The following is a 113533-nucleotide window of genomic DNA, read 5'->3' as shown; positions in this document are numbered from 1 at the left end:
TCGCTCACACCGCCGTCTGCGAGCTCGAAGCTGTCATCGAGGGCGCCCGCGCCGAACAGGATCGCCGCCGGCGTCGCCCCCAGCGCGTCGCCGATCTCGCGCACGGTGACCTGGTTGAGGTCGGGGTCCCAGGTCCACAGGGCGCGGCCGTCGCCGACCAGCACCTGGCGGTAGGGGCGCGTGTACTCCCAATGAAAACGGCCCGGGCGCTCATAGGCGAACTGCCCCTTGGCCTCCTGCGGACGGCGCCCGGAGCGCGCCATCACGACCTGCTCGAACTCGCCCTCGGCGCTGCGCGCATGGGCGACGAAATCACGCAGTTGGGCGACCCCATCGGCCGCCGCGGCGAGCATGGCCATGCTCGCGAGCACGAGGGCGACACCGCCGCGCGCGAGCACGGCGACGGACAGGCTGCGGGTGTTCATTCGTTCTCCTTGGCGGGCACGATGACTTCGCGGTTGCCGTTGCTGCCCATCGGCGACACGAGGCCGGCACGTTCCATCTGTTCGATCAGGCGCGCAGCGCGGTTGTAGCCGATGCGCAGGTGGCGCTGGACCAGCGAGATCGATGGCCGGCGCGTCTTGACCACGACCTCCACCGCCTGGTCGTAGAGCGGGTCGGCCTCGCCCTCGCCGCCCTCCCCGCCGCCACCGAGGGACGCCTCCAGGTCATCCTCGCCCGCGGACAGGATGCCCTCGACGTAATCGGGCGGGCCGATCGTCTTCAGGTGATCGACGACCTTGTGCACCTCTTCGTCGGCGACAAAGGCGCCATGCACCCGCACCGGCAGACCGGTACCCGGTGCCAGGTAGAGCATGTCGCCCATGCCGAGCAGGGTCTCGGCGCCCATCTGGTCGAGAATAGTGCGCGAGTCGATCTTGCTCGACACCTGGAAGGCAATGCGGGTCGGCACGTTGGCCTTGATCAGGCCGGTGATCACGTCCACCGAGGGGCGCTGGGTCGCAAGGATCAGGTGGATGCCTGCGGCGCGTGCCTTCTGCGCCAGGCGGGCGATCAGCTCCTCGACCTTCTTGCCGACCACCATCATCATGTCGGCCAGCTCGTCCACCACCACCACGATGTAGGGCAAGGGCTCGAGCGGCTCGGGGTTCTCGGGGCTGATCGAGAACGGGTTGGTGAGCGGCTTGTCGGCCTTGCGCGCCTCCGTCACCGCCTTGTTGAAGCCGGCGAGGTTGCGCACGCCGACCGCCGCCATCAGCTTGTAGCGCTTGTCCATCTCCGCCACGCACCAGTTGAGCGCGTTGGCGGCGTGCTTCATGTCGGTCACCACCGGCGCCAGCAAGTGCGGGATGCCCTCGTAGATCGACAGCTCGAGCATCTTCGGGTCGACCATGATCAGGCGCACCCGCTCGGGCTCGCTCTTGTACAGCAGCGACAGGATCATTGCGTTGATGCCGACCGACTTGCCCGAGCCAGTGGTGCCAGCCACCAGCAGATGCGGCATCTTGGCCAGATCGGCGACCACCGGCTGGCCGCCGATGTCCTTGCCGAGCACCACGGTGAGCGGCGAATGCGCATCCTGATACACCTTGGAGCCGATGATCTCGGACAGGCGCACCATCTGACGCTTGGGGTTGGGCAGCTCGAGCGCCATGCAGGACTTGCCGGGGACGGTCTCGACCACGCGGATCGATACCAGCGACAGCGCGCGCGCGAGGTCCTTGGCGAGGTTGACCACCTGGCTGCCCTTGACGCCGGTGGCCGGCTCGATCTCGTAGCGCGTGATGACCGGCCCGGGATAGGCCGCGAGCACCTTCACCTCGACGCCGAAGTCGGCGAGTTTGGTCTCGATCAGGCGCGAGGTGAATTCGAGCGACTCGGGCGACGGCGGCTCCACCCCGCCGGCAGCCGGATCGAGCAGTGCGACCGGCGGGATCGCCCCGCCCGACGCATCCGTAAACAGGGTCTGCTGGCGCTCCTTCTCGACGCGCTCCGACTTGGGCACCGCGACCACCGCGGGCTCGATGCGCAGCGGCGCGGCGGCGACCTTCTCGGTCTTGCGCCGGCGGGTCTCGACCACCGCCTCGCGCTTCTGGGCGATTTCGCGGCCGACACGCCGGTCCTGCCAGCGCTGCCAGGCCTGCAGCACCCCGACCACGGCCTGTTCGAGCGCCAGGCCCACCCGCTCGACGATGGCGAGCCAGGACACCCCGGTAAACAGCGACAGCCCGCAAGCCAGCAGCGTGAGCAGCATCAGGGTGCCGCCCGTGAAGCCGAAGTAGCGCTGCGTGAGCTGACCGAGCTCCATCCCCACCAGCCCACCGGGCTCCAAGGGGACCGCCGCACCGTGCGAGTGGAAACGCAGGAACTCCAGCGCACTGCTGGTGAGCAGCACGACGAAGAAGCCGATCATGACGAAGATAAAGGAGCGGCGGTCGAGCTCGAGCTTGTTCTTGAGCCGCCGGAAGCCCCACAGCAGGCTGTAGCCGAGGAAGACCACCCACCACCAGGACGACAGTCCGAACAGGTAGAGCAGCAGATCGGCCAGCCAGGCGCCGAAGCGGCCGCCCGGATTGGAGACACGCGCGACCTCGGAGGCATGCGACCAGCCCGGATCAGCCTCGCTGTAGCCGATCAGGATCAGACCGACGTAGAGCGACATCACGCCCAGGATCAGCCAGCGTGCTTCCTGCAGCAAGAGGGAGATCTTTTCCGGCAGGGGCTGGGAGCGGGAGGAAGAGCGAGACAGCATGGAGGGCGTGGCAGGTAGCGGCAGTGATACGACGCCCGGATTATACGGGATCGATCACCCGCCCCGGCCGCGATTGTTGCGCCTGCTCACAAAGCACCACGCCACCTCCGGCCCGCGCACCGAGGCGCTCAGACGTCGTTCAGGCGCTCGCGCAGCACGATGCCGTCGGGCCGCTCCTCGATCAGCCCCTGCTGGCCGAGGTCCTTCATGACGCGGCTGACCATCTCGCGCGAGGCGCCGATCATCTTGGCGATGTCCTGCTTGGACACCTTGCGCACCACCACCGCCTGGCCGCCGACGTCTTCCGACATTTCGATGAGCAGGCGTGCGACCCGTCCATACACATCCATCAGCGCCAGGCTCTCGATCTTGCGGTCGGCGTTGCGCAGCCGCTCGGCGAGGTTGCACATGATGCGCCAGGACACGTCGAAGCTGTCCTGCATCAGGCGGCGGAAATCCTGCTTGGAAATCAGCACCAGGTCGGAAGGCACGACCGCGATCACCGAAGCCGAACGCGGGCGCTCCTCGAACATGCCCATCTCGCCGAACAGCTCGCCCTGGCCCAGGATGGAAAGGATGACCTCGCGCCCGTCCTCGTCGCTGACCACGACCTTGAGGCTGCCGGTCAACACGAGATAGACGTAGTCGGGCCGGTCGCCGGCACACACGACCGACTGCCCGCGCGGAAACCGGCGCATCATCGACACGCGCGCCACGTTGCTCAACACTTCGTCGCTAAGCCCGTGAAAAAGCGGAAAAGTCTTCAGGGCGACGACGGAAACGGCGGTGGTCTGGGACATGCTGGCTCCGGTTGACACAAGAACGGTCGGTTTGTCGATGACTCCGAGCATAAGTTTATACGAATGTCACCCCAATCATGAAAACGGCGTGAAGTAGGTCACGCCCGCCTGCCGCGCACGCTCACAGCTTCGCGCGCGACCTCCTCGCCTCGGACCGCTGGCAGGCCGATATGGCCGCCCTATCGCGGGCATCGGCGCAGGCGAAGGGGGGCTCGGCTATAATCCTGGCCTCGTTTGCAACCCGCAGGAATGCCCCTCATGACCACGAAACACGCCCGCCTGCTGATCCTCGGCTCCGGTCCCGCCGGCTACACGGCGGCTGTCTATGCCGCCCGTGCCAACCTCAACCCGGTGCTCGTCACCGGCCTGGCGCAGGGCGGCCAGCTCATGACCACGACCGACGTGGACAATTGGCCGGCTGATGCCGATGGCGTGCAGGGCCCCGACCTGATGGCGCGTTTCCAGAAGCATGCCGAGCGCTTCAACACCGAGATGCTGTTCGATCACATCCATACCGTGAAGCTGGGCGAGCGGCCCTTCCGCCTCATCGGTGATGCGGGCGAGTACACCTGCGACGCGCTCATCATCGCCACCGGCGCCACCGCCAAGTATCTCGGCCTGCCGTCCGAGGAGAAGTTCGCCGGCCGCGGCGTCTCGGCCTGCGCCACCTGCGATGGGTTCTTCTACCGCAACCAGGATGTCGCCGTGGTCGGCGGCGGCAACACCGCGGTCGAGGAAGCCCTCTACCTCGCCAACATCGCGAAGAAGGTCACCCTGGTCCACCGCCGCGAGAAGTTCCGCGCCGAGAAGATCATGATCGACAAGCTGATGGAGAAAGTCGCCACCGGCAAGATCGAACTCGCCCTCAACGCCACGCTCGACGAGATCCTGGGCGACAACAACGGCGTGACCGGCATGCGCCTCAAGGACGTCAACACCGGTGCCACGCGCGAGCTCGCCCTGCACGGCGTGTTCATCGCCATCGGTCACAAGCCCAACACCGACATCTTCGAGGGCCAACTCGAGATGGAAGGCGGCTACATCGTCACCCATGGCGGGCGCAACGGCAACGCCGCCCAGACCAGCGTGCCCGGCGTATTCGCCGCCGGCGACGTGCAGGACCATGTCTACCGCCAGGCCGTGACCTCGGCCGGCACCGGCTGCATGGCCGCGCTCGACGCCGAACGCTATCTCGACGCCCTCGGCAACTGAGCGCGGCCGTGAGTCGCCGTCCGCGCCCGCCCGGGCCTGCCGCCGACGCCAAGGATGGCGGCAAGGCCGCGGGCGCGAGCCAGCGCACCAACAACGGCCTCGCCGACTTGCGCAGGCAACTTCGCGAGCAGGCATCGCCGGCGTCCGACGCGGCCGCGCAACGCCCCGCGGCGCCAAGCCCGCACGGCAAAGAGATCCGCCACCCGGTGGCACACAGCGGTGCCGGCAAGGACAGGGGAAGGCCTGCGCCCGCCGAGGCAGGCGCAAGCCCTGACGAGGCCGAGCGCGAACTATTTCGTCGCATGGTCGGCGCGATCGAACCGGTCCGCGGCGGCAACCGCGCCGAGCTCGAACGGCCGCGCCCTGCCCCCGTGCCACGCGCGCCACAGGCCGCGGACGAAGCCCGCGAAGCCACCCCGCTGCGTGCCGAGCTCGACCCCTTGCGCGCGGCCTACGCCGGCGTCGTTCCGCTGCGCGACAGCGGCCGCGCCGAACTCGACACCCCGCAACGCCATCACCATCGCAACCAGAGCGCCCAACCTGCACGCATCCAGCGCCCCGACGCGATCGTGCTGCCGGCCGACGCCGAGCTGAGCGACCCGGCGAGCCTGTTTCGCGCCGTCGTCGGCGACGCCCGACCGGTCGACGATCGCAACCGGGTGCAACTCGAGCGCCCAGCCCCTCCGCCCGCCCCGGTCAAGCGCGAGGCGGACGAACGCGCCGCCCTCGACGAATCGCTTGCCGCGCCGCTGACCTTCGAGGACAGGCTGGACATGGGCGACGAGGCGGCCTTCCTGCGCCCCGGCCTGCCCCGCCGCGTGCTCACCGATCTGCGCCGCGGGCGCTGGGTGCTGCAGGCGCAGATCGACCTGCACGGCCTCACCCGCGACGAGGCGCGCGCGGCGCTCGCACGCTTCCTGCACGACAGCCTGGGCCAGGGCCAGCGCTGCATCCGCGTCATCCACGGCAAGGGCCACGGCTCGCCCGGCAAGGTGCCGATCCTCAAGCAGCTTTCACGCGGCTGGCTGGCCCAGCGCGAAGAAATCCTCGCCTTCTGCCAGGCGGGGCCGCATCACGGCGGCGGGGGCGCGCTGCTGGTGCTGCTCAGAGCGCAAAACGCCGCCTCGCGCTGAACGCAAGGCGGCGTCTGTCGGGGTCGCGTCGCCGCTTGTCGAGAATGACGGCCACGCGGGCCGCCGCGTCGGCCTCAGATTGCTGCTTCGTTGGTTTCGCCGGTGCGAATGCGGATCACCTGCTCCACCGGCGAGACGAAGATCTTGCCATCGCCGATCTTGCCGGTGTGCGCGGCCTTGACGATCGCCTCCACCGCCTGGTCGACGACGTCGTCGCCGAGCACCACCTCAACCTTGATCTTGGGCAGGAAGTCGACCACGTACTCTGCGCCGCGATAGAGCTCGGTGTGGCCCTTCTGACGACCGAAGCCCTTCACCTCGGTCACCGTGAGGCCGGTGATGCCCACCTCGGACAAGGCCTCGCGCACTTCGTCCAGCTTGAACGGCTTGATGATCGCCTCGATCTTCTTCATCCACCTCTCTCCTGTGTCAGAACTCATCCTGGTAGCGCGATGTTATCGGATAACGCCAGTCCCTGCCGAAGCCGCGCGGGGTCACGCGGATGCCCACCGGCGACTGGCGGCGCTTGTATTCGTTGCGCTTGAGCATGCCCACGGTGCGCCGCACCTCCGCCTCCGGATAGCCGGCGGCGATGATCTCGCGCGGCGACTCGTCGCGCTCCATGTAGGCCTCGATGATGGCGTCGAGCACTTCGTAGGGTGGCAGGCTGTCCTGGTCCTTCTGGTCGGGCTTGAGCTCGGCCGAGGGCGGGCGATCGATGATGTTCTGCGGGATCACCTCGCCCACCGTGTTGCGCCAGTTCGACAGGCGGAAGACGAAGGTCTTGTACAAGTCCTTGAGCACCGCGAAGCCGCCGGCCATGTCGCCGTAGAGGGTCGCATAGCCGGTGGCCATCTCACTCTTGTTGCCGGTGGTGAGCACGATCGCACCCGTCTTGTTGGACAGGGCCATCAGGATCATGCCGCGGATGCGGCTCTGCAGGTTCTCCTCGGTGGTGTCGGCCGCCAGCCCGGCAAACTGCGGCGCGAGCAGCTCGGCAAAGACCGCCATCGCCGGCTCGATCGGGATCTCGTCATAGCGCACGCCGAGTCGGCGCACCATCTCGCGCGAATCGTCCAGGCTCATCTGCGCAGTGTAGGGCGAAGGCATCATCACCGCGCGCACGCGCTCCGCCCCCAGCGCGTCGACCGCCACCACCAGTGTGAGCGCCGAATCGATGCCGCCCGACAGGCCGATGATGGCGGACGGGAAGCGGTTCTTGCCGAGGTAGTCGCGAACGCCGGTCTTCAGCGCCTCATACACCTCGGCCTCGAGCCGCCGCGGATGCACATGCACGGCGCTGCGCCAGCGCCCCTCGGCGAACTGCACCACATCGAGATGCTCGGTGAAGCTGGCGGCCTGGTAACCGAGCGTGCCGTCGCGGTCGAGCGCGAAGGAGGCGCCATCGAAGACCAGCTCATCCTGGCCGCCCACCATGTTGCAGTACAACACCGGCAGTCCGGTCTCGCGCACACGGTCACGCAGCACCTGGATGCGCTGGACCTGCTTGTTCATGTGATAAGGCGAGGCGTTGAGCGCGAGCAGCACCTGCGCCCCGGCGGCCAGCGCGGCCTGTGCCGGCCCGCTCTCCCATACGTCGGCGCAGATGTTGATGCCGAAGCGCACGCCCTTGCAGTCGAACACGCAGGGGTCGCCGCCGGCCTCGAAGTAGCGCTCCTCGTCGAACACCTCGTAGTTCGGCAGCAGGCTCTTGTGATAGCGCGCCAGCACCTTGCCCCGGCTCAGCACCGAGGCGGCGTTGTAGCGTTGCAGCCCCTCCTCGAAGGGATGGCCCAGGACTACGATCAAGTCACCCGCGGCATCGGCGATACGCTGCGTCTCGCGTGCACAGGCCCGATAGAAGTCGGGCCGCAGCAGCAGGTCTTCGGGCGGATAGCCGGCCAACGCGAGCTCGGGCGTGATCAGGATGTCGGCGGCCATCGCGCGCGCGCGCGCAATGGCCTCGATGATGAGATCGGCATTGCCGACGAGATCACCGACGGTCAGGTTGAGCTGCGCGACGGCGATCGAAACGGGGGTATGGGCAGGTGCATTCATGAGCGAAACTATACCGCTTCGGCGCGGCTCAGGTTCGACCCACAGCGGGCGTTAGCAAGCCTGTGGATAAGTCGTGGATCGCGCTTGCAAGTCGATGACGCGCAAGCGTATCGTCGCAATGCACAAAAATAAGGCAGGCCGCCCCCATGAAGAAGCCCGACGGATTCCATCTGCTCGCCAGCCTTGGCGAACTCCACCCGGCGCAGTGGGACGACTTGCTGCGCGCCACGGATCCCGCCGCCGCGCCCTGCCTGCGTCACGCCTACCTGCACGCGCTGGAGCGCGAACACTGCGTGGGCGGACGCAGCGGCTGGACGCCGGCCCACGCCAGCCTGTGGCGCAACGGTGAGCTGGTGGCGGCGATGCCGCTGTACCTCAAGGCGCACTCCTATGGCGAATACGTGTTCGACTGGGCCTGGGCCGAGGCCTACCAGCGCCACGGGCTGGACTACTACCCGAAGTGGCTCGCCGCCGTGCCCTTCACCCCGATCCCGGGAGCACGCCTGCTCGGCCCCGACCCCGACGATCGCCGCCAGTTGCTGGAAGCGGTGCTTGCGCGCGTGCGCGACAGCGGCCTGTCCTCCTTCCACCTGCTGTTTCCCAACGCGCAGGACGCGGCGATCCTGGCCGACGCCGGGCTGATGATGCGTGAGGGCGTGCAGTTTCACTGGCAGAACGGCGTTGCTGGCAGGCTCGAGGGCGACAGCGACGCCCCCCTGCACCTGTGGCCGGACTTCGACGCCTTCCTCGCCAGCCTCAACCATGACAAGCGCAAAAAGATTCGCCAGGAGCGGCGCCGGGCGGCGGCACATGGGCTGAACCTGCGCTGGCTCGACGGCCACGCGGCGAGCGCCGCCGAGTGGGATTTCTTCCACCACTGCTACGCCCTGACCTACGCCCTGCATCGCTCCACGCCCTACCTGGGCGCCAGCTTCTTCCACCGGCTCGCCGCGCGCATGCCCGACGCGGTACGCCTGCTGCTGGCCGAGCGCGAGGGGGCGCCGGTCGCCGCAGCCTTCTTCCTGTGCGATAAGGAGGCCCTTTACGGCCGCTACTGGGGCGCGATCGAGCCGCTGCCCTTCCTGCATTTCGAGCTCTGCTACTACCAGGCGATCGAGTACTGCATCGCGCAGGGCCTGCGGCGATTCGAGGGCGGCGCACAGGGCGAGCACAAGCTGTCGCGCGGGCTGTTGCCCGTGCGCACGCAGTCCGCGCACTGGATCGCCGACCCGCGCTTTCGCAACGCGGTCGACGACTACCTTGCGCGCGAACGCAACGGCATCGGCTTCTATCTGGATGAGCTCGCAGAACGCTCGCCCTTCCGCCGCGACCTCACGCCGGCCTGAGCCCGCAAGGCCCGGGATCAGGCCGCTGCGGCGGCGCGGATGAGGGGCAAGCTGCGATAAAGGGCGGTGATGGTCTTGCCATCGGTGATCTCGCCCGCGTGGATGCGGGCCTCGACCTCGACGAGCGGCAGTTCCAGTAGCTCGAGGAACTCCCCCTCGTCCCAGGCATGACCCACATGGCGCAGCCCGCTGGCAAAGAAGATCTCGATGCGTTCGTCCGAGTAGCCGATGCAGGGATGCATCACGCCGACATGCTGCCAGTGGCGCGCCTCGTAGCCCGTCTCCTCGCGCAGCTCACGGACGGCACAGGCGAGGATGTCCTCGCCGGCGTCGATCTTGCCTGCAGGCAACTCGAGGAAGGCCCGACGCAGCGGATAACGGAACTGGCGCTCGAACAGCAGCGCGCCATTGTCGAGCACCGCGACCACCACCACCGCGCCGGGGTGGCGGATGTACTCGCGCACGCTCTCGCTGCCGTCAGGCAGTACGACACGATCGCGGCAGACCTTCAGCAGAGCGCCGCTGAACACCTGCTCGGTCGAAAGCGCGCGCTCCTCGAGGGGATCGACCTGCGGCACGCTCATCCGTGTCGTGCCCCGCTCATCGAGAGCTCACAGCGAACCCAGCAGGGCGTAGGCGCACAGCGACATCAGCATCTGCGGCGCAAGGCCGAGCCCAGCAATGGCGAGGCCATTGGCCGACAGCATCACCCGCACTTCGGCCGGGGCGTGGATCGGCGAGGCGTCGAGCGGCTCGTCGAAGTACATCAGTTTGACCACGCGCAGGTAGTAGAACGCGCCGATCACCGACATGACCACCGCCAGCACCGCGAGCCAGAAATAGCCGGCCGCGACCACTGCCTGCAGCACCGACAGTTTGGCGAAGAAGCCGATGAAGAAGGGCACGCCCGCCATCGAGAACATCACGAACAGCATCATCAGCGCATACCAGGGGCTGCGCCTGTTGAGGCCCTTGAAGTCGTCGATGTTCTCGGCCTCGAAACCGGCACGCGACAGCAGGATCAGCATGCCGAAGGAGGCCAGGCTCATGATCACGTAGGAGATGGCGTAGAACATGGCCGAGCTGTAGGCATTGAGCGCGAAGTGGCGATCGCCCTCGACCACGCCGGCGAGCAGGCCTAGCAGCATGAAGCCCATGTGCGAGATGCCCGAGTAAGCCAGCATGCGCTTGATGTTCTGTTGCGCGATCGCGGCCACGTTGCCGAGCACGATCGACGCCGCCGCCACCAGCATCAGCATCACCTGCCACTCGGCGGCGATATCGAACAGCGCCCAGATCAGCAAGCGTACCGCCATCGCGAACGCAGCCAGCTTGGGTGCGCTGGCGATGATCAGGGTCACCGCCGTCGGCGCGCCCTGATAGACGTCCGGCACCCACATGTGGAAAGGCACGACGCCCAGCTTGAAGCAGATGCCCGCGACGAGGAACACCAGGCCGAACATCAGCACCGTCTGGTTGGCGGACTGGTTGTAGATCGACTGCGCAATCGCCGAGAACTCGAGCGAGCCGGTCGCCCCGTACACCATCGACATGCCGTACAGCAGCAGACCGGAGGCGAGCGCGCCGAGCACAAAGTACTTCATCGCCGCCTCGGTCGAGCGCGGCGAATCGCGGTCGAAGGCCACCATCGTGTAAAGCGCCAGCGACATCATCTCGAGGCCGATATACATCGGCAGCATGTGGTTGGCAGTCACCATCACCATCATGCCCAGCGTCATCAGCAGCGCCAGCAGGTAGAACTCGGGCTTGTCGATTTTGCGGTCGGCCAGGTAAGCGCGACCGTAGAGCAAGGCGATCGCGGTCGAGAAGTAGATCATCAGCTTCAGGAAGTCGCCCATCAGGTCGCTGATGAATAGATTGCTGAAGGTGTAGACCACCTCGCCTTCCATCGTGAAGATGGTGATGAAAGCCGCCGCGATCAGCGTCGCCTGCGTCAGGTGGTAGCTCAGCCCGCGTGCGATGCTTCGTGCGAAGGTGCTTGCCAGCATGATCACAAGGGCCATCACGGCGACAAAGATCTCGGCCGCTGCGGGGTAGAAGTCGGGGACGACGAAATTCATCTTCTGACCAGTCCGTTAAGTGTCTCTCGGGCGCTTGCGCTGAACGGCGCTCAGAGCTTGCTCACGGCAACATGCCGCAGGAGTTCATTGACCGAGGCATGCATCACTTCGGTGAAGGGGAAGGGATACAGGCCCATTGCCAGCACGCAGAACGCCAGGATGCCCAGAAAGGCGAACTCGCGCCCGTTGATGTCCTCGAGTTCGGCGACATGCGTGTTGGCAACCTTGCCGAACACCACCCGCTTGTACATCCAGAGCGAATAGGCCGCGCCCAGGATCAGCGTCGTGGCGGCAATGAAGCCGATCCAGAAGTTGTACTGCACCGCGCCGAGCACGACCATGAACTCGCCGACGAAGCCCGAGGTGGCGGGCAGGCCGGAGTTGGCCATCGCGAACAGCATGAAGAAGGCGGCGAACTTGGGCATGGTGTTCACCACCCCGCCGTAGTCGGCGATCTGGCGCGAGTGCATGCGGTCGTAGAGCACGCCGATGCAAAGGAACATGGCGCCCGACACGAAGCCGTGGGAGATCATCTGCACCAGTGCGCCCTCGACGCCGAGCGGATTGAACATGAAGAAGCCCAGCGTCACGAAGCCCATGTGCGAGATCGACGAGTACGCCACCAGCTTCTTCATGTCGGCCTGCACCAGGGCGACGAAGCCGATGTACACCACTGCGATCAGCGACAGCGTGATCACCAGCGGCGCGAGCTGCTGCGCGGCATCGGGCACGATCGGCAGCGAGAAGCGCAGGAAGCCGTAGGCACCCAGCTTGAGGCCGATCGCCGCCAGCACCACCGAACCGCCGGTGGGCGCCTCGACGTGGGCGTCGGGCAGCCAGGTGTGCACCGGCCACATCGGCACCTTGACGCCGAAGGCAATCAGGAAGGCAAGGAAGATCAGGACCTGGGGCTCGATCGGCAGCGGCAGCTGATGCCAGTCGAGGATGCTGAAGCTGCCACCGGACTGCATGAACAGATACAGCAGGGCGATCAGCATCAGCAGCGAGCCGAGCAGCGTGTAGAGGAAGAACTTGATCGCCGCATAAACGCGGTTTGCGCCGCCCCAGATGCCGATGATGAGGTAGAGCGGAATCAGCGAGGCTTCGAAGAAAACATAGAAAAGCACGCCGTCGAGTGCGGAGAAGATGCCGTTCATCAGGCCCGACATGATCAGGAAGGCTGCCATGTACTGCGCCACCTTGTCCTGGATCACCTGCCAGCCCGCCATCACGACGAGGATGGTGATGAAGGCATTGAGGATCACGAACAGCACCGACAGACCATCGACCCCGAGGTGGTAGTTGATGTTGAAGCGCGGCACCCAGGACCTGAGCTCGACGAACTGCATCGCGCTGGTCGTCGTGTCGAAGCCGGTGTAGAGCGGAATGGTGACGACGAAGCCAGCCACCGCGACCGCGAAGGCGAGCATGCGCGCCAGCGGGGCATTGCGATCCGAGCCGGTCGCCAGCACCAGCAGGCCCCCGATAATCGGGACCCAGATCGCCAGACTGAGGAGAGGAATGTCCGTCATCGTTGCTTTCCGTTCAGTGCGTCGCGGACGACGCGTTCAATCTTGTTATGTGTATCCGAATGGGCGTGTGTGGCCAGTGCCGGGCATCAGCCGCGGTTGATCCAGTAGGTGAGCAGGATGAACACGCCGATGATCATCATGAAGGCGTACTGGTACAGGTGGCCGGTCTGGAACAGGCGCGACATCTGCGCGATCCAGCCCACCAGCCTGGCCGAGCCATTGACCGCGACCCCGTCGATCAGACCCTGGTCGCCCGCCTTCCACAAGCCCTTGCCGAGCGCGCGGGCGCCACCGGCGAAGAAGATCTCGTTGAAGCGGTCGAAGAAGTACTTGTTCTCGAGCAGGCTGTGGATGGGCTTGAAGGTGCGCTGGATCGCGGCCGGGATGTCCGGGCGCTTCATGTAGAAGAACCAGGCCAGCGCAACGCCGCCGATGGCGAGCCAGAACGGCGCCGTCTGCAGCCCGTGGATGGCCATCGCCACCGGGCCATGGAAGGACGCCTCGAGTTCCTTCAGCCCGACGTGGTTGTCGCCGACGAAGATCACGCCCTTGAACCACTCGCCGAACAGCATCGGCTCGATGGTGAAGAAGCCGATCAGCACCGAGGGGATCGCCAGCAGCACCAGTGGCAGGGTCACGACCCAGGGCGACTCGTGCGGCTTCTGACCCGGCGCCAGGCCATGGTGGTGGTCGGCCGAGGGCTCCTCGTCATCCTGGTCACCGTGGTGGTCGTGGTGTCCGTCCGCCTTGCCGAAGCGCTCCTCGCCATGGAAGACGAGGAAGTACATGCGGAAGGAGTAGAAGGCGGTGACGAAGACGCCCAGCAGGACGCAGAACAATGCGTAGCCCGCCCCCGGGATGGTCGACGCGTGCACCGCCTCGATGATCGAGTCCTTGGAGTAGAAGCCCGAGAACAGCGGGAAGCCGATCAGCGCCAGCGAACCGAGCAGCGAGGTGATCCAGGTGATCGGCATGTACTTGCGCAGGCCGCCCATGTTGCGCATGTCCTGATCGTGATGCATGCCGATGATCACCGAGCCCGCGCCGAGGAACAGCAGCGCCTTGAAGAAGGCGTGCGTCATCAGGTGGAAGACGGCGGCCGAGTAGGCCGACACGCCGAGCGCCACCGTCATGTAGCCGAGCTGGGACAGCGTCGAATACGCCACCACGCGCTTGATGTCGTTCTGCACGATGCCGAGAAAGCCCATGAACAGCGCGGTGGTCGCACCGATGACGAGGACGAAGGACAGCGCTGCATCGGACAGCTCGAACAGCGGCGACATGCGCGCCACCATGAAGATGCCCGCGGTCACCATGGTCGCGGCGTGGATCAGCGCCGAGATCGGCGTCGGGCCTTCCATGGAGTCGGGCAGCCAGACGTGCAGCGGCACCTGGGCCGACTTGCCCATCGCGCCGATGAACAGGCAGATGCAGATCGCGGTGATCAGCGGCCAGCCGGTCACGGCCATCTCGGTGGAAGCAAGCTGGTCGGCCTGCGCGAACACCTCGGCGTAATTGAGGCTGCCGGTGTAGGCGGCGATCAGGCCGATGCCGAGCAGGAAGCCGAAGTCGCCCACGCGGTTGACCAGGAAGGCCTTCATGTTGGCGTAGATGGCGGTCGGCCGCTCGTACCAGAAGCCGATGAGCAGGTAGGAGACCAGGCCCACCGCTTCCCAGCCGAAGAACAACTGCAGGAAGTTGTTCGACATCACCAGCATCAGCATCGAGAAGGTGAACAGCGAGATGTAGCTGAAGAAGCGCTGGTAGCCTGGATCTTCCGACATGTAGCCGATGGTGTAGATGTGGACCATCAGCGACACGAAGGTCACGACCAGCATCATCATCACCGTCAACGAGTCGATCAGGAAACCGACCTCGAAACTGATCCCGCCCGACACCATCCAGGTGTAGACGGTGCCGTTGAAGGTGTTGCCCGCCGCCACATCCTGATAGATCACCACCGATGCGACGAAGGCGATCGCCACCCCGAGGATGGTGACGATGTGCGAACCCGCGCGGCCGATGGTCTTGCCGAACAGGCCGGCGAGGATGGCGCCGGCCAGCGGCGCCAGCGGCACGAGGAGATAGAGAGTCTGCATGTCCGTCATCGTGACGCTTCCTTAACCCTTGAGGCTGCCCAGATCATCCACATGGATCGTGCGCATGTTGCGGAACATGACGATCAGGATCGCCAGGCCGATCGCGGATTCCGCGGCTGCGACGGTGAGGATGAAGAAAACGAAGACCTGGCCGGCGATGTCGCCCAGGTAATGCGAGAAGGCCACGAAATTCATGTTGACCGCGAGCAGCATCAGCTCGATGGCCATCAGCAGCACGATCAGGTTCTTCCGGTTGAGGAAGATCCCGACCACGCTGATCGCGAACAGGATCGCGCCCAGGATGAGGAAATGGGAAAGCGAAAGCATCTGTGACTCCCTGATCGCGCCGGCTCGTTACCGGCGCGGTTCTTGTTCGCGTGCGACTTCAGTCTTCTTTTTCGGCCTGCATCTTCACCAGCTCGACCCGGCCTTCGCGCTTGACCGCGACCTGCTCGGACGGCTGCATGTACCTCAAGCCCTTGCGCTTGCGCAGGGTCAAGGCCACCGCGGCGACCATCGCCACCAGCAGCACCAGCGAGGCGAGCTCGAAGGCATAGACGTAGTCGGTGTACAGCACGCGGCCGAGTTCGCGCGTGTTGCTGAACCCCTCCGCGGCCGCGGGCGGCGCGGGCATCGCTTCGAGCCCGAAGTAGGAGCCGCCCAGCACCATGATCATCTCGACCAGCATCAGGATGCCCACCAGCGCCCCCACCGGCAGGTAACTCCAGAAGCCCTCGCGCAGACGGTCGAGGTTGATGTCCAGCATCATCACGACGAAGAGGAAGAGCACCATCACCGCGCCGACGTACACCATGACCAGCACGATGGCGAGGAACTCGGCCTGCAGCAGCAGCCACAGCCCGCCGGCGTTGAAGAAGGTCAGCACCAGGAACAGCGCGGCATGCACCGGGTTGCGGGCAGTGATTACCCTCAGCGCCGCGAACACCATGATCACGGCGAGAAAGTAGAAGACGAAGGTCTTGAATTCCATGTTCTTGACTCGTGGCGCCGAGGCGCCCTCCCCTTAGCGGTACTTGGCGTCCTGCTCGCGGTCGGCCGCGATCTGGGACTCGTAACGATCTCCGACCGCCAGCAACATCTGCTTCGTGTAGTAGAGGTCGCCGCGCTGCTCCCCGTGGTACTCGAGCACCCGGGTCTCGACGATCGCGTCGACCGGGCAGGCTTCCTCGCAGAAGCCGCAGAAGATGCACTTGGTGAGGTCGATGTCGTAGCGCGTGGTCCGGCGCGAGCCGTCGTCGCGCTGATCCGACTCGATCGTGATCGCCATCGCCGGGCACACCGCCTCGCACAGCTTGCAGGCGATGCAGCGCTCCTCGCCGTTGGGATAGCGGCGCAGGGCGTGCAGGCCGCGGAAGCGGTTACTCTGAGGCGTCTTCTCCTCCGGGAACTGGACGGTGATCTTGCGCTGGAAGAAGTGGCGTCCGGTCAGGGCCATGCCCTTGACGAGTTCCTTCAGGAACAGACTGCCGATGTAATCCTTGGCACCCATGGTCTTCTCAACTCCAGATCGACAGCGGCGACATCATCCACACCGCCACCACAAACACCCACACCAGGGTGACCGGGATGAACACCTTCCAGCCCAGACGCATGATCTGGTCGTAGCGGAAGCGCGGGAAGGTGGCACGCGCCCACAGGAAGATGAACAGGATCGCGGCGGTCTTCAGCGCCAGCCAGTGGAAGCCGTCGGGCAGGAAACCCACCGGCGACAGCCAGCCACCGAGAAACAGGATCGCGGTCAGGATGGAGACCAGGATCATGTTGGCGTATTCGGCGAGGAAGAACAGCGCGAAGGTCATGCCCGAGTACTCGACCATGTGCCCTGCCACCACCTCGGCCTCGCCCTCGACCACGTCGAAGGGCGCACGGTTGGTTTCGGCGATGCCCGAGATCACATACACGACGAACATCGGGAACAGCGGGATCCAGTTCCACGACAGCACACCCAGGCCCATGTCGGCGAAACGGCCCTCACCCTGCGACATGACGATGTCGGTGAGGTTGAGGCTGGCGGAGATCAGCAGCACGCAGATCAGCGCGAAGCCCATCGACACTTCGTAGGACACCATCTGCGCCGCAGCGCGCATCGAGCCGAGGAAGGGGTACTTCGAGTTCGAGGCCCAGCCCGCGACGATCACGCCATAGACTTCCATCGAGGTGATCGCGAGCAGGAACAGCAGGCCGGCATTGACGTTGGCCAGCACCAGGCCGTCGTCGAAGGGGATCACCGCCCAGGCCGCGAGCGAAGGCGCGAGGGCGAGGATCGGCCCCAGGATGAACAGGCCCTTGCTCGACCCGCTCGGGATGATGATTTCCTTGAACAGCAGCTTCACGCCGTCGGCCATCGGCTGCAGCAAGCCCTTCGGGCCGACGCGGTTAGGGCCGATGCGCACCTGCATGTAACCGATCACCTTGCGCTCGGCAAGGGTCAGATAGGCGACGCAGATCATCAGCGGAGCGATGATGGCGATGATCTTGACCAGGGTCCAGATCGCCGTCCAGCTCGGGCCGAAGAAGTCGGCAACGGGTTGCAGCATCGCTTCCATCAGACACGCTCCACGCTGAGTTCACCGCTCATCGCACCCAGCGCGGCGGTCGAGGGATGTGCCGTCGCGATGCGCACGCAGCCGGCGGCCAGGCCTTGGTCGGCCTGCGCGAGCAGCTCCGCCTGCCCGCCCCCCTGCACGATCCGCACCCTGTCTCCTGCAGCGATGCCGAGCGCGACCATCGTCGAAGGCGCCATCCGCGCCACCGGTGCGGCGGCATCGCGCGTCTTCTGCAGCGCGGGCGCACGACGCGCCAGCGGATCGGCGAAGTGGATCGGCACGTCGGTGACGCGTTCGAGCGCCGCGGCAGGGGCAGTCGCGGTCGACACCACGACGCCTTCCACGCCGTTGCCCAGCGCCGCGCCGATGTCGGCCGGCAGCGCTTCGGCGCGCACCGACTCGGAGTCGTTGTAGCCGAAACCTTCGAGCGCAAGCAGGTTGCCGAGCACGCGCAGGACCTTCCAGCCCGGCCGCGTAGCGCCTTGCGGCTTGGCCACCGCAGTGAAACTCTGCGCACGACCTTCGCAATTGACGAAGGTGCCGGAGGTCTCGGTGAAGGGCGCGATGGGCAGCATCACGTCGGCGAGCTCGCGCAGGGTGGCCGACTGGAAGGCCGTCATCGCCACCACCAGTTGTGCGCCACGCATCGCGGCGACGGTGGCCGCCGGGTTGGCGAAATCGAGATCAGGCTCGGCGCCGAGCAGCACATAGGCCTTGCGCGGCTGCTCGATCATGGCGGCGGCGTTGAGGCCGCCTTCGCCCGGCAGCGCGCCGACGAGGGCGGCACCGACGCCGTTGGCCGCCTCGCCGATGAAGCCGAAGCAACCGTCGCTGAGGCGGGCGATTTCCTGTGCAAGCATCTGCAGCTCGCTGGCGCGGGCGTGCTGGGCGGCAAGACTGCCCAGCCACACCGCCACCTTGCGGCCGGAGGCCAGGCTCTGCGCGATGGCGCGCGCGTCGTCGGAGACCACCCCAGGCAGCTTGCCGAGCAGCGCGACGCTGACTTCGGCGCCCTTTTCCTGGGCGAGCGCGACCACCACCTGGGCCAGCGTCGCCACCATCGCGGAGGGCGCGACCAGCGCGCGCTGGCGCACCGGCAACAACCAATCCTCGGCATTGGGGCCGATCGCGCTGACGTGGAGCCCCTTCTTTGCCGCCTGGCGTACGCGCTGCGCGAGCAGCGGCGCGTCCTTGCGCAGGAAGCTCCCCACCACCAGCAGGCGATTGAGGTCCTTGACTTCGGCGATCTTCATGCCGAGCCAGCCCACGCCCTGGCGCTTGCCATCGGCACGGAAGTCGGCCTGGCGCAGGCGCGCATCGACGTTCTCCGACCCCAGGCCACGCACCAGCTTCTGCACCAGGAAGAGCTCCTCGACCGTGCTGTGCGGCGATGCGAGCGCGCCGATTGCGGCAGCGCCGTGATCCTTGGCGATGCCGCGCAGGCCGGTGGCGACGAATTCGAGCGCCGCCTGCCAATCGACCTGCTTCCACTGCCCGCCCTGACGGATCATGGGCGCGGTCAGGCGCTCCTCACTGGCAAGCGCCTCGTAGGAGAAGCGGTCCTTGTCGGACAGCCAGCATTCGTTGATGTCCTCGTTCTCGAGCGGCAGCACGCGCTTCACGACGTCGTGCTTGGTTTGCACGATGAGGTTGGAGCCAAGCGAATCGTGCGGGCTCACCGACATGCGCCGCGACAGCTCCCAGGTGCGGGCGGCGAAGCGGAAGGGCTTGGAGGTCAGCGCTCCGACCGGGCACAGGTCGATGATGTTGCCCGACAGTTCGGAGTCGATCGTCTTCTCGATGAAGGGCATGATCTCCGCATGCTCGCCGCGGAAGGCCTGGCCGAGTTCCATCTCGCCGGCGATCTCGGCGGTGAAGCGGACGCAGCGCGTGCAGTTGATGCAGCGCGTCATGTCGGTGGCCACCAGCGAGCCGAGGTTCTTGTTGAACACGACGCGCTTCTCTTCCTGGTAGCGCGAGGCGGTCGAACCGTAGCCGACGGCGAGATCCTGCAGCTGACATTCGCCACCCTGGTCGCAGATCGGGCAATCGAGCGGGTGGTTGATGAGCAGGAACTCCATCACCCCCTTCTGCGCCTTCACCGCCAGTTCGGAGTGGGTCCACACCTTCATGCCGTTGGTGACCGGCGTCGCACAGGCCGGCAGCGGCTTGGGCGCCTTCTCGACCTGGACCAGGCACATGCGGCAGTTGGCCGCGATGGACAGCTTCTTGTGGTAGCAGAAGTGCGGAATATAGGACCCGGCAACCGCTGCAGCCTCGATCACGGTGCTGCCGTCGTTGACCTGGACCTGCTTGCCGTCGATTTCGATCTCTAGCATGACGGGCTCACGTAGATTTGACTGCCGGCGCGCTGGACTTCGGGCGACACCAGGCACTTCTTGTTTTCGATGTGGTATTCGAACTCGCTGCCGAAGTGCTTGACGAAGCTCTGCACCGGCATCGAGGCGGCATCGCCGAGGGCGCAGATGGTGCGACCCATGATGTTGGCGGTGACGGAGTTGAGCAGATCGAGGTCGTCGGGACGGCCGAGGCCGTGCTCGATACGATGCACCACGCGGTACAACCAGCCCGTGCCCTCGCGGCAGGGGGTGCATTGACCGCAGGATTCCTCGAAGTAGAAGTAGGACAGGCGCTCGAGCGCCTTCACCATGCAGGTGGTCTCATCCATGACGATGACGGCACCGGAGCCCAGCATGGAGCCGGCCTTGGAGATGGAGTCATAGTCCATCGTGCTGTCCATCATCACGCTGCCCGGCACCACCGGTGCCGACGAGCCGCCCGGAATCACTGCCTTGATCTTGCGCCCGCCGCGCATGCCGCCCGCCATCTCGAGCAGTTCGGCGAACGGCGTACCGAGCGGAATCTCGTAGTTGCCGGGACGATTGACGTGGCCCGACACCGAGAACAGCTTCATACCGCCGTTGTTGGGCTTGCCGAGGTTAAGGAAAGCCTCGCCGCCCATGTTCATGATGAAGGGCACCGAGGCAAAGGTCTCGGTGTTGTTGATCGTGGTCGGCTTGCCATACAGGCCGTAGCTCGCCGGGAAGGGCGGCTTGAAGCGCGGCTGGCCCTTCTTGCCCTCGATCGACTCGAGCAGCGCGGTTTCCTCGCCACAGATGTAGGCGCCATAACCGTGGTGGGCGAACAATTCGAAGGAGAAGTCGCTGCCGAGGATGTTCTGGCCGATGAAGCCGGCGGCACGCGCCTCTTCCAGCGCCTCTTCGAAGCGCGCATACACCTCGAAGATCTCGCCGTGGATGTAGTTGTAGCCGCGCGCCGCCCCCATCGCGTAGGCCGCGATCGCCATGCCTTCGATGACGCTGTGCGGGTTGTAGCGCAGGATGTCGCGATCCTTGAAGGTGCCCGGCTCGCCCTCGTCCGAGTTGCAGGCGAGGTACTTGTCACCTGGGAAGGAACGCGGCATGAAGCTCCACTTCAGGCCGGTCGGAAAACCCGCGCCGCCGCGGCCGCGCAGCACCGAGGTCTTCAGCTCGGTGATGATCGCGTCCTGCGAGGTGTTCTCGGCGATGATCTTCTTGAGGGCCGAATAACCGCCGCGGGCGACATAGTCCTGGAGCCGCCAGGTGCGGTCGCCGTCACAACCGGCGAGGATCATTCCTTGCGTGCTCATTTCTTGTCCAGCTCGGCCAGCATCTGGTCGATCTTCTCGGTGGTCATCCAGCTGCACATGTGATGGTTATTCACCAGCAGCACCGGGGCGTCGCCACAGGCACCCATGCACTCGCCTTCCTTCAGCGTGAACTTGCCGTCGGGCGTGGTCTCGTTGAATTCGATGCCGAGCTTCTTCTTGAGGTAGTCCGCCGCATCGACACCGCCGGACAGTGCGCACGGCAGATTGGTGCACACGGTGACCTTGTGCCGCCCGACCGGCTCGAGGTCGTACATGTTGTAGAAGCTGGCGACCTCGTAGGCCGCGATGGCCGGCATGCCGAGGTAGCGGGCGACGAACTCGATGAGTTCCTTCGGCAGCCAGCCTTTCTCGACCTGCGCGATCCGCAGCGCAGCCATCACCGCGGATTGCTTCTGATCGGACGGGTATTTCGCGATCTCTCGATCGATCTGTTGCAGCGATTCCTGGCTCAGCATGTCGTCTTGATCTTCCGGATAGCCTGCCGATTCTTGTTTGATCCTGCGACGCCCTGCGGCGCCGGTACCTTCCCTGTCTGCGCCCGGCGCGTCAGCGGTCGATCTCGCCGAACACCACGTCCATCGTGCCGATGATGGCGACCACGTCGGCGATCATGTGCCCGCGCGCCATGTCGTCCATCGCGGCAAGGTGCGCAAAGCCCGGCGCACGCAGCTTGAGGCGGTAGGGCTTGTTGGCGCCGTCGGACACGGCATACACGCCGAACTCGCCCTTCGGATGCTCGACCGCCGCATAAACCTCGCCCTTGGGCACATGCATGCCTTCGGTGAAGAGCTTGAAGTGATGGATCAGCTCTTCCATGTTCGACTTCATGCTCTCGCGCGAAGGCGGGGCGACCTTGTGGTTGTCGGTGATGACCGGACCCGGGTTCTTGCGCAGCCACTCGATGCACTGCTTGACGATGCGGTTGGACTGACGCATTTCCTCCATGCGGCACAGGTAACGGTCGTAGCAGTCGCCGTTCTTGCCGATGGGGATGTCGAAGTCCATGCGGTCATACACTTCGTAGGGCTGCTTCTTGCGCAGATCCCAGGCGATGCCCGAGCCACGCAGCATCGGTCCGGTGAAACCCCAGGCCAGCGCCTGCTCGGGCGAGACCACGCCGATGCCGACCGTGCGCTGCTTCCAGATCCGGTTATCGGTCAGCAGGGTTTCGTACTCGTCGCAGTAGGTCGGGAAGCGATTGGTGAAGTCCTCGAGGAAGTCGAGCAGCGAGCCCTCGCGGTTGGCGTTGAGCTCCTTGACCACTTTCTCGTTCTTGAACTTGTTCACCTCGTACTTCGGCATGCGATCCGGCAGATCGCGATAGACGCCGCCCGGCCGATAGTAGGCCGCGTGCATGCGCGCGCCCGACACCGCCTCATAGGCGTCCATCAGGTCTTCGCGCTCGCGGAAGGTGTACAGCACCATCGTCATCGCGCCGATGTCGAGGGCGTGGGTGCCGATGTTGAGGAGATGATTCAGGATGCGCGTGATCTCGTCGAACATCACGCGGATGTACTGCGCCCGCTCCGGCACCTGCACACCAAGCAGCTTCTCGATGGCCATGCAGTAGGCGTGCTCGTTGCACATCATCGACACGTAGTCGAGCCGGTCCATGTAAGGCACGGACTGCACCCAGGTACGGGTCTCGGCGAGTTTCTCGGTGCCGCGGTGCAGCAGGCCGATGTGCGGGTCGGCCCGCTCGACGACTTCGCCATCGAGTTCGAGCACCAGACGCAGCACACCGTGCGCGGAAGGGTGCTGCGGACCGAAGTTGATCGTGTAGTTGCGGATCTCAGCCATGGCCGACGTCCCCGTAGTTCTCTTCGCGCACGATGCGCGGTGTGTTCTCGCGCGGCTCGATGGTGACCGGCTGATAGACGACCCGGCCCTGCTCGGGGTCGTAGCGCATTTCGACGTAGCCCGAAACCGGGAAGTCCTTGCGGAAAGGATGGCCGACGAAGCCGTAGTCGGTGAGGATGCGACGCAGATCGGGGTGACCGGAGTACAGGATCCCGTACAGGTCGAAGGACTCGCGCTCATACCAGTTGGCGCTCGGCCAGACATCGACGACCGAGTCCAGTACGGGGAACTCGTCATCCTCGGCAAAGACCTTAAGACGTACGCGCCAGTTGTGCTTCACCGAGGTCAGGTGGGCGGACGAGGCAAAACGCGCGCCCTCCCAGCCACCATTCCCGAAGGTCGAATAATCGAGTCCGGAGATGTCGATCAACTGTTCGAAATGTAGATCCGCATGGTCGCGCAGGGTGCGCGCGATACGGAGATAGTCACTTGCCGCGACCTCGATGGTGACTTCAGCGCGATCCACCACCAGCGACTTCAAGCTGTCGCCGAATACGTCGCGCAAGGTCTGGCTCAGGCGTTCAAGCTTGGCACTCATGTCTGGGACACCCGTCAGCGCGCGATCGTGTTCGTGCGCTTGATCTTGTTTTGGAGCTGGAGGATGCCGTAGATCAGCGCCTCGGCCGTCGGCGGACAGCCGGGCACATAGACGTCGACCGGCACGATGCGGTCACAACCGCGCACGACCGAGTAGGAGTAGTGGTAGTACCCTCCCCCGTTCGCGCACGAGCCCATGGAGATGACCCAGCGCGGCTCCGACATCTGGTCGTACACCTTGCGTAGCGCCGGCGCCATCTTGTTGCATAGCGTGCCGGCCACGATCATCAGATCGGACTGGCGCGGACTGGGCCGGAACACCACCCCGAAGCGGTCGAGGTCATAGCGGGAACAGCCCGCATGGATCATCTCAACCGCACAGCAGGCCAGACCAAACGTCATCGGCCACAGCGAGCCGGTGCGCGTCCAGTTGATGACCGCATCGAGCGAGGTAGTGACGAACCCCTCGCGAAAGACGCCCTCAATGCTCATGCATTACTCCCAGTCGAGTGCGCCGTTTTTCCACTCGACGATGTAACCGATGACCAGAACCGCAAGAAAGACCATCACCGAGCCGAACACGAACCAGGCGACCTCGCCGGCGGCGATGAACTCCTGGAAGACCGTCGCCCACGGAAACAGGAAGGCGATCTCGAGATCGAACAGGATGAAGAGGATGGCAATCAGGTAATAGCGAACGTCGAACTTCATGCGGGCGTCTTCAAACGCCTCGAAGCCGCATTCGTAGGGAGAGTTTTTTTCGCTATCGGGGCGATAAGGCGCAAGAACGCGCCCAAGAATGACAGGAGCAACCCCAAAACCAAGACCAACGAGAATGAACATCAGGACAGGAAAATAGTTTTCCAGCATGTTCAGATACCCCCATTGCGTTGGACGACATCGAAGGCCGCGTCGTCATTATTGTTATGGCTGCTCTGCGTGGAAACGCCCGCTGATGCGGGCGTTACCGGAATATGGTGCCGACGATGAGACTCGAACTCATACGGCTTTCGCCACTACCCCCTCAAGATAGCGTGTCTACCAATTTCACCACGTCGGCGCGCTGATCAAACAGCCCGATAATTATAAGAGCTTTTGCGCACCGCGCAAAGAGCTCTCCCTATAATTATTTCGGGATCGACTGTGCCGGCGAGGTATCGACCGGTGCCGGAGGAAGCGCCGGAATGCCATCGGTCGCCGGCGCGGTCTGCACCCCTTCCATGACGCTGGAAGGCGCAGCAGGCTTGTTGCTCGCGAGATAGCTCAGGCCGAGACTGGTGAGGAAGAACACCGTCGCCAGCACCGCGGTGGTGCGGCTCAGGAAGTTGGCCGAACCCGAGGAACCGAAAAAGCTGCCCGACGAACCACTGCCGAATGCCGCGCCCATGTCGGCACCTTTGCCGTGCTGCACAAGAACCAGACCGATGACGCCGAGACCGACCAGAACATGGACCGTCAGCACCATGGAGAAGAGATAGTCACCCATCACAAACCCTGAAAAAAGACCAAACGTTGAACAATCAAACCGCGTCTGCCGCAGCGCGACAGATCGCCATGAAATCTTCCGCCACCAGGGACGCGCCGCCGATCAACCCGCCATCGACGTCGGCCACCGCGAAAATGGCGGCCGCGTTGTCCGGCTTGACGCTGCCACCATAGAGGATGCGCACCCGCCTTGCATCGACACCCTGCGCCCGCAGCCAGGCCCGAATGCCCCCGTGCACCTCGGCCACCTGCCCAGCCGTCGCCGATCGGCCTGTACCGATCGCCCACACCGGCTCGTAGGCGAGCACCAGCGCCGCCATCGCCTCGACGCCCACGACATCGAGCACGGCGGCCAGCTGACGCCCGATCACCGCCATCACCTGCCCGCCATCACGCTCGTCGAGCGTCTCGCCCACGCATACGATGGGCACCATCCCCGCCGCCTGTGCAGCCCGAGCCTTGCGGCCGACGACGAGGTCGGCCTCGCCGAACAAGGCCCGGCGCTCGGAATGACCGACGATGACGTAACGACAGCCGAACTCGCCCAGCATGGCCGCACTGACCTCGCCCGTATACGCGCCCGCCCCATGCTCGCTGACGTCCTGCGCACCGAGCTGCAGCCCCGACGGACGATCCTGCAACTGTGCCAGGTAAGGATAGGGCACGCACACCGCCATCTCCACGCCGGGGACGACCACGAGCTGGTCCAGCAAGGCGCGATTGGCGGCGAGACTGCCGTTCATCTTCCAGTTGCCGGCAACAAGTCTGAGCATGGGGCGTAGGTATCCAGCAGGCTAAACCGCAGGATTATAGGACGCCAGTCGCGCTTGCAGCAAATCGACGGCGGTGGCGCTGATGCCACGGCGGCCCGCCACACGGAAAGCCTGCCTTCTTCACGGGCGCACGCACTACCTGCGGCGGGCAGCCTCGTTCTGCTGCGCTATATTTCAAGCCTTGACGTTCCGTTGCCAGCCCTACAGGAGAGTCACATGGAAAAGCCCGTTCACGTCTTCAATGAGCTGTTCTTGCAACTCGGTCTGCCCAACGACGGCGACGCCATCGAGGCCTTCATCAAGGCGCACTCGCCCTTGCCCGAGAGGGTGAGGATCGCCGACGCCCCCTTCTGGACCACGGCTCAGGCGGCCTTCCTGAGAGAGAAACTGGCCGAGGACGCAGACTGGGCCGAACTGGTCGACCAGTTGAGCGCTGCGTTGCGTTGAGCCCGACCATCCAGATCCTCAACGACGCACCCGACAAGCTGTCCCCCGCCTCGGACCTGTCCTCTCCCGAACGTCTGTAGGCGGCTGCACTCGCTGCGACCGGGCCCGCCGTGCAGGCACTCGGTCGCCGCGTGATGCGGCGCACTGCGCCCTCTCTCCTCGCCCTCTCTCCTCGCCCTCTCTCCTCGCCCTCTCTCCTCGGCCTCTCTCCTCGGCCTCTCTCCTCCCCCTCTCACCGCACATCGCAGCGAGAGGCAGGCGACCCGCAGCGCCACATCGCGATCGCCCACCGCCTCCCCGCCCTCGTGTTAATGCCATTAACACGCATACCGTCGCCATTCACAAAACTCCCCTCGGTGTTAACAACCAATCCCTATGATCGGGGTGTGGTTTTTGAGCCGAGCACGCCTATGCTGCAGAAGGATCGCCCGGCACACCCTTGAGTTCGAGCGCGGTTCCAGCGCGGTTGTCGTTCGGTGAATGTGTGAACACGGAGACTGAGACGTGAATGATCAAGCAAGCGGGCGTTCCGCCCCGTCCGGTGCAGAGGCACCGGGACGCAAGAACGAGTGGCCCAAGTTCTTGCTCCTCGCCTTCGTCGGGCTGCCCGTCACGATGACGCTGGCGATCGCGGCCTACGGATTCGTGGTGTGGTTTCTGCAGATCCTGTTCTTCGGCCCGCCGTCCTGATCCCTCCATGCCGTGCGCAAGGCAGCGCGACGCGGCCCCCCGCCCAGGAATCGGACAACACGCAGGAGCAACATCATGAAAAAGTTACTTCGGTCCATCGCGGACCTCTTCCTCAAGCCATCGGTCAGGATCGGCCTTGGTGTACTCGTCACCGGTGGCTTCGTTGCCGGCGTGCTCGCCTGGCAGGGCTTCAATGTCGCCATGGAAGCGACTAACAAGGAGGAGTTCTGCCTCAGTTGCCACACCATGCACGACAACCTGTTGCCCGAGCTGCAGAAGACCGTGCATTGGAACAACCGCAGCGGCGTACGCGCACGCTGCCCCGACTGCCATGTGCCCCACGACTTTACCGACAAGGTCGCGCGCAAGATGCAGGCGAGCCGCGAGGTGTGGGGCCATCTGATCGGCACCATCGAAACCCGCGAGAAGTTCAAGGAGCATCGCCTCGTGCTCGCGCAGCGCGAATGGACGCGCTTTGCCGCCAACGGCTCGAAGGAATGCCGCGCCTGCCATGACTACAAGGACATGGATTTCGACAAGATGCGCCCCGCCTCGCAGGTTGCGATGCGCAAGGCCGCGGAGCGCAACCAGAGCTGCGTCGACTGCCACAAGGGCATTGCCCACCAGTTGCCCGAGATGAAGGGCGCGCGCAACCCGGCCTTCGACACCCTGGTGTCCTCGGCCGCCTCGCAGCGGGTGAGTCCGGGTGAAACCTACTATCTCGTCGTGCCGCAGGAGCTGTTCGCCGACGAAGGGCTGACCCAGCGCATCGGCTCGATCGAGGTTGGCGCCCAGGTCAAGGTGCTGGAAGCCAAGGGCGACGCCCAGCGTGTCGAGCTCACCCTGTGGCGCAAGAACAAGGGCTACGGCCGCGTCTGGTACAGCCACTTCGGCCTCAACATCACCAGCACCATCCTCGACCGGGAGGTGGCACGGGACGAGCGCTTCGTGAAGGTGCTCGACACCCGCGAAGACCCGATGACCGGTCTCGAATGGCAGCAGGTCACCGCGACCGCCTGGATGCGCAAGGGCAGCGTGCTCGACAGCGTCGAGCCCGTATGGACGATCGCCCGCTCGAGCTACAACGCGAGCTGCAGCGTGTGCCATCGCCAGCCCGACGAGGCGCACTTCGACGCCAACACCTGGCCGGGTCTGTTCGGCGGCATGGTCGGCTTCACCAGCATGGATGACGACACCGCCCGCGTGGTGCTCAAGTATCTCCAGACCCATTCGTCCGATTTCAGCGCGTCGCATCACGGCACCGGTTCGCCCGATTCCGCCCTGCAGACCGCGCGTCCCTGATCAGGAGTTGAACACCATGAACTACTCTCGGCGAGGTTTCCTCAAGGCCATGGCGGCCATGTCGGGCAGCGCGCTGGTCGCGCCCGGCCTGCTCACCGCCCGCGCCGCCCATGCTGCCGGCGAGGCGGCAAGCATCAGTGACGACATCACCACCTGGAAGGTCACCGGCTCGCACTTTGGCGCCATCCGCGCCAAGGTGGTCGGCGACCGCGTGATCGAGGTCCGCCCCTTCGAGCACGACAAGCATCCGACGGAGATGATCAACGGCATCATGGGCCTGATCTACAGCCCGTCGCGCGTGCGCTACCCGATGGTGCGGCTCGACTGGTACCGCAAGCGCCACCTCAGCGACACCAGCCAGCGCGGCGACAACCGCTTCGTGCGGGTGAGCTGGGACGAGGCGCTGGACCTGTTCTACGAGGAGCTCGAGCGCATCCAGAAGGACCACGGCCCGTGGGCGCTGCACACCGCCGGCGTAGGCTGGCGCTCGGTCGGCCAGGTGCATAGCTGCGGCAACCACATGGTGCGCGGCATCGGCATGCACGGCCGTAGCGTGGGCACCATCGGCGACTATTCGACCGGCGCCGGGCAGATGATCCTGCCCTACGTGCTGGGTTCGACCGAGGTCTATTCGCAGGGCACGTCCTGGGACGTGATTCTGCAGGAGAGCAAGCTTGTCGTGTTCTGGGCCAACGACCCGATCAAGAACCTGCAGGTGGGCTGGAACACCGAGACCCACGAGTCCTACGCCTACTTCGAGCAGCTCAAGCAGAAGGTCACCGACAAGTCGATCCAGGTGATCTGCATCGACCCGGTCAGGAGCAAGACGCTGAACTACCTCGGCAGCGCCGAGCACCAGTACATCAACCCGATGACCGACGTGCCGCTGATGCTCGCCATCGCGCACACCCTGGTGAAGGAAGGCCTGCACGACCAGGAGTTCCTCGACACCTACACGCTGGGCTTCGACCAGTTCCTGCCCTACCTCGAAGGCAAGACCGAGGACCAGGTCGAGAAGACGCCGGAATGGGCGGAGAAGATCTGCGGCGTGCCTGCAGAGCGCATCCGCGAGCTCGCCCGCCTGATGGCCAGGCACCGCACCCAGCTCGTCTTCGGCTGGGCGGTGCAGCGCCAGCAGCACGGCGAGCAGCCCTACTGGATGGGCGCGGTGCTGGCCGCCATGCTCGGCCAGATCGGCCTGCCCGGCGGCGGCATCAGTTATGCGCACCACTACAGCTCGGTGGGCGTGTCCTCGTCGGGCGCGGCCATGCCCGGCGCCTTCCCGCTCAACCTGGACGAGGGCCGCAAGCCCAAGCACGACAACACCGACTACAAGGGCTACAGCGCGGTGCTGCCGATCGCCCGCGTCATCGACGCCCTGCTCGAACCGGGCAAGGAGATCGACTTCAACGGCGGCAAGGTCAAGCTGCCACCCTACAAGATGGCGATCTTCAGCGGCTGCAACCAGTGGCACCGCCAGCCCCAGCGCAACCGCATGAAGGAAGCCTGGCGCAAGCTCGAGACCGTGGTCGCCATCGACTACAACTGGACCGCTACCTGCCGCTTCGCCGACATCGTCCTGCCCGCGTGCACGCCCTTCGAGCGCAACGATATCGACGGCTACGGCTCGTACAGCAACCGCGGCATCATCGCGATGCAAAAACTCATCGACCCGCTATTTCACTCGCGCCCCGACTTCGAGATCTTCCGCGGCCTCACCCGGCGCTTCAACCGCGACGCCGAGTACACCCGCGGAATGGACGAGATGCAATGGGTGGAGAAGATCTACGAGGACTGCCGCAAGGAGAACGGCCTCAAGGACATCGCGATGCCGCCCTTTGCCGAGTTCTGGAAGAAGGGCTACGTGATGTTCCCGGAGGGCAAGCCCTGGGTGCGCCATGCCGACTTCCGCGACGACGCCGAGGTCAACGCGCTCGGCACGCCGTCGGGCTTCATCGAGATCTTCAGCCGCAAGATCGACCGCTACGGCTACGCCGACTGCAAGGGCCACCCGGTGTGGATGGAGAAGGCCGAGCGCTCGCACGGCGGCCCCGGCTCGGACCGCTTCCCGCTGTGGTTGCAGTCGGTGCACCCGGACAAGCGCCTGCACTCGCAGCTGTGCGAATCCGAACCGCTGCGCGAGACCTATGCCATCGCCGGCCGCGAGCCGGTGTTCATCGGCCCCGAGGACGCTGCTGCACGCGGGATCCGGCATGGCGACGTGGTGCGCGTGTTCAATGACCGTGGCCAGCTGCTGGCCGGCGCGCACGTATCCGACAACTTCCCGCGCGGCGTGGTGCGCATCCAGGAAGGCGCCTGGTACGGCCCGACCGGGCCGGAGATCGGCGCGCTCGACACCTACGGCGACCCCAACACGCTGACGCTCGACATCGGCACCTCCAGCCTGGCCCAGGCCACCAGCGCCAACACCTGTCTGGTCGAGATCGAGAAGTTCGTCGGCACGCCGCCGCCGGTGACGTCCTTCGGCGGCCCGATCGAGGTCGATCCGGAAGGCCGGGAGGTGAAGGCATGACGGACGCGCATGCACGAGCCGGCGGCGTCGGGGCCGCCGACGCTGCGGCCCTCTCCGCCGCGGAGTGGCAGTTCGCCAGCACGCAGCGCGCCGGGCTGTACGGCTGGTTCTCCCGGCTGTACGCACAGGAAGTTCCCGAGGACTTGTACCGCGCCCACTTCGCCGAGGGGGGCTTCGCCCCCTTTGCGGGGCTGGCCGAGCTCGGTCTCGCCGCCGAGGTGCAGCGCCTGGACGCGGCCATCGCCGCCCTGCGCGCCGAGCAACTCCCGCGCCTGGAACTGGCGGCGGACTTCGCCCAGCTCTTCCTGCTCGACGGCAAGACCAGCGCCCTGCCCTACGCCTCGGCCTACGAAGGCAAGGACGCCGCCTCGCCGCTATACGGCGCCGCCGAGGCGCGCATGCGCGAGTTCCTCGCCGCGTGCAACCTCACCCTCCAGGCCGGCTTTCGCGAACCGGCCGACCACCTCGCCGTACCCTTGGCGCTGATGGCCGAGCTCGCGCAGAAGGACGCCGCGGTGGGCGACATCGCCCAATCCGCTGCTGCCCAGGCGGCCTTCCTGCACAGCGCCCTGCTCGACTGGCTGGCGCGCTTCGTCGATCGCTGCCGGCAGGCCCGACCGCGCTTCGATGTCTATCCCGCGCTGGCCGCATTGCTGCTCGGCTTCGTGCGCGCGGACGCGCTGTTTCTGGAGGATGTTGCCAGGGGCACGCAAGCAGACGCAGCCTGACCCGCAGGCAGCAGCACCGGCAGGACCAGCCGCACGCCGAGCTGAATTGCCGCGCGGGCATGCCTGCAAAGCTCGGCATGCCCGGCCAGCGGCAGCGACCAGGAGGGCTTGCACGCCGACCACGAAGCACGGAGACTTCGAGCGCGCCGCGGCGAGCGCAATCATGGCGAAGACTGGCATGGCAGCGAATCACGAGGACAGGCGCCAGTACGCGGTATCGACAGCCCTGCTGTTCGAACGATGTCGTGACGCCTTGTCGGAATGCGGCTTCACCATCGAGCGCGTCGTGCCGGCCGAAGGCCGCATCGAGGCGAGTGCCGGCGTCAACTGGAAGTCCTTCGGTGAAACCATCGAGCTCACGGTGCAGGATGGCACCGTCCATGTGCGCAGCAGCTGCAAGGTAAGCACGACGGTGTTCGACTTCGGTCTCAACAGGCAAAACGTCGAGGCGATATTCAGGGCGCTGGAGTCCTCCCTCGCCCGACGACCGCCGGGCGGCGGCGACACGGTGGTGGCACCCTCTCCCTCTCCCCTGCGAAGCCCAGATCCGCGAACTCGACGAGGCTCTCAAGACCGTCTCCGCAGCCGACCTGAAGGGCTTCAGGGAGGAGATCGACCACTACGCCGCAATCCGGCGCACGATCGCCGAGCTCACCTCCATCCTCGGCAACATGAATACGCTTTCGCCGCAGCTGCACAGCGAAAGCGACTTTGCCGCGCTGGTCGATTGCGTCAACGCAAGGCTGACCGCGGAGGAGTCACGACGGACTGGCGCGAGCGGCAGGCTCAGCGCCCCGCCCTCCTCGACACCGACGTTGCCGCCCGCCGGCAGCGCGGCGGCGGACGTGACTGCGCCCACTTCCCGGACTCCACGCAGGGACAAGCCGACAGTGGCCACCGATCGACAAGCTGTATAAACTTTCAGTCTTCAAGGAAGACTGACCATGACTCACGATCAGATGACCCTGTTCGCGGCACCGACCGCGCCCACGGAGTCGCCGTCCGCCCGCCGCAGGGCCGTCCGCAAGCCTGCGGGGACTCGGAGCCGCGCCGGCCATGACGCGGTGCGCGCGCCAGTGGCACAGCAGGCCAGCACCGGGCGGCACGACCCACCGGACGCCACTTTGACCAAATTCGGCAGTGCCGGCACGGCAGGCCCGGAAGTCCCGGCGCCCCAGCCCCCCATCCCCCTTTTCGACACCACGCCGCCCATGACCGAGATGCACGACACCCGCCCCCCCGCCATCGACGATGCCCCCAACGCCATCCGCAGCGATCGCCTGTGGCAACTCGACGGCTGGACCGCGCGCGTGATCAAGAACGAGGACGACGACGGCTGGGCGGTGGAGATGCTCAAGGACGGCGAGGCCGAACCCGCGCTGGTCGGCCCGTGGACCATGGGCCGCGACAAGAAGAACCCCAAGCCGCTCGACCAGGCCGCCTTCAGCACCCTGGTGAAAACCGCGACCGAAGTGCTGCAGCGCCACGCCCAGCAGGCGCACGCCCTGTTGCACAAGTCGCTGACGGTGTTCGCGCTCGATGCCCAGTGGGAGGTTCGCCTCGACATCACGCCCGACGAATACGAGCCCTTTGCGACCCTGAGCGCCTTCGACGAGGCGGGCGATGAAGTGGCACAGGTACGGGTGTCGCCCGGTTTCCGCCTCAATGCCAGCAGCGCGAGCGCCTGGATCCTTGGCGGCTTTGCGCGGCCAGGCGGCAAGGACAACATCGACTATTGAGGCGGACGGGCCGGGCGCATGGCGACCAGGCCCCGATGCTCGCTGCAAAAACTGCGCCTCGCCTTGCCGGGTCGAAAAGGCCGCGCCGGAGGGCATGCGAAAGCCTTATCCTAGTCGGCAAGTGCAGCGCCGCAGCAGGATCCCCTGCCACCGCCGCGCTGCGCGCAAACGAATGAGGCTCGAATGCCCGGCCAAGAAAGGTGCCGCATGGCAGACGCCGGATTGTCGCTGGCGCACGGACCGGCAGCGCGGATCGACGATGGCGTGCGCGCCGCCCTGATGCCCGCGGCAGCGCCGGCGCTGGCTCATGGCCGGCCGTGGCCGCTTGGCGCAAGTCCGGCCGTCGAGGACGGAGTGGCGGGGCTCAACTTCGCCGTGTGGGCGCCGGATGCCGATGCGCTCGAGCTGTGTCTGTTCGACGAAGCCGGCCGCGAGGAGCGCTGCCGCCTGCCGCTTCCCGTGTGCAGCGAGGGCGTGTGGCACGGCTTTGCGCCCGGCGCCGGGCCGGGCCTGGTGTATGGGCTGCGCGCCCACGGGCCGTGGGCGCCACAGCTGGGCCACTGGTTCAATCCGGCCAAGCTGCTGCTCGACCCCTGGGCGCAGGAGGTGGTGGGCGGTTACGGACGCCAGGGGCCGGGCGAGCCCGAAGACCCCTTACTGAGCGCCGAGCTCGATCTGTTCCACGCCTGCCGCGCTGAGGGCACGCTGGCCCCGGATGCGCGCGACAACGCCGCCGTAGCGCCGAAGGCCCGCGTGCCGGCACCGCCCGCGCCACGCCCGCGCCCGCCGCGCCCCGCCGTCGCGCGCGAACGCATGGTCATCTACGAAGCCCATGTGCGCGCCCTCACCCAGCGCCACCCCGACATCCCGTCCGCGCTGCGCGGCAGCTACGCGGCGCTCGCCCACCCGGTGATGCTCGCCCACTACCGCAGCCTGGGCATCACCACCCTGTGCTTGCTGCCGCTGCACTTTCGCGCCGACGAGGCCGCCCTGCAGCGGCGCGGCCTGGCCAACCACTGGGGCTACGCGCCGCTCGCCTGGCTGGCGCCAGAGACCCGCTACTGGAGCGGCCGCACCGGCACCACGCCTGCCGCCGAGCTGATCGAGGCCATCGACACCCTCCACGCCGCCGGGCTGGAAGTGGTGCTCGACGTCGTCTTCAACCACACCGCCGAGCTCGACGCCGCCGGGCCGATGCTGTCGCTGCGCGGCCTGGTCAATGCGCGCGCCTACCATCTGCTACCAGGCAATGCGGCGCACTACCAGAACTGGACCGGCTGCGGCAACAGCGTCAACCTGGCCGAAGCGCGCATGGTCGAGCTGGTGCTCGGCGCCCTGCGCCAGTGGGCGGACCACTACCGGGTGGATGGCTTTCGCTTCGACCTCGCCACCACGCTCGGCCGCGACCGCCACGGCAACTTCAACCGCGACGCCGGCCTCTTCGCCGCGATCCAGGCCGACCCGCGACTGGCGGGCCTCAAGCTGATCGCCGAGCCCTGGGACATCGGCGCCGGCGGCTACCAGCTCGGCGCCTTTCCCGCCGGCTGGGCGGAATGGAACGACCAGTTCCGCGACACGGTGCGCGCATGGTGGCTGCGCGGCGCGGGCGATCGCGGCCTGTTCGCCCATCGCTTCGCGGCCTCGGCCGCACAGTTCCACCACGGTCGCCGGGCGCCTACCGCAAGCGTCAATTTCCTCACTGCGCACGACGGCTTCACGCTGCGCGACCTGGTCAGCTACGAGCACAAGCACAACCACGCCAACGGCGAGCACAACCGCGACGGCCAGCATCACAACGCGTCGTGCAACTGCGGCGTCGAGGGTCCCACGATCGATGGCGCCGTGCTCGCCCTGCGTGCCCGCCTGCAGCGCGCCCTGCTCACCACGCTGCTGTGCGCACAGGGCACGCCGATGCTGCTCGCCGGCGACGAGATCGGCCACAGCCAGCGCGGCAACAACAACGCCTACTGCCAGGACAACGACACCACCTGGCTGGATTGGGCTGGCGCCGACGAGGCCTTGCTCGCTTGCGTGCGCCGCCTGCTCGCGCTGCGCGCCGCGCTCCCGGCGTTGCACCAGGCCGACTGGCTGCGCGGGCCGGAACGGGGCGGCACGCCCACGGTAATGTGGCTGCGTCCGGACGCCACCGCGCTCGATGCCGGGCACTGGGCCGATCATGCCGAGCGTGGGCTCGCGATCCTGCTCTGCCCGCCGGGTGCCGGCGAAGCCCGCGTCCTGTTGCTGCTGAATCCCGCCACCGCGGCGGCCGCGTTCCGGCTGCCTGCCGGCCGCTGGCACCCGGTCTTCGACAGCAGCCAGGCCGACGGGGCGCCGCTCGATCCGCCGCCGCTGGGTGTCGACGGCGGCTCGGTACACACCGCGCCTGCCCACGGCGTAACGCTTCTCCTTGATCGGCGCCCGGCTGGCCACCTCGCCGGCGATTTGGCGCCGATTGCAGCCGACAAACGCACTGCGCACCACAGTTCCGACACCATTGCGGCATCAGCCGCGCTTCAACCCTCCTCAATCGAACCCTGAAGCCATGAGTATCCAGACCGTCGCCACCCACCCCTTCGCCGGCCAGCGCCCCGGCACCTCCGGCCTGCGCAAGAAGGTCGCCGTCTTCCAGCAGCCGCACTACCTCGAGAACTTCGTTCAGGCGGTGTTCGACACCCTGCCCGGCCACGCGGGCCAGACCCTGGTGCTGGGCGGCGACGGCCGCTTCCACAACCGCGCCGCGGTGCGCACCATCCTGCGCATGGCGGCGGCCAATGGCTTTGCCCGGGTGCTGGTGGGCTGCGGCGGTCTGCTGTCGACGCCGGCGGTGAGTGCGGTGATCCGCCGCCGCGCCGCCTTCGGCGGCCTCATCCTGTCGGCCAGCCACAACCCCGGCGGGCCGGACGGCGACTTCGGCATCAAGTACAACGCCGCCAACGGCGGCCCCGCGCCGGAGAAGCTCACCGAGGCGATCTACGCGCGCAGCCTGGAGATCGCCGAGTACCGCATCGAAAGCGAAGGCGAGGACCTCGACCTCGACACCCTGGGCGCGCGGCCCTTGGGTGGCATGATCGTCGAGGTGATCGACCCGGTGGCCGACTACGGTGAGCTGATGCAGCAGTTGTTCGACTTCGACGCCATGCGCGCCTGGTTCGCCGCCGGCCACCGCATGAGCTTCGACGCCATGAGCGCGGTCGGCGGCCCCTACGCGCGCGCCATCCTCGAAGGCCAGCTCGGTGCCCCGGCCGGCACGGTGGTCAATGGCGAACCGCTGGAGGACTTCGGCGGCCACCACCCCGACCCCAACCCGGCGCACGCCACCGCCCTGATCGCGGCGATGTCCGGCCCCGATGCACCCGACTTCGGCGCGGCCTCGGACGGCGACGCCGACCGCAACATGATCCTCGGTCGCGACTTCGTGGTGACGCCCTCCGACAGCCTGGCGGTGCTTGCCGAGCACGCCACGCGGGTGCCCGGCTATCGCGCCGGGCTCGCCGGCATCGCGCGCTCGATGCCGACCTCGCGCGCCGCCGACAAGGTCGCTGCGGCGCTCGGCATCCCCTGCCACGAGACGCCCACCGGCTGGAAATTCTTCGGCAACCTGCTCGACGCCGGCCAGGCCACGCTGTGCGGCGAGGAAAGCTACGGCACTGGCTCGAATCACGTGCGCGAGAAGGACGGCCTGTGGGCGGTGCTGTTCTGGCTCAACCTGCTCGCCGCCACCGGGCGCTCGGTCGAAGACCTCGTGCGCGCGCACTGGGCACGCTTCGGCCGCCACTATTACTCGCGCCACGACTGGGAGGGCATCCCCAGCGCGCGCGCCGACGCGCTGATGGCCGAACTGCGCGCGAGCCTGCCGGCGCTGGTCGGGCGCGACTGCGGCGGCGGGCTGCGCATCGCCAGCGCCGACGACTTCTCCTACACCGACCCGGTCGATGGCTCGGTCAGCACCCGCCAGGGCGTGCGCCTGCTGTTCGCCGACGGCAGCCGCATCGTGTTCCGCCTGTCGGGCACCGGCACCGAAGGCGCCACGCTGCGCGTCTATCTGGAACGCTACGAGCCCGACCCCGCCCGCCACGACCAGCCGGTGCAGCAGGCGCTCGGCGCGCTGATCCGCATCGCCGACGAGCTCGCCGGCATCCGCCGCCACAGCGGCATGGGCACAGCGAGCGTAGTGACCTGAAGCGCCCGCCACCGCTGAGCACCGAGCGCTCGGGCAGCACGTCCATAGGACGCCAAGCCCGCAGACCGCCGTTCAGCCGGCCGCAGGCCTGCATGTCTCGCTGCAGATCGAACAGCCCGACCAGGAGCCGTCACCATGCACTTCGAAGCCCGCCACCAGCGCCGCCGGATCGCCCGCCGCACCCTCGCCCTGGTGCTCGCCGGCGGACGCGGCTCGCGCCTGTGCGACCTCACCAACGTGCGCGCCAAGCCCGCGGGGCACTTCGGCGGCAAGTTCCGCATCATCGACTTCGCCCTGTCCGACTGCACGGACTCGGGCCTGCGCCGAATCGGCGTCATCACCCAGTACAAGTCGCACTCGCCGCTGCACGATTCCCGAAGGCCTGGTGATCAGCGAGGATGCAGCACTCGACGCGCGCCGCTTTCACCGCACCGAGAACGGCGTGGTGCTGGTGACCCGCGACCTGCTGGACAAGCTCTGATCCGCCCGATGCCGCCTCGAGAACCGTCGCTCACCGCAGCGCTGCCTTCAGCACCCGCGATGCAGCCCGCGTGCTGAGCCCCCTTCCCCCGAAACGCTACGCTCCCGCCCCATGGATCTCGCCCAATTCACCCACCAGTACGACCACCTGTCGACCGACGTCGAGTCGCTCAAGCGTGCCATCGCCAACAAGCTGATGTACCAGGTGGGAAAGAACATGGAATCGGCCCAGCCCGAAGACTGGCTGCATGCCGTGGCCTACGCGGTGCGCGACCACCTGGTCGAGCGCTGGATGAAGACCACGCGCGCGAGCTACGCACAGGACGTCAAGCGCGTCTACTACCTGTCGATGGAGTTCCTCATCGGTCGCAGCCTGGGCAACGCCATGCTCGCGCTGGAGCTCGTCGGCCCGGTGCGCCAGGCCCTGCGCGAGCTCGACGTCGACCCCGACAGCCTGCCCGAACTCGAGCCCGACGCGGCGCTCGGCAATGGCGGCCTGGGCCGGCTGGCGGCCTGCTTCCTAGACTCGATGGCCACGCTCGGCCTGCCCGGCTTCGGCTATGGCATCCGCTACGACTACGGCATGTTCCGCCAGCAGATCATCGACGGCCAGCAGGTCGAGGTGCCCGACTACTGGCTCACCCACGGCAACCCGTGGGAGTTCCCGCGCCCCGAGATCCAGATGCGCGTGCGCTTCGGCGGCCATCTGGAGGAACAGGGCGACACGGTGCGCTGGGTCGGCACCGAGGACGTGCTTGCCATGGCGTATGACTCGATCATTCCCGGCTACGGCACCGAGGTGACCAACACACTGCGCCTGTGGTCCGCGCGCGCCACCGACGAGATCGACCTCTCCGCCTTCAACCGCGGCAACTACTTCGGCGCGGTCGAAAGCAAGAACCACTCGGAGAACGTCTCGCGCGTGCTCTACCCGGACGACTCCACGCTGTCGGGCCGCGAGCTGCGCCTGCGCCAGGAGTACTTCTTCGTCTCGGCCAGCATGCAGGACATCCTTCGCCGCCACCGCGTCGGCCATGGCGACTTCGACACCCTGCCGGACAAGGTCAGCATCCACCTCAACGACACCCATCCGGTGCTCGCGGTGCCCGAGCTGATGCGCCTGCTGGTCGATGAGCACGGCCTGGCCTGGGACCACGCCTGGGCGCTGTGCCAGCGCGTGTTCTCCTACACCAACCACACCTTGATGCACGAGGCGCTCGAGACCTGGCCGCTCGACATGCTGGGCCGCGTGCTGCCGCGCCACCTGCGCATCATCTTCGACATCAACGCGCGCTTTCTCGCCGAGCTCACGAACCGCTTCGGCCACGATGTGGAGCTGATGCGCCGCGTGTCGCTGATCGACGAGCACGGCGAACGCCGCGTGCGCATGGCCTACCTCGCGATCCTCGCTTCACATTCGGTCAATGGCGTGTCGGCCCTGCATTCGGCGCTGATGCGCGAATCCATCTTCGCCGACTTCGCCCGCATCTGGCCGCAGCGCTTCAACAACAAGACCAATGGCGTCACCCCGCGGCGCTGGCTGGCCCACGCCAACCCTGCACTCGCGGCGCTGATCGACAGCCGCATCGGCCCCGGCTGGCGGCGCGACCTCGACCAATTGAAGGGCCTGCGAGGCCTGCGCGACGACGGCGATTTCCTGCAGGCGCTGCGCGCAGTCAAGCACGCCAACAAGCTGCGCCTGGCGCACTGGATCGGCGAGCACCTGGGCATCCACATCGACCCGGCGGCGATGTTCGACGTGCACGTCAAGCGCATGCACGAGTACAAGCGCCAGTTGCTCAACGTGCTGCACCTGATCACGCGCTACCAGCGCATCCTCGACCAGCCCGAGGCCGCGCACGTGCCGCGGGTGGTGATCTTCTCGGGCAAGGCGGCGTCCGCCTATCAGATGGCCAAGCTGGTGATCCGACTGATCAACGACGTCGCCGCGGTGATCAACGCCGATGCGCGCGTCGGCAAGCGGCTGAAGGTGGTCTTCGTCCCCAACTTCAGCGTGAGCCTGGCCGAGTTGATCATCCCCGCGGCCGACCTGTCCGAACAGATCTCCACCGCCGGCACGGAGGCCTCGGGCACCGGCAACATGAAGCTCGCCCTCAATGGCGCGCTGACCATCGGCACGCTCGACGGCGCCAATGTCGAGATCCGCGAGCAGGTGGGCGACGACAACATCTTCATCTTCGGCCACAGCGCCGCCGAGGTCGCCCACATCCGCAACGGCGGCTATCAACCGCGCCAGTACTACGAGCGCGACGCGCAATTGCGCAAGGCGCTCGACGCCATCCGCGCCGGCGTGTTCAGCCCCGGCGAGCCGGGCCGCTACCAGCAGATCTTCGATGTGCTGGTGAACTGGGGCGACCACTACCAGCTGCTGGCCGATTACGCGAGCTATGTGCAGACCCAGGCCAGGGTCGATGCCGCCTACCGCAACCCGGAAGACTGGAGCCGGCGCAGCCTGCTCAACATCGCCGGCATGGGGGCGTTCTCGTCCGACCGCACGATCGACGAGTACACGCGCACGATCTGGCACACCACGCCGGTGCACCTTGAGCCCAGGACCCGCCTTTGAGTCATGCCCGCGGCTCGCGCGGCACGAAGCAGCAGACCTTGCCGGCCGGGTCGAGCTTGACCTGGCAGGCCTGCAACAGCCGCGCGCGCAGGCGCTTGCGGGCGCGCTGGATGCGTGACTTCGCGCCGGGCAGCGACAGCCCCTTGAGCTCGGCAAAATGCGCCTGGGTCATGCCGCCGATGTCGCACAGCTCGATCGACTCCCGATCCTCGGCCGCCAGCTCGGATAACACCCGCGGCAGACAGGCGGAAAGGCGATCAACTTCCTCGACCTCATCCATCGCGGATTCGCTCGCGGCCAGACCTTCCGGCAGCGCGACCGTCTCGCGCTGGCGCCTGAGCTGGTCGGTGACCAGATTGCGCGCGACCTCGAACAGCCAGGCGCGCGGGTTATGCAGCTCGCAAAAGCCGCGGTCCTGGCGCAGCGCGCGCAGGAACAGGTCGTGCAACAGATCCTCGGCGGCGACACCGGCCGGCGCGCGATGACGCAGAAAGCCGAGCAACTGAGCTTCGCAGGCGCTCCAGGCGGCAAGCAGGCAGGGGCGAGTCATGCCGCACTCTTCTCCTGCTCGCGTCGAAGGGAGCGAAGCTCGCGGCGCGCATTCAGCCACTCGTCCTTCATAGGGCCGCCTGATTCACCCGCGCCGACAGCTCGGCCGCGCTCTCCTTGCGCTCGCTGTAGCGATCCACCAGATAGGGGGCGATGTCGCGGGTGAGCAGGGTGAACTTCACCAGCTCCTCCATCACATCGACGATGCGATCGTAGTAGGCCGAGGGCTTCATGCGGTCGTTGTCGTCGAACTCGAGGAAGGCCTTCGCCACCGAGGACTGGTTGGGAATCGTCAGCATGCGCATCCAGCGCCCGAGCACGCGCATCTGGTTGACCGCGTTGAAGGACTGCGAACCGCCGCACACCTGCATCACCGCCAGCGTCTTGCCCTGGGTCGGGCGTAGCGCGCCGACCGACAGCGGAATCCAGTCGATCTGCGTCTTCATGATGCCGGTCATCGCGCCGTGACGCTCGGGCGAGCACCACACCATGCCTTCGGCCCACTGCGTGAGCTCACGCAGCTCGACCACCTTGGGATGGGTGTCGGGCGCGTCGTCGGGCAGCGGCAGGCCGCTCGGGTTGAAGATCCGCGTCTCGGCGCCCATGGCGCGCAGCAGGCGCGCGGCCTCCTCCGTCGCCAGGCGGCTGAAGGAGCGCGCACGCAGCGAGCCGTAGAGCAACGCGATGCGTGGCGCATGGGTGGATGGATGCGCCGCGCGCAACTGCGCGGGATCGGGCACGCGGAACAGCGCAGCGTCAATGTTGGGCAGATCGGGCATGGATAGGCAGGGCTGCGACTCAGACACGGCGCCCCTCCACGTCGACCACCTGCTCGCCATCCTCCTTGGAGAAGGCGCCGCGCTGCGGCTGAGGCAGGATGTCGAGGACCACTTCCGAAGGCCTGCACAACCGGGTGCCGAGCGGGGTGACCACGATCGGGCGGTTGATCAGGATGGGGTGGGCCAGCATCGCGTCGATCAGTTCCGCGTCGGTCTTCGTCGGGTCGGCAAGACCCAGTTCGGCAAAGAGTGCCTCCTTCGCACGCATGATGCCCCGCACGCCCAACCCAGCGGCGGCGATCAGTTCGACCAGTCTGTCGCGGCTGGGCGGGGTCTTTAGGTATTCGATGACGATCGGCTCCTCACCGCTGTTGCGGATCATCGCCAGCGTGTTGCGCGAAGTGCCGCAACGCGGGTTGTGGTAGATGGTGATGTCGCTCATCAGCGCGTTTCCCCTTTGATGACGGCCGGCTGCGCCGGGACGGCGGCGGGCGTGAACCAGTGTTGCGTGCGATTGACGACGGCGACCAGCGACAACATCACCGGCACCTCGACCAGCACGCCGACCACGGTCGCCAGCGCCGCCCCCGAATTGAGCCCGAACAGCGAGATCGCCACCGCCACCGCCAGCTCGAAGAAGTTCGAGGTGCCGATCAGGCAGGCCGGGCCGGCGACATTGTGCGGCAGCTTCATCGCCTTCGCGGCGACATAGGCGATGAGGAAGATGCCGTAGGTCTGCAGCATCAACGGCACCGCGATCATCGCGATCACCAGCGGCTTGTCGATGATGGTGTTGGCCTGGAAGCCGAACAGCAGCACCACGGTGGCGATCAGGCCGACGATGGACCAGGGCTTGAGGCGCGCGACGAGTTCCGCAACCGCGGTCGGCGAGCGCCGCTCCAGCGTGTGGCGTGTTGCCATGCCGGCGGCGAGCGGCAGCACCACGTAGAGCACGGTCGACAGCAGCAGCGTCTCCCACGGCACGGTGATGTTGGTCACCCCAAGCAGGAAGGCGGCGATCGGCGCGAAGGCGAAGATCATGATGATGTCGTTCACCGACACCTGCACCAGGGTGTAGTTGGCGTCGCCCCTCACCAGCTGGCTCCACACGAAGACCATCGCGGTGCATGGCGCCACGCCGAGCAGGATCATGCCGGCGATGTACTCGCTGGCCGATTGCGGATCGACCCAGGGCGCGAACAGATGGTGGAAGAACAGCACGCCGAGCGCCGCCATCGTGAAGGGCTTGATCAGCCAGTTGATGACCAGAGTCAGGATCAGCCCGCGCGGCTTGCGGCCGACGTCCCTCACCGCATGCCAGTCGATCTGGATCATCATCGGGTAGATCATCACCCAGATGAACACGGCCACCACCAGATTCACGTGCGCGAACTCGATCGCGGCGACGCCCTGGAAGAAGCCCGGCATGACGAGGCCGAGGCCGACGCCGGCGAGGATGCCCAAGCCGACCCAGACGGTAAGATAACGTTCGAACAAACCCATTTCAGGTCTCGTGGCGCCCGAGGGCGCATGATGGTTGAAGAAGGCGCAGTGGCCGGGTACGCAGGCTCAGCACTTGAGCCCGTCGCCACACGCCGCGCCACGTGTCTCCTCGCAGCGCTCCGGCACGCCGTCACAGCATTCCGCGGTCAGATATCCGATCAGCTCGCGCATCAAGGGCAGGTTGGCGCGGTAGCGCTGGAAGCGCCCCTCCTGCTCCACCGACACCAGCCCGGCGTGAGTCAGCGTCTTCAGGTGGAACGAGGTATTGGTCGGCGGCAGATCCAGCGCCGCCGCGATCTCGCCGGCAACCAGGCCCGTCGGCCCCTTTCGCACCAGCAGGCGATAGACGTCCAGCCGGATGCCCGAGGACAGCGATTCGAAGACGGCGAGTGCGGCAGTTTTTTCCATGGTGGTTCTCGTGATCGTTCGCGGCAACCGCCGAGCGGCGGCGGCCATCACCGGGGCGGCCACGATCACGCGCCTGGCGCCGCGGTCGAGATGGCCCTGCAGGGTCTCGGGGCTCAGGAACTTGCCGGTTCATTCCAGGACCACGTCCACGCCCAGCTCGCCCCAGGGATCTCGGCCGCCGCGCCGCCCTTCAGTTCGTTGAGGTGCCCCCCTTCCAGCCGGTTGCCGGCACGCGGATCGGCCGTCTGCCGCTCTGCCGCGCCCATCGCCGCGCGCAAGGCCAGACGGCCGATACGGCCCATGCCATTGATGCCAACCCTCGTACGATCCTCAAATCACGCAATATTTTTAGCAATCTTGAAACGTTGCAAAGCATAGTGAAACGGCCGCCCATAATCAAACGCAGAGCAGACAATCGATTGTTGCCCTCGTACTGCGCCTCGGCACTTGGCTCGGGGTCATCAACGCCTTGCGCCACCTGGCGCCGCATGGCCTACACTGACGAAAAGACCATGCTTCATCCCTGACGCTGACTGAATCGATCTGACCCATTTTACTGAGGAGACGAAGATGGAAATGATCAAGCAGATTCTCAACAACTACAGTGACACCCTGCCGACCGACAGCAAGACTGCGGCCGCAATCGCACGCGGCGCGGCGCCGGAAGAGATCGCCGCCAGCGCCAACGCAGAGGGCTTGCACGCACTGGCCGGCGCCCTCTTCGAGGCCCTCGAAGAGCAAAATGCCACCGGCTCAGTGGGCGAATCGGACAACAGCGTGCTCGGCGCGCTCGATTCGCGCCTGCGCGAGTTCCGCAGCCAGCTTCCCGCTGACAGCGAAACGGCGCGCGCCATCGACCGCGGCGCCCCTCTGGAGGAAATCTCCGAGGCCGCTCAGGCCGAGGGGCTCACCTCGCTGGCTGCCATGCTGATGGAAGCCGAGCAGGAGCAAGCAAGAGAGTGAATCGCAGCGCATGATGCAAAAGCACGGGTCTTGCGCTCGTGCTTCTTTTTCCCCGCTTTCATCAGCATATCCACACTTACTTCCGTACTTGCTTACCCTCTTGCGCACTCATGACGACACTCGCCCGACTAGTCGCCAGCCTCGCACTCAGCGCCGCATTCATCGCACCCGCATTGGCCAGCGACAGCTTCCGCCTTGATCGGCGGGAAGTTGCCGCTGGCGTCCATGCGCTCATCGGCCCCACCGGCGCGCGCACCTACGACAACCATGGCCTCAACGCCAACTTTGGCGTCATCGACACCGCCGAGGGCGCAGTGCTGATCGACAGTGGCGCCTCGACGCTGGGCGCGCAGTTGCTGGAAGCCGAGGCCACGCGGCTCGCCGGGAAGCCCGTGCGCTGGGTCATCAACACCGGCGCGCAGGATCACCGCTGGCTGGGCAATGGCTACTTCCGCGGCAACGTCAGCCGTGCCTACCTGCGCTTCGAATCCGCCCAGTGAGCATCGCGTGACGACCCACGGCGAAGTACACGCGCTCAACATCGGTGCAGAGGGCGGCGCCCTCGCAATCGCCGAGGCACTCAACCGCGGCTGCGATTGCCGCAGCCTCGACCCCGAGCGCCTGCGCCAGCAACTCGAAGCCGAACCGGCCCTGCTCGGCCTGGCGGCCGAGATCCAGCGCAGTCGCCCGCACCTGTTCTCGGCCACTGCGGTATTCATCGCGCCCGAGACCCTGCGGGCCATGGCAGATACCGTCGCCGCGGTGGAAACGGTCATCGCCCTGCCCGCCTACCAGGCCGAGGTGCTCGCGCGCGCGCCGGCAATCGCCCGATTCGACCCGGGGCCCAAAGGCGTGTTCATGGGTTTCGACTTTCATGTCGGCGACCGCGGCCCACAGCTCATCGAGATCAACACCAACGCGGGCGGCGCCCTGCTCAATCGCGCGCTAGCCCGCGCGCAACAGGCCTGCTGCGCGCAAATCGTGCCGCATCTTCGACCCACGGCCGATCTCGACGCGCTCGGCCGGCGCTGGCTGGAGAGCTTCTTCCAAGAATGGACGCTGCAAGGCCGCAGCGGCCAGCCCCAGCGCATCGCGATCGTCGACGAGGCGCCCGAACAGCAATACCTCCATCCCGAATTCCTGCTGTTCCAGCACCTGTACCGCAGCGCCGGCATCGACGCCGTCATCTGCGACCCTGACGAACTCGCCTTCGACGATGGCGCGCTGACGCACATGGGCCGGCCGGTCGATCTCGTCTATAACCGTCTGACCGACTTCTATCTGCAGTCTCCCAACTCGGCCGCCCTACGTGCCGCCTACGAGAAGGGCGCGGTCGTGCTCACGCCCCACCCGCACGCCCATGCGCTTTACGCGGACAAGCGCAACCTCGCGCTACTGAGCGACCCGGCGCGGCTCGCCGCCCTCGGCGTTCCGCAATCCGTGGTCGAGCGGCTCGTTGCCGGCATTCCGCGCACGGTCGAGGTCACGCCCGAGCAGGCAGAAGCCTTGTGGGCCGCGCGACGCAGCCTGTTCTTCAAGCCCGCCAGCGGCTTCGGCAGCCGCGCGGCGTATCGGGGCGACAAGCTCACTCAGCGCGTGTGGCAGAGCATCCTCGGCGGTAGCTATGTCGCCCAGAGCCTGGCCCTGCCCTCGGAGCGCCGGGTGCGCATCGACGGCGCAGGCAATGACCTCAAGCTCGACATTCGCGCCTACGCGTATGCAGGCGAGATCCAGCTCACCGCCGCGCGCCTGTACATGGGCCAGACGACGAATTTCCGCACCCCGGGCGGCGGCTTTGCGCCGGTATTCCTGGCCAGCGGCGAGGAAGTTACGCGCGCCATCGCGGCACCCGGTGTGCTGGGTTAGCACAGGCCGCCTGGTCCCGCGCGGCAAACGCTTCAAGGGCGGCTGCATCTTTTTCGGGGACCATGCGTCTTCATGCGCAAGAGGCCGGGAAATGGACACCCTTCCCGTCCTCATGATGAGCGTGGTGGTGCTGTCGTTGCCCGAGATGATCAACCAGCGCAAGGCGCTCAAGGCGAAGCTGATCGCGATCCCCCTTTCCATCGTCGCCACCGGGATCATCCTGGTCGGCTACATTTTCAACATGACTCTGTGAGGAGAACCACCATGAAAGACGTCAAGGTACTGGGCACCGGCTGCGCCAACTGCAGGAACACCATCAAGCTGATCGAGGAGGTCGCCGCTGCCAAGGGCGAGCAGATCGCGATCGAGAAGGTCGAGGACATCCGGAAGATCATGACCTACGGCGTCATGGCGACGCCGGGCGTGGTCATCGATGGCACCGTGGTCCATGCCGGCGGCGTGCCCGCGCGCAACAAGGTCGAGGGCTGGTTCTGAGCATGGCGAAGCTCGAGTTCAAGGTCGGCACGCGGCGCATCGATGCGCGGATCCGGCCAGCACCCGAGCGAGGAAGGTGACCCATTGCCCGGCAGTGAGTCCGACCGATCATGCCGAACGCGATCGCGCCCGCAAGCGAAGCCATCACCCTGAAACGATCTTGATGAGGAGCACATCATGTTCTCGACCGCACTGGTGGCGCTCGACCTCAGCCCGGCCGAGCGTCCGATCATCGACTGTGTGCCCGCTCTCGCCGGCTGGGGCGTAAGGCGTGCAGTGCTGTGCCACGTGGTTCGCGTGGGCTACGCGCAGGGCGGCGACCTCGCCAAGGCGCAGGATTACAGCGACTGGCTGGAAAAATGCGCTGCACCCGTGCGCGACGCCGGGATGGACGTCGCGGTCGAGATCCGCTCGGGTGGCGTGATCGAGGACGAGATCCTCGCCGCGGCGGCGCAGGCGCAGGCCGATCTGATCGTCGTCGGCTCGCGCGGACGCAACGTCGTCGCCCGCATGTTCCTCGGCAGCGTCGCCCGCGCCCTGCTGCACAAGGCCACGACGCCCGTGCTGATGGAATGGGTCGAGCCTACCGCGGCGGCAACCCAATCGAACTGCGAGGCCGTGTGCACGGATACGCTGCGTCACATTGTGGTAGCCACGGACTTCTCCGTGGATGCGGCAGCGGCGGAACACGCAGCCATCCGGCTCGCATCGCAGGCGCAGCGCATCGACGCGCTTCACGTGGCCCCCAGTGCCGACTCGACCGTCTGGCGACTGTCGCCCGAAGCGACGCAAGCAGCGCTCGCCGGGCTCGCCGCGCGGATTCGTGAGGCAGGAGGAACAGGCGGAACGGTCATTCTTGAAGGCGTGGCGTCAGAGGAGATCGCGCGCTACGCAACGACGCATGACGTTTCGCTGATCGTCGTGGGCAAGCACGGACGCGGCCGGCTCAGCGACAAGCTCATCGGCAGTACCGCAGCGCGGGTGTGCGAGATTGCGGGCCGACCGGTGCTGATGGTGCCCTGAATGAGAAGGTGAAAGCCGCTCATCAAGACAGGCTCTGGCTCGCCATCGAAGCGGCCGACGCCGCGGTCACCAACAACGCGTGCCGCGTGCGGGACGGGAGCAACGCATCAGCGGAAACCGACGCACGCTCAAGGCGTGATGATTCGCTTTGCCAGGGCCCTCCCGGCAATCGTCAGGTATGCGCCCCCTCGACCCACATGCCGAACAGCATCCCGCACAGCGTCGCCATCACCACCACCAGCGCCACTAGAGTCAGGGTCTTCTTCGTACCCAGCACGCTGCGGATGACCAGCATGTTCGGCAGCGACAAGGCCGGCCCGGCCAGCAGCAGCGCCAGCGCTGGCCCCTCGCCCATGCCGCTGCCGATCAGGCCCTGCACGATCGGCACTTCGGTGAGGGTGGCGAAGTACATGAAGGCGCCGGCAAACGCCGCGAAGAAGTTCGCAGCCAGCGAGTTGCCCCCCACCGCCGACGCCACCCACTCGGAGGGAATGAGCCCTTCCTCGCCAGGACGCCCGAGCAACGCGCCGGCGATCAGCACACCGATGAGCAGCAGCGGCAGGATCTTCTTGGCATAATCCCAGGACGAGGCGAACCAGGTCGCGCCCTCGCCCTTGTCGGTGCTGGTGATCCACGACAGGCCGATGACGAGCAAGGAAAAGGGCACGAGCGGCTGCTCGCCGAACAGCACCGCCGCCGCCACCCCTGCCGCTGAAACCAGCAGCACGCGTGTGCGCGACATCTTCATCCAGCTCATCAGGATCGCGGCGAGCGCGAGGCCGAAGAAGCCGGTGATCCACCACTTGGCGAGGTAGATCGCATGCCAGGCGCCCTCTTCCGTGCCCGACGGCGCCCAGTTGGCAAAGACCAGGATCGCGACCAGCACGCCGAAGAACGCCGCGTTCTGCCACAGCGGCCGACTCGGTTCGTCGTCCGGCATCACGATCTTGTTGTTGAGTTTCTCGAGCTCCTCCTTGCGGAACAGAAAGGCCATCATCAGGCCGATCAGCACGCTGAACACAATGGCGCCGACGCCGCGCGCGACGCCCAGCTCCGGCCCCAGGATGCGGGCGGTGAGGATGATCGCCAGGACGTTGATCGCCGGCCCGGAGTACAGGAAAGCGATCGCCGGCCCGAGGCCTGCGCCCATGCGGTAGATGCCGGCGAAGAGCGGCAGCACCGTGCACGAACACACGGCCAGGATCGTCCCCGAGACCGACGCCACGCCATAGGCCATGCCCTTGGGCGCGGTCGGGCCGAGGTATTTCATCACCGCAGCCTGGCTGACGAAGACCGCGATCGCACCGGCGATGAAGAAGGCCGGGATCAGGCACAGCAGCACATGCTCTTCCGCGTACCAGCGCACCAGGTAGAGTGCTTCCCAGAAGGCGCTATGCAGCCGGTCCCAGCCTTGCAGCGCCTCGACCGGTAGGTAGAAGCAGGCGATGAACACGCCCACGATCAGCGTCAGCGGTTTCCACTCGCTGCGCCAGAAGCTGTTTCCGTCCATGGGACACCCCTCACATCGCGAGCTCAATCATGCCGTTTGCTACTTCTGACAATGAAGACGCGCCAGAGGCAAAAAGGATGCACGCTCCCGTAGGCGGGCAACCTCGCATCGGGCGATGCCAAGGTTTCACGAATGCGTAACGAACCGGCCCTAAGCTCCGACGCCTAGCTGGCGGCCGAGAAGTAGGGCGCCTCGACCAGGGCGCACAGCCTTGGCAGACACCCCTGCCCCCCGGACGGCGTCAGCGCCGGCGGGGGCTTGCGCGTTCAAGCTTCGCCGCGCCCGGCCGGGCGCGGGCGGGCGCGCTCAAGGCGCGCAACACGCCCAACCGACTCAGTCCCCCGTGCCAACCTTCAGCTCGCTCCGCCGCCGCGCCTCTGGCGGGATCAGGCTGACCATCCCCATCGCTTCGTCACGATCCTCGATCGGAATCGCCAGGTGATCCACCGGCAGACCGTCGGCGAGCAGCTTTTCGCGAATCACCGCACGGTCGCTTGCATCCAGCCTGCGTCCGGCAAAGTGCGAGCGCAGCCGCGCAATCTCGGGATCGACCCCAGGCTGGGCAGGATCGGCCACCTGCGCCGAACTCGCGACTTCCGCAGCGACCACCGCCTCCAGCAGGCGGGCGAGCGCCGCATAGGGGTCGGCACCGAGGGCGAAACGGTCCACGGCGGCATCGAGGTCGCGGCGCAAGGCGGTCGCCCAGCGCGCCACGAAGGCCTGCATGAACTCATCGCCGCGCATCGGCAGGGGCTGGCCCTCCGCCTCGGCAGCGTACAACCAGGCGAGGAACTCGAGCTGCACGCTGATGTGATCGGGCAGATCGCGCAGGTCGCCGTGCTTCTCCAGGCCACAGCGTGCGTAGCAGGTCTCCATCGCGCGGACGCTACCGCCGCCTACTGCACCGTCGATGTAGGCGCCGGTGTTGAGGCTGGGATGCGTGTCGCCGGGCATCAGGAACAAACGGGCGTAGCGCACCTTCAGCGCCTGGAGGCGGTCGACGCTTCGCATCGCTGCGCGAAAGGCACGCAAGGACGCCTGACAGGCCTCGCCTTGAAGCAAGCCCAATTCGGCCAGTTCATCGGCCAGGAAATCGCGCAAGGCTTCGAACTGGGCCGGGCTCTCCGGAATGGTGAACGCCCGCGCCAGACACAGATACCAGCTCGCCTTGTCGATCAGGGTCTGTTGGTCGGTCGGTGGGCACACGGTGGTGGTCATGCGGGAACTCCTGTCGTGGGGGCGGCCCAGCCGCCGCGAACGGCGCCGGGCCGCGTGCTACCTGCCTGCCTCAGCGCTCTTCACCGAGACGGAACTGACGCTCGCCGAAGGCATTCACCGCGTTCGACAGGAAGATCGCCACCAGCAGCAACATCCATTCCGTCATCGACGGCGTATAGGACAGCAGCGGCGGCGCCCACGAACCCTTGAACAGCGGCACCAGTTGCCCGCCGATGATGTACTCGTAGCGTGAGATCAATAGCGCATTCATCACCAGCAGCGCGGCCAGGATCTGCATCGGACCCGAGCGCCGGGTGCCCGCCATCAGCATCAGCACCAGCGGTAGCAGCAGGCCGACGAAGATCTCGATCAGGAACAGGGGCGAGCCGACGATGTGATGCCACACCTGCAGCCCCTCCGCGTTGCCGTACAGACCGGTCGTCATCCGTCCCAGCACGAAGACCAGGTGGATGAAGATCGCCAGCGCGAAGAGGCCCGGCAGCTTGCCGTCGAAGAGCTTGCGCACGCCCTGCGGCAGGCGCTCGGCCGAGAAGCCGTAGGCCATGTAGGTGAAGAAGAACACGAAGGCCAGCCCCCCGAGCAGCGACTCGAAGATGAAGGCGGCCGGGATGTCACCCGAGGCCCAGAACGGCCGGAAGCTCTGCGAGCCATACACCACGCCCGCAATCGCCGTCACCGCCGCGGCCAGCACCAGCGTGACGATCGCGCTGCCGCGCACGCTGCTGCCATCGGCCTTGATCAGCTTGGCCAGCAGCAGGAGCAGCGAGATCACGTACAGGCTCACGCAGATCACCTTCCAGTACAGCGGCGAGCTGAAGGCGAAGCTGGTTGGGATCGCCCACAGCGCCCGCAGCGGATGACCGAGCTCCATCATCAGCACTGCGACCCCACCCGCCAGACCGGCCAGCGCGAGCCAGATCGCGCGCTTGACCAGCGGCCGGAACTCCTCGCCGCCGTAGAGCAAGGCGAGCGTGGCGACCATGGCCAGGCCGGTCGAGGTGAGCAGGAAGTAGTCGTAGATGACGATCGGAAAACCCCAGTAGAGGCCGTAGTTGTTGGTGTTGAAGGCGGCATGGCCCTGGCTCGTCAACTGGCTGATGGCGATGCCGAGCGTCACCACCAGGCCCACCACCGCCACCAGCAGCACGGGCGTCGGTTTTTGCATGCTTGCAGTTGTCATGATCGTCTCCTCAGGCCTTGTGCTTGTTCATCGCGCGCAGCGAGGGCACCGAGGCTGCAGCCCCGCCGGACAGGTAGTACACCTGCGGCTTGTTGCCGGTCTCATCCTTCAGGCGCACCCCCGCCTTGTCCGCGATGAGCTTGTTCACATAGCTCCCGGGGTGGTCGAGGTCGCCGAAGAAGCGTGCCTTGGGCGCACACACGCGCACGCAGGCCGGCACATGTTCCTTGAGCTCCGGGATGTCCTCGTCCAGGTCCGCCACCCCGGCCGGCGCCGTGCTGACCTTGTGGTGGCAGAAGGTGCATTTCGACACCACGCCGTGCGGCTGGATGCCGATGCCACGGCTCGGGTCGTCCTGCGGCCCCTTGTACGGCGGGTCCCACTGGCGACCGGCCGTGCTCGGGAACACGTCACGGATGTCCGGCTCGATCGCGGCCTTCTCGTCGGTGAAGAAGCGCACCCCGTAGGGACAGGCGACCTGGCAATACTTGCAGCCGATGCATTTATTCCAGTCGATCAGCACGAAACCGCCATCCTTCTCCTTGAAGGTGGCCTTGGTCGGACAGACCGACACACAGGAAGGGTTCTCGCAGTGCATGCACGGCCGCGGGAACCACGTGAGCTTGACGTTCGGATAAGTGCCCTCGTGATAGAACAGCACGTCCTGCCAGTTCTCGGCGGGTAGGCGGTTGTTCTCCATCGCGCAGGCGGTCGTGCACGCCTGGCACCCGGTGCACTTGTCCAGGTCGATGACCATGCCCCATTTAGCCATTGTTCGCTCTCCTCTTTATCCTGTTCAGGCGCGCTCGATGCTGACCTTGGTGGTGTAGTAGCTGCACTGGCCGGTGATGCGGTCGGACTGATTGACCGTGATCTCGCCGCAGTGCCCCGGGCCACGGCCCTTGGCCCAGCGCCCGTGCGCCCAGTGGCCGTGTTCCATCGGGAACACCAGCGTGTCGGGGCGCACGCCCTCGAAGTATCTGCAGTAGCCCTCGATCGCGCCGAGCTCGGACTTGATGCGCACCTTGGCGCCATCGGGGATGCCCTTGGCCTGTGCCGTCTTGGGGTTGATCTCGATGTACACCTCCTTGCGCCCGCCCATCACCGGCTGCAGATTGGCGATCGCCACCGGGATGTTGGCGCCACGACCTTCGGCGTGTAGCGCCACCTTGGGCGTGACCATGTACATGTCGCCGCCACCAGGGTGCCTGGGCTCTTCCCAGTGCGGGAACATCAGCTTGGCGCGGTCGCGCCCAGTCCGGGAGGCAATCCAGTCGGCCTTGGCCTCCAGCCAGCCCGAGCGGATCTCGTACTTGCCGGATGGGGTCTTGAACAGCTTGGCCTTGACCTCGTCCTCGGACAGCAAGGTGTTGTAGCCACGGCCGTCCCACTCGTAGAACTCGCCGTCGATCTGCCGCCACAGGTAGCGCTTCTTGTACCAGACGCCCTTCTCGACCCAGCTCTCGAAGCTGTTCACACCGTTATCGCCCGGGTCCTTCTCGAAGCCCTTGGCCAGGTGGCGGATGACGTTCTCGCTGCTGTCGAGAGCCTTGTAGTAATCGCCCATCGGCCCCTTCATGCGTTTGCCGATCTCGATCAGGGTGTCGCCGTAGTACCTGGTGTCGTACAGCGGCTTGATCGCAGGCACGCGCAGCTGCGCCAGGGGCCAGCCCTGGAAGGGATAGGTCGGCGCGTCCTGCAGGCGCTCGAGGTAGGTGTGGTCGGGCAGGATCAGGTCGGCGAACATCGCCGTCTCGCCCGGGAAGGGCGAGGTGTCGATGACGAACACCTCCTTCAGCGCCTCCTCCCAGACGTGACCGTTAGGTGCAGTCCAGATCGGGTTGGTGAGGTAGAACATCACCGTGTCGAGCTTGTAGGGCTTGCCCGCGAGCGAGTTGGGCCCCACCTCCTGCAACATGTTGTTGGCGAGCAGATAGCCGTCCTCGTGGCCCTTGAGGTCGATGCGGGGCTGGTCCTTCCAGGCGCCGTTGTTCGCCCAGTCGTCCATGAAGTCGGCCTCATTGACCGGCATCGGCCCGTACGACGGCCCCATCTGGTACATCAACCCGCCCTTGGCGTAGAAGGAGCCGACCAGGGCATTCAGCGTATGGATCGCCATGCCGTTGAGCACGCCGTTGGAATGAGCGTGGGCGCCGCGCTCGAACATCGCGATCGCCGGACGGGTCGAGCCGAACTCGCGCGCCGTGGCCAGAATGTCGCGCTCGAAGATGGTGGTGATCTGCGCAGCCCATTTCGGCGTGCGATCCTTTAGTTCGATGTTCCACCATTCCACCAGGCCCTTGACCCACTTCTCCTCGAAGCTGTCGGGATCGACCGTCTCGCCGGTCCTGAAGCGGTTGTCGCCGTCCTTGAAATCGCCGACGAAGGACCGTTCCCACAGCCCCTCGGTGAGGATCACGTGGGCAATCGCGAGCGCCAGCGCACCATCGGTGCCCGGCTTGATCAGCAGCGCGCGGTCGGAACCGGCCAGTGTCGTGTTCATGTGCACATCGACGGCCGTGATGCGGGTCTTCGGCACCTTCACGCCGCGGATGTAGCCCCACACCTGCATGTTGTTGTTGTACGGACGGAAAGCCTCGAGGAAGCCGACGCCGAACATCAGCAGCATGTTGGCGTTCTTGTAGTCGTAGGCGTTGTAGCCGCCGGTGCCGTCGACCGCCTTCTTCGAGATCACCGAGCCGTCCGAACACATCGACGAGTGCCCGATAGCGACGTTGGGCGAGCCGTAGAGCTTGCCGAAGGTGCCCTGCAAGCCGGCACAGGACGCGCCCCAGCCGCGGCCGTAGCACAGCGCAAAACGATGGGACTCGCCCTTGTCCCGCAAGGTGTTGAGCCGGTCGGCCACCGTCTGCAGCGCCTCGTCCCAGGAGATGGGCACGAAGCCGGGATCCTCGTTGCGCCCTTTCTTGGGATTGGTGCGTTTCATCGGCCCCTTGAAGCGGTCCGGGTCATAGAGGATGTAGGTGCCGAGCGGCCCTTTCGGGCACAGTTTGCCGTTCGAGATCGGGTGGTTGGTGTCGCCATAGATCGCGTGCACCCGCCCGTTGGTGGTGTAGACGTCGATGCCGCAACGCGCCGGGCACTGGTGGCAGATGTTCTTGGTGATCGTGGTTCCGCTGTCTGCCGCCGGCGCACTCTGGGCATGGCTGAGCGTCGTCAGGCCGGGCGCAACACCCGTGCCGGCGCCGATCGCGCCCGCGCCGGCCGCCGTGCCGGTCGCCTGCAGAAAGCGGCGCCGGCTGATAAGGGTCTCAAGCAGTTTCATCGTTCACTCCTCCTCTGAACAGATACGGTTGGCATGCGCGAAGGCTGCGGCGTTCGGGTTGCGCTGTGGACTGTGTGGCGGCTCATGCTGGGCTGCCTGGAAAGCGGGAAAGCGCTGGCGGAACACGTCGCGCACCAGCTCGCGCGAGCGCGCACAGGGCTGGCACGTTGACGCGCCATCGACGGCGGTGAAGCCGCGTCCGCATTCGATGCATTCACGCTGTTCGAAACGCTTCACGGTCTCGACCGCACGCCAGCCCTCGTCCATGCGCTCTTCGAGCACCAGCGCCTGCTCGGGGCAGGTCTTCACGCACAGGCCGCAGTCGATGCAGTCGAGCGCCGAGAAACGCAGTGCCACACCGGCCTGGACCTCTTCCGGGCTCCCGACGGTTTCGCGCCGCAATGCGCCCGTCGGACAGATGGCGGCGCACAGACCGCGGTCGCAGCATGTCGCCTCGACCCGCGCAGCGCGGAACAGGCCGAAAGGCATTGGCAGGCGGCGCGCGCGAGCGAGGCCGATGCACGCCGCAAGCAGTCCGATCCTGGCGCGGGAAGGCCGTGCGGGGTGGCCGGGTGCGATGGCGGCAAGCGCGCCGTACCCCTCGGGCTCGGATACGCCGAGCAGGTGCTGGCCAGCACGACGACCAAGCCGGCCGAGGAAGCCGCGCCGGCCGAGCACCTCAGCCGGCGCGGCGGGGGGCGCGCTGCTCCCAGGCGCGAGCTCGGGGAGGATGTCCTCGACCCGGCGCGGCAGGCAACTCGGCGCAACACCCATGCTTTCGAGCAGGTCACGGGCACGCCCGAGGCTGGCTTGAGCGGCAAAACCATCGACTGCCAAAGCAGTGGCTGGAGAATCGGGGCAGCGCGAGCACAGGCCACGGTCGATCAGCAAGGGCCCCACGCCGATCGCGGCGTTCGCGCTGATCAACCAGTCGGGCTTCAAGCCGCCCAGACAGGGTAGTTGCAGCGTCCCGTCGGCCAGGCGTGAGGCCGGCACGCGCCGGCACTCGACCCGGATCACCCCGTCAGTCTGCCGCGCCATGGGCGCGAGCGCCTTATCCACCGACGGGAAGGCCGGTGCTTCGATCGCCCCCATCGGACAGGCGGGCACACAGCGGCCACAGCCGGTGCACGACTCACCCACACGCGGCCCTGCTTCATCGACGCGGATCGCGCCGTGGGTGCAGGTGTCGGCACACAAGCCGCAACCGGTTGCGCGCAGGTGAAACGGCAGACAGGCTGCCGCATCGATCCGCAACCACGCCGGGGTGGTGGGGGCAGACGGTACGGCATCAGGGAGCAGGTTCGTTTTCATGGCATGAACCGATAAGCAGGATCGATGCCAAATCATAAATCCATGTTTTATTTGTTATTTTTTACTCTGCCGGCTTTGAACTCATGGTCGTGTTACATTGAAGTAACCCTTATGGAAAAAGGGGTTACCCGCGCGTAACATCGAGCAATCCGCGTTACGCCAAGGTAACGTCCGAGCCGCCGGCAACGAGGAGGAGACCCGTGCCTGCCACACTGCACACCGCGTCGCAAACGCGCCGACTTGCCCTCCTGGCGCTGGCCAGCCTGCCACTCGGGCTCTCCCTGCCCCGGCGTGCCATTGCCTCCGAAACGCCCTTGCGCATCGGCCTGACGCCAGTTTTCCTGGATGACCGCGTGGGCGTACTCGAACGCTGGCGTCGCTACATCGAAGTGCGCATGGATCGGCCAGTGCAGTTTGTCCAGCGCGGCAGCTACCGCGACGTGCTGCGCCTGGTGGTGGACGGTGATACGGATCTCGCCTGGCTCTGTGGCTTTCCCTACTGGCGTAACCGGGACCGGCTGAAGCTGGTCGCGACACCGGTATTCCGTGGCGAACCGCTCTACCGCGCCTACCTGATCCGCAACCACGAGCATGTCGAGATCGACAGCCTGGGGACGCTGCGAGGCCAGGTGTTCGCCTACGCCGACCCCGACTCCAACTCGGGCTTTCTCTACGTGCAGCACAGGCTGCGGCAAGCGGGGCAGATTCCGGCGGAATTCTTCGGGCGCACGTTCTTCACCTGGGGGCACCGGCGGGTGGTGGAGGCCGTCGCCGTCAATCTTGCCCAGGGGGGCGCCGTCGACGGCTATGTCTGGGAGGCACTTGCCCAGACCCATCCCGAGCTCACCTCGGCGACACGCATCATCGAGCAGTCACCTCCCTTCGGCTTTCCGCCGATCGTCGCTTCATCGCGCCTGCCACCGGTCGATCTGGCCGCCGCGCGCGCCCTTCTGCTTGGCATGCACGACGACGCCGAGGGGCGCGAACTGCTGAACCTGTTGGTGCTCGACGGCTTCACGCTGGCCCCGCCGTCGCTGTATGACAGCATCGGTGCAATGGCCGACGCGCCATGACCCGCCACCCCGCCGCCTCAATCGTGACCCGGGCCCCCCGCCGTCTGCCGGATCGCCGCCCATGCTGACCCTCAAGAACCTGAGTTTCCGCTACAAGATCGCCTTGCGCGGCAGTGCGCTGGTCGTCACCACGGCCGTTCTGCTGACCAGTGTCCTGGTTGCCCGTGAGCACGAGGAACTGCGGCGCGACCTCGACGAGAACGCCGTGCAACTGGGCACCACGCTGTCCCAGAACCTGATCAGCCCGATCGTGCAGGACGACGTCTGGCGCGCCTACCAGCTGCTGCGTGCGCCGCTCGCCACTGACGACAGCCGTGCGCGCGAACGCCTCCCCACCGCGATCGTGTTGTTCGATCGCAACCTCAAGGTCCTCGCCAGCTCCAGTCCAACCCGCTACCCCCTGCTCTCCGACCCCGAAGCCCTGCCCGGTTTCGGCGGCGTCGCGCCCTGGGTACGTGCCTCACCGACCCTGCCGAGCACGCGCGTGATCGACGCCGACGAGGACACCATTGCCCTGGTCATGCCGATCGTCGCCGACGGCGTATCACTCGCTCACCTGGCCCTGGTCTATTCGGACGAGGGCATTCGCGCGCGGGCCGCACGGCTCGTCGAGCGTTCGGTGCTCTACACCCTGGGCCTGCTCGCACTGATCCTGCCCATCACCTGGTATTGGGGGCACCGCATGGCGCAACCCCTGGTTCAGCTCGCGGACGGCATGAGTCGCGTCGGCACGAGCCTGCCCGACGAGGTGAGCCTCGACCTGGAAGAGTCGCAGGACGAGATCGGCCGCGCCGGCACCGCATTCCGCAACATGCTTGCAGTCTTGCGGCAGCAGGCCGCGCTCGAGCAGGAAGTGATGGTGAACGAGCGCCTCGCCGCCCTCGGCCGGCTGGCCGCCGGCGTCGCCCATGAGATCAACAACCCCCTGGGCGGCATGCTCAATGCGGTCGACACCTGGCGGCGGCACGGCGGCGACCGTGCGCAGATCGACAAGACCCTGTCGATGATCGAGCGCGGCCTGCTGCAGATCCGCGACACGGTCTCGGCCTTGCTGGTCGAGGCCAAACCTTCCGGCAAGCCGCTTGCCCGGGAGGACTTCGACGACATCCATACCCTGATCGCCAGCGACCTTTCTTCGCACGGGGTACAGCTCGATTGGACGATCCGGCTCGAGGCCAACGTCTATCCCCTCCCCGCCACCCTTGTCCGCCAGGTCCTGCTCAACCTGCTGCTCAATGCCATTCAGGCGGTGCCAGCCGGCGGGCGGGTCGAACTCGACGCGTGTGTCGAACGGGGTGTGCTCAGATTCGAGGTCGCCAACGAGGGCTGCCCGATTCCCCCCGAGCGCCTCGGCACCCTGTTCGAGCCCCTGATCAGCGGCCGCCCCCAGGGGCACGGATTGGGCCTGTGGGTGAGTTATCAGATCGTCAATCAACTGGGTGGGCGTATCGCCGTGCGCAGCGACGCGAGCGTCACGCGCTTCATCGTCGAACTTCCGGTCGACCCGGCAACCGGCAAGGAATCCGAATCATGAAAGGCCCGCTTCTGATCGTCGAAGACGACGAGATCATGGGTGAGTCCCTGGTCGATCGCTTCCAGCTCGAGGGCTACGAAGTCGCCTGGTGCAAGCGCGCCGAGGAAGCGCTCGAGCGTCTGCGCACCACCCCGTTCGGGCTCATCCTGAGCGACTTGCGCCTGCCGGGGATGGACGGCCGCGCGCTGCTGCGCGAGTTGCGCCGACTGATGGCGATCGCGCCACCCTTCATCCTCATTACCGGCCATGGCTCGGTCACCGACGCCGTGGCGGCACTGCACGAAGGCGCAACCGACTACATCACCAAGCCCTTCGACCTCAACAAGCTGGTGGAGAAGGTCGAAGCGCTGTGCCTGAATACACAGAACGGCGCTGCCAGTGCATGCCTGGGGGTGTCGCCAGCCATGCGCCAGATCGACATGATGCTGCCACGCATTGCGGCGCAGGCATCGACGATCCTGTTGACCGGCGAGTCCGGTGTCGGCAAGGAATGCGTGGCCCGCCGCCTGCACGAACTGGGCAGCCGATCCGAAGGCGCCCCCTTCATCGCCCTGAACTGCGCCGCCATGCCCGCGGAGTTGCTGGAGGCCGAACTGTTCGGCTACGAGAAGGGCGCTTTCACCGGCGCCACCCGCAGCAAGCCCGGCCTGTTCGAAGCAGCCTCGGGCGGCACCCTCTTCCTCGACGAGATCGGCGAGCTGGCGCTGTCGCTGCAGGCCAAGCTGTTGCGCGCGGTGCAGGAACGCGAGGTGATGCGGCTCGGTGCCCAAAGCGTGATGAAGTTCGACGCGCGGCTGATCTTCGCCACCAATCGCGATCTGCGCGCAGAGGTCGAACAGGGGCGCTTTCGCGAGGATCTGTACTACCGCATCAATGTCATCCACCTGCGCATTCCACCGCTGCGCGAGCGCCCGGAAGACATCCCCTGGCTGGCACAGGGCTTCATCAATGAATTCGCCCGTCGCACACCGGGGGAGCATCGCGCCCTCACCCCGGATGCACTGGAGGGCCTGAGCCGCTACCCCTGGCCAGGCAATGTCAGGGAGTTGCGCCACGCGATCGAACGGGCGTGCATCCTCAGCACCCACCCGCTGATCAGCACAAGCGACTTGATGGAGCCGACCGCGAACATGACGTCAGCGTCCCCCGCCAGACCGAGCACGCCGCAGACCGGAGCCGGTTATGACCTGACCGCCTATCTGCAGAGCTGCGAGCGCGAATTCATCCTCGACACCCTGCGTGCGCACGAGGGCAAGGTCATGACCACCGCCAAGGCCCTGGGCATCAGTCGCAAGAGCCTGTGGGACAAGATGCGCAGGCTTGGCCTGAAGAACAACGAACCCGACGCCGACTGAACGCCGGCCTGACGCGCGCCGGACAGGCAGAAAAAAGCCCGGGCGCTTTCGGGCCCGGGCCAAATCCACACCAAGGAGGAGGGTGGAGGAGACGGTTCAGATGCTAGACGAAGGCATTGTGCATTGCAACAGCCTCGCCAATGATTATTCTTATCGTTTAATCAGCAAAGCGCCTTGAGTCTCCCCGGTTTCCTCCCGGCGCCCTCGCCTATTTCCGCCCGCTGCGCCAGATCGACAGCAGCACCCACAGCCCGCCGCACACCGCGCCGAGAAAGCCGAGCAGGCCGATCGTGTGCAGCCCGCCGAAGGCAGGGTCGCGCATCACGCTCATGACGATGGCGGTGCCGATGATGAGCGCAGCAGTGACGATGCCGATCGTCATGCGGCTGATGGCGCGGTCGAGCTGATCGACCGCGCGCTCGAGCGAGACCACGTCGATCTGCAACTGCAGCTTGCCGCGGCGGCCGGCGCGCAGCAGGTCGCTGAGGTCCTGCGGCAGGCCGGCGAGCAGATCGCCCATGGCACGCAGGCTGCGCAGCGAGCGCCGGGCGATGGCCGACGGCGCACGATGGGCCAGCAAGGTCTGCTGCAGCAGCGGCTGCGCCTCGCCGGCAATGTCGAATTCGGGGTCGAGCTGGCGACCGAGGCCCTCGAGGGTGATGAAGGCCTTGATCAGCAGCGACAGATCGGGGGGCAGGACGAGTCCATGGTCGCGCAACAAGGCCATCAGGTCGGACAGCATCGCGCCGAGGTCCAGCCGCTTGAGTGGCACGCCCTTGTATTGATCCACGAAGGCATCGATGTCGCGCCGCAGGCGCTCGGCATCGGCGCTCAGATCGCCCTCGCGCCATTCGAGCAGCACCTCGGCCACGGCCGCTGAATCGCCGCTGACCAGGCCATACAACAGCAGCGCCACCTCATGGCGACGCGCCTCGGACAAACGACCGACCATGCCGAAGTCGATGAAGGCGATGCGGTTATCGGGCAGGTAAAAGACGTTGCCCTGGTGCGGATCGGCGTGGAACAGGCCGTCCTCGAGCATCATCTTGAGCACCGCCGCCGCGCCGCGGCGCGCGAGCAGCTTGCGGTCCAGACCGGCCGCATCGACCCGCGTGAGCTCGCGCCCCGGGATGCCGTCGACGTAGTCCTGGACATTGAGGCGCTCGCCGCACCAGGCCCAGTGGATGCGCGGGATGACGATCTCGGGGTGGTCGGCGAAGTGCGCGGCGACACGCTCTGCATTGCGGCATTCGGCGGCGAAATCGAGCTCGCGCCGCAGCGACAGGGTGAACTCGCGCACCACCTCGCGCGGCTGATAGCGCCGCAGATCTGGCGCCTCGGATTCGATGATGTCGGCCAGGCGGGCAAGCAGATGGAGGTCGGCTTCAACGACGCGGCGGATGCCGGGGCGGCGCACCTTGAGCACCACCTCGCGACCGTCGGCGAGGCGGGCGCGGTGAACCTGCGCCAGCGAGGCCGCCGCCAGCGGCTCACGGCGCAAATCGGTGAAGACGGTCTCAGGCGGCTCGCCGAGGTCCTCGCACAACTGGGCGTGGATGGCCTCGAACGGCGTCGCCGGCGCTGCATCCTGCAGCTTGCCGAACTCGGCGATCCACTCGGGCGCAAACAGATCCACCCGCGTGGCCAGCACCTGGCCAAGCTTGATGAAGGTGGGGCCGAGCTCCTCGAGCGCTCGGCGCACGCGCGCGGGGGATTCCTCGCGCGCCAGTTCCTCGGGGGCGCGCCAGTGCAGGACCTTGCCGGCGCGCTCGAGCGCCGCCCCCAGCCCGACCCGGCGGACGAGGTCGCTGAAGCCGTAGCGGATCAGGACGGTGGCAATTTCCTGCGCGCGCGCAAGGTCACGCGCGGCGCCGATGGCCTGCCACAGCATCAGTCGCGGCGGTCGGGCTCGCGTTGTTCGGACGCCCCCGGCTGCAGCCGATCGGCAAGACCGCGCAGCACGCCGGCAGCCAGGCTGGCGAAGAGTTCGGCCTGGTTGCGCATGGTGCGCACCCCGCCGTCGAACTGCGCGCGCGCAAGCTCGCCCGCAGCCTGCCCGAGCTGGCCGAGTGCATCGCGGACCCGGCCACCGACCGCGGTGCCGCTGCTGCGGGCATGCTCGGCAAGGTCGCGCAGCGTGGCCTGGGCCTGGCCGCTGGTGGCGCGCGCCGCGTCGCCCAGGGCCGCGATGAAGTCGCCCTCGAGCGTGGACAACTGGTCGAGCGACTGCTTGAGGTCCTCGCGCGAGAACTCGCTGCTGCGCCCGATCGCCTCCTGCACCGCGAGCTGGGTGGCCTGGGCGGCGGTCGCCAGCGCATCGTCGAGCCCACGCATCGCGTCCTTCAGCGCCTCGGTGTGGCGTGCATCGACGTCCACCCTGGCCTGCTGTGCGCCGCGGATGACCGCCCCCATCACCTCGCGCAGGCCTTGTGCATCCAGCGTCCCGCGACTGAGGGCGTCGAGCGTGATGGTGCGCACGCGCTCGGCGATGCCTGCTGAATCCGCCTCGACCGCGACCTGCACTTCGCGTTCGAGCCCGCTCGTGTCCTGTGTCATCTTCGATCTCCTCGTTTCGGCACGCGCCCTGAGTGTGGCCCGTGTGCTACCGCCATGATACGCGCGTGGCGCATCGGCGGCTGCGCGCCGGCGGCGGCCGGCTTGCTGCCACCGGGCGATTCTGCTATTAAGTCGGCTCTCTCCAATCACCAACCTACGGAAGTTGATTCATGGCTGACGATACCCTGCACAAGCAATTCCCGCCCTATGTCCCTGCAGCCGGCGAGGAATACATGAGCGAGAAGCAGCTGGCCCACTTCCGCGACATCCTGAGTTCGCTGAAGGGCGAGCTGATGGAGGATATCGAACGCACCGTACATACGATGCAGGACGAGGCCACCGTGTTCGCCGACCCCAACGACCGCGCCAGCCAGGAGTCGGACATCGCCCTCGAGCTGCGCAACCGCGACCGCGAGCGCAAGCTGATCAAGAAGATCGACGAGGCGCTGGGCCGCATCGAGGAAGGCGAGTACGGCTACTGCGACAGCTGTGGCGTGGAGATCGGTCTCAAGCGCCTCGAGGCGCGCCCGACGGCCACCATGTGCATCGACTGCAAGACGCTGGAAGAAATGCGCGAGCGCCAGGTCGCGAAATAATCCGCCGGGCCCGCTGCGGCCGGCACAGGCAACAAAAAAGGACGCGGCGTGCGTCCTTTTTTGTTGCTGCGAGCGTTTCGCCGCGCGGCGGGCCGAAGCCCGCCGCCGGGATCAGCCGGCGTTTTCGCCCAGCAGCGCCTTCATGCTCAGGCGGATCTTGCCGCGCTCGTCGGTCTCGAGCACCTTCACACGCACGACCTGGCCTTCCTTCAGGTAGTCCGACACGTTGTTCACGCGCTCGTTGGCGATCTGCGACACATGCAGCAGGCCATCGCGGCCCGGCATGATGTTGACGATGGCGCCGAAGTCGAGCAGACGCACGACCGGACCTTCGTAGACCTTGCCGACCTCGACTTCGGCGGTGATCGCCTCGATCTTGGCCTTCGCCACCTGCGCGCCCTCGGCGCTCACCGACGAGATCTTGATCGAGCCGTCGTCCTCGATCTCGATCACGGTGCCGGTCTCTTCCTGCAGCGCGCGGATCACCGCACCGCCCTTGCCGATCACATCGCGGATCTTCTCCGGGTTGATCTTCATGTTGATCATGCGCGGCGCGTACTCGGAGACCTCGCCGCGGCTGCTGCCGAGCGACTGCTGCATCAGGCCGAGGATGTGCAGGCGGCCTTCCTTGGCCTGCTCGAGCGCGGCATGCATGATCTCCTTGGTGATGCCCTGGATCTTGATGTCCATCTGTAGGCCGGTGATGCCGTTCACGGTACCGGCGACCTTGAAGTCCATGTCGCCGAGGTGGTCCTCGTCGCCCAGGATGTCGGTCAGCACGGCGAAGCGGTTGCCGTCCTTGATCAGGCCCATGGCGATGCCGGCGACGTGGTTCTTCAGCGGCACGCCGGCATCCATCATCGCGAGCGAGCCGCCACACACCGAGGCCATCGACGAGGAGCCGTTGGATTCGGTGATCTCGGACACCACGCGCACGGTGTAGGAGAACTCCTCAGCCTTGGGCAGCATGGCAACCAGCGAGCGCTTGGCCAGGCGGCCGTGGCCGACCTCGCGGCGCTTGGTCACGCCGAAGCGGCCGGTCTCGCCGGTGCAGAAGGGCGGGAAGTTGTAGTGGAGCAGGAAGCGCTCCTTGTACTCGCCGGCGATGGCGTCGATGATCTGCTCGTCGCGGCCGGTGCCCAGGGTGGCGACCACCAGGGCCTGCGTTTCGCCACGGGTGAACAGCGCCGAACCATGGGTGCGCGGCAGCACGCCGGTGCGGATCTCGATCGGCCGCACGGTGCGGGTGTTGCGCCCGTCGATGCGCGGCTCGCCATTGAGGATTCGGCTGCGGACGATGCCCGACTCGAGGTTGAAGAAGAGGTCCTTCAGTTCATTGACCGAGGGCGCGTTGTCGACGCCTTCGGTGAGCTGGCCGATCACGCGCTTGCGGATCTCGGACAGACGCGCCGAGCGCTCCTGCTTGCTGGTGATGCGGAAGGCGTCTTCCATCTCGGCCTTGGCGAGCTCGGTGACCTTGGCGATCAGCGGCTCGTTGGCGGGCGGCGCCTGCCAGTCCCACTCGGGCTTGCCGGCCACTTCGACCAGCTCGTTGATGGCCTTGATCGCGGTCTGCATCTGCTCGTGACCGAACACCACGGCGCCGAGCATCACGTCTTCGGGCAGCTCCTGCGCTTCGGACTCGACCATCAGCACGGCGGTCTGGGTGCCGGCCACGACCAGGTTCATCTGGCTGCTCTGGAGTTCGGTGGCGGTCGGGTTGAGGACGTACTGGCCGCCGAGGTAGCCGACACGGGCAGCGCCGACCGGGCCGTTGAAGGGCAGGCCGGAGATGGCGAGCGCGGCCGAGGCACCGATCATCGCCGGGATGTCGGAATCGATCTCGGGGTTCAGCGACAGCACGGTGACGATGACCTGCACCTCGTTCATGAAGCCATCGGGGAAGAGCGGGCGGATCGGACGGTCGATCAGGCGCGAGGTGAGGATTTCCTTCTCGCTCGGACGACCTTCGCGCTTGAAGAAGCCACCCGGGATGCGGCCCGCGGCGTAGAACTTCTCGACGTAATCGACGGTGAGCGGGAAGAAGTCCTGACCCGGACGTGCTTCCTTGGCACCGACCACGGTGGCCAGCACGACGGTTTCGTCCATGTTGACGATGACTGCGCCACCGGCCTGGCGGGCAACTTCGCCGGTCTCGAGGGTGACGGAGTGGGCGCCGTAGGCGAAGGTTTTCTTGATTGCGGTAGGCAAGGTTTTATTCCTTTTTCGGTTGATGCAGCGAACTACAACTGCTTGCGGCGCCTGCCCTGCGGCAATGCAGCGCGGCCCCGCGGAACGACGGACGCGACAGCGAACGCCAGACAGCAAAAAGCCGGCGCGGCCGCAGGGGCACGCACCGGCTTTGCTGGCTTACTTCGCCCTGATCGGCGCTGTCGGGCTCGTCACGGACGCAATTACTTGCGCAGGCCGAGACGCTCGATCAGATTGCGATAGCTGTCGGCGTTACGACCTTTCAGGTAGTCCAGCAGCTTGCGGCGCTGGCTGACCATTCGCAGGAGACCGCGGCGGGAGTGATGATCCTTGCCGTGCTCCTTGAAATGGGGGGCGAGCCCGTTGATGCGGGCGGTCAGGAGCGCAACCTGGACTTCCGGGGAGCCGGTGTCGCCTTGGGCGCGCTGAAAGTCGGAGACGATCTTCGACTTGGATGCGGTATCAAGAGCCATGTGTGTCTTTACTCGTATTTTCTGCCAATCAGAAGCCGCGGATTATACCCATAGCGGCACCAAAAACTCAATCGAAATCATGCCGATGCCACGGCAGCCTGGGTGCCGGTGGCGATCAGCCGGCGGGCCGCAAGACGCCCCGCTTCCTGCCATTGCCCCAGGCCAAGAAAGCCGCCGGGGCCATACACACGCACCAGCTCGCCGGCAGGACCATCGCCGAGCTGCAGCACCCTGCCCTGCAGCAGACCGCGGGCCGCTTCGTCGTCGAGCTCGACGGCGGCGAAGTCCGCCACCAGGGCGTCGGCCGCCTGCAGCAGGCCGTCGCGCTCGGCGCTCGCCTCGAGCGCCTCGAGCGACACCGCCTGGCTGAGCTGGAAACGACCGATGCCGGTCCGGCGCAGCGCGCACAGGTGTGCGCCGCAACCGAGCGCGGCACCGATGTCCATCGCCAGGCTGCGGATGTAGGTGCCCTTGCTGCAATGCACGCGGATGGTGAAGCGCTCACCCTCGAAGCCAAGCAGCTCGAGCGCATGAATACTGACCCGGCGCGCCTCGCGCTCGAGCTCAATGCCCTCGCGCGCATATTCGTACAAGGCCTTGCCGTCGCGCTTGAGCGCGGAGTACATCGGCGGCACCTGCTCGATGTCACCCCGAAAGCGCGCCAGCACGGCATTCAACTGGGCTTCGCTCACCGCCACAGGGTGCGTGGCGGTGACCGCCCCCTCCGCATCGCCACTGTCGGTTTCCACCCCGAGCTGCACCACCGCCTCGTAGGTCTTGTCGGCGTCGAGCAGCATCTGCGAGAACTTGGTCGCCTCGCCAAAGGTGAGCGGCAGCAGGCCGCTCGCCATCGGGTCGAGCGTGCCGGTGTGCCCGGCCTTGGCCGCGTTGAGCAGGCGCCGCGCGGTCTGCAGCGCGGCGTTGGAGCTTAAGCCCTGCGGCTTGTCGAGCAGCAGCACCCCGTCCACCTGGCGGCGGACGATCTTGCGCTGCGGCTGCTTCGGCCGGCGCGCACGCGCCGGCGCCTCAGGGCTTGGCGTCGCCGTCATTGCCCGCCTGGCCGTCATCCGGATGGCGCGCCTCGTCCTCGCGCACCACCTCGTCGATCAGCTTCGACAGCCGCGCGCCCTCCTCGACCGAGCGGTCGTAATGGAAGTGCAGCTCGGGGATGGTGTGGATGCGGATGCGGCGGCCGAGCTCACGGCGCAGGAAGCCACTCGCGCGGCGCAGGCCCTGCAGGATCTCGGGCACGTCGCCCTCCCCCGTCATGCAGGTGAAGTACACCTTCGCATGGGCGTAGTCGGGCGTGATCTCGACCTCGGTCAGCGTGATGAAGCCGACACGCGGATCCTTCACCTCGAGCCGGATCAGTTCGGCCAGCTCGCGGCGGATCTGCTCCACCACGCGCTGGCTGCGGGAATACTCCTTGGGCATCGCTTACAGGGTCCTCGCCACTTCCTTGATCTCGAACACTTCGAGCTGGTCGCCTTCCTTGATGTCGTTGTAGTTGCGCAGCTGCAGGCCGCACTCGTACCCGAACTTGACTTCCTTGACGTCGTCCTTGAAGCGCTTGAGCGACTCCAGCTCGCCGGTCCACAACACCGTGTGGTTGCGCAGCAGGCGCACATGCGAGCCACGCCGCACCACGCCTTCGAGCACGTAGCAGCCGGCGATGGAGCCGACCTTGGAGATCGTGAACACCTGGCGGATCTCGACCAGGCCGATCACTTCCTCGCGCTTCTCCGGTGCCAGCATGCCCGACAGCGCCGCCTTCACCTCATCGACCGCGTCGTAGATGATGTTGTAGTAGCGGATGTCGACGCCGAAGCTCTCGGCCAGCTTGCGCGCACCGGCATCGGCGCGGGTGTTGAAGCCGATGATGACCGCGCCCGAAGCCTGCGCCAGGTTGACGTCGGATTCGGAGATCGCACCGACCGCGGCGTGGATGACATTGACGCGGACTTCGTCGGTGGACAGCTTCTGCAGCGACTGCACCAGCGCTTCCTGCGAACCCTGCACGTCGGCCTTGATGATGAGCGGCAGGCTCTTGACCTCGCCCTCTGCCATCTGCTCCATGAGCGTCTCGAGCTTGGCCGCCTGCTGCTTGGCGAGCTTGACATCACGGAACTTGCCCTGACGGAAGAGCGCGATTTCGCGCGCCTTCTTCTCGTCGGCGAGCGCGATCGCCTCGTCGCCCGCTGCGGGCACGTCCGACAGACCGAGGATCTCGACCGGAATGGACGGACCGGCCTCGTCGATCTGCTTGCCGTTCTCGTCCAACATCGCGCGGATGCGGCCGAAGGTGGCACCGGCCAGCACCACGTCGCCCTTGCGCAGGGTGCCCGACTGCACCAGCAGCGAGGCGACCGGGCCGCGGCCCTTGTCCAGCCGCGCCTCGATGATCAAGCCCTTGGCCGGCGCTTCGACCGGCGCCGTCAGCTCCAGCACCTCGGCCTGCAGCAGCACGGCCTCGAGCAGTTCGTCGATGCCCGTGCCCTTCTTCGCCGACACCGGCACGAACATCGTGTCGCCGCCGTAGGCCTCGGGGATCACCGACTCCGCGATCAGCTCCTGCGTCACGCGCTCGGGGTTGGCGTCGGGCTTGTCGATCTTGTTGATCGCCACCACCAGCGGCACGCCGGCCGCCTTGGCGTGGTGGATGGCCTCGCGCGTCTGCGGCATCACGCCGTCGTCGGCCGCCACCACTAGGATGACGATGTCGGTGGCCTTGGCACCGCGGGCACGCATCGCCGTGAAGGCCTCGTGACCCGGAGTGTCGAGGAAGGTCAGCATGCCGCGTGCGGTCTCGACGTGATAGGCACCGATGTGCTGGGTGATGCCACCGAATTCGCCGGCCGCGACCTTGGCGGTACGGATGTAGTCGAGCAGCGAGGTCTTGCCATGGTCGACGTGACCCATGACGGTCACCACCGGCGCGCGCGGCAGGATCTCCGCGTCCTTCTGGGCTTCGCTCTCCTCGAGGAAGGCATCGGGGTCGTCGAGCTTGGCGGCCAGCGCCTTGTGGCCCATTTCCTCGACGATGATCATCGCCGTTTCCTGGTCCAGCACCTGGTTGATGGTGACCATCGAGCCCATCTTCATCAGGGCCTTGATCACCTCGGTCGCCTTGATCGCCATCTTGTGGGCGAGATCGGCGACGGTGATGGTTTCAGGCACATGCACTTCACGGACGATCGGCTCGGCCGGCGCCTGGAAGCTGGAGCGGTCGTCCTGCTGCTGACGCCCATGACGACCGCCGCTGCGGCCTGCGCCGCGCCAGTTGTTGCCGCCGGCGCCCGCACCGACTTCGCCGCGGGTCTTGAGCCCACCGCGGCGCTTGTTGGCGCCCTCCGCTTCGCGTGCCGGCGCCGGCGCCGGCGTGCGCTTGGGTTCGCGGCTGGCCGGCTTGTCCTCGGTCTTGGCCGGGCGGTGCAGTGTGCCGGTGGTGGCCTTGGCCGGCTTGGCGGCTTCTTCCTTCTTCTGCTGTTCGGCGCGGATGCGCGCCTCTTCCTCGGCCTTGCGTGCATCGGCCGCGGCGCGGGCAGCCGCCTCGCGCTCCTGGCGGGCACGCAGGTCGGCAGCCTGACGCTCCTTGAGCGCACGCTGGCGCGCCTCGTCGCGCTGGCGCGAGGCGATTTCCTCGTCGCTGAGAATCTCCGACAGCGGCAGCGGCTTGCTGAGCACGGTGGTGGTGACGGGCGCGGCCGCTTCGGGCCCGCGCTTGCCACCCTGCGGCCCACGGCCGGGCGCGCCCGGCGTCGGCCGGGACTCGACTTCGGCGGCGGGCGCCTCAAGCACGGGGGCGGCCTCGACCACGGACTCGGTCATGGGCGCCTGTTCGGCCACCGCTTCGACGGGTGCGGGGCTTTCCACGGTGGGCTCTTCGACCGCCCTGACCTCGGCCACGCCGGGCTCGGCCGCGCTGACGTCGGCAGCCGGTGCCTCGGCCTGCATCACCGGCGCGACTTCGGCCTGGACCTCGTCCACGGCGGCCGGCAGCTCGGCGCTCTCGGCCGCGGGCTCGCCGACGAACTCATCGCGCTTGACGAAGGTGCGCTTCTTGCGCACCTCGACCTGCACGGTGCGCGCGCGCCCGGTGGAGTCGGTGGCACGGATCTCTGTGGTCTGCTTGCGGGTCAGGGTGATCTTGCCCTTGGGCTGCGTGTCGCCATGCGAACGACGCAGGTACTCGAGCAGCCTGGCCTTGTCCTGTTCGGTGAGCAGGTCGGCGGCACCGGACTTCTCGACGCCGGCGCGCTTCAACTGCTCGAGCAGCACCGCGGCCGGCATTTTCAGTTCGCCGGCAAACTGGGTCACGCTCATCTGTTCCATTACTGCACTCCCATCATTCTTCGAACCAATGGGCGCGCGCAACGGAAATCAGCGCCTTGGCTCTTTCTTCGTCGATCCCGGCCATTTCGACCAGCTCGTCGACCGCGAGGTCGGCGAGGTCGTCACGGGTACGAATGCCCTTCTGGGCCAGTGTGGCGGCAAGGGTCTTCTCCATGCCTTCGAGGCCGAGCAGGTCATCCGAGACGTTCTCGAGCTGCTCTTCGGTGACGATCGCTTCGGTCAGGAGCACGTTGCGTGCGCGGTTGCGCAGCTCATTGACCGTATCTTCGTCAAAGGCCTCGATCTCCAGCATCTCGGCCAGCGGCACGTAGGCCACTTCCTCGAGCGAGGAGAAGCCTTCCTCGATCAGGATGTCGGCGAGTTCCTCGTCCACATCCAGCTTTTCCATGAACAAGGCGCGCAGGCCCTGCTGCTCCTGCGCGGTCTTCTCGGCCGACTCCTGCTCGCTCATCAGGTTGATGGTCCAGCCGGTGAGCTCGGAGGCGAGCTTGACGTTCTGGCCATTGCGACCGATGGCGATGGCGAGGTTGTTCTCGTCCACCACCACGTCCATGGCGTGCGCCTCCTCGTCGACGACGATCGAGACCACCTCGGCCGGCTGCAAGGCGGCGACCACGAACTGTGCCGGGTCGGCCGCCCACACGATGATGTCGATCTGCTCGCCGCCGATCTCGTTGCGCACCGCGGTGACGCGCGAACCGCGCAGGCCGACGCAGGTGCCGATCGGGTCGATGCGCTGATCGTTGGACTTGACCGCGATCTTGGCGCGCAGTCCGGGGTCACGCGCACAGGCCTTGAGCTCGAGCAGGCCGTCCTCGATCTCGGGCACCTCGAGCTCGAACAGCTTCATCAGGAATTCGGGCGCGGTGCGCGACAGCACCAGCTGCGGACCGCGGGCGCCGCGGTCGATGCGCAGCAGGAAGGCCTTGACGCGGTCGCCGACGCGCAGGTTTTCGCGCGGGATCTGCTGATCACGCGGCAGCACGGCTTCCATGCGCCCCACCTCGATGATCGCGCTGCCGCGCTCCATGCGCTTGATGGAACCCGAAACGAGGAATTCCTTGCGGTCGAGGAAGTCGTTGAGCACCTGCTCGCGCTCGGCATCGCGGATCTTCTGCAGGATCACCTGCTTGGCAGCCTGAGCGCCGATGCGACCGAAGTCGATCGGCTCGAGCTCTTCCTCGATGTAGTCGCCGATCTGCACATCCGGGCGCAGTTCGCGGGCGTCGATGATGCCCATCTCGGCTTCGTCGTTGCTCACCTCTTCATCGAGCATGACGAGCCAGCGACGGTGCGAGGTGTAGTCGCCGGTATCACGGTCGATCGCCACCACCACGTCGGCGTCGTCGTGGATGCGCTTCTTGGTCGCGGAGGCCAGCGCGGTTTCGAGCGCGGCAAAAACGATGTCCTTGGCGACGTTCTTCTCGCGCGCCAATGCATCAACAAGCAGCAGGATCTCGCGGCTCATTTCAGTAAAACCTCCACATCCACAGTCTCAAAATTGGGGTACAAGGCGGGCCTTCTCGATGTCGTCGAAGGGCAGCAGTACCTCGCCCTTTTCGGTGCGGAGCGCCACTGCGCCATCACGCACCCCCTCGATCACGCCCACGAAATTGCGTTGATTGCCGATCGGCAAGGACAAGCGGACCTGCGCCTGCTCGCCGGCGAAGCGCTCGAAATCGGCAAGCTTCTTGAGCGGGCGATCGAGCCCGGGCGACGACACCTCGAGGCGGTCGTAATCGATGTTCTCGACCTCGAACACGCGCTGCAACTGGTTGCTCACCGTGGCGCAGTCATCGACGGTGATGCCACGCTCGATGTCGAGAAAGACGCGCAGCAGCCGCCCCTTGGGCGAGAACTCGACATCCACGAGTTCGTATCCAAGACCGCTCACCACCTGCTCGATCAGTTGCTCGACATCTGTACGCATGCGCTCCTCGGCTTGCTCGACGCGTTCTTCAACCGGCGCCACATCGGGCGCCACAAATAAAAAATGGGCGAAACGCCCATCAAACAATTGCCCCTGCAGGGAATACACCGCTGGCCACAACCGCGTGACGGACGGTCGCTACCCGGTCATGCACCGCCGCCACAAAAGTGGCGCACAACCCGAAACCTATCCATCAAAGCCGCAGGAGTATAGCGCCAATACGCTGCGCGGGCAAACCATCGCAAGTCATCATTTGCGAGGGTCGTGCCCGGACAGCGGCCCGCTGGACGACGACAGGAGGACGGGCGAAGCGTTCGCAATCGATACGCGCCCTCAGCGTCCCTTGCCGCCGCCGTGCGGCTGGGTGCGATGCAGCTTCACCGGACGCTTGGCGCGCTCGTCGTGCTCGCGACTCTGTGGCATCGGCAGGCCGGCGAGGCGGCAGGCGTCGGCCTCGGGCATCTCCATCCACATGCCGCGCTTGAGCCGCGCCGGCAACTCGACGTTGCCGTAGCGCACGCGCATCAGCCGGCTCACGGTGAGACCGACCGCCTCGAACATGCGCCGCACCTCGCGGTTGCGCCCCTCGGAGATCGTCACCCGGTACCAGTGGTTGGCGCCCTCGCCGCCCTCATCGCGCAGCAGGTTGAACTTCGCCGCGCCATCCTCGAGCTGGATGCCCTCGGTCAGCGACTTCGCCTGCTCCTCGCTCAGTTCGCCAAGCACGCGCACGGCGTACTCGCGCTCGAGCTCGTAGCGTGGATGCATGAGCTTGTTGGCCAGCTCGCCGTCGTTGGTAAATAGCAGCAAGCCGGAGGTGTTGAAGTCCAGCCGCCCGACTGCGAGCCAGCGCCCCTTGCGCAGCAGTGGCAAGCGCTCGAAAACGGTGGGCCGGCCCTCGGGGTCGTCGCGCGACACGATCTCGCCTTCGGGCTTGTGGTAGATCAGCACACGCGGGCTGCGCTGGGTGAAGCGCAGCGGCACCAGCTTGCCGTTGACCTTGACACGATCGCCCGGACCGATCTTCTGCCCGAGCGAGGCCGGCAGGCCATTGACCGAGATGCGCCCCGCCACCACCCACTCCTCGATCTCGCGCCGGGAGGCGACGCCGGCCTGGGCCAGCACCTTCTGCAGGCGCTCGGGTTCGCTGAGCGTGGTCGGGGCGTTGCGCCCGCCCGCCTGGGGGCGGCCGCGCGCCGGGCGCTCGCCGCGCTCGGGCTGGCCAAGCGCCGACTGATGCGCCTCCGGATTGCGCGCCGGATCGCCCTCGATGCGGCGTCCGCGTAGCGCCGGGGCCCCGCCCGCGCGCGGCGGTCGAGGCGTACGCGGGCCGCGCGGGTCGGCGTTCAGGTGCGCGTCCTTGCCGCGCGGCTGCGCATCCTCGTCCTCGTGCCGTCCGTGACGAGGCGCACGCGGGTCGCGATCGAGGATCTCGATGGCGTCAGACTTCTTCTTCAGGGGCGGGCGTAGCGGCCGGTTCGGTTTGCGAGACATCGACGAGGTCCATGATGCGTTCAATTTCGGTCAGTGCCGGCAGCTCGGTCAGGCTGCGCAGCCCCATGTCATCGAGAAAGCGCCGGGTGGTGGCGAACAAGGCCGGCCGACCCGGGGTGTCACGGTGGCCGACGACATCGACCCAGCCGCGCGATTCAAGCGCTTTCAGCACGTTGGGCGACACCGTGACGCCGCGGATGTCCTCGATGTCACCGCGCGTGACGGGTTGCCGATAGGCGATGATCGCCAGTGTTTCCATCACCGCCCGCGAATAGCGCGGCGGCTTCTCCTCCTTCAGGCGATCCAGATAGACCTGGTACTCGGGCCGGGTCTGGAAGCGCCAGCCGCTGGCGAGCTGCACCAGCTCGACGCCGCGGTTGGCGTCAAACCACTCGGCGCGCAGCGTATCGAGCAGTCGGCGCACCAGGTCGGGACCGGGATCGTCGTCGAACAGCCGGCGCAGCTCGGACACCGGCAATGGCGCCGTCGCCGCCAGCAGGGCCGCCTCGACGATGCGCAAGTACGCCTCAGGCGTCGTTTCGGGTTCCATCGGCCAGCTTCACGTAAATCGGCGCAAAGGCCTCGTTCTGCGTCACATCGACCAGCCTTTCCTTCACCAGCTCGAGCACGGCGAGAAAGCTCACCACCAGCCCGGGCGCCCCCAGCCGGGCGTCGAACAGGGTATCGAACACCACGAAGGCGCCGTCGCCGAGCTTGCGCAGGATCGCCGTCATGTGCTCGCGCACCGACAACTGCTCGCGCCCGACGCGGTGGCTCTGGTTCAGCCTGGCCTTCTTCATGATGCGCAGCCACGCCAGTTGCAGATCATGCAGGCTGACCTCGGGCAGGCGCTCCACCACCTTCTCGGCGACGAACACGCCGACCCACTCGAAGTCGCGCTCGACGCGCGGCAGGGCGTCGAGGCGCACAGCCGCCAGCTTGATCTGCTCGTACTCGATGAGGCGGCGCACCAGCTCCGCGCGCGGGTCCTCTTCCTGCGCATCCTCGCGCGGCGGTCGCGGCAGCAGCATGCGCGACTTGATCTCGAGCAGCATCGCCGCCATCAGCAGGTACTCGGCCGCGAGTTCGAGATTGCTCGCCCGCATCGCCTCGACGTATTCGAGGTACTGCGCGGTGAGCGGCGCCATCGGGATGTCGAGCACATCGAGGTTGGCCTTGCGGATCAGGTACAGCAGCAGATCGAGCGGCCCCTCGAACGCCTCCAGGAACACCTGCAGGGCGTCGGGCGGAATATACAGGTCTTTAGGCAGTTCGAGCAGGGGCTGCCCGTAGATGCGCGCGACCGCGTCGAGGGCCTCCGCCTCGACCGGCGCCAGGTCGAGCGGCAGGTTCATCGGGCGTCCGTGCAGGCAGGCGCAGCCATCAGCCGTAATCCAGTCCCATCGACTCGCGCACGTCGCGCATCGTCTCCTGCGCCAGCTTGCGCGCGCGCTCGCAGCCGTCGGCGATGATGCTGCGCACCAGGGTCGGGTCGTCGAGATAGGGCTGAGCGCGCTCGTGCAGCACTTCCTGCTCCTTGAGGATGGCCTCGATCACCGGCTGCTTGCATTCCAGGCAGCCGATCCCTGCGCTGCGGCAGCCTTCCTGCACCCAGCCCAGCGTGCTCTCGTCCGAGTAGATCGCGTGCAGTTGCCAGACCGGGCAACGCTCGGGCTCGCCGGGGTCGGTGCGGCGCATGCGCGCCGGGTCGGTCTGCATGGTGCGCACCTTGCGCGTGACGCTGTCGGCGTCCTCGCGCAGATGGATGGTGTTGCCGTAGGACTTGGACATCTTCTGCCCATCGAGGCCGGGCATGCGCGCCGCGGACGTGAGCAGCGCCTCGGGCTCGACCAGGATCATCTTGCCGCTGCCCTCGAGGTAACCGTACAGGCGTTCGCGATCGCCCAGGCTGAGGTTCTGGGTTTCGTCGAGCAGGGCCTTGGCCTGCTCGAGCGCGTCGTCGTCGCCCTCCTGCTGGAAGCGGGTGCGCAGCTCGTGATAGAGGCGCGCGCGTTTGGAGCCGAGCTTGCGCACCGCGTCCCTGGCCTTGTCCTCGAAGCCGGCCTCGCGCCCATAGAGGTGGTTGAAGCGGCGCGCGAGCTCGCGCGTGATTTCGACATGCGGCACCTGGTCCTCGCCCACCGGCACCTTGTCGGCGCGGTAGATCAGGATGTCGGCCGACTGCAGCACCGGGTAGCCGAGAAAGCCGTAGGTCGACAGGTCACGGCCATCGCTGCGCTCCTGCTGGTCCTTCCAGCTCGGCACGCGCTCGAGCCAGCCGAGCGGCGCCATCATAGACAGCAGCAGGTGCAGCTCGGCATGTTCGGGAACGTGCGACTGGATGAAGAGCGTGGCCTGGGCGGGATCCACGCCGGCCGCGAGCCAATCGACGACCATGTCCCACACACTGTCGGCGATCACCGCAGGGGTGTCGTAATGCGTGGTCAGCGTATGCCAGTCGGCGACGAAAAAGAGGCAGGGATACTCCTCCTGCAGCTTCACCCAGTTTTTCAGCACGCCATGGTAGTGACCGAGGTGGAGTCGGCCACTGGGGCGCATGCCGGAAAGGACGCGTTCTGCGTACATGAGGAATCAGAAACCGAGGACAGTGGAGAGCAGGTAGCGGAAGCCGGCGATCAGCGGCCACAGGATGGTGCCGAGCACGCCGGTGAACAACAGCACGAGCAGGATCGGGAAACCATAGGGCTCGAGGCGTGCATAGCGCCAGGCGAGCCGATTGGGCAACAGGCTGACCGCGATGCGCCCGCCATCGAGCGGCGGGATCGGCAGCAGGTTGAGCACCATCAGCACCGCGTTGATCTGGATGCCGGCATCGGCCATCTTCAGCATCGCAATGGTGTAGGTGCCCGGCTCGGCGGTCGCCGCAAAACGGAACAGGATCGCCCAGCCGATCGCCATCACGAGGTTCATGAAGGGCCCGGCCGCCGCCACCCACAGCATGTCGGCCTTGGGATTGCGCAGGCGGCCGAAATTGACCGGCACCGGCTTGGCCCAGCCGAACAGGATGCCGCCCGCCCCCGCCAGCGAACTCAAGGCCAGGATGCCCGCCGGCACGAGGATGGTGCCGACCGGGTCGATGTGACGCAAGGGATTGAGCGTGATGCGCCCGGCCAGGTCCGCGGTCGGGTCGCCGAAATGGCGCGCGACGTAGCCGTGCGCCGCCTCGTGCAGCGTGATCGCGAGCAGCACGGGCAAGGCCCAGATCGCCAGGGTAGGTATCAGCGAATCCATGAAGGGCTCGATCGCAAACGCCGCATTCTATAGGCCGAAAGGCTCGAGCGGACCGCGGCCGGCACGCACGAGCACGGGCGAGCCCGAGGTGAGATCGATCACGGTGGTCGCCTCCGGCCCGCAGTAGCCGGCCTCGATGATCAGATCGACCTGCTTGCCGAGACGGTCGCGGATGTCGTCGGCGTCGCTCATCGGCAGATCCTCGCCGGGCAGGATCAGCGTCGAGGTGAGCAGCGGCCCCTCGATCTCGGCGAGCAGGGCCGACACCACGGCATGCTCGGGCACACGCAGGCCGATGGTCTTGCGCTTCGGGTGCAGAACGCGACGCGGCAACTCCTTCGTCCCCTCAAGGATGAAGGTGTACGGCCCGGGCGTGGTCGCCTTGAGCAGGCGGTACTGGCTGTTGTCGACACGCGCATAGGTGCCGATCTCGGAGAGATCACGGCACATCAGTGTGAAGTGGTGGCGCTCATCGACGCCGCGCAGGCGCCGGATGCGCTCGAGCAGTGCCGCGTCGCCGATCTGGCAGGCGAGCGCGTAGGCCGAATCGGTCGGCAGCACCACCAGACCGCCGCCGCGGATGATCTCGGCCGCCTGGCGCACCAGGCGCGGCTGCGGCTGCTCGGGGTGAAGGGAGAAGAACTGGGCCATGTCGGTATTGTCGTTATAGGGGTTCGGCGCGGGGCAGCCACACATCGGGGGATGGGACGAAAGCCCCGGCCAGGGCGCAAGGCAAGGGCGGTGTCACATCAGGCGCGACCACACCGGCTCGAGGTCGGCCGGCAGCGGATTGCAGCGCCCGAGATCGACCGGGCTTTCCTTCTCGCCGTGGAAATCCGAGGCTCGTGAGGCAAGCAGCCCGCGCTGGCGGGCAAGACTGGCGAAGCGGCGCATCTCGTCTTCGGTGTGCGCCCCGGAGACGACCTCGACGGCTTCGCCGCCGGCGGCGATGAAGCGATCGAAGAGCCGGCCCAGATCCGCGGCGGACAGGCGGTAGCGCGCCGGATGCGCGACCACGGCGATCCCGCCTGCGGCGCGGATCCAAGCCACCGCGTCCTCGAGGGCGGCCCAGGCGTGTTCGACGTAGCCCGGCTTGCCCCGCACCAGGTAATGGTCGAACACGGTCCTGACATCGGGCATCACGCCGCTGGCCACGAGGTGGCGGGCGAAATGGGCGCGACTGACGAGCGCCGGGTTGCGCGCAAAGCGATGCGCCCCGGCGAGGGCGTCGGCGATGCCGATCCGCTCGAGCGCCTCGGCGATGCGTCGCGCACGCGCGTCGCGCCCTGCGCGAAGCTGTTCGAGGCCGGCGACCAGCGTCGGATCACGATGATCGATGCCGAGCCCCACGATATGGATCGTCTCGCCGGCGAAGGACACCGAGACCTCCACCCCAGCCACGAAGTGCAGCCCATGGACGGCGGCCACGCGCGCCGCGGCGTCGATGCCGCCGACCTCGTCGTGGTCGGTCAGGGCAAGCAGCTCGACGCCATTGGCGAGAGCGCGCAGGACGACGGCCTCGGGCTCCAGCCAGCCGTCCGACACCGTCGAGTGACAGTGAAGGTCGGCGTTGATGGCGTGCAGCGCGCGGGCTGGCGAAGAAAGCATGAATGCGGTGATCCGGAAGGCAAGGCCTCAATGATAGCAAAGCGCCCCGGCAGCCTGCGCCGAATCCGTGCGGTGACAGCGGCCGCTGCGAGGACAGGCCTGCCGACAAGCCTTATGATCGGCGCTTCCGCAATGCCCTTGCCCGCCATGTCCTCTGCCGCCTCCAAGCCCGAGACCTCGCGTACGCCGCTCCCCCGGCCCAGCGCCCACACCCCCTTCGAAGACGTCCAGGGGGTGCTCACCGGCTGCCTGTTCGCGGCGCTGGCGCTGGTGATGTTTCGCGAGAGCACCCTGCTGACCGGAGGCACGACGGGGCTGTCCTTCCTCCTCCATTACCTCAACGGCTGGTCGCTGGGCGCGACGCTGTTCGTGCTCAACCTGCCCTTCTACCTGTTCGGCCTGCGCGTGCTGGGGCGTGCGTTCACGATCAAGACCTTCTGCGCGGTCGGGGTGCTCGCCGTCTACACGGAGACCCTGCCCCTGCTGGTGAGCTTCGACCGGCTCGACCCGGTGTTCTCGAGCATCATGGCCGGCCTGCTCGCCGGCACCGGCATCCTGATCCTGATCCGGCACGGCGCCAGCCTCGGCGGGGTGACCATCCTCGCGCTCTACCTGCAGAGGCGGCGCGGCTGGCGCGCCGGCGTGGTGCAGATGGCCTGCGACTGCGCGATCCTGTCGCTCGGTCTGCTCGTCGTCAGCGTGGACAGGGTGGCACTGTCGGTGCTGGCCGCCGCCGCGGTGAACTTCGTCATCGCGGTCAACCATCGCCCCGACCGCTACTTCGGCATCTGAGACGAGCCCTGACCCTGCTCGGCAGAACCGGCCTCAGCGTCTTGCTCTGCCTGCGCCCGCACCCGCGCGGCCTCGGCGGCAGCGATCATCTGGGCCCGTGACGCTGGCGTCTCCAGGCTGATGCGCCCGAGCGCGCCATCACGATAGTCCTGCAGCAGGATCTGCGCGGCCTTCTCCAGATCCAGGCCGCCGCCCTTGACCAGGCAGCCGCGGCGTCGCCCCACCGTCTCGAGCAGCGCATGACCATCGAGCGCGGCCGTTGCGGCCGCATCGAGCTTGTAGCGCGCAGCCAGCCGGGCCGGGTAACGCGCGATCAGGATCTCGCCGAGGAAGGCGGCCACCTCCTCGTCGATCACCGCGTTGCGACCGATCGCGTGGCTCGCCGCGAGCATGTAGCCGTCGGCATCGAAGTCGATCTTCGGCCACATCATGCCCGGGGTGTCGGTGAGCGTCATGCCCGGCCCCAGGTCCAGCGTCTGCTGGTGCTTGGTGACCGCCGGTTCGTCCCCCACCTTGGCGACCTTGCGCTTGAGGAGGGCGTTCATCAGGGTCGATTTGCCGACGTTGGGAATGCCCATGATGATCATGCGCAGCGGCTTCACGCCGTCGTCCCGGTGCGGCGCGAGCGCGCGGCAGAGGGCGGGAATGCGCGCAACCTCGGCCGCACTTTTGGCCGAGATCGCGACCGCCTGCACCCCGGGCTGGCGGTTGTAGAAGTCCAACCAGGCGCGCGTCGCCTCGGGGTCGGCCAGGTCGGACTTGTTGAGCAGCTTCAGGCAGGGCCGGTTACGAAAACGCCGCAGTTCGGCGATCATCGGGTTGCTGCTGGCCTCGGGCAGGCGAGCGTCGGTGACTTCGATGACGACATCGATGGCGGCCATGGCCTCGGCCGCCTTCTTGCGCGCCGAAGCCATGTGACCGGGAAACCACTGGATGGGCATGGGAGATCCGCAAAGCTGAACTGGCGCGGATTATCCCACCTCGCGGCCGCTACGGCATGCCCGATCAACGGACCATCTCAAGCGCACGGCACACTGCCCGGGACCACTGCCGCAGCCCGCAGGGCATGCGGCCTGGAGATTTTTTTCGATCCCGACGAAATAAGTTCACGCACGGCCGAAAAACCGTGTATCTTGCCGCTCGCAGTCGATTCAAGCAGTGGTTGTTCTGGTGGTTGCCCGCGTGTTCCAAGAGAGCGCGTGCCGGTTTGATGCCTCCTGATTACGTTTCTTGATCGTTCCTGCATCTCCGGGGCGCAAGCCCGCAATTCTTCATATGGAACGCAAAATGAGCACTCAAACCGGTACCGTGAAATGGTTCAACGACGCCAAGGGCTTCGGCTTCATCACTCCTGAAGGCGGCGGCGACGACCTGTTCGCCCACTTCTCGGAAATCCAGAGCAAGGGTTTCAAGAGCCTGGCCGAAAACCAGCGCGTGGAATTCGAAGTCAAGACCGGCCCGAAGGGCCTGCAGGCGGCCAACATCCGCCCGCTGTAATCGAACCGACGTCACCGACGTCCTTCGATGCATCCGAGACGCGGCCTTTGGCCGCGTTTTTGCTTTTCCGGCGGCCTTGGGCCGCATTTCTGCTTTTGTGGCGCCGCATCCGGACGGCCAGAATCGCCGATAATCGCCACTTCGCAGCCCTGCTGCACATCGCCGCGCCTGCGGCCAGAACACCATGACCGACTCCGCCCGCTCCCCCTCCGCCAGTGCGGATGCCTCCACCGCCGAAGCCACCCTGCGCTTCGCCGACCTCGAGCTGCCCGCGCCGCTGCTGTCCGCGCTCGCCGACGTCGGCTACGAAACCCCATCGCCGATCCAGGCCGCGTGCATCCCGCAGTTGCTCGCCGGCCACGACATCCTCGGCGAGGCCCAGACCGGCACCGGCAAGACCGCCGCCTTCGCGCTGCCGATGCTGGCGCGCATCGACCTCGCCGACACCCGGCCGCAGGTGCTGGTACTCACCCCGACGCGCGAGCTGGCGATCCAGGTCGCCGAGGCCTTCGCCAAGTACGCTCACCACCTGAAGAACTTCCATGTGCTGCCGATCTACGGCGGCCAGAGCATGGTCGTGCAGCTGCGCCAGCTGTCGCGCGGCGCGCAGGTCATCGTCGGCACCCCGGGCCGGATCATGGACCACCTCGAGCGCGAGAGCCTCAAGCTCGATGCGCTCAAGGCCATCGTGCTCGACGAGGCCGACGAGATGCTGCGCATGGGCTTCATCGACGACGTCGAGTGGATCCTCGAGCACACGCCGGCCGAGCGCCAGACCGCACTGTTCTCGGCGACGATGCCGAACGTGATCCGCGACGTCGCCCGCCGTCATCTGCGCGAGCCGCAGGAAATCAAGATCCGCGCCGCCACTTCGACCGTGGCCAAGATCAGCCAGCGTTACTGGCTGGTGCGCGGCGTCGACAAGCTCGATGCGCTCACCCGCATCCTCGATGCCGAGGAAAGCTTCGACGCCGCGCTCGTCTTCGTGCGTACCAAGATCGCCACCGAAGAGCTCGCCGACAAGCTCGCCGCACGCGGCTACGCGGCCGCCGCCCTCAACGGCGACATGACCCAGGGCCTGCGCGAGCGCGTGATCGAGCAGTTGAAGAACGGCACCCTCGACATCGTCATCGCCACCGATGTCGCCGCGCGCGGCATCGACGTGCCGCGCGTGTCGCACGTCATCAACTACGACATCCCCTACGACACCGAAGCCTACGTGCACCGCATCGGCCGCACCGGCCGTGCCGGCCGCGAAGGCGTGGCGATCCTGTTCGTCGCGCCGCGCGAGACGCGTATGCTGAAGATGATCGAGCGCGCCACCCGCCAGCCGATCACGCCGATCGCGCTGCCCAGCAGCGAAGAGGTCACCAACCTGCGCGTGGCGCAGTTCAAGCGCCAGGTGGTCGATGCGATCGGCAGCGAGGAGCTCGGCTTCTTCATGGGCATCGTCAACGACCTCGTCGATGAGAACGAACTCGACATCCACGAGGTCGCGGCGGCGCTGACCCTGCTTGCCCAGCGCGAGCGTCCGCTGCAGATCGAGCAGTCCGGCCGCGGCTGGGAGCTCGCCACCGCCGCCCCGGGCGAAGGCCGCGGCCCGCGCGCCGAACACTTCACCACCGGCGCACCGCGCGAGCATGCGCCGCGCCCCAACCGCGACGAAATCCTCGCCCGTCGCCGCGCCTTCGCCGACGGGGCGCTGGTGCGCTACCGCATCGAGGTTGGCCGCGCCCATGGGGCGAGCCCGAAGGAGATCGTCGGCGCCATCGCCAACGAGGGCGGCATCGAAGGCAAGTACATCGGCCAGATCCACCTCTTCGACGACTTCTCGACGGTCGAGCTGCCCGCCAACCTGCCCGATGACCTGCTCGGCATCCTGAAGCGCACCCGCGTGCGCCAGATGCCGCTCAACATCCGCGCGCTGAGTCATGCCGAAGCTGCCGCCATGCCCGAGCGCCGTCGCCCGCCGCGCGACCACGGCAACGCTCGCGACGCTGAGCGCCCGGGCCCCAAGCCTGCCCCCCACGCCGGCGCCGCGGCGCCGCGCAAGCCGTCGTTCGGCCAGGGGCGCGAGCCCTGGACCAAGCCGGCGGGCGACGACCGCCGCAAGCCGGTCGGCAGTGGGCCCAGCCACGGCGGGCGCAAGCCGCAACGCAACACCGACCCCACGCGGGCGCCTTCTGCAGGCGGCAAGAAATATCGGCCGAGCTGAGCCGGCGGTGCCCATCGCGGGCGATGCGTGAAATCCACACAGGCGGGGCTGCAAGCCCCGCGCTAAGATTCGCGCCTGCGTTCATCGAACCGTCACAATGCAAGGCAACCCCATGGCGTGCGAATGATGTCAGCCATCATGCGCATGCTGGCGCTGATAGCGGGCCTGTGTGCTCTCCAGGCGCCGGCTTTCGCCGCGCAAGCCCTGACCCTGGGCATCTTCGCCCATCGACCCAAGGTCGCCATGGAGCAGGCCTGGACCCCCTTTGTCGCGTATCTCAACGCCAACCTGGACGGCGTCGCCGTTCGCCTGCGCGTGCTCGAGCAGACCGAGATGAAGGATGCGCTGACGCGCGGAGAGCTCGATCTGGTGCTCACCAACCCGGCTCATTTTGTCGCACTGCGGGTCGACAATGCGCTGTCGGGGGCGATCGCGACCCAGGTCAACAACGAACATGGCGTGCCCGTCGGGCGGTTCGGCGGCGTCATCGTCGTACGCAAGGACAACGCGGCGATTCGTACCCTCGCCGATCTCGGCGGTCGCCTGGTTGGCACCACCAGCGCCAATTTCCTCGGCACCTTTGCCGCCCAGGCCCATGAGCTGCTGTCCGCCGGGGTCGCGCCGCGTGCGCTCAGATTGAAGACCCTGACGCAGTACCAGGACCGGGTGATCGATGCCGTGCTGTCGGGTGAGGTCGAGGCAGGTTTCGTGCGCACCGGCCTCATCGAGGAACTCACGCGTGAAGGGCGCACCGACCTCCACCTGCTCGAAGTGATCAACCGCCGCGAGCTGCCGGGCTTTCCCTATGCGTCGTCGACCGGGCTGTATCCGGAGTGGCCACTGGTCGCCCTGCCCCACGCCGACGAAGCCGCCGTGCGCAGGATCGCCTCGCTCGCCCTGATGCTTCCCGCGGACCATCCCGCCGCGCGTGCCGCCGGCATTCATGGCTTCACCGTCCCGGCCGACTACTCCGTCGTCGAGGACCTTCTGCGCACGCTGCGCCTGCCGCCTTTCGACACCACGCCGAGCTTCACCTGGCACGATGTCCTGGTGCGCTACCAGCTCTGGTTCTTCATCCTGGGCCTGGCCGTGGTGACCATCCTGCTGCTGCTGGCGCGCGTTGCGCAAAGCCATCACCAGCTCGTGCGCGCCCACCAGCAGTCTCGTCGTCTGGCCGAGCAGATCGACCTCGAGCACCACTACCTGAGCAACGTGGTCGAGGCGGCAGGCGCCGCAAGCTGGGAGCTCGAGCTCGCGCGCGGCGAGTACCGCGTGGACCGGCGCTGGGCCGACATGCTCGGCCTTGCCCCTGAGGACAGCCTCGTGCTTGACCGCGCCGCCTGGCGCGCCATGGTCCATCCCGACGACGTCGACCAGTTCGAGCGCGGACTTGCACGCCACATCGCAGGCGAACTGCCCTGCTACGAGCAGGACTTGCGCCTGCGGCACCGTGACGGTCGCTGGCTGTGGGTACACGATCGCGGCCACGTCGTCACGCGCGCGCCCGATGGAAGCGCACTGCTGCTGATCGGCGCCCAGCTCGACATCAGCCGCCGCAAGCTCAACGAGGAGAAGCTGCGCCTGGCGGCGAGCGTGTTCGCCAGCAGCTACGAGGCGATCCTGATCACCGATGCCGACAACCGCATCATCGATGCCAACCCGGCCTTCACCCGCATCACCGGTTTCACCCGCGACGAAGTGATCGGCCAGACGCCCGCGCTGCTCAACTCGGGGCGGCAGGGGCGCGAGTTCTACCGCAACATGTGGTCCAGCCTGCACGAGACCGACCACTGGCAGGGCGAGCTGTGGAACCGCCGCAAGGACGGCACCGAGTTCGCCGAGATGTTGTCGATCAGCCGCGTGCGCGACGGCGACGGGCGGGTGATGCACCACGTTGCCCTGTTCTCCGACATCAGCCATCTCAAGCTGCACGAGGAAGAGCTCAACCGCATCGCCTACTTCGACCCCCTTACGGGTGCGCCCAACCGCCGCCTGCTCGACGATCGCCTGCGCCAGGCGATCGCGCATGCGCGCCGCACCGGCAAGGCGCTCGGTGTGTGCGTGATCGACCTCGACGGCTTCAAACCGATCAACGATCAGTACGGCCACGAGGCCGGTGACCGCCTGCTGGTCGAGATCGTGGACCGCCTCAACGGCCTGCTGCGCGCCAGCGACACGGTCGCGAGGCTGGGCGGCGACGAGTTCGTGCTGCTGCTCGAGGACATGGACGGCACCGCGGTGCTGGCGCGCGTCCTCGAGGCGATCCGGCAGCCGATGCAGTTCGGCCGGGATCGGGTCAGCGTGTCGGCAAGCATCGGTGTCACCTGCTTCCCCGAGGACGATGTCGACCCCGACACCCTGCTGCGCCATGCCGACCAGGCCATGTACCGCGCCAAGCAGCGCGGGCGCGACTGCATCCAGCATTTCGACACCACCGTCGAGCAGCATCTGGCCAACCGCCAGAAGCGCTGCCTGCGTCTCGAGCAGGCCCTGCGCGAGCGCGAGTTCGTGCTCCATTACCAGCCCCAGGTCGACATGCCCGGTGGCCGCATGATCGGCGCCGAGGCGCTGATCCGCTGGCAGCATCCCGAACAAGGCCTGCTCGCGCCCGCCCACTTCCTGCCCGACGTGGAGGGCACCGAGCTGGAGGCCGCGATCGGCGAGTGGGTGATGGACAGCGCGCTGAACGAGCTCGAGCGCTGGCGCGAAGCCGGCCTCGACATCTCGGTCAGCATCAACGTCGGCGCCAACCACCTGCTCAAGCCCGGTTTCGTGGACACGGTGCGCAGCGCCCTGCAGCGCCACCCCGGCATCCCGCCGGCACGGCTCGAGCTCGAGATCCTGGAGTCGACCGCGATCGACGACATGGTGTCGGCACTGGAGGTGCTGCACGCCTGCCGCCGCCTCGGCATCCGGCTCGCGCTCGACGACTTCGGCACCGGTTATGCGTCGCTCAAGCATTTCCGCCAGTTGCCGGTCGACCTGTTGAAGATCGATCGCAGCTTCGTGATCGACATGCTGGACGACGCCGAGGACCGTGCCATCGTGCAGGGCGTGATCCAGCTCGCCAAAGCCTTCGGCCGCGAGGTCATCGCCGAGGGCGTGGAAACGCCGGCGCACGCGGCCGCCCTCACCGCGCTCGGCTGCCGCCTCGGCCAAGGTTTCGGCATTGCCCGGCCAATGCCGGCCGCGCATGTGCTCGGCTGGGTCGCGTGGTATACCGCGGACGCGCGGCAGTGGGCCGAGGACGAGGAGCAGGAAGAGGCCGCCCGGAGCGCGCCGCGGCGCTGAGCCGACCCGCCGGCGCGGGTTGCGGCGGTGTCAGGCCAGCCCGGGGGAGAGCAAGGTGCGCGGCTCGATCACGACCGAGTCACGGCCATTGGTCACCCACACCTGGCCCTCCTGGATGGTGAATTGCAGGCGCATCGTGCGCTCGGACAGGCGCGCCAGCTCGGCGCTCTGCTCGCGCGCGAGCTCGATCACGGTGAGCGATGCCTGGCGCTCGAGCTTGGCGCGCGCACCCGCCCACCACACCTCGAGCGCCCGGCCGTAGGTCAGGACGACCACTTCCCGCGCACGTCCGCAAGCCTTGCGCACCCACTTCTCGTCAGGCTGGCCGACGTCGATCCAGCGCTCGATGGCCCCGGTCAGGTCCTTCTGCCACAGGTCGGGCTCGTCATCCACGCACAGCCCCTTGCCGAAGGCCAGCATCGGATCGGCGAACAGTGCGAAGGCGAGCAGGCGCACCATCATGCGCTCGTCGGTTTCCGACGGATGTCGCGCCAGCGTCAGGCTGTAGTCCGCGTAGTGGCCGCGATCCAGGTCGGCGACCTGGATGTCGGCCTTGAAGATGGTGGCCTTGAGTGCCATCAGTGGATCTGCTCCGGGCCGCGATTGGCCTGCTGCCACGCCATCACCGCGTGCGCGGCATGGGCCATGACGAGGTCGCGGCTGTCCTTGGGCAGTTCGCGCGCCAGTGCGCCGAACAAGGCCTGGGTGGCCTCCTGGCCGATACCGTCGGCGGCGAGGCCGTCGGCGAGGCAGCGGATCTGGATGAAGGCAAGCGCGTCCGCCACCAGCCGCCAGCCGGCGAGCGGCATATCGCGCGCCAGGGCGAGCAATTGACTGCCGAGCTGGGCCGCGAGTCGCAGCGCCTCGTCGCGGTCCTCGGTCACGATCGACGAATGCCACAAGGCCAGGTGCACGCCGCGACGCAACTCAACCTTGAAGTCGATCGCGTTCTCCTCGGCCGCCGCGATGGCCTCGAACTGGCGCAGGAAACGCGCCTCGGCGCTGGCATCGAGCCCGGTGCGCAACGCACCGATGAGCTCGGTCAGACCGGGGATCGCAGCCAGGCCGAAGGCCTGCGTCCACGCCAGGCCCCACTGGTCCATGCCCGATAGCAGCAAGGCCATGCGCAGCGCACGGCCGTCCTCCTCCTCGGCGCGGGCCACCCAGTCGACGAGGTCGCTGCGCAGCTGGCTCACGCCGCGATGACGGACCTCGTCCGGTTCGGCGACGCTGAGCCGGAACACCCGCGCGAAGGCTTCCTGCGCGAGACGGGCGGCCTGGCGCTGGCCCTCGCCGTCGACGAGCGTCGCCAGCGGGTCGACCGGCAGGGGGGCTTGTGGCTTGCGCATCGCGGCGCCTCGGCGTTCGTGGGGGTGGGGACGCATTGTGCCGGCATCGTTCCCAGGTGGCAACGAAGCCTTCCCCGCAGCGGCCGGCCGCAAACGGCATCAGGCGATGTAGCGCTCCCACAGCGAGCTGACGCCGGGCTCGAGCTGCGTCGAGCCGCCGTTGCGAAAGCCGTTGAGGGTGCGCCTCAAGGCCTCGGCGTCCTCGGCGGTGAAGCCGCGCTTGAAATCGGTGAGGATCAGCCGCGACCGCGTCAGCCAGTTGCCCGGCGCGTCGTCGAGTGCACACCAGGCGGCTTCGCGCGGATTGGCCTCGTGCTGCGCGAGCCACAGCATGGCCTCGCGCTCACGCAGCCCGTGCAGCTCGGCACCGCTCTTGGGCAGCATGTGCGGCGTCGCCCCGGCGATCTGCGGGCGGATGTCCGCGGAGAAGCGCGCGACCAGCTTCTGCATCGAGAACAGCATGCGCCAATCAGAGGCGATCACGATGCGGGACTCCGGAAATTCGCGCACCACCGCCTCGATCAAGGGCAGGCAGCGGAAATCCTCGACCTCGCCCCAGGGATGGGTGACGCCGTCGAAGTCCATGAAAATATACGCTTTGCGTGTCATCTTGCTCTCTGCGCGGCACAAAATCCGGGCCTGTTGTCGATCGATGCTGCATTGCAGAATATACTGCAAACCCAGTAGTGCAAGCCTGTATCCGATGTCACGAAACATCACATTATTCGGATACAGTGCGCTTCCGATCCATTCGTGTTGCAATGCAGCAACACCCGACGAACAGCGAGGACTCCATCATGACCCCGATCATCAATCTCGAAGGCAAGGTCGGCCTGATCACCGGCATCGCCAACGAAAAGTCCATCTCCACCGGCGTCGCGGAAGCCTGCGCCCAGGCCGGCGCGAAGCTCGTCATCACCTATCAGAACGACAAGACGCGCGCCTTCATCGAGCCGATCATCAACCGCCTGGGCGTCGACGATGTGTTCTTGCTCGACGTCACCCGCCCCGAAACCATGGATGCAGCGTTTGCCGAGATCGAGGCGCGCCACGGCAAGCTCGACTTTGCCATCCACAGCATGGCCTTTGCCAAGCGCGACGACCTCCACGGGCGCGTCGTCGACACCTCGGCCGACGGCTTCGCGCTGGCGATGGACGTCTCGACCCACTCCTTCGTGCGCCTGGCGAAGAAGGCCGAGCCGCTGATGGTGAAGGCCGGCGGCGGCGCTCTGGTCAGCATGACCTATCTCGGCTCGGAAAAGGTCATTCCCAACTACGGCGTGATGGGCCTGTGCAAGGCCGCGCTGGAGGCGGCGACGCGCTACATGGCGGCCGAGCTCGGCCAGAAGGCCATCCGCGTCAATGCGGTGTCGCCCGGCCCGCTGATGACCCGCGCCGCCTCGGGCATCGCCGGCTTCGACGGCCTGATGGCCGCGGCGGTCGAGCGCTCGCCGATGCACGCCCTGGTCACGCCCGAGGACATCGGCGCGCTAACCGCCTTCCTCGTCTCCGATGCCGGACGCCTGATCACGGGTGGCGTGCATTTCGTCGACGCCGGCTATAACATCATGGCCTAAGCGACAGGAGACGCCATGATCGATCTCGAGGTGGCACGTGCAAGGCTGGGCAGGCAGGCCATCCTGCTGCCAGACCCGGTGCCCGCCCATCCCTTGCTGGAGGGAAAGCCCGAGATCGGTCGTGGCGAATATTCCATCGTGCTCGACAAGGGCGACGGTGAGCGGGTGTACAAGGTCGTCAGCTCGCCCGCTGACTACTTCCTGTACACCGCCGACGATCGCCCGCGCGGACAGCACTTCCCGATCATCCACGCCGACCACGGCATCATCGGTCGCGCCAGGTCGGGCTATCCGCTGCACCTGATCGAGATGGAGAAGCTCTACCCGCTCGACGACGCCTCTCCCGCGGGCGTCCTCGCCCGGCGCCTGATCGAGTTCTACTGGTCGGCCTGCGAACAATGGAGCCGGCTCGGTGCCGACATGGGCCGCATCGCCCTCTATCACATGACGGTCAACCCGCTCTCGGCGAACGACAGCCTGCAGCAGGCCATCAAGGCGCTGTCGGATTTCGTCGAGGACTACCAGGTGCTGCCCGACATCCTCAACGCCAACAACCTGATGATGCGCAAGGACGGGACACTGGTGTTTTCCGACCCGGTGTTCATCGCCTGAACACAGCGCGCGGCGGCTTGCGCGTATCATCGGGGCTCCGATGCAAGCACGCATCGCTGCGGAATCCGGCATGAACCCCCACGACCACGACCATCCCGCCGCGCCACCGCCGGGCACCATCGGCATCGCGCGCAGCGGTGACTTCGACCCGGTGGCCTTCGAGCAGGCCATCACCGACCTGCTCAAGGCCTGCGGCATCGCAGCCGACACCTCGCATACCGGCCGCACCGCCATGCGCGTGCGTGAGCTGTGGCAGCGCCGCCTGCTGGGCGGTTACGATCTCGACCCGGCCGACGTGCTCGGCGAAGGCTTCGAGGACACGCGGCGCGACATGGTCGTCGTGCGCGGCATCGCCGTGCATGGCGTGTGCCCCCACCACCTCGTCCCCTTCCGCGGCGTCGCCCACGTCGCCTACCTGCCCGGCGGCCGCCTGCACGGCTTTGGCCGCATCGCCCGCCTGGTCGATGCGATCGGCCACCGCTTCACCTACCAGGAATGGATGACGCGCGACATTGCCGATGCGCTCATGACCCACGGCCGCGCCGCGGGTGCGGCCTGCGTGATCGAGGCCGAGCAGCTGTGCCTGCTGCTGGGCGAGGACAGGCGCGGCGACGAGCGCGTGATCACGCAGGCCTTTGCCGGCGAATTCGAGCGCTCGGAGCAGGCGCGCAACGAGTTCCTGCGCGCCATCGACAGCCGACGCAACTGACGCCGCGGCTGCACGGAATTCAGTGCAGGTTGATCACGACGGCGCGTCGGGCCAGCCGGTGGGCGCTGACATCGACCAGCACCACCTCGCGCCCCTCGAGCACCACCGCGCCAGGGTAGCGATCATCCCCGCTCGACGAGTACTCGAACTCGAAGGCCCGCCGCAGCACCGCATGCCCGCGCTCGTCACGAGCGAGTCGCAACCCGCGGCCCACCACGGTCTCGTCGAGAAACTGCACGCCTTCACGCAGGCAGGCCCGGCGCGCGGCCTCGATCCCGGCCTCGCGCGCCTTCAGGCTGTCGAACCAGAACCACACGACGCCCGCAAGCAGCAACAATACGACGAGTTCCGTCAGTGTCATGTGCCGCCCACCGGGCCTGCGCCGCTGCCGGTCACTGCAGCATCATGCCGCGGATGGTGAAGTACAGGATGGCGGCCATCAGCGCGGAAGCCGGCACCGTGATGATCCACGCGGCGGCGATGCGCATCAGTTGCGAGCGCTTGACGAGCTCGCGCCGATAGACCTTCTTCAGCCCCTTGCGCTCAACCTTCGAGAAATGCGCCGGATCCTGGGCCTTCTTCGAGCGCTCCTTGAGATCCCTCAGCATCGCGCCCTTCTCCTCGACCGAGGCCTTCTCGAAGTGCGCCACGAAGGCCTCGATGGCCGCGAGATCGCCCTCGGGGTGATGGGCCTTGATCTCGGACAGCATGCGGTCGTAGTTGCTCTTGAGGTACTCGCGCAGGAAGCCGACGCCGAACACGCCACCGACCGCGATATGGGTAGAGCTCACCGGCAGCCCGAGCTGGCTGGCGATGATGACGGTGATCGTCGCCGCCATCGCGATGCAGTAGGCACGCATCTGGTCGAGTTCGGTGATCTCGGAGCCGACCGTACGAATGACCTTGGGCCCGAACAGCGCCAGGCCGAGCGCGATGCCGATCGCGCCCACCATCATCACCCAGGTCGGAATGGGCGCGTCACGGTGGAACTCGCCGCCCGAAGTGACGACATCGACGATCGCCGCCAGCGGCCCGACCGCGTTGGCGACGTCGTTCGAGCCGTGGGCGAAGCTCAACAGGGCGGCGGCGAAGATCAGCGGCACGGTGAAGAGCTTGTTCACACTCTGCTTGGTGTTGGCAACGATGCCGCTGCGCCCGCGCAGGACCCTGCGCACCAGCAGGAAAGTCACCACACCGACCGCCAGCCCGTACAGCACGGCACCGGTGAAGCCGACCTTCCACACCTTGTTCAGGCCTTTGAGGATCAGGTAGGTGGCGAAGGTCCACGCCATGAAGCCCACCAGCACCGGCACCATGCGGCGCGCCGCGTCGGCCATGTCGACCTGGTAGGTGATGCTGCGCTTGACCAGGTACAGGAAGCCGGCGGCGAACAGGCCGCCGAGCAGCGGCGAGATGACCCAGCTGGCCGCGATACTGCTCATCGTGCCCCAGGCCACGATGCCCGGCCCCGCCGCCGCCATGCCGGCGCCGAGCACTGCGCCGACGATCGAATGCGTGGTCGACACCGGCGCCCCCACCGCGGTGGCGATGTTGAGCCACAGCGCGCCTGCCAGCAGAGCGGCGAGCATCACCCACACGAAGGTGTTGGAGTCGGGCAGCTGCGAGGCGTCGATGATGCCGCCGCGGATCGTGCTGATCACCTCGCCACCGGCGATCAGCGCGCCGGCAGCCTCGAAGATCGCAGCGATCACCAGCGCCCCCGCCAGCGTCAGCGCCTTCGAGCCGACGGCCGGGCCGACGTTGTTGGCGACGTCGTTCGCGCCGATGTTCATCGCCATGTAGCCGCCGATCATCGCCGCCATCACGAGGGTCAGGCTACCCTCGCCCGAACCGCGCAGGGCCGAGTAGAACATGACCCCGACGATGAAGAGCACGCCCATGCCGAGGCGGAAGACCTCGCCCCGCCCCTGGTGCGCCGCGCGTTCGATATCGCTGATGTGCTGCAGGTCCACGTTGGACGTCCGGTAAATACGAAAGCGCGTATTGTTTCAGAAAAATTGCGGCCGCCCAATCCGAACATGTGATCGGCCAATGAATTCCGTGCAGAGGGCCGGCGCTGACGGGGCCGGTGCCGCCGCCCCGGCAATCGTGCGCATGCGAGGCTAGAGCTGGTGATACTTCAATGCACGCCCGCGGGCCAGTTCGACCGGATAGCGCCTGGCGTTGATCTCCATCTTGCGCCGCGCGGCTTCGGCCAGGTCGACATCGAGCTTGTCGGCAAGCCGCACCAGGTAGAGCAGCACGTCGGCCAGCTCGAGGGCAACGGCCTCGCGCGTGTCGGGTGGCAGCGCCGCCGACTGCTCGGCGCTCAGCCACTGGAAGTGCTCGATCACCTCGCCCGCCTCGCCCGCCAGCGCCATGGCGAGGTTCTTGGGCGTATGAAAGACATCCCACTCGCGCTCGGCGGCAAAGTGGCGCAGCGCATCGCGCAATTCGATGAGGGCGTCGGCGGCGGCGGGTGGCGTCGTCATTCGATGTGGTGCTCCAGGTCGAAACCCGCGCCCTCGTCGACGCCGAGTCGTTCCACCAGCCAGGGCAGCGCGAGCTCGAGGCGCTGCGGCAGCACCCAGGGCGGATTGACCACATAGAGGCCGCTGCCGAACATGCCGAAGCCGTCACGGGCGGGCTGCCGCACCGCGAGGCGGACGTCCAGCCAGCTCTCCGCGCCGAGTTCGGCCAGACGCTCGGGCAGCGCGCGCGCATCGGCGCGCGCCAGCATCGGGTACCACACGGCGAAGGTGCCGTTGGGAAAGCGCCGCATCGCATCGCGCACGGTATCGACCACGCGACGGTAATCCTCCTTGAGTTCGTAGGGCGGATCGAGCAGAACGACCGCGCGCCGTGACGGCGGCGGCAGCAAGCCCTTGAGCGCGCCGAAACCGTCGGCGCGACGCACCTGGACGCGCTCCGGCTCGGTGTTGAAGGTGCGCTGCAGCGACTCGAAGTCAGCCGGGTGCAGCTCGAACAGGCGCAGACGGTCCTGCGCGCGCGCCTGCGTCATCGCCAGCGCCGGCGAGCCGGGGTAGAACAGCAGCCGGCCGTGCGGGTTGAACTGGCGCACCGCGGCGAGGTAGGCGGCGATCGGCACGGGCGGGTCGTCGCAGCCCCACAGCCGCGCGATACCCTCGGCGGACTCGGCGGTCTTGTCGGCGTGCTCGCTGTCCAGGGCATAGCAGCCGGCACCGGCGTGGGTGTCGATGTAGTACCAGGGCTTGTCCTTGCGGTTGTAATAGGCAAGCAGTTCGAGCAGGATCAGGTGTTTGAGCACATCGGCATGATTGCCGGCGTGGAAGGCGTGGCGGTAGCTGAGCATGAAGGTTTTCCGGTTGCGGCGAGCATCCTAGCATCGGGGTGAGACGGTGCAAAATCCCCGTCGGATCAGCGACATCGCCGCAGATCCAGTGTTTGCATGCTGCAGTGCACTTGCTATGATGCGCCCCCCGACAGCCGTGAGCATCCGGCAAGAGACATCCATAGCGAGAACAAGCATGAGCATCTATGCCCTTGGCGACCGCAGGCCCCGCTTCGGCGCCGGCAGCTGGATCGCGCACAATGCAACCGTGATCGGCTCCGTGACCGCGGGCCGCAACGTCAGCATCTGGTACAACGTGGTGATGCGCGGCGACAACGACCCGATCACCATCGGTGACGACACCAACATCCAGGACGGCTCGGTGCTGCATAACGACGACGGCGTGCCGCTCACGATCGGCAGCGGCGTCACCGTCGGCCACATGGCGATGCTGCATGGCTGCACGATCGGCGATGGTTCGCTGATCGGCATCAACGCAGTGATCCTCAACAACGCCGTGATCGGGCGCCACTGCATCATCGGCGCCAATGCGCTGATTCCCGAGGGTAAGGTCATTCCCGACCGCTCGCTCGTGGTTGGGTCGCCCGGACGCGTGATCCGCACCCTCACCGATGACGAGATCGAGCACCTGAAGTGGAACGCCCAGCACTACGTCGACAACGCCCGCCTGTATGCCGACGAACTGTGCGCGATCGACCCGGCCAGCGTCATCGCGGCCGAGACACGCTGAAACGCCTTCGCGCCGCGGCGCGGCGCAGAAGCTGCCAGAATGGGCGGGCATCCGCACCTGACGCAGCGCCCACGGTGCGCTTGCGCCACCCCTCGCCTGCCCCTCGTTCCGGAGATCGTTGAAATGCATCGCTTGCGCCCGCTTTCCCCTGCCCTGCTGCTCGCCGCCGCGCTGGCCTTCGGCGCCCCGGCCATGGCCGCCGAGGACGCCCCCGCCACGCGCCAGCAGACGGTGGACTTCTCCGCCGAAGCCAGCCAGGCCGCGGTCAATGACCTGGCGGTCGCCGTGCTCTACGCCGAGCATCACGGTCCCAACCCGGCTGCGGTGGCGCGCGAGGTCAATCGGCACATCGCGGCCGCGCTGCAGACCGCGGGCGCACACGCCGACATCAAGGCGCAATCGGGCAACACCTCGACCTGGCCGGTGTATGCGAAGGATGGCCAGGGCCGCATCGAGTCCTGGCGCATGCGCTCCGAGATCCAGCTCGAGAGCGGCAACCTGGCTGCGATGTCCGAACTGGTCGGCACCCTGCAGGCCAGCCTCGCGCTGTCGCAGATCGTCATGCAGCCGGCGCCGGAAACCCGGCGCGCCGCCCTCGACGAAGCGACCGTCGCCGCACTGCGCGCCTTCGAGCGCCGCGCGGCCTTGATTGCCGGCAGCTTCGGCAAGCGCTATCGCATCGCCAGCCTGTCGGTAGGAGACAGCGGAACGCAACCGCCGATCATGCCGCGCATGCGCGCGGCCGCGATGGTGGCCGAGGCGGCACCGGCACCGCTGGAAGGCGGCGAGAGCATGGTGTCCGTGCACGTAATCGGGCGCATCGAGCTGCTCGACTGAGCATTTCGAGCGCGCCCCAGCGCGTGCGGACTGGACCTGCAGGGCCGGACTGGCTTATCGTTGCGGCCATGACGACGTCGCACCGCAACGCCATGCATCGCTGCGCGCCCGCCGCGCCCGTTCTGGCCGCCAGCCTGCTCGCCCTCGCCCTGCTGGCAGGCTGCAGCTCGACACCCACGCCTGCGCCATCGGCCGTGCGGCCGGCGCCACCGCCGGCCAGCCCCATGGCCGGCCCCTACTTCACCCTCGAAGAAGAAACGCAGGCGCGCGAGATGGTGCTGTTCGCGCTCGGCCTGCTCGACACCGGCTACCGCTTCGGTGGCCGCAACCCCGAAGCCGGTCTGGATTGCAGCGGCATGGTGGCCTACATCGTCGAGAACATCAGCGGCCGCAGCCTGCCGCACAACGCAGCGCAGATTGCCGACCGCACGCGGCCGATCACGGTGGCCGAGCTGCAACCGGGCGATCTCGTGTTCTTCAACACGCTCAATCGCCGCCATTCGCACATGGGCGTGTACATCGGCGACGGCCGCTTCGTCCATGCGCCTTCAAGCCGTGGCCGGGTCCGGGTCGAGCGCCTCGACAACCGCTACTTCGCCCCCCGCATCGATGGCGCGCGCACGCTGCTTGCCTCGCGCGACAACCTAGCCGCGGTGACGGCCTGCACCTCGGGCGCCTGCTGAGACCGCGGACTCAGGCTTGCCACATGGCGCGTCAGCGCTGCGGGATCTGGACGTAGATTTCCCCGGGCCGCGTCAGCCCGAGTTCGAAGCGGGCACGCTCCTCGATGGCCTCATTGCCCGACTTGAGGTCATTCACCTCGGCCTCCAGGCTGGCGTTGCGCTCCTCGAGACGCAGGTTCTCGGCGCGCTGGGTGTGCAGCTGGCGGTCGACCTCCCACACCTGCAGCCAGCCCCCCTTGCCCAACCACAGCGGGTATTGAAGCAGCACGACGAGTGCGGTCAGGATCAGGATCGGCCAGCGCATGGATTGGAGTTCGGGTTCGGGTTCGGGGCCGGCAGCACGGACGGCGGGATGTGGATCTTCGCGGCGCCTGTCCGCCAGCGGCTGAGGCACACACGACAAGGCCGGCGGTGTTGGCCGCCGGCCTTGTCACGCTTCCCGCTCAGCGCAGGTTGTAGAACGCGCGTCGGCCCGGATAGAAGGCGGTGTCGCCCAGATCTTCCTCGATGCGCAGCAGCTGGTTGTACTTCGAGATGCGGTCGGAACGGCTCAGCGAGCCGGTCTTGATCTGCATCGCGCGCAGGCCCACGGCGATGTCGGCGATGGTCGAGTCGTCGGTCTCGCCCGAGCGGTGCGAAATCACCGCGGTGTAGCCGGCGAGCTTGGCCATCTCGACCGCGGCGAAGGTCTCGGTCAGCGTGCCGATCTGGTTGATCTTGATCAGGATCGAGTTGGCCACGCCCTGCTCGATGCCCTGCGAGAGGATGCTGGTGTTGGTGACGAAGAGGTCGTCTCCCACCAGCTGCACGCGCTTGCCCAGGCGCTCGGTCAGGATCTTCCAGCCGTCCCAGTCACCCTCGGCCATCGCGTCCTCGATCGAGACGATGGGGAACTTGTCGCACAGGGTCTCGAGGTAGTCGGTGAAGCCTTCGGCGGTGAGCGACAGGCCCTCGCCCTTGAGCTCGTACTTGCCGTCCTTGTAGAACTCGCTCGCGGCACAGTCGAGCGCCAGCAGCACGTCCTGGCCAGGCACGTAGCCGGCGGCGACGATGGCTTCCTGGATCAGGTTGAGCGCCTCTTCGGTGCCGGACACGTTGGGGGCGAAGCCGCCTTCGTCACCGACGGTGGTCGGGTAGCCCTTGGCATCGACGATCTTCTTGAGGTGGTGGAAGATCTCGGCGCCGCAGCGCAGGGCCTCGCGGAAGCTGCCCATGCTCACCGGCATGATCATGCATTCCTGGATGTCGAGGCTGTTGTTGGCGTGCTCGCCACCGTTGATGACGTTCATCATCGGCACTGGCATCACCATCGGGCTGGAGCCGCCAAAATAGCGGTACAGCGGCAGGCCGGCTTCTTCCGCAGCGGCCTTGGCCACCGCCATCGACACCGCCAGCATGGCGTTGGCGCCCAGGCGCGACTTGTTCTCGGTGCCGTCGAGCTCGATCAGGGTGCGGTCGATGAAGGCCTGTTCCTCGGCATCCAGCCCGATGATCGCTTCGGCGATCTCGGTATTCACGTTCTCGACCGCGCGCAGCACGCCCTTGCCGAGGAAGCGCGACTTGTCGCCGTCACGCAGCTCGATCGCCTCGCGCGAGCCGGTCGAGGCACCCGAGGGCACGGCGGCGCGGCCCATGACGCCCGATTCCAGCAGCACGTCGGCTTCGACGGTGGGGTTGCCGCGGGAGTCGAGAATCTCGCGGGCGATCACATCAACGATTGCACTCATGTGTAGTCCTGTTGCTTAACGGAGGATTCGAATCGATCAGCGGGACGCGCGGACCGACAGCCTATCTATGCTGACGCATCGACCTCGCTTCATGAGCGAGGTCGGGCGATAGCCCATATCAGCCTGCGCGATACCGGACGTTCGCAGAATCTGTTCTCAAAGGCTGGTTTCGAGGAAGCCCTGGCGCTTGACCAGGGTATCGATGTCCTTGAGCGTGGTCAGCAGCGCCTTCATCTTCGGCAGCGGCCAGGCATTGGGCCCGTCGGACAGCGCCTTGGCGGGATCCGGATGGGTCTCCATGAACAGACCGGCCACACCCACCGCGACCGCGGCGCGCGCCAGCACGGGCACGAACTCGCGCTGGCCGCCCGAGGCCGTGCCCTGCCCGCCCGGCAGCTGCACCGAGTGGGTGGCGTCGAACACCACCGGGCAGCCCGTGTTGCGCATGATCGCCAGCGAGCGCATGTCGGAGACGAGATTGTTGTAACCGAAGGAGGCGCCGCGCTCGCACACCATGATGGTGTCGGCACCACCATTGGCCTCCTTCGCCTTGTCGGCGACGTTCTTCATGTCGCCGGGAGCGAGGAACTGGCCCTTCTTGATGTTCACCGGCTTGCCGCTGGCCGCGACCGCGTGGATGAAGTCGGTCTGGCGGCACAGGAAGGCCGGCGTCTGCAGCACATCGACCACCGACGCGACCAGCGGGATCTCCTCGATCGTGTGCACATCGGTCAGCACCGGCAGGCCGAGTTGCTTCTTGACCGCCTCGAGCATCTTGAGGCCGGCGTCCATGCCATGGCCGCGGAAGCTCTTGCCCGAGCTGCGGTTGGCCTTGTCGTAGGACGCCTTGAAGATGTAGGGGATGCCCAGTTCGGCGCAGATTTCCTTCATCTGGCCGGCAATGTCCAGGCACATCTGTTCGGACTCGGCCACACAGGGACCGGAGATCAGGAAGACCAGCTTGTCCAGACCGACTTCGAAACCGCAGAGGTTCATGCTTCGCTCCTTCAGGCCGTAGCCTGCTTGCGCGCGATCGCCGCCTTAACGTAGGCGGTGAACAGCGGGTGGCCCTTGCGCGGGTTGGAGGTGAATTCAGGGTGGAACTGGCAGCCGACGAACCAGGGATGGACATCGGCAGGCAGCTCGACCATCTCGCACAGATCGGTGACGGGCGCGCGGCCCGACACCACCAGGCCCTTCTCTTCGAGCTTGGCGAGCAGGGTGTTGTTGACCTCGTAGCGGTGGCGATGACGCTCCATGATCTCGGCCATGCCGTAGATCTGACGCGCCAGCGTACCGTCCTTGAGCTGGCAGAGCTGACCGCCGAGGCGCATGGTGCCGCCGAGGTCGGATTCCTCGGTGCGCTTCTCGATCTTGCCCGTGCGATCCTTCCACTCGGTGATGAGGCCGATCACCGGGTACTGGGTGTCACGCTCGAACTCGGTGGAATGCGCGCCTTGCATGCCGGCGACGTCGCGCGCGAATTCCACCACGGCCAGCTGCATGCCGAGGCAGATCCCCAGGTAGGGCACCTTGTTCTCGCGCGCGTAACGGATCGCCGCGATCTTGCCCTCGGTGCCGCGCTTGCCGAAGCCGCCCGGCACCAGGATCGCGTCCATCGTCTGCAGCACGGCGCAGCCGTCGCGCTCGATGTCCTCCGAGTCGATGTAGTGGATCTTGACCTTCGACTCGGTGTGCATGCCGGCGTGGTTGAGCGCCTCGATCAGCGACTTGTAGGACTCGGTGAGGTCGACATACTTGCCGACGAAGCCGACGTTGACCGTCTGCTTCGGGTTCTCCAGCGCGTGGATCAGCTTCTCCCACACCGACAGGTCGGCCGCACGGGCGAGGATGTCGAGCTTGTGGCAGACGATCTGGTCGAGCATCTGGTCGTGCAGCTGGCCGGGGATCTTGTAGATCGAGTCGGCGTCCAGGCACTCGATGACCGCTTCGGGCATCACGTTGCAGAACAGCGCGATCTTGCGCCGCTCGTCCTCCGGCACGGAACGGTCGGCGCGGCACAGCAGGATGTCGGGCTGGATACCGATCTCGCGCAGCTCCTTGACCGAGTGCTGGGTCGGCTTGGTCTTGAGCTCGCCGGCGGTCGGAATGTAGGGCAGCAGCGTGAGATGGATAAAGCAGGTGCCGTGACGGCCCTCCTCGAAACCCATCTGGCGGATGGCCTCGAGGAAGGGCAGCGACTCGATGTCGCCCACCGTACCGCCAACCTCGACGATCGCCACGTCGGCGCCCTCGGCGCCACGGCGCACATAGGCCTTGATTTCGTCGGTGATGTGCGGGATGACCTGCACGGTCTTGCCGAGGTATTCGCCGCGGCGTTCCTTCTTGAGCACCGACTCGTAGATCTGGCCGGTGGTGAAGTTGTTGCGCTTGCTCATCTTGGCGCTGGTGAAGCGCTCGTAATGGCCGAGGTCGAGGTCGGTTTCCGCACCGTCTTCGGTGACGAAGACTTCGCCGTGCTGGAACGGGCTCATGGTGCCCGGATCGACGTTGATGTAGGGGTCGAGCTTGAGGTGCGTGACCTTGATGCCACGGGACTCGAGGATGGCCCCCAGCGAGGCCGCGGCGATGCCCTTGCCCAGGGAGGACACGACACCGCCGGTAACGAAGACGTATTTGGTCATGGGAGATGTGCTGCGGGAAAGCGCGATGATAACCGAAGCGCCGGACATGCGTCAGCAGTCCGGCCGCTCGGTCATCCTCCGTTACCCGCCGGCGGCGACGGGCCGATGCGTCTTCAACCCATGCCGCGCAACTCGCGCAACACCACCGACAGCATCGCCATGTCGATGCTCGGGGCGGTCCGGATCTCCGCCAGCAGGTGGCGGTAGCGCTCGAGCTGAATCGCATTCTTCGCCTGCCAGGCCGACAGGATCTCATCCACTCCCGTCGCCCCATCGGCAAGCCGCAAGGCATCGCTGGCGAGCGCCCGGGCGAGGGCGGAAAGCTCACCGCGCAAGGCGCTGCGAGCAAGGGCCTGCCAGCGCGTCTCGGCCGGCAGGCCCGAGATCTGGCGCCCCAGCCAGTGCAGATCGAGATCGCCCCCGAGGGCGAAATAGACCCGCGCCACGGTGGCCTCGTCGCGCCCGCTCTCGACTGACACTTCGACCAGATCGAGACCGGAATAGAGTTCCTCGAGCGCCGCAACGCGCTGCGCCAGCCCCAGCGGCACGCCCTGCTCCGCCCGATGCGCGATCGCCTGTTCGAGCTCGGCGCGATAGGCCGGGCCGACCGCGTCGGTCAGCCCCTCGGCGAGCGCGGCCACGCCCGGCGAGAAATGGGCGAGCGTGGCCTGCAGGTCGGCCAGCCACTGGCGATGGCGCAGGAACCACAGCGTGCCCCGCAGCACGAGCCGGTCGGACTCGCCGATCAGCTCGGTCTGGACCGCGTTGGCGATCTGGTTGTCCAGCCCTTCGATCTCACGCCACAGCGCCACCAGGCCGAAGACCTCGCGCGTTGCCATGTAGGCGCGCACGATGTCGGGCGAGGACGCGCCCAGCTCACCCTTGAGCCGGCTGACGAAGGTCGGCCCGACCCGATTGACCATGCTGTTGACCACGTGGGTCGAGATGATCTCGCGCCGCAGCGGGTGGGCCTGGATCTGCGCGCCGAAGCGCGCGCGCAGCGGCGCCGGGAAATAACGCTCGAGGGCGGTGCGGATGTACGGGTCCTCGGGCACGTTGGACGCCAGCACCTCGTCGTACAGCTCGATCTTGCTGTAGGCGAGTAGCACCGCCAGCTCAGGCGTCACCAGCCCGATGCGATTGGCCTTGCGCTCCTGCAGTTCCTCGTCCATCGGCAGGAACTCGAGCTTGCGATTGAGCCGCCCGGCATGGCTCAGGCGCCGCATGAACTCGGCCTGCTCGTCGAGCAGGGCCGCACCGCGGCTGCGCGTCATGGACAGGATCTGCGTCTGCGCATAGTTGTCGCGCAGCACCAGCGCGGCGACCTCGTCGGTCATGTCGGCCAGGAGCTGGTTGCGCTGCTTCATCGTCAGCTCGCCCTCGGCCACCACCCCGCCGAGCAGGATCTTGATGTTGACCTCGTGGTCCGAGCAATCCACGCCACCCGAGTTGTCGATGGCGTCGGTATTGACCCGCCCGCCCTTCAGTGCGAACTCGATGCGGCCGAGCTGGGTCGCGCCCAGGTTGCCGCCCTCGCCGAACACCTTGCAGCGCAGGTCGGCGCCATTGACGCGCACGGCGTCGTTGGCGCGGTCGCCCACGGCGGCGTCCGTCTCGCTCGCTGCCTTGATGTAGGTGCCGATGCCCCCGTTGTAGACAAGGTCGAGCGGCGCGGTGAGGATGGCGCGGATCAGTTCGGTCGGCGTCAGGCTCTCGGCCTCGATGTCGAGCGCCGCACGCACCTCGGGCGACAGCCGGATCGACTTCGCGCTGCGCGGCCACACGCCGCCGCCGGCCGAGATCAGCGACCTGTCGTAGTCGTCCCAACTCGAGCGCGGCAGCGCAAAGAGGCGCGCCCGCTCCTGCCAGCCCCGTGCCGGATCGGGGTCGGGGTCGATGAACACATGGCGGTGGTCGAAGGCCGCGACCAGGCGGATCTGCTTCGACAGCAGCATGCCGTTGCCGAACACGTCACCCGACATGTCGCCGACACCGCCCGCGGTGAAGGGCTCTTCCTGGATATTGGTGCCCATCTCGCGGAAGTGGCGCTTGACCGCTTCCCATGCACCGCGTGCGGTGATGCCCATCTTCTTGTGGTCGTAGCCCACCGAACCACCCGATGCGAAGGCATCGCCCAGCCAGAAGCCGTACTCGGCGGAAACCTCGTTGGCGTAGTCGGAGAAGCTCGCCGTGCCCTTGTCGGCGGCCACCACCAGATAGGGGTCGTCCTCGTCGTGGCGCACCACGTCGGCAGGCGGCACGACCTGGCCCTGCACCAGGTTGTCGGTGACATCGAGCAGCCCGCGCAGGAAGTTGCGGTAGCAGGCCACGCCCTCGGCGAGCAGGGCCTCGCGCCCGCCCTCCGCGGGCGGGCACTTGACCACGAAGCCCCCCTTTGAGCCCACCGGCACGATGACCGCGTTCTTGACGATCTGCGCCTTCACCAGGCCGAGGATCTCGGTGCGGAAATCCTCCATGCGGTCCGACCAGCGCAGCCCGCCGCGTGCCACCTTGCCGCCGCGCAGATGCACGCCCTCGAGGCGTGGCGAGTAGACGAAGATCTCGAACATCGGCAAGGGCTGCGGCAGATTGGGGATCTTCGCCGGCGAGAACTTGAACGAGGTGTAGGACTTGCTCGCACCCTCCTTGTCGCGCTGGAACCAGTTGGTGCGCAGCGTCGCCTGGATCATCGCCAGGAACTGGCGCAGGATGCGGTCCTCGTCGAGGTTGGCCACGTTGTTGAGCCCCTGCTCGATCGCCGCCACCCGGGCCTCGCAATCGGCCGCGCGCCCGTCCTCGAGCGCCGGGTCAAAGCGCGCACGGAACAGCTCGAACAGCGCACGCGCCAGCTGCGGATAGGCCGACAGCGTCTGTTCCATGTATGCCTGGCTGAAGGTGAACGCCGCCTGCCGCATATACCTGGCATAGGCGCGGAGCACCGCCACCTCGCGCCACGACAGCCCGGCAAGCAATACCAGGCGGTTGAAATCGTCGTTCTCGACCTCGCCGCGCCAGACGCGCAGGAAGGCATCCTGGAACAAGGGCCGCAAGGCGTGGATGTTCAAGGTTTCGGCGCCGGCGAAATGCAGGCCGAAGTCGTGCAGCCACACCGTTCGGCCGTCCTGGCGCTGGATGTCGGAGGGGCGCTCGTCCATCACCTTCACCCCCATGCGCTCGAGCATGGGCAGGCTCTGCGACAGCGGCACCGGTACGTCGAGGTGGTACAGGCGCAGATTGAGCCGCCCCGCCGGTGCTTCGAGCGGCACGTAGAGATTGAGGCCAAGCGCGTCACCGTCGCCCAGCGCCTCCATCTGCTCGATGTCGAACACCGCCATGCGCGCCGAGTAGTCCTCGCGGTAACCGGCCGGGAAGCCCGCGCCGTAGCGCCGCATCAGCGCCAGCCCGCGCTCCTCGCCACACTGCTCGATGAGGGCCTGCTGCAGTTCGTCCTCCCAGCGCCGCGAGGCACGGATCAGGCGCTGCTCGAGTTCGCGCGTATCGAAGGGCGGGATGTTGCCATCGGGCGTGCGAACGGTGATCAGGATGCGCGCCAGCGCGGAATCCGAAAACTGCACGTCGAACTCGGCCGAGCTGCCGTTGAAGGCGTCCACCAGGACCGCCTGCATGCGCTTGCGCTGGTCGGTGTTGTAGTGCTCGCGCGGCACGTAGATGAGGCAGGACACGAAGCGCGCGAAGGGATCGCAACGCACGAACAGCCGCGTGCGAAGGCGTTCGCCCAGGCGCAGGATGCCCATCGCGTGGCTGTAGAGCTCCTCCGGCTGGATCTGGAACAGCTCGTCGCGCGGATAGCGCTCGAGCAGGGTCATCAGGGCCTTCGCCGCGTGCCCCCCGGGCAGCAGGCCCGCACGCTCGAACACGGCGTCCACCTTGCGGCGCAACAGGGGAATCTGGCGCGGGCTGGCACTGTAGGCAGTCGAGGACAGCAGACCGATGATGCGGCGCTCGCCATTGACCCGCCCCTCACTGTCGAAGGACTTGATGCCGATGAAGTCGAGGTAGCCCGGCCGATGGACGGTCGAGCGCGAATTCGACTTGGTGAGGGTGAGCAGATTGGGCAGGTGCGCCTGCGCACGCAGCTGCGGCGGCAGCGCGGCGAAGGAGCGCGAGGCGCCCTCCTCGCCCTCGCCATGCAGCAGGCCCAGGCCGGAGCCGGGAACGACGTGGAGCTCGTTGCCGTCCTCGCGGTTCACCAGCGTGTAGTCGCGGGCGCCGAGCAGCACGAAGTTGTCGCTCGCCAGCCATTCGAGGAAAGCGCGCACCTCGTCGGCCTCGGCACTGTCAACGCCGGCCGGGGCCTTGCCCAGCCCCTCGATGATGTCGACCAGGCGACTACGCATCGCGGGCCAGTCGGTGACCGCCGCGCGCACATCGGCAAGCACGTGTTCGATGCCCTGCTGCAGGCTTTGCAGGTCGGCCGGATCGCTGCGCCGATCGACTTCCAGGTGCATGATCGACTCCGCGCGCACGCCCTCGGCGTGCTCGCCGCGCTCGGCCAGGCGTACCAGATTGCCCTGGTCGTCACGCACCACGTTCATCACCGGATGGATGATCAGGTGCAGGGTCAGGCCCTGGCGCGCCACCTCCATGGTGATCGAATCGACCAGGAAGGGCATGTCCTCACCAATGATCTCGATCACCGTGTGGGGGCACTCCCAGCCATGTTCATCGAGGCGTGGGTTGGAGACACGTACGCGACTGCCCGCGGGCCTGCGCGCGGCAAAATGCCACTGGCTGAGCACCGCCCCGTAGAGGTCGGCAACCGGCAGGTCCTCGAGATCCTCGGGATCCACCTGCGCGAAAAAGCGCTTCGCAAACGCCCCCACGGTCGCGGCCTGGTCGGCCGGCAGGCGCGCGGCGATCTGCTCAAGCACCGCATCGACCTGCGCGGCCAGTCGACCTTGCTCCCTCTTATCCATGTCGCCTCCTTGGTGTCGGTCTGGACACGGCGAGGCAAACGGCAAAACGGCCCAATCCAGCGGTGTGAGTGCCGGATGCCGATGTCACCTCGCCGTGGAACAGCCTGTGAGGCTAAGCGAAGGCGGGACGAAGGGTAAGCCGCGTTTTCCCTAGGTCAGACGGCCACGGACTCGCCTCGCACGAGCAGATGCTCACCGCCGCGCGCCCAGGGAGAGCGCTCCATCCAGACCTCCAGCTCGTCGGCTGCAACCGGGCGCGAGATGAAGTAGCCCTGTGCCAGATCGCATCCCAGCTCGCCCAGACGACGCAGGATGGCCTCGGTCTCGACGCCTTCGGCGGTCACCACCAGCCCCATGTTGTGCGCCAGCTCGATCGTCGACCTGACGATGATCTCGTCATCGGCCTGGGTGATGAGGTTCATCACGAAGCTGCGATCGATCTTCATCTCCTGGACAGGCATCTGGCGCACGTAGGACAGCGAGGAATAGCCGGTGCCATAGTCGTCGATCGACAGCTGACAGCCGGTGGCGCGCAGGCGCTCGAGATTGGTCAGCGCCTTGCGTGGATCGTCGAGCACGGCGCTTTCGGTGATCTCGAGCGTGATCCAGCTCGCATCGCAACCGTGCCGTTCGAGCATGACGCGGAAGTGGTCGGGGAGCTCGGCCTGCAGCAGATCGCGCGCCGACAGGTTGAGTCCGACGCAAACCTTGCGCCCAGCGCGACGCCACTCGGCGCACTGGCGGATCGCCCGGTCCATCACCCAAAGCGTGATGTGCTTGATGTAGCCGGTCTGCTCCGCAAAGGGGATGAAGTCCATCGGCGGCACGAAGCCGCGCTGCGGGTGAACCCAGCGCACCAGGGCCTCAACGCTGAGCGCCTCGGCGGCGCGAAAGGCGTACTTGGGCTGGTAAAAGAGCACCAGCTCGTCGGCCTCGACCGCCTGGCACAGCTCAGTCAGCAGCGAAAGCCGGGCTGCGTTGCGGCTGTGGTGGACCGGGTCGTACACGCTCAACCCGCTGTTGCCCTGCTTGGCCTTGTACATGGCCACGTCGGCACAACGCATGAGGTCGCCGGCCTCTGTGCCGTGGGCGGGGTAGAGCGCGATGCCGATGCTCGCACGCACATCGACGATTTGCCCTTGCAGGGTCATCGGCTGCTCGAGCGCGGTGGCGATGCGCTCCGCCACCACCCGTGCCGCCCAGGCGTCCGCGCCCGGCACGAGCAGCGCGAACTCGTCGCCGCCCAGCCGCGCGGCGGCATTCTCGGGCGCATACAGCGCAGTATCCACCTCGCGCTTGCGCACACCCGCCTGCTGCAGGCGCTGGCCGACCTCCTGCAGCACGAGATCGCCGAAGGCATGACCCAGCGTGTCGTTGATGAGCTTGAATCGATCCAGATCCAGAGTGAGTACCGCAAGCTCCTGGTCGGGCTCCTTTGCCGCCGCCAGCAGGCGCTCGAGCTGGGCGATGAAATGCACGCGGTTGGGCAAGCCGGTGAGAACGTCACGGAAGGCGAGTTCGGAGATGCGCGCCTCGCGGCTAGCGATGGCCTCGGTCATCAAGCCGAAGGCGTCGGCCAGCTGACCGAGCTCATCCCCCCGGCGCACCTGGGGCGGGACGCCATACTCGCCCGCCTCGACCCGGTGTGCAAACTGGGCCAGACGAGTCACCGGCGACGCAATCGTGCGCCCCATCCACACGCTGGCCATCAGCATGGCCAGCGTGGCGAGCGCCGACAGCCCCGCCCATTCGCGATAGAGGCGCTCCCAGGGCGCAAGCGCACGCGCGAGCGACAGCTGCAATACGGCCGTCACCGTCGCATCGGCCTGCGCCTCGATCACGTGACGGAAACCGACATACTCGACCTCGTCGATCCACAGAGAGGTCTCGGCCGCATGCAGCAGGGCCGCCGGCGCCGGTGCAACCGGGAGCGTGCTGACCGCGAGACCTGGCGTGCCCTGCCGGGACTGCAGCAGCAGACTGACATCGAGGCCGGTAAGTCGCTTGAGGTCCTGCGCAAAGGCCTCGTCAACGACAAAGCCGATCACCACCCAGGCCACCGGCATCGGGGCCATCACCGGCACCGCCACCAGCTGGTACAAGGCCTCGTCCACCGCCTGGAAACCGGTGGCACTGCCGCGCTCGCGCGCATCGCCGATGAGGCGCGACAGACTGTCGAACTGCACCTCGGGACGCGCCGGGTGGGCCGCCAGGGTCTGTCCGTCGAGGCCGACCAGGAGCATCAGACTGGCGCCAATGCGCGAACCGTGATTGTCCAGCGCCGACGCGATGGTGTCGCGATCGCCCGTCAGCACGGCTTCGCGAAAGCCGTAGTCCGCCGCCAGCACCCGCGCCGCCTGAGCGAGCTGCGCGCTGCGCTGGTCCAGCAGGCGCGCAAACACCCGGTCACCGGTGTCGAGCTGCGCTCGCACCTCCTGCAAGGCACTGCTGCGGCCGATGTGCTCGAACAGGAACAGGCCGCCAACCTGCACCGACAGCAGGATTGCCGCCGTCCACGCCGCGATGCGCCATTGCAGGCGGCGGAAGCCCAGCCGCATCATGGACGCTCCCCGATCACCAGGCGGGGCGTCGCCGCCACCCCCTCCGCCACCTGCAGGCGCTGGCGGACGACCTCATTGACGGCACCGACCCAGCGCGGGTGCCAATACTCGAGTTCGTACTCGCCTGCGGGAATGCCCTCGAAACGCACACTGCCCTGGCCATCGCTGACGCCCACCCAGGGCGCGTCCGACACGACGACGTAGCCGACCATGGTGTCGTGGATGTTGCAGCCCATCACCACCACGCCGGGCGTATCGAAGACGACGGGCGCAGCGGGCGTGCCGATGTAGAGCTTGAGCTCGAAGGACTTCGCCGGCGAGAACGAGTACACGTGATGGCGCACGGTATCGAGATTGGGAAAGCGGACGGCCGTGCCGGTCCGCACCGCCGTCATCAGCGGCAAGAAACGCTTTTCCTGCTGCACGATATCGACCTCGCGCGAGCGCGCCGGCGCGCCGCCGGCCTGCGGCTTGAGCGCGACCGCCGCATGCTCGAGGGGCATGCCTTGCGGGTCGACGACCTTGACCCGCACATCGGCCGCGCCGGCCGCATGCGCCGCCAGCAGCCCGAGCAATGCGCCACACAGGCGGAAGAACTGACTCGACTGCAATGCCAACTTGATCACGTCACCTCGTCCGGACTCTGCTCTATCGTTGCGCGGCTCACGCCGCGGTCGCGTCCTGCAACCGCCCCCTCCCCGACCGCACGTTCCCAAGGAGCCCCGATGCCGCTTTCATTCAACCGCCCGAGCCTCTCCGCCCTGGCTTTGTCGGCCGCCAGCTTCGCCGCTCCGGCCTGCGCGGACGATGCGCTGGCCGGGATCAGGCTGTTCGCGGTTACTGCCGGGCATGAGCTTATCGCCGTTTCCGCCGCCGAACCGGGAAAAATCACCCACTCCGTGAAGCTTGTCGGACTTGCGAATGAGGAACAGATCCTCGGCATCGATTTTCGCGTCGCGCATGGCGTGATGTTCGCGCTCGGCAGCTCCGGGCGCGTCTTTACCGTCGATGTGGGCAGCGGCAACCTCAAGCCAGTGAGCGAGACGCCGCTGGCGCTCGACGGCCAGCGCTTCGGCTTCGACTTCAACCCGGCCGCCGACCGCATCCGTATCGTGTCGGACAGCCGCCAGAACCTGCGCGTCCATCCGCAAACCGGCGCCCTGGTGGACGCCACCCCTGACACGGACGGGGTTCAGCCCGACGCCGCCCTTGCCTATGCGGACGACGACGCTGGCGCCAGCCTTGCGCCCCGCATCATCGCGGCGGCTTACACCTACAACACCCGAGACGAAAAGCTGACGACCAACTTCGCCATCGACGCCAACGCCGCGACACTGGTCCGCCAGGGCTCGATCGAGGGCGAAGAGCCGATCGTGTCGCCCAACACCGGCCAGCTCCGCACGGTCGGCGCCCTCGGCGTGGATGCCATCGCCGATGCGCACTTCGACATCTCGGATGTCACCAATACCGCGCTCGCCGTCTTCAGCACCCAGGCGGCCCCGCAGCCCACGCTGTACCGGGTCGACCTCGCCACCGGTGCGGCGCGCATGGTCGGTGCGCTGGGCCGCGGCGAGGCCCTGCGCGGCATCGCCATCGAGCCCTGAACGGCACGCGGGGCCGGGTGTGAGCCCGGCCCCGCGTCATCGCTGCACCGCGCTGCGCTCAGCGGATGAAGTCGCGATTGACCTCACGGAAGAGCTCGGTGCCGCCGCGCTGCAGCCACTCGAAGGCCACCATCTCGCGCGACACGATCTCGATCCCATGCCCGCGCATGCGCTCAAACGCGAGGTCGCGATTGGCCGGATCGCGCGAGCCCGAAGCCTCGGCGACGATGAACACCTCCTTGCCCGCCCAGCGCAGGTCGAGCGCGGTCTGCTGCACGCACACATGCGCCTCGGTACCGCACACGATCACCTGGCGGCGCTGTTCCACCGCCGTGCCATCCAGGCAGCCATCGGCCTGCGCCGAAAAGCACTGCTTGGCGACGTAGTGCGCATCGGCGGTGACCGCACGCACCGACTCCAGCGTGCCGCCGATCTTCTCGGGGAAGTGCTCGGTCACCACGACTGGCACGCCGACGCGAGCGGCGACCTGGGCAAGCCACACGCAATGGGCGGCAACCTTTTCGTTGTCGTGGATGAAAGGCGCGAGCTTCGCCTGCACATCGACGATCAGCAGCACGGATTTGTCTCGATTCATCAGCATCTGGTTCTCCTGATCAGCCAGCCAGCTCGGCGCGGTCGCGGAAGTGCGCCAGGGCCTCGGGGTTGGCCAGCGCCTCCTGGTTCTTCACCGGGCGGCCATGCACGACGTTTCGCACCGCCAGTTCGACGATCTTGCCGCTCTTGGTGCGCGGGATGTCGGCCACCTGCAGCACCTTGGCCGGCACGTGGCGCGGCGTGGTGTTGTCGCGGATGGTCTGGCGGATGCGCTTGACGAGCTCGTCATCGAGCATGAGCCCCTCGCGCAGCTTCACGAACAGCACCACGCGCACGTCATTGGGGTTCTGCGGCGGCCAGTCCTGACCGATCACCAGCGACTCGACGACTTCATGCAGCTTCTCGACCTGGCGGTAGATCTCGGCCGTGCCGATGCGCACCCCGCCGGGGTTGAGCGTGGCGTCCGAGCGGCCGTAGATGATCAGCCCGCCGTGCGCGGTGATCTCGCAGAAATCGCCGTGGCACCACACGTTGTCGAAGCGATCGAAGTAGGCAGCGTGGTACTTGCTGCCGTCGGCGTCGCCCCAGAAGCCGATCGGCATCACCGGGAAGGGCTTGCTGCACACCAGCTCGCCCTTCTCGCCGCGCACCGGCTTGCCATCGTCGTCCCACACGTCTACCGCCAGGCCCAGGCCGCGGCACTGGATCTCGCCACGCCACACCGGCAGCACCGGGCTGCCGAGCACGAAGCAGGAGATGATGTCGGTGCCGCCCGAGATCGACGACAGCTGCAGGTCGGCCTTGATGTCGCGATAGACGTAGTCGAAGCCCTCAGGCACCAGCGGGCTGCCGGTGCTCATCATCGCGCGCACGCTGGCGAGCTTGTGCGTCTCGCGCGGCTTGAGCCCGAACTTGGCGCAGGCGTCGATGAACTTGGCCGAGGTGCCGAAGTGGGTCATGTGTTCGGCGTCGGCGTAGTCGAACAGGATCTGGTTATCGCCGGCGAAGGGCGAGCCGTCGTAGAGCAGCAGCGTCGCCTCGGCTGCCAGCGCCGAGACCAGCCAGTTCCACATCATCCAGCCGCAGGTGGTGAAGTAGAACACGCGGTCGCCCGCCTTCACGTCGCCGTGCAGCTTGTGTTCCTTGAGGTGCTGCAGCAGCGCGCCGCCGGCGCAATGCACGATGCACTTGGGCACGCCGGTCGTGCCCGAGGAGTACATGATGTACAGCGGATGATCGAAGGGCAGCTCGGCGAACTCGATGTCATCGACGAAGTGGAAGGGAGCGATGAAATCAGCGAGCATGCGTGCATGCGGCACGTGCGACAGGTCGTGCTCGGCATGCACGTAGGGCACCACCACCACACGCTTGACCGAGGGCAGCTGGCCGACGATGTCGCCGAGTTTGCCCAGCACGTCGATGGTCTTGCCGCCGTAGTAGTAGCCGTCGCAGGCGATCAGCACCTTGGGTTCGGTCTGACCGAAGCGATCGAGCACGCCCTGCACGCCAAAGTCGGGCGAGGCCGAGGTGAAGATGGCGCCGATGCTGGCCGCGGCGAGCATCGCGATCACCGTCTCGGGCATGTTGGGCATGTAGGCCGCGACACGGTCGCCCTTCTCCACCCCCATCTCGCGCAACGCGGCAACGAAGTGGGCGACCGCGCGATACAGCTCGCCGTGGGAGAGCCGGTTCAACACCCGGTCCTCGCCCCAGAACACGATCGCATCATGCGCATCGCGCGAGCGCAGCAGGTTGCGGGCGAAGTTGAGCCTGGCGTCGGGGAACCATTGGGCGCCGGGCATCTTGTCGCCTTCAACCAGCACGCGCTCGCCGCGGTGGCCGATGACGCCACCGCCGACGCCGTCGCCCTCCCACACGCTGACCCAGAATTGCTCGGGCTGCGCCACCGACCAGGCGTACAGCGCGTCATAGTCGGGCAGGCTCGCGCCCCAGCGTTTTTCGGCGGCCAGCCGGAAGGCAGTCACGTTGGCGCCGGCGATACGCTCGGGCGAGGGGGTCCACAGGGGTTTTTGTTCAGCAGAATTCACGATGTCTCCTCTCCATCAATCGACGATCCACGCTCTGCCGGGCAGATCGTCCCGTTCTTGTTCTGGTACCGAAATTCAGTTCGCAGCCGGCTCGAACAGGGCACGCACAAAATCGGGCATGGGCACCGATTTGCCGCTGCGGTTGTCCATCCACACCGTCTTCGCCGCGCCTTCGGCATACAGCTTGTCCTCGCCCTCGACGAACAGTTCATACCAGGTCATCACGCTCGAGCGTCCCGGCTCGCCCGCGTACATCTTGATGACGACCGTGGCAGGATAGTTCACCGGCACCAGGAAGGTGCAACTGGCGTTGATGATGACCGGACCGATGGGCTCGTCGGGGCTGACGCGGCTGCCGACCTGCTCGAGCCACTCCACCCGCGTCTGCTCGAAGTAGCGGAAATACACCGTGTTGTTGACATGGTTATAGGCGTCCATGTCGCCCCAGCGCACCGGGATGCGGGTGGTGTAAATCAGCTTCGCCTTCTCCTTCATGCCGAAGTCTCCTGTTGTTTGTTTGGCGAGCTAATGTAACATACGCACCCGTATGTTGTGCAGAGCTCGGGCGAGCCCTTCCTCGCGCGTCCGTCCGCCTCCGCTCAAAGGTCTACAATCGCTTAAAAAGGGGGCTTTGCCTCCCACCCGGGAACAGGAGAACAGGATGGAAAGGGAATCGATGGAATTCGACGTGCTGATCGTCGGCGGCGGCCCCGCGGGGCTGTCGG

Annotated in this window: 105 protein-coding genes and 1 tRNA gene (1 of these 106 cut by a window edge); 34 read left to right on the top strand and 72 right to left on the bottom strand. The window is 66.9% G+C overall.

Annotated elements, in window-relative coordinates; genetic code table 11:
* From lolA to PLC66_RS04700, 3 genes are all read right to left on the bottom strand, one after another.
* Positions 1 to 425: the 5' portion of an outer membrane lipoprotein periplasmic chaperone LolA gene (gene lolA, locus PLC66_RS04710; RefSeq protein WP_324538086.1), read on the bottom strand. It extends 262 nt beyond the left edge of the window; 425 of the gene's 687 nt are visible here — the first part of the coding sequence; its start codon is at positions 423 to 425; its stop codon lies beyond the left edge, outside the window.
* The gene (locus PLC66_RS04705; RefSeq protein WP_324538085.1) at positions 422 to 2713 is read right to left on the bottom strand and encodes a DNA translocase FtsK; all 2292 of its coding nucleotides are present in this window, start codon (positions 2711 to 2713) and stop codon (positions 422 to 424) included. Before PLC66_RS04705 ends, lolA begins: the two co-directional genes overlap by 4 nt.
* A 128-nt stretch (positions 2714 to 2841) precedes the next feature.
* Positions 2842 to 3513: a Crp/Fnr family transcriptional regulator gene (locus PLC66_RS04700; protein ID WP_324538084.1), complete on the bottom strand. Its 672-nt coding sequence runs from the start codon at positions 3511 to 3513 to the stop codon at positions 2842 to 2844.
* A 258-nt stretch (positions 3514 to 3771) separates the two neighbouring features.
* Between PLC66_RS04700 and trxB the strand changes: the two genes are divergently transcribed.
* Positions 3772 to 4725, top strand: coding sequence for a thioredoxin-disulfide reductase (trxB, locus tag PLC66_RS04695; protein WP_324538083.1), 954 nt, complete (start codon positions 3772 to 3774; stop codon positions 4723 to 4725).
* Between the two features lie 8 nt (positions 4726 to 4733).
* Entirely contained in the window at positions 4734 to 5858 is a 1125-nt protein-coding gene (locus PLC66_RS04690; protein ID WP_324538082.1) for a Smr/MutS family protein, read from the top strand.
* Between the two features lie 74 nt (positions 5859 to 5932).
* Here PLC66_RS04690 and PLC66_RS04685 read toward each other — a convergent pair whose 3' ends face one another.
* Both PLC66_RS04685 and PLC66_RS04680 read right to left on the bottom strand, forming a co-directional pair.
* Complete coding sequence (locus PLC66_RS04685; RefSeq protein ID WP_324538081.1) at positions 5933 to 6271, bottom strand: P-II family nitrogen regulator; 339 nt, start codon at positions 6269 to 6271, stop codon at positions 5933 to 5935.
* 16 nt (positions 6272 to 6287) lie between these two features.
* Positions 6288 to 7916 carry an NAD+ synthase gene (locus PLC66_RS04680; RefSeq protein ID WP_324538080.1) on the bottom strand — a complete coding sequence of 543 codons (1629 nt, stop codon included), beginning with the start codon at positions 7914 to 7916 and terminating at the stop codon, positions 6288 to 6290.
* A 146-nt stretch (positions 7917 to 8062) separates the two neighbouring features.
* Here PLC66_RS04680 and PLC66_RS04675 point away from each other — a divergent pair, with 146 nt between their 5' ends.
* Positions 8063 to 9262, top strand: a complete 1200-nt coding sequence (locus PLC66_RS04675; protein ID WP_324538079.1) for a GNAT family N-acetyltransferase — start codon at positions 8063 to 8065, stop codon at positions 9260 to 9262.
* A 17-nt stretch (positions 9263 to 9279) separates the two neighbouring features.
* Here PLC66_RS04675 and PLC66_RS04670 read toward each other — a convergent pair whose 3' ends face one another.
* From PLC66_RS04670 to tpiA, 18 genes are all read right to left on the bottom strand, one after another.
* Complete coding sequence (locus PLC66_RS04670; protein ID WP_324538078.1) at positions 9280 to 9846, bottom strand: NUDIX domain-containing protein; 567 nt, start codon at positions 9844 to 9846, stop codon at positions 9280 to 9282.
* Between the two features lie 27 nt (positions 9847 to 9873).
* Positions 9874 to 11343, bottom strand: coding sequence for an NADH-quinone oxidoreductase subunit NuoN (gene nuoN / locus PLC66_RS04665; protein WP_324538077.1), 1470 nt, complete (start codon positions 11341 to 11343; stop codon positions 9874 to 9876).
* 50 nt (positions 11344 to 11393) lie between these two features.
* Positions 11394 to 12875: an NADH-quinone oxidoreductase subunit M gene (locus PLC66_RS04660; protein ID WP_324538076.1), complete on the bottom strand. Its 1482-nt coding sequence runs from the start codon at positions 12873 to 12875 to the stop codon at positions 11394 to 11396.
* Positions 12876 to 12961: 86 nt separating this feature from the next.
* On the bottom strand, positions 12962 to 14983 hold the full coding sequence (gene nuoL / locus PLC66_RS04655) for an NADH-quinone oxidoreductase subunit L (protein WP_324538075.1): 2022 nt from the start codon (positions 14981 to 14983) through the stop codon (positions 12962 to 12964).
* 12 nt (positions 14984 to 14995) lie between these two features.
* Complete coding sequence (gene nuoK, locus PLC66_RS04650) at positions 14996 to 15301, bottom strand: NADH-quinone oxidoreductase subunit NuoK (protein ID WP_324538074.1); 306 nt, start codon at positions 15299 to 15301, stop codon at positions 14996 to 14998.
* A 58-nt stretch (positions 15302 to 15359) separates the two neighbouring features.
* On the bottom strand, positions 15360 to 15965 hold the full coding sequence (locus PLC66_RS04645; RefSeq protein ID WP_324538073.1) for an NADH-quinone oxidoreductase subunit J: 606 nt from the start codon (positions 15963 to 15965) through the stop codon (positions 15360 to 15362).
* A gap of 33 nt (positions 15966 to 15998) precedes the next feature.
* On the bottom strand, positions 15999 to 16484 hold the full coding sequence (gene nuoI / locus PLC66_RS04640; protein WP_324538072.1) for an NADH-quinone oxidoreductase subunit NuoI: 486 nt from the start codon (positions 16482 to 16484) through the stop codon (positions 15999 to 16001).
* 7 nt (positions 16485 to 16491) lie between these two features.
* A complete protein-coding gene (nuoH, locus tag PLC66_RS04635) occupies positions 16492 to 17541 on the bottom strand; it encodes an NADH-quinone oxidoreductase subunit NuoH (RefSeq protein WP_324538071.1) in 1050 nt (349 codons plus the stop codon).
* Positions 17541 to 19880: an NADH-quinone oxidoreductase subunit NuoG gene (nuoG, locus tag PLC66_RS04630; protein ID WP_324538070.1), complete on the bottom strand. Its 2340-nt coding sequence runs from the start codon at positions 19878 to 19880 to the stop codon at positions 17541 to 17543. Before nuoG ends, nuoH begins: the two co-directional genes overlap by 1 nt.
* A complete protein-coding gene (nuoF, locus tag PLC66_RS04625) occupies positions 19874 to 21178 on the bottom strand; it encodes an NADH-quinone oxidoreductase subunit NuoF (protein ID WP_324538113.1) in 1305 nt (434 codons plus the stop codon). Before nuoF ends, nuoG begins: the two co-directional genes overlap by 7 nt.
* A gap of 11 nt (positions 21179 to 21189) precedes the next feature.
* Positions 21190 to 21669, bottom strand: a complete 480-nt coding sequence (nuoE, locus tag PLC66_RS04620; protein ID WP_324538069.1) for an NADH-quinone oxidoreductase subunit NuoE — start codon at positions 21667 to 21669, stop codon at positions 21190 to 21192.
* 91 nt (positions 21670 to 21760) lie between these two features.
* Positions 21761 to 23014, bottom strand: a complete 1254-nt coding sequence (locus tag PLC66_RS04615; protein WP_324538068.1) for an NADH-quinone oxidoreductase subunit D — start codon at positions 23012 to 23014, stop codon at positions 21761 to 21763.
* The gene (locus tag PLC66_RS04610) at positions 23007 to 23612 is read right to left on the bottom strand and encodes an NADH-quinone oxidoreductase subunit C (RefSeq protein ID WP_324538067.1); all 606 of its coding nucleotides are present in this window, start codon (positions 23610 to 23612) and stop codon (positions 23007 to 23009) included. The genes PLC66_RS04615 and PLC66_RS04610 overlap by 8 nt, the downstream gene beginning before the upstream one ends.
* A 14-nt stretch (positions 23613 to 23626) precedes the next feature.
* On the bottom strand, positions 23627 to 24103 hold the full coding sequence (locus PLC66_RS04605) for a NuoB/complex I 20 kDa subunit family protein (RefSeq protein WP_002926530.1): 477 nt from the start codon (positions 24101 to 24103) through the stop codon (positions 23627 to 23629).
* Between the two features lie 3 nt (positions 24104 to 24106).
* Positions 24107 to 24481 carry an NADH-quinone oxidoreductase subunit A gene (gene ndhC, locus PLC66_RS04600; RefSeq protein ID WP_324538066.1) on the bottom strand — a complete coding sequence of 125 codons (375 nt, stop codon included), beginning with the start codon at positions 24479 to 24481 and terminating at the stop codon, positions 24107 to 24109.
* 105 nt (positions 24482 to 24586) lie between these two features.
* A tRNA-Leu gene (locus PLC66_RS04595) sits at positions 24587 to 24671 on the bottom strand.
* A 66-nt stretch (positions 24672 to 24737) separates the two neighbouring features.
* On the bottom strand, positions 24738 to 25097 hold the full coding sequence (secG, locus tag PLC66_RS04590) for a preprotein translocase subunit SecG (RefSeq protein ID WP_324538065.1): 360 nt from the start codon (positions 25095 to 25097) through the stop codon (positions 24738 to 24740).
* Between the two features lie 34 nt (positions 25098 to 25131).
* The gene (tpiA, locus tag PLC66_RS04585; RefSeq protein ID WP_324538064.1) at positions 25132 to 25869 is read right to left on the bottom strand and encodes a triose-phosphate isomerase; all 738 of its coding nucleotides are present in this window, start codon (positions 25867 to 25869) and stop codon (positions 25132 to 25134) included.
* Positions 25870 to 26085: 216 nt separating this feature from the next.
* On the opposite strand from tpiA, the gene PLC66_RS04580 reads away from it, so the two are divergent.
* The 5 genes from PLC66_RS04580 to torD all read left to right on the top strand — a co-directional run bounded on the left by PLC66_RS04580 (position 26086) and on the right by torD (position 31569).
* On the top strand, positions 26086 to 26316 hold the full coding sequence (locus PLC66_RS04580) for a DUF2789 domain-containing protein (protein WP_324538063.1): 231 nt from the start codon (positions 26086 to 26088) through the stop codon (positions 26314 to 26316).
* A gap of 504 nt (positions 26317 to 26820) precedes the next feature.
* Positions 26821 to 27006 (top strand): periplasmic nitrate reductase, NapE protein, encoded by a 186-nt coding sequence (locus PLC66_RS04575; protein WP_324538062.1) that lies wholly within the window; start codon positions 26821 to 26823, stop codon positions 27004 to 27006.
* Between the two features lie 75 nt (positions 27007 to 27081).
* A complete protein-coding gene (torC, locus tag PLC66_RS04570) occupies positions 27082 to 28308 on the top strand; it encodes a pentaheme c-type cytochrome TorC (protein ID WP_324538061.1) in 1227 nt (408 codons plus the stop codon).
* A 16-nt stretch (positions 28309 to 28324) separates the two neighbouring features.
* Complete coding sequence (torA, locus tag PLC66_RS04565; RefSeq protein ID WP_324538060.1) at positions 28325 to 30841, top strand: trimethylamine-N-oxide reductase TorA; 2517 nt, start codon at positions 28325 to 28327, stop codon at positions 30839 to 30841.
* Positions 30838 to 31569 (top strand): molecular chaperone TorD, encoded by a 732-nt coding sequence (gene torD / locus PLC66_RS04560; RefSeq protein ID WP_324538059.1) that lies wholly within the window; start codon positions 30838 to 30840, stop codon positions 31567 to 31569. The genes torA and torD overlap by 4 nt, the downstream gene beginning before the upstream one ends.
* 189 nt (positions 31570 to 31758) lie before the next feature.
* Here torD and PLC66_RS04555 read toward each other — a convergent pair whose 3' ends face one another.
* Together PLC66_RS04555 and PLC66_RS04550 are read right to left on the bottom strand one after the other, a co-directional pair.
* Positions 31759 to 31977 carry a hypothetical protein gene (locus PLC66_RS04555; protein WP_324538058.1) on the bottom strand — a complete coding sequence of 73 codons (219 nt, stop codon included), beginning with the start codon at positions 31975 to 31977 and terminating at the stop codon, positions 31759 to 31761.
* 211 nt (positions 31978 to 32188) lie between these two features.
* The gene (locus PLC66_RS04550; RefSeq protein ID WP_324538057.1) at positions 32189 to 32428 is read right to left on the bottom strand and encodes a hypothetical protein; all 240 of its coding nucleotides are present in this window, start codon (positions 32426 to 32428) and stop codon (positions 32189 to 32191) included.
* A 352-nt stretch (positions 32429 to 32780) separates the two neighbouring features.
* Here PLC66_RS04550 and PLC66_RS04545 point away from each other — a divergent pair, with 352 nt between their 5' ends.
* The 3 genes from PLC66_RS04545 (at position 32781) to PLC66_RS04535 (ending at position 37488) form a co-directional block, all read left to right on the top strand.
* Positions 32781 to 33308, top strand: coding sequence for a hypothetical protein (locus PLC66_RS04545; RefSeq protein WP_503012180.1), 528 nt, complete (start codon positions 32781 to 32783; stop codon positions 33306 to 33308).
* A gap of 207 nt (positions 33309 to 33515) precedes the next feature.
* Positions 33516 to 35846: a glycogen debranching protein GlgX gene (gene glgX, locus PLC66_RS04540; RefSeq protein WP_324538055.1), complete on the top strand. Its 2331-nt coding sequence runs from the start codon at positions 33516 to 33518 to the stop codon at positions 35844 to 35846.
* 4 nt (positions 35847 to 35850) lie between these two features.
* Entirely contained in the window at positions 35851 to 37488 is a 1638-nt protein-coding gene (locus tag PLC66_RS04535) for an alpha-D-glucose phosphate-specific phosphoglucomutase (protein WP_324538054.1), read from the top strand.
* A gap of 72 nt (positions 37489 to 37560) precedes the next feature.
* Here the strand turns inward: PLC66_RS04535 and PLC66_RS22870 are convergent, their stop codons facing one another.
* Positions 37561 to 37845 (bottom strand): hypothetical protein, encoded by a 285-nt coding sequence (locus PLC66_RS22870; protein WP_324538117.1) that lies wholly within the window; start codon positions 37843 to 37845, stop codon positions 37561 to 37563.
* Here PLC66_RS22870 and PLC66_RS22865 point away from each other — a divergent pair.
* Complete coding sequence (locus PLC66_RS22865; protein WP_324538112.1) at positions 37726 to 38046, top strand: hypothetical protein; 321 nt, start codon at positions 37726 to 37728, stop codon at positions 38044 to 38046. The two genes, PLC66_RS22870 and PLC66_RS22865, sit on opposite strands and share 120 nt — an antisense overlap.
* A gap of 34 nt (positions 38047 to 38080) precedes the next feature.
* The gene (locus tag PLC66_RS04520; RefSeq protein ID WP_324538053.1) at positions 38081 to 40555 is read left to right on the top strand and encodes a glycogen/starch/alpha-glucan phosphorylase; all 2475 of its coding nucleotides are present in this window, start codon (positions 38081 to 38083) and stop codon (positions 40553 to 40555) included.
* A 1-nt stretch (position 40556) separates the two neighbouring features.
* Here the strand turns inward: PLC66_RS04520 and PLC66_RS04515 are convergent, their stop codons facing one another.
* From PLC66_RS04515 to PLC66_RS04490, 6 genes are all read right to left on the bottom strand, one after another.
* Positions 40557 to 41105, bottom strand: a complete 549-nt coding sequence (locus PLC66_RS04515) for a sigma-70 family RNA polymerase sigma factor (protein ID WP_324538052.1) — start codon at positions 41103 to 41105, stop codon at positions 40557 to 40559.
* A 67-nt stretch (positions 41106 to 41172) separates the two neighbouring features.
* Complete coding sequence (gene arsH / locus PLC66_RS04510) at positions 41173 to 41883, bottom strand: arsenical resistance protein ArsH (RefSeq protein ID WP_324538111.1); 711 nt, start codon at positions 41881 to 41883, stop codon at positions 41173 to 41175.
* A gap of 19 nt (positions 41884 to 41902) precedes the next feature.
* Positions 41903 to 42325, bottom strand: coding sequence for an arsenate reductase (glutaredoxin) (gene arsC, locus PLC66_RS04505; RefSeq protein ID WP_324538051.1), 423 nt, complete (start codon positions 42323 to 42325; stop codon positions 41903 to 41905).
* Complete coding sequence (gene arsB / locus PLC66_RS04500) at positions 42325 to 43386, bottom strand: ACR3 family arsenite efflux transporter (protein WP_324538050.1); 1062 nt, start codon at positions 43384 to 43386, stop codon at positions 42325 to 42327. Before arsB ends, arsC begins: the two co-directional genes overlap by 1 nt.
* A 66-nt stretch (positions 43387 to 43452) precedes the next feature.
* Positions 43453 to 43794, bottom strand: a complete 342-nt coding sequence (locus PLC66_RS04495; protein WP_324538049.1) for an ArsR/SmtB family transcription factor — start codon at positions 43792 to 43794, stop codon at positions 43453 to 43455.
* A 113-nt stretch (positions 43795 to 43907) separates the two neighbouring features.
* A complete protein-coding gene (locus PLC66_RS04490) occupies positions 43908 to 44096 on the bottom strand; it encodes a hypothetical protein (RefSeq protein ID WP_324538048.1) in 189 nt (62 codons plus the stop codon).
* 268 nt (positions 44097 to 44364) lie between these two features.
* On the opposite strand from PLC66_RS04490, the gene PLC66_RS04485 reads away from it, so the two are divergent.
* From PLC66_RS04485 to PLC66_RS04460, 6 genes are all read left to right on the top strand, one after another.
* The gene (locus PLC66_RS04485) at positions 44365 to 44757 is read left to right on the top strand and encodes a hypothetical protein (RefSeq protein ID WP_324538047.1); all 393 of its coding nucleotides are present in this window, start codon (positions 44365 to 44367) and stop codon (positions 44755 to 44757) included.
* Between the two features lie 110 nt (positions 44758 to 44867).
* A complete protein-coding gene (locus PLC66_RS04480) occupies positions 44868 to 45257 on the top strand; it encodes an MBL fold metallo-hydrolase (RefSeq protein WP_324538046.1) in 390 nt (129 codons plus the stop codon).
* A 7-nt stretch (positions 45258 to 45264) separates the two neighbouring features.
* Complete coding sequence (locus tag PLC66_RS04475) at positions 45265 to 46623, top strand: hypothetical protein (RefSeq protein ID WP_324538045.1); 1359 nt, start codon at positions 45265 to 45267, stop codon at positions 46621 to 46623.
* Positions 46624 to 46714: 91 nt separating this feature from the next.
* Entirely contained in the window at positions 46715 to 46876 is a 162-nt protein-coding gene (locus tag PLC66_RS04470) for a hypothetical protein (protein WP_324538044.1), read from the top strand.
* A gap of 11 nt (positions 46877 to 46887) precedes the next feature.
* Positions 46888 to 47118, top strand: coding sequence for a thioredoxin family protein (locus PLC66_RS04465; RefSeq protein ID WP_324538043.1), 231 nt, complete (start codon positions 46888 to 46890; stop codon positions 47116 to 47118).
* Between the two features lie 177 nt (positions 47119 to 47295).
* Positions 47296 to 48141 carry a universal stress protein gene (locus PLC66_RS04460; protein WP_324538042.1) on the top strand — a complete coding sequence of 282 codons (846 nt, stop codon included), beginning with the start codon at positions 47296 to 47298 and terminating at the stop codon, positions 48139 to 48141.
* 172 nt (positions 48142 to 48313) lie between these two features.
* Here PLC66_RS04460 and PLC66_RS04455 read toward each other — a convergent pair whose 3' ends face one another.
* The 6 genes from PLC66_RS04455 to PLC66_RS04430 form a co-directional block, all read right to left on the bottom strand.
* Positions 48314 to 49651, bottom strand: coding sequence for a permease (locus PLC66_RS04455; RefSeq protein WP_324538041.1), 1338 nt, complete (start codon positions 49649 to 49651; stop codon positions 48314 to 48316).
* 333 nt (positions 49652 to 49984) lie between these two features.
* Complete coding sequence (locus tag PLC66_RS04450; RefSeq protein ID WP_324538040.1) at positions 49985 to 50869, bottom strand: TorD/DmsD family molecular chaperone; 885 nt, start codon at positions 50867 to 50869, stop codon at positions 49985 to 49987.
* Between the two features lie 70 nt (positions 50870 to 50939).
* A complete protein-coding gene (gene nrfD / locus PLC66_RS04445; protein ID WP_324538039.1) occupies positions 50940 to 52070 on the bottom strand; it encodes an NrfD/PsrC family molybdoenzyme membrane anchor subunit in 1131 nt (376 codons plus the stop codon).
* Positions 52071 to 52080: 10 nt separating this feature from the next.
* Positions 52081 to 52842 carry a 4Fe-4S dicluster domain-containing protein gene (locus tag PLC66_RS04440; RefSeq protein WP_324538038.1) on the bottom strand — a complete coding sequence of 254 codons (762 nt, stop codon included), beginning with the start codon at positions 52840 to 52842 and terminating at the stop codon, positions 52081 to 52083.
* Between the two features lie 24 nt (positions 52843 to 52866).
* A complete protein-coding gene (locus PLC66_RS04435; protein WP_324538037.1) occupies positions 52867 to 55356 on the bottom strand; it encodes a molybdopterin-dependent oxidoreductase in 2490 nt (829 codons plus the stop codon).
* Between the two features lie 3 nt (positions 55357 to 55359).
* Positions 55360 to 56670, bottom strand: a complete 1311-nt coding sequence (locus PLC66_RS04430; protein WP_324538036.1) for a 4Fe-4S binding protein — start codon at positions 56668 to 56670, stop codon at positions 55360 to 55362.
* Between the two features lie 200 nt (positions 56671 to 56870).
* Between PLC66_RS04430 and PLC66_RS04425 the strand changes: the two genes are divergently transcribed.
* The 3 genes from PLC66_RS04425 (at position 56871) to PLC66_RS04415 (ending at position 60632) form a co-directional block, all read left to right on the top strand.
* Positions 56871 to 57743, top strand: a complete 873-nt coding sequence (locus PLC66_RS04425) for a substrate-binding domain-containing protein (protein ID WP_324538035.1) — start codon at positions 56871 to 56873, stop codon at positions 57741 to 57743.
* A 61-nt stretch (positions 57744 to 57804) separates the two neighbouring features.
* Positions 57805 to 59277 (top strand): sensor histidine kinase, encoded by a 1473-nt coding sequence (locus tag PLC66_RS04420; RefSeq protein ID WP_324538034.1) that lies wholly within the window; start codon positions 57805 to 57807, stop codon positions 59275 to 59277.
* Positions 59274 to 60632 (top strand): sigma-54-dependent transcriptional regulator, encoded by a 1359-nt coding sequence (locus PLC66_RS04415; protein ID WP_324538033.1) that lies wholly within the window; start codon positions 59274 to 59276, stop codon positions 60630 to 60632. The genes PLC66_RS04420 and PLC66_RS04415 overlap by 4 nt, the downstream gene beginning before the upstream one ends.
* Before the next feature lie 208 nt (positions 60633 to 60840).
* Here PLC66_RS04415 and PLC66_RS04410 read toward each other — a convergent pair whose 3' ends face one another.
* Together PLC66_RS04410 and PLC66_RS04405 are read right to left on the bottom strand one after the other, a co-directional pair.
* Positions 60841 to 62523 (bottom strand): ABC1 kinase family protein, encoded by a 1683-nt coding sequence (locus PLC66_RS04410; protein WP_324538032.1) that lies wholly within the window; start codon positions 62521 to 62523, stop codon positions 60841 to 60843.
* Positions 62523 to 63188 (bottom strand): DUF6781 family protein, encoded by a 666-nt coding sequence (locus PLC66_RS04405; RefSeq protein ID WP_324538031.1) that lies wholly within the window; start codon positions 63186 to 63188, stop codon positions 62523 to 62525. Before PLC66_RS04405 ends, PLC66_RS04410 begins: the two co-directional genes overlap by 1 nt.
* Positions 63189 to 63358: 170 nt before the next feature.
* Here PLC66_RS04405 and dksA point away from each other — a divergent pair, with 170 nt between their 5' ends.
* On the top strand, positions 63359 to 63784 hold the full coding sequence (dksA, locus tag PLC66_RS04400) for an RNA polymerase-binding protein DksA (RefSeq protein ID WP_324538030.1): 426 nt from the start codon (positions 63359 to 63361) through the stop codon (positions 63782 to 63784).
* Between the two features lie 111 nt (positions 63785 to 63895).
* Here the strand turns inward: dksA and pnp are convergent, their stop codons facing one another.
* The 14 genes from pnp to PLC66_RS04330 all read right to left on the bottom strand — a co-directional run bounded on the left by pnp (position 63896) and on the right by PLC66_RS04330 (position 79105).
* Entirely contained in the window at positions 63896 to 65995 is a 2100-nt protein-coding gene (gene pnp / locus PLC66_RS04395; protein ID WP_324538029.1) for a polyribonucleotide nucleotidyltransferase, read from the bottom strand.
* Between the two features lie 203 nt (positions 65996 to 66198).
* Positions 66199 to 66468, bottom strand: coding sequence for a 30S ribosomal protein S15 (gene rpsO / locus PLC66_RS04390; RefSeq protein ID WP_324538028.1), 270 nt, complete (start codon positions 66466 to 66468; stop codon positions 66199 to 66201).
* Positions 66469 to 66545: 77 nt separating this feature from the next.
* Positions 66546 to 67517 carry a tRNA pseudouridine(55) synthase TruB gene (truB, locus tag PLC66_RS04385; RefSeq protein WP_324538027.1) on the bottom strand — a complete coding sequence of 324 codons (972 nt, stop codon included), beginning with the start codon at positions 67515 to 67517 and terminating at the stop codon, positions 66546 to 66548.
* Positions 67495 to 67902: a 30S ribosome-binding factor RbfA gene (gene rbfA / locus PLC66_RS04380; protein ID WP_324538026.1), complete on the bottom strand. Its 408-nt coding sequence runs from the start codon at positions 67900 to 67902 to the stop codon at positions 67495 to 67497. The genes truB and rbfA overlap by 23 nt, the downstream gene beginning before the upstream one ends.
* Before the next feature lie 3 nt (positions 67903 to 67905).
* On the bottom strand, positions 67906 to 70800 hold the full coding sequence (gene infB, locus PLC66_RS04375; RefSeq protein WP_324538025.1) for a translation initiation factor IF-2: 2895 nt from the start codon (positions 70798 to 70800) through the stop codon (positions 67906 to 67908).
* 13 nt (positions 70801 to 70813) lie between these two features.
* Positions 70814 to 72289, bottom strand: a complete 1476-nt coding sequence (gene nusA, locus PLC66_RS04370) for a transcription termination factor NusA (RefSeq protein ID WP_324538024.1) — start codon at positions 72287 to 72289, stop codon at positions 70814 to 70816.
* 27 nt (positions 72290 to 72316) lie between these two features.
* A complete protein-coding gene (rimP, locus tag PLC66_RS04365; protein WP_324538023.1) occupies positions 72317 to 72751 on the bottom strand; it encodes a ribosome maturation factor RimP in 435 nt (144 codons plus the stop codon).
* A 333-nt stretch (positions 72752 to 73084) separates the two neighbouring features.
* Positions 73085 to 74245 (bottom strand): 23S rRNA pseudouridine(2605) synthase RluB, encoded by a 1161-nt coding sequence (gene rluB, locus PLC66_RS04360; RefSeq protein ID WP_324538022.1) that lies wholly within the window; start codon positions 74243 to 74245, stop codon positions 73085 to 73087.
* Positions 74193 to 74795, bottom strand: coding sequence for an SMC-Scp complex subunit ScpB (gene scpB, locus PLC66_RS04355; RefSeq protein ID WP_324538021.1), 603 nt, complete (start codon positions 74793 to 74795; stop codon positions 74193 to 74195). The genes rluB and scpB overlap by 53 nt, the downstream gene beginning before the upstream one ends.
* Positions 74773 to 75600, bottom strand: a complete 828-nt coding sequence (locus PLC66_RS04350; RefSeq protein WP_324538020.1) for a segregation and condensation protein A — start codon at positions 75598 to 75600, stop codon at positions 74773 to 74775. Before PLC66_RS04350 ends, scpB begins: the two co-directional genes overlap by 23 nt.
* 28 nt (positions 75601 to 75628) lie before the next feature.
* The gene (locus tag PLC66_RS04345; protein WP_324538019.1) at positions 75629 to 76831 is read right to left on the bottom strand and encodes a tryptophan--tRNA ligase; all 1203 of its coding nucleotides are present in this window, start codon (positions 76829 to 76831) and stop codon (positions 75629 to 75631) included.
* Positions 76832 to 76837: 6 nt separating this feature from the next.
* Positions 76838 to 77497: a site-2 protease family protein gene (locus PLC66_RS04340; RefSeq protein ID WP_324538018.1), complete on the bottom strand. Its 660-nt coding sequence runs from the start codon at positions 77495 to 77497 to the stop codon at positions 76838 to 76840.
* A gap of 27 nt (positions 77498 to 77524) precedes the next feature.
* Positions 77525 to 78148: an L-threonylcarbamoyladenylate synthase gene (locus tag PLC66_RS04335; RefSeq protein WP_324538017.1), complete on the bottom strand. Its 624-nt coding sequence runs from the start codon at positions 78146 to 78148 to the stop codon at positions 77525 to 77527.
* Between the two features lie 93 nt (positions 78149 to 78241).
* The gene (locus tag PLC66_RS04330) at positions 78242 to 79105 is read right to left on the bottom strand and encodes a 3',5'-nucleoside bisphosphate phosphatase (protein ID WP_324538016.1); all 864 of its coding nucleotides are present in this window, start codon (positions 79103 to 79105) and stop codon (positions 78242 to 78244) included.
* A gap of 132 nt (positions 79106 to 79237) precedes the next feature.
* Between PLC66_RS04330 and PLC66_RS04325 the strand changes: the two genes are divergently transcribed.
* A complete protein-coding gene (locus PLC66_RS04325; RefSeq protein WP_324538015.1) occupies positions 79238 to 79897 on the top strand; it encodes a YitT family protein in 660 nt (219 codons plus the stop codon).
* Here PLC66_RS04325 and ylqF read toward each other — a convergent pair.
* Complete coding sequence (ylqF, locus tag PLC66_RS04320) at positions 79882 to 80838, bottom strand: ribosome biogenesis GTPase YlqF (protein WP_324538014.1); 957 nt, start codon at positions 80836 to 80838, stop codon at positions 79882 to 79884. The two genes, PLC66_RS04325 and ylqF, sit on opposite strands and share 16 nt — an antisense overlap.
* 346 nt (positions 80839 to 81184) lie before the next feature.
* Between ylqF and cspE the strand changes: the two genes are divergently transcribed.
* The 3 genes from cspE to PLC66_RS04305 all read left to right on the top strand — a co-directional run bounded on the left by cspE (position 81185) and on the right by PLC66_RS04305 (position 86900).
* The gene (gene cspE, locus PLC66_RS04315) at positions 81185 to 81394 is read left to right on the top strand and encodes a transcription antiterminator/RNA stability regulator CspE (RefSeq protein ID WP_002926583.1); all 210 of its coding nucleotides are present in this window, start codon (positions 81185 to 81187) and stop codon (positions 81392 to 81394) included.
* A gap of 184 nt (positions 81395 to 81578) precedes the next feature.
* The gene (locus PLC66_RS04310; protein WP_324538013.1) at positions 81579 to 83609 is read left to right on the top strand and encodes a DEAD/DEAH box helicase; all 2031 of its coding nucleotides are present in this window, start codon (positions 81579 to 81581) and stop codon (positions 83607 to 83609) included.
* A 123-nt stretch (positions 83610 to 83732) separates the two neighbouring features.
* Positions 83733 to 86900, top strand: a complete 3168-nt coding sequence (locus PLC66_RS04305) for an EAL domain-containing protein (protein WP_324538012.1) — start codon at positions 83733 to 83735, stop codon at positions 86898 to 86900.
* 30 nt (positions 86901 to 86930) lie between these two features.
* Here the strand turns inward: PLC66_RS04305 and PLC66_RS04300 are convergent, their stop codons facing one another.
* From PLC66_RS04300 to PLC66_RS04290, 3 genes are all read right to left on the bottom strand, one after another.
* Entirely contained in the window at positions 86931 to 87479 is a 549-nt protein-coding gene (locus PLC66_RS04300; RefSeq protein ID WP_324538011.1) for a YaeQ family protein, read from the bottom strand.
* A complete protein-coding gene (locus PLC66_RS04295) occupies positions 87479 to 88249 on the bottom strand; it encodes a hypothetical protein (protein ID WP_324538010.1) in 771 nt (256 codons plus the stop codon). Before PLC66_RS04295 ends, PLC66_RS04300 begins: the two co-directional genes overlap by 1 nt.
* A gap of 99 nt (positions 88250 to 88348) precedes the next feature.
* Entirely contained in the window at positions 88349 to 88858 is a 510-nt protein-coding gene (locus PLC66_RS04290; protein ID WP_324538009.1) for an HAD domain-containing protein, read from the bottom strand.
* Positions 88859 to 89046: 188 nt separating this feature from the next.
* Here PLC66_RS04290 and fabI point away from each other — a divergent pair, with 188 nt between their 5' ends.
* From fabI to folE, 3 genes are all read left to right on the top strand, one after another.
* Complete coding sequence (fabI, locus tag PLC66_RS04285; RefSeq protein ID WP_324538008.1) at positions 89047 to 89826, top strand: enoyl-ACP reductase FabI; 780 nt, start codon at positions 89047 to 89049, stop codon at positions 89824 to 89826.
* Positions 89827 to 89841: 15 nt separating this feature from the next.
* The gene (locus PLC66_RS04280; protein WP_324538007.1) at positions 89842 to 90438 is read left to right on the top strand and encodes a hypothetical protein; all 597 of its coding nucleotides are present in this window, start codon (positions 89842 to 89844) and stop codon (positions 90436 to 90438) included.
* Between the two features lie 70 nt (positions 90439 to 90508).
* On the top strand, positions 90509 to 91147 hold the full coding sequence (folE, locus tag PLC66_RS04275) for a GTP cyclohydrolase I FolE (protein WP_324538006.1): 639 nt from the start codon (positions 90509 to 90511) through the stop codon (positions 91145 to 91147).
* Between the two features lie 19 nt (positions 91148 to 91166).
* Here the strand turns inward: folE and PLC66_RS04270 are convergent, their stop codons facing one another.
* From PLC66_RS04270 to PLC66_RS04255, 4 genes are all read right to left on the bottom strand, one after another.
* The gene (locus tag PLC66_RS04270) at positions 91167 to 91508 is read right to left on the bottom strand and encodes a DUF3301 domain-containing protein (protein WP_324538005.1); all 342 of its coding nucleotides are present in this window, start codon (positions 91506 to 91508) and stop codon (positions 91167 to 91169) included.
* Positions 91509 to 91539: 31 nt separating this feature from the next.
* The gene (locus PLC66_RS04265; RefSeq protein WP_324538004.1) at positions 91540 to 93120 is read right to left on the bottom strand and encodes an inorganic phosphate transporter; all 1581 of its coding nucleotides are present in this window, start codon (positions 93118 to 93120) and stop codon (positions 91540 to 91542) included.
* Positions 93121 to 93270: 150 nt separating this feature from the next.
* Entirely contained in the window at positions 93271 to 93639 is a 369-nt protein-coding gene (locus tag PLC66_RS04260) for a nucleotide pyrophosphohydrolase (protein ID WP_324538003.1), read from the bottom strand.
* A complete protein-coding gene (locus PLC66_RS04255) occupies positions 93636 to 94481 on the bottom strand; it encodes a 23S rRNA (adenine(2030)-N(6))-methyltransferase RlmJ (protein WP_324538002.1) in 846 nt (281 codons plus the stop codon). The genes PLC66_RS04260 and PLC66_RS04255 overlap by 4 nt, the downstream gene beginning before the upstream one ends.
* Before the next feature lie 175 nt (positions 94482 to 94656).
* On the opposite strand from PLC66_RS04255, the gene PLC66_RS04250 reads away from it, so the two are divergent.
* From PLC66_RS04250 to PLC66_RS04240, 3 genes are all read left to right on the top strand, one after another.
* A complete protein-coding gene (locus tag PLC66_RS04250; protein WP_324538001.1) occupies positions 94657 to 95211 on the top strand; it encodes a gamma carbonic anhydrase family protein in 555 nt (184 codons plus the stop codon).
* Positions 95212 to 95334: 123 nt separating this feature from the next.
* The gene (locus PLC66_RS04245) at positions 95335 to 96048 is read left to right on the top strand and encodes an SIMPL domain-containing protein (RefSeq protein WP_324538000.1); all 714 of its coding nucleotides are present in this window, start codon (positions 95335 to 95337) and stop codon (positions 96046 to 96048) included.
* A 92-nt stretch (positions 96049 to 96140) separates the two neighbouring features.
* Positions 96141 to 96731, top strand: a complete 591-nt coding sequence (locus tag PLC66_RS04240) for a C40 family peptidase (RefSeq protein WP_503012179.1) — start codon at positions 96141 to 96143, stop codon at positions 96729 to 96731.
* A 31-nt stretch (positions 96732 to 96762) separates the two neighbouring features.
* Here PLC66_RS04240 and ftsB read toward each other — a convergent pair whose 3' ends face one another.
* From ftsB to PLC66_RS04205, 7 genes are all read right to left on the bottom strand, one after another.
* On the bottom strand, positions 96763 to 97035 hold the full coding sequence (gene ftsB / locus PLC66_RS04235; protein WP_324537998.1) for a cell division protein FtsB: 273 nt from the start codon (positions 97033 to 97035) through the stop codon (positions 96763 to 96765).
* 139 nt (positions 97036 to 97174) lie between these two features.
* On the bottom strand, positions 97175 to 98458 hold the full coding sequence (eno, locus tag PLC66_RS04230; protein ID WP_324537997.1) for a phosphopyruvate hydratase: 1284 nt from the start codon (positions 98456 to 98458) through the stop codon (positions 97175 to 97177).
* Positions 98459 to 98614: 156 nt separating this feature from the next.
* Positions 98615 to 99454, bottom strand: coding sequence for a 3-deoxy-8-phosphooctulonate synthase (kdsA, locus tag PLC66_RS04225; RefSeq protein ID WP_324537996.1), 840 nt, complete (start codon positions 99452 to 99454; stop codon positions 98615 to 98617).
* 11 nt (positions 99455 to 99465) lie between these two features.
* Positions 99466 to 101103: a CTP synthase gene (gene pyrG / locus PLC66_RS04220; protein WP_324537995.1), complete on the bottom strand. Its 1638-nt coding sequence runs from the start codon at positions 101101 to 101103 to the stop codon at positions 99466 to 99468.
* Between the two features lie 113 nt (positions 101104 to 101216).
* On the bottom strand, positions 101217 to 106040 hold the full coding sequence (locus PLC66_RS04215) for an NAD-glutamate dehydrogenase (protein WP_324537994.1): 4824 nt from the start codon (positions 106038 to 106040) through the stop codon (positions 101217 to 101219).
* 155 nt (positions 106041 to 106195) lie between these two features.
* The gene (locus tag PLC66_RS04210) at positions 106196 to 108601 is read right to left on the bottom strand and encodes a putative bifunctional diguanylate cyclase/phosphodiesterase (RefSeq protein WP_324537993.1); all 2406 of its coding nucleotides are present in this window, start codon (positions 108599 to 108601) and stop codon (positions 106196 to 106198) included.
* Positions 108598 to 109227 (bottom strand): methylamine utilization protein, encoded by a 630-nt coding sequence (locus PLC66_RS04205; protein WP_324537992.1) that lies wholly within the window; start codon positions 109225 to 109227, stop codon positions 108598 to 108600. The genes PLC66_RS04210 and PLC66_RS04205 overlap by 4 nt, the downstream gene beginning before the upstream one ends.
* Before the next feature lie 99 nt (positions 109228 to 109326).
* On the opposite strand from PLC66_RS04205, the gene PLC66_RS04200 reads away from it, so the two are divergent.
* Entirely contained in the window at positions 109327 to 110205 is an 879-nt protein-coding gene (locus tag PLC66_RS04200; protein WP_324537991.1) for a DUF4394 domain-containing protein, read from the top strand.
* 58 nt (positions 110206 to 110263) lie between these two features.
* Here PLC66_RS04200 and PLC66_RS04195 read toward each other — a convergent pair whose 3' ends face one another.
* From PLC66_RS04195 to PLC66_RS04185, 3 genes are all read right to left on the bottom strand, one after another.
* Positions 110264 to 110806: an isochorismatase family protein gene (locus tag PLC66_RS04195; RefSeq protein ID WP_324537990.1), complete on the bottom strand. Its 543-nt coding sequence runs from the start codon at positions 110804 to 110806 to the stop codon at positions 110264 to 110266.
* 13 nt (positions 110807 to 110819) lie between these two features.
* Positions 110820 to 112808, bottom strand: a complete 1989-nt coding sequence (locus PLC66_RS04190) for an acetoacetate--CoA ligase (RefSeq protein ID WP_324537989.1) — start codon at positions 112806 to 112808, stop codon at positions 110820 to 110822.
* Between the two features lie 75 nt (positions 112809 to 112883).
* Complete coding sequence (locus PLC66_RS04185; protein WP_324537988.1) at positions 112884 to 113303, bottom strand: acyl-CoA thioesterase; 420 nt, start codon at positions 113301 to 113303, stop codon at positions 112884 to 112886.
* Positions 113304 to 113533 lie beyond the last annotated feature (230 nt).

It is taken from the genome of Thauera sp., from assembly GCF_035444905.1.
GTDB lineage: Bacteria > Pseudomonadota > Gammaproteobacteria > Burkholderiales > Rhodocyclaceae > Thauera.
The sequence above is the reverse complement of the archived record's forward strand: the minus strand, read 5'-3'. Positions and strand labels throughout refer to the sequence as shown.

Excerpts from the sequence above, each read along its gene's own strand:
- PLC66_RS04705 (WP_324538085.1), bottom strand. The coding sequence starts at position 2,713 with ATGCTGTCTCGCTCTTCCTCCCGCTCCCAGCCCCTGCCGGAAAAGATC.
- PLC66_RS04700 (WP_324538084.1), bottom strand. The coding sequence starts at position 3,513 with ATGTCCCAGACCACCGCCGTTTCCGTCGTCGCCCTGAAGACTTTTCCG.
- trxB (WP_324538083.1), top strand. The coding sequence starts at position 3,772 with ATGACCACGAAACACGCCCGCCTGCTGATCCTCGGCTCCGGTCCCGCC.
- PLC66_RS04685 (WP_324538081.1), bottom strand. The coding sequence starts at position 6,271 with ATGAAGAAGATCGAGGCGATCATCAAGCCGTTCAAGCTGGACGAAGTG.
- PLC66_RS04680 (WP_324538080.1), bottom strand. The coding sequence starts at position 7,916 with ATGAATGCACCTGCCCATACCCCCGTTTCGATCGCCGTCGCGCAGCTC.
- PLC66_RS04675 (WP_324538079.1), top strand. The coding sequence starts at position 8,063 with ATGAAGAAGCCCGACGGATTCCATCTGCTCGCCAGCCTTGGCGAACTC.
- PLC66_RS04670 (WP_324538078.1), bottom strand. The coding sequence starts at position 9,846 with ATGAGCGTGCCGCAGGTCGATCCCCTCGAGGAGCGCGCGCTTTCGACC.
- nuoN (WP_324538077.1), bottom strand. The coding sequence starts at position 11,343 with ATGAATTTCGTCGTCCCCGACTTCTACCCCGCAGCGGCCGAGATCTTT.
- PLC66_RS04660 (WP_324538076.1), bottom strand. The coding sequence starts at position 12,875 with ATGACGGACATTCCTCTCCTCAGTCTGGCGATCTGGGTCCCGATTATC.
- nuoL (WP_324538075.1), bottom strand. The coding sequence starts at position 14,983 with ATGACGGACATGCAGACTCTCTATCTCCTCGTGCCGCTGGCGCCGCTG.
- nuoK (WP_324538074.1), bottom strand. The coding sequence starts at position 15,301 with ATGCTTTCGCTTTCCCATTTCCTCATCCTGGGCGCGATCCTGTTCGCG.
- PLC66_RS04645 (WP_324538073.1), bottom strand. The coding sequence starts at position 15,965 with ATGGAATTCAAGACCTTCGTCTTCTACTTTCTCGCCGTGATCATGGTG.
- nuoI (WP_324538072.1), bottom strand. The coding sequence starts at position 16,484 with ATGGGTGCCAAGGATTACATCGGCAGTCTGTTCCTGAAGGAACTCGTC.
- nuoH (WP_324538071.1), bottom strand. The coding sequence starts at position 17,541 with ATGGAAGCGATGCTGCAACCCGTTGCCGACTTCTTCGGCCCGAGCTGG.
- nuoG (WP_324538070.1), bottom strand. The coding sequence starts at position 19,880 with ATGCTAGAGATCGAAATCGACGGCAAGCAGGTCCAGGTCAACGACGGC.
- nuoF (WP_324538113.1), bottom strand. The coding sequence starts at position 21,178 with ATGATCCTCGCCGGTTGTGACGGCGACCGCACCTGGCGGCTCCAGGAC.
- nuoE (WP_324538069.1), bottom strand. The coding sequence starts at position 21,669 with ATGCTGAGCCAGGAATCGCTGCAACAGATCGATCGAGAGATCGCGAAA.
- PLC66_RS04615 (WP_324538068.1), bottom strand. The coding sequence starts at position 23,014 with ATGGCTGAGATCCGCAACTACACGATCAACTTCGGTCCGCAGCACCCT.
- PLC66_RS04610 (WP_324538067.1), bottom strand. The coding sequence starts at position 23,612 with ATGAGTGCCAAGCTTGAACGCCTGAGCCAGACCTTGCGCGACGTATTC.
- PLC66_RS04605 (WP_002926530.1), bottom strand. The coding sequence starts at position 24,103 with ATGAGCATTGAGGGCGTCTTTCGCGAGGGGTTCGTCACTACCTCGCTC.
- ndhC (WP_324538066.1), bottom strand. The coding sequence starts at position 24,481 with ATGCTGGAAAACTATTTTCCTGTCCTGATGTTCATTCTCGTTGGTCTT.
- secG (WP_324538065.1), bottom strand. The coding sequence starts at position 25,097 with ATGGGTGACTATCTCTTCTCCATGGTGCTGACGGTCCATGTTCTGGTC.
- tpiA (WP_324538064.1), bottom strand. The coding sequence starts at position 25,869 with ATGCTCAGACTTGTTGCCGGCAACTGGAAGATGAACGGCAGTCTCGCC.
- PLC66_RS04580 (WP_324538063.1), top strand. The coding sequence starts at position 26,086 with ATGGAAAAGCCCGTTCACGTCTTCAATGAGCTGTTCTTGCAACTCGGT.
- torC (WP_324538061.1), top strand. The coding sequence starts at position 27,082 with ATGAAAAAGTTACTTCGGTCCATCGCGGACCTCTTCCTCAAGCCATCG.
- torA (WP_324538060.1), top strand. The coding sequence starts at position 28,325 with ATGAACTACTCTCGGCGAGGTTTCCTCAAGGCCATGGCGGCCATGTCG.
- torD (WP_324538059.1), top strand. The coding sequence starts at position 30,838 with ATGACGGACGCGCATGCACGAGCCGGCGGCGTCGGGGCCGCCGACGCT.
- PLC66_RS04545 (WP_503012180.1), top strand. The coding sequence starts at position 32,781 with ATGACCGAGATGCACGACACCCGCCCCCCCGCCATCGACGATGCCCCC.
- glgX (WP_324538055.1), top strand. The coding sequence starts at position 33,516 with ATGGCAGACGCCGGATTGTCGCTGGCGCACGGACCGGCAGCGCGGATC.
- PLC66_RS04535 (WP_324538054.1), top strand. The coding sequence starts at position 35,851 with ATGAGTATCCAGACCGTCGCCACCCACCCCTTCGCCGGCCAGCGCCCC.
- PLC66_RS04520 (WP_324538053.1), top strand. The coding sequence starts at position 38,081 with ATGGATCTCGCCCAATTCACCCACCAGTACGACCACCTGTCGACCGAC.
- PLC66_RS04515 (WP_324538052.1), bottom strand. The coding sequence starts at position 41,105 with ATGACTCGCCCCTGCCTGCTTGCCGCCTGGAGCGCCTGCGAAGCTCAG.
- arsH (WP_324538111.1), bottom strand. The coding sequence starts at position 41,883 with ATGCCCGATCTGCCCAACATTGACGCTGCGCTGTTCCGCGTGCCCGAT.
- arsC (WP_324538051.1), bottom strand. The coding sequence starts at position 42,325 with ATGAGCGACATCACCATCTACCACAACCCGCGTTGCGGCACTTCGCGC.
- arsB (WP_324538050.1), bottom strand. The coding sequence starts at position 43,386 with ATGGGTTTGTTCGAACGTTATCTTACCGTCTGGGTCGGCTTGGGCATC.
- PLC66_RS04495 (WP_324538049.1), bottom strand. The coding sequence starts at position 43,794 with ATGGAAAAAACTGCCGCACTCGCCGTCTTCGAATCGCTGTCCTCGGGC.
- PLC66_RS04490 (WP_324538048.1), bottom strand. The coding sequence starts at position 44,096 with ATGGGCCGTATCGGCCGTCTGGCCTTGCGCGCGGCGATGGGCGCGGCA.
- PLC66_RS04485 (WP_324538047.1), top strand. The coding sequence starts at position 44,365 with ATGGAAATGATCAAGCAGATTCTCAACAACTACAGTGACACCCTGCCG.
- PLC66_RS04480 (WP_324538046.1), top strand. The coding sequence starts at position 44,868 with ATGACGACACTCGCCCGACTAGTCGCCAGCCTCGCACTCAGCGCCGCA.
- PLC66_RS04470 (WP_324538044.1), top strand. The coding sequence starts at position 46,715 with ATGGACACCCTTCCCGTCCTCATGATGAGCGTGGTGGTGCTGTCGTTG.
- PLC66_RS04465 (WP_324538043.1), top strand. The coding sequence starts at position 46,888 with ATGAAAGACGTCAAGGTACTGGGCACCGGCTGCGCCAACTGCAGGAAC.
- PLC66_RS04460 (WP_324538042.1), top strand. The coding sequence starts at position 47,296 with ATGTTCTCGACCGCACTGGTGGCGCTCGACCTCAGCCCGGCCGAGCGT.
- PLC66_RS04455 (WP_324538041.1), bottom strand. The coding sequence starts at position 49,651 with ATGGACGGAAACAGCTTCTGGCGCAGCGAGTGGAAACCGCTGACGCTG.
- PLC66_RS04450 (WP_324538040.1), bottom strand. The coding sequence starts at position 50,869 with ATGACCACCACCGTGTGCCCACCGACCGACCAACAGACCCTGATCGAC.
- nrfD (WP_324538039.1), bottom strand. The coding sequence starts at position 52,070 with ATGACAACTGCAAGCATGCAAAAACCGACGCCCGTGCTGCTGGTGGCG.
- PLC66_RS04440 (WP_324538038.1), bottom strand. The coding sequence starts at position 52,842 with ATGGCTAAATGGGGCATGGTCATCGACCTGGACAAGTGCACCGGGTGC.
- PLC66_RS04435 (WP_324538037.1), bottom strand. The coding sequence starts at position 55,356 with ATGAAACTGCTTGAGACCCTTATCAGCCGGCGCCGCTTTCTGCAGGCG.
- PLC66_RS04430 (WP_324538036.1), bottom strand. The coding sequence starts at position 56,670 with ATGAAAACGAACCTGCTCCCTGATGCCGTACCGTCTGCCCCCACCACC.
- PLC66_RS04420 (WP_324538034.1), top strand. The coding sequence starts at position 57,805 with ATGCTGACCCTCAAGAACCTGAGTTTCCGCTACAAGATCGCCTTGCGC.
- PLC66_RS04415 (WP_324538033.1), top strand. The coding sequence starts at position 59,274 with ATGAAAGGCCCGCTTCTGATCGTCGAAGACGACGAGATCATGGGTGAG.
- PLC66_RS04410 (WP_324538032.1), bottom strand. The coding sequence starts at position 62,523 with ATGCTGTGGCAGGCCATCGGCGCCGCGCGTGACCTTGCGCGCGCGCAG.
- PLC66_RS04405 (WP_324538031.1), bottom strand. The coding sequence starts at position 63,188 with ATGACACAGGACACGAGCGGGCTCGAACGCGAAGTGCAGGTCGCGGTC.
- dksA (WP_324538030.1), top strand. The coding sequence starts at position 63,359 with ATGGCTGACGATACCCTGCACAAGCAATTCCCGCCCTATGTCCCTGCA.
- rpsO (WP_324538028.1), bottom strand. The coding sequence starts at position 66,468 with ATGGCTCTTGATACCGCATCCAAGTCGAAGATCGTCTCCGACTTTCAG.
- truB (WP_324538027.1), bottom strand. The coding sequence starts at position 67,517 with ATGACGGCGACGCCAAGCCCTGAGGCGCCGGCGCGTGCGCGCCGGCCG.
- rbfA (WP_324538026.1), bottom strand. The coding sequence starts at position 67,902 with ATGCCCAAGGAGTATTCCCGCAGCCAGCGCGTGGTGGAGCAGATCCGC.
- infB (WP_324538025.1), bottom strand. The coding sequence starts at position 70,800 with ATGGAACAGATGAGCGTGACCCAGTTTGCCGGCGAACTGAAAATGCCG.
- nusA (WP_324538024.1), bottom strand. The coding sequence starts at position 72,289 with ATGAGCCGCGAGATCCTGCTGCTTGTTGATGCATTGGCGCGCGAGAAG.
- rimP (WP_324538023.1), bottom strand. The coding sequence starts at position 72,751 with ATGCGTACAGATGTCGAGCAACTGATCGAGCAGGTGGTGAGCGGTCTT.
- rluB (WP_324538022.1), bottom strand. The coding sequence starts at position 74,245 with ATGTCTCGCAAACCGAACCGGCCGCTACGCCCGCCCCTGAAGAAGAAG.
- scpB (WP_324538021.1), bottom strand. The coding sequence starts at position 74,795 with ATGGAACCCGAAACGACGCCTGAGGCGTACTTGCGCATCGTCGAGGCG.
- PLC66_RS04350 (WP_324538020.1), bottom strand. The coding sequence starts at position 75,600 with ATGAACCTGCCGCTCGACCTGGCGCCGGTCGAGGCGGAGGCCCTCGAC.
- PLC66_RS04345 (WP_324538019.1), bottom strand. The coding sequence starts at position 76,831 with ATGTACGCAGAACGCGTCCTTTCCGGCATGCGCCCCAGTGGCCGACTC.
- PLC66_RS04340 (WP_324538018.1), bottom strand. The coding sequence starts at position 77,497 with ATGGATTCGCTGATACCTACCCTGGCGATCTGGGCCTTGCCCGTGCTG.
- PLC66_RS04335 (WP_324538017.1), bottom strand. The coding sequence starts at position 78,148 with ATGGCCCAGTTCTTCTCCCTTCACCCCGAGCAGCCGCAGCCGCGCCTG.
- PLC66_RS04330 (WP_324538016.1), bottom strand. The coding sequence starts at position 79,105 with ATGCTTTCTTCGCCAGCCCGCGCGCTGCACGCCATCAACGCCGACCTT.
- PLC66_RS04325 (WP_324538015.1), top strand. The coding sequence starts at position 79,238 with ATGCCCTTGCCCGCCATGTCCTCTGCCGCCTCCAAGCCCGAGACCTCG.
- ylqF (WP_324538014.1), bottom strand. The coding sequence starts at position 80,838 with ATGCCCATCCAGTGGTTTCCCGGTCACATGGCTTCGGCGCGCAAGAAG.
- cspE (WP_002926583.1), top strand. The coding sequence starts at position 81,185 with ATGAGCACTCAAACCGGTACCGTGAAATGGTTCAACGACGCCAAGGGC.
- PLC66_RS04310 (WP_324538013.1), top strand. The coding sequence starts at position 81,579 with ATGACCGACTCCGCCCGCTCCCCCTCCGCCAGTGCGGATGCCTCCACC.
- PLC66_RS04305 (WP_324538012.1), top strand. The coding sequence starts at position 83,733 with ATGATGTCAGCCATCATGCGCATGCTGGCGCTGATAGCGGGCCTGTGT.
- PLC66_RS04300 (WP_324538011.1), bottom strand. The coding sequence starts at position 87,479 with ATGGCACTCAAGGCCACCATCTTCAAGGCCGACATCCAGGTCGCCGAC.
- PLC66_RS04295 (WP_324538010.1), bottom strand. The coding sequence starts at position 88,249 with ATGCGCAAGCCACAAGCCCCCCTGCCGGTCGACCCGCTGGCGACGCTC.
- PLC66_RS04290 (WP_324538009.1), bottom strand. The coding sequence starts at position 88,858 with ATGACACGCAAAGCGTATATTTTCATGGACTTCGACGGCGTCACCCAT.
- fabI (WP_324538008.1), top strand. The coding sequence starts at position 89,047 with ATGACCCCGATCATCAATCTCGAAGGCAAGGTCGGCCTGATCACCGGC.
- PLC66_RS04280 (WP_324538007.1), top strand. The coding sequence starts at position 89,842 with ATGATCGATCTCGAGGTGGCACGTGCAAGGCTGGGCAGGCAGGCCATC.
- folE (WP_324538006.1), top strand. The coding sequence starts at position 90,509 with ATGAACCCCCACGACCACGACCATCCCGCCGCGCCACCGCCGGGCACC.
- PLC66_RS04270 (WP_324538005.1), bottom strand. The coding sequence starts at position 91,508 with ATGACACTGACGGAACTCGTCGTATTGTTGCTGCTTGCGGGCGTCGTG.
- PLC66_RS04260 (WP_324538003.1), bottom strand. The coding sequence starts at position 93,639 with ATGACGACGCCACCCGCCGCCGCCGACGCCCTCATCGAATTGCGCGAT.
- PLC66_RS04255 (WP_324538002.1), bottom strand. The coding sequence starts at position 94,481 with ATGCTCAGCTACCGCCACGCCTTCCACGCCGGCAATCATGCCGATGTG.
- PLC66_RS04250 (WP_324538001.1), top strand. The coding sequence starts at position 94,657 with ATGAGCATCTATGCCCTTGGCGACCGCAGGCCCCGCTTCGGCGCCGGC.
- PLC66_RS04245 (WP_324538000.1), top strand. The coding sequence starts at position 95,335 with ATGCATCGCTTGCGCCCGCTTTCCCCTGCCCTGCTGCTCGCCGCCGCG.
- PLC66_RS04240 (WP_503012179.1), top strand. The coding sequence starts at position 96,141 with ATGCATCGCTGCGCGCCCGCCGCGCCCGTTCTGGCCGCCAGCCTGCTC.
- ftsB (WP_324537998.1), bottom strand. The coding sequence starts at position 97,035 with ATGCGCTGGCCGATCCTGATCCTGACCGCACTCGTCGTGCTGCTTCAA.
- eno (WP_324537997.1), bottom strand. The coding sequence starts at position 98,458 with ATGAGTGCAATCGTTGATGTGATCGCCCGCGAGATTCTCGACTCCCGC.
- kdsA (WP_324537996.1), bottom strand. The coding sequence starts at position 99,454 with ATGAACCTCTGCGGTTTCGAAGTCGGTCTGGACAAGCTGGTCTTCCTG.
- pyrG (WP_324537995.1), bottom strand. The coding sequence starts at position 101,103 with ATGACCAAATACGTCTTCGTTACCGGCGGTGTCGTGTCCTCCCTGGGC.
- PLC66_RS04215 (WP_324537994.1), bottom strand. The coding sequence starts at position 106,040 with ATGGATAAGAGGGAGCAAGGTCGACTGGCCGCGCAGGTCGATGCGGTG.
- PLC66_RS04210 (WP_324537993.1), bottom strand. The coding sequence starts at position 108,601 with ATGATGCGGCTGGGCTTCCGCCGCCTGCAATGGCGCATCGCGGCGTGG.
- PLC66_RS04200 (WP_324537991.1), top strand. The coding sequence starts at position 109,327 with ATGCCGCTTTCATTCAACCGCCCGAGCCTCTCCGCCCTGGCTTTGTCG.
- PLC66_RS04195 (WP_324537990.1), bottom strand. The coding sequence starts at position 110,806 with ATGCTGATGAATCGAGACAAATCCGTGCTGCTGATCGTCGATGTGCAG.
- PLC66_RS04185 (WP_324537988.1), bottom strand. The coding sequence starts at position 113,303 with ATGAAGGAGAAGGCGAAGCTGATTTACACCACCCGCATCCCGGTGCGC.